This window comes from Gottfriedia acidiceleris, assembly GCF_002128425.1.
Classification (GTDB): domain Bacteria; phylum Bacillota; class Bacilli; order Bacillales; family Bacillaceae_G; genus Gottfriedia; species Gottfriedia acidiceleris.
Genome location: NZ_NESS01000010.1, coordinates 1 through 115,343 on the forward strand (window position 1 = coordinate 1; position 115,343 = coordinate 115,343).

The 115,343-nt window shown below is 31.4% G+C and carries 100 protein-coding genes and 1 pseudogene (1 of these 101 running past the window's edge); 14 read left to right on the plus strand and 87 right to left on the minus strand.

Going from position 1 to position 115,343, the window contains the following annotated elements; genetic code table 11:
- The 7 genes from B6K90_RS16925 to B6K90_RS16955 all read right to left on the minus strand — a co-directional run.
- Nucleotides 1–834, minus strand: an 834-nt coding sequence (locus B6K90_RS16925) for a PepSY-associated TM helix domain-containing protein (protein WP_139840750.1), incomplete at its 3' end; no start/stop codon positions are given.
- 284 nt (nucleotides 835–1,118) lie between these two features.
- On the minus strand, nucleotides 1,119–1,940 hold the full coding sequence (locus B6K90_RS16930) for a metal ABC transporter permease (RefSeq protein WP_088013943.1): 822 nt from the start codon (nucleotides 1,938–1,940) through the stop codon (nucleotides 1,119–1,121).
- Nucleotides 1,886–2,590, minus strand: a complete 705-nt coding sequence (locus B6K90_RS16935) for a metal ABC transporter ATP-binding protein (protein WP_088013944.1) — start codon at nucleotides 2,588–2,590, stop codon at nucleotides 1,886–1,888. Before B6K90_RS16935 ends, B6K90_RS16930 begins: the two co-directional genes overlap by 55 nt.
- A 68-nt stretch (nucleotides 2,591–2,658) precedes the next feature.
- Nucleotides 2,659–3,609 (minus strand): metal ABC transporter substrate-binding protein, encoded by a 951-nt coding sequence (locus B6K90_RS16940; RefSeq protein WP_088013945.1) that lies wholly within the window; start codon nucleotides 3,607–3,609, stop codon nucleotides 2,659–2,661.
- A 219-nt stretch (nucleotides 3,610–3,828) separates the two neighbouring features.
- On the minus strand, nucleotides 3,829–4,578 hold the full coding sequence (locus B6K90_RS16945) for a TIGR03943 family putative permease subunit (protein WP_088013946.1): 750 nt from the start codon (nucleotides 4,576–4,578) through the stop codon (nucleotides 3,829–3,831).
- Nucleotides 4,579–4,587: 9 nt separating this feature from the next.
- Nucleotides 4,588–5,583: a permease gene (locus B6K90_RS16950; RefSeq protein ID WP_088013947.1), complete on the minus strand. Its 996-nt coding sequence runs from the start codon at nucleotides 5,581–5,583 to the stop codon at nucleotides 4,588–4,590.
- Between the two features lie 132 nt (nucleotides 5,584–5,715).
- A complete protein-coding gene (locus B6K90_RS16955) occupies nucleotides 5,716–6,894 on the minus strand; it encodes a GTP-binding protein (protein WP_088013948.1) in 1,179 nt (392 codons plus the stop codon).
- A gap of 324 nt (nucleotides 6,895–7,218) precedes the next feature.
- On the opposite strand from B6K90_RS16955, the gene B6K90_RS16960 reads away from it, so the two are divergent.
- A complete protein-coding gene (locus B6K90_RS16960) occupies nucleotides 7,219–8,547 on the plus strand; it encodes a glycosyl hydrolase family 18 protein (protein ID WP_088013949.1) in 1,329 nt (442 codons plus the stop codon).
- A 77-nt stretch (nucleotides 8,548–8,624) separates the two neighbouring features.
- Here the strand turns inward: B6K90_RS16960 and B6K90_RS16965 are convergent, their stop codons facing one another.
- The 18 genes from B6K90_RS16965 to B6K90_RS17050 all read right to left on the minus strand — a co-directional run bounded on the left by B6K90_RS16965 (nucleotide 8,625) and on the right by B6K90_RS17050 (nucleotide 29,681).
- Nucleotides 8,625–9,338 carry an N-acetylmuramoyl-L-alanine amidase family protein gene (locus tag B6K90_RS16965; RefSeq protein ID WP_235821827.1) on the minus strand — a complete coding sequence of 238 codons (714 nt, stop codon included), beginning with the start codon at nucleotides 9,336–9,338 and terminating at the stop codon, nucleotides 8,625–8,627.
- An 81-nt stretch (nucleotides 9,339–9,419) separates the two neighbouring features.
- Entirely contained in the window at nucleotides 9,420–10,310 is an 891-nt protein-coding gene (locus B6K90_RS16970; RefSeq protein WP_235821828.1) for a polysaccharide deacetylase family protein, read from the minus strand.
- A 231-nt stretch (nucleotides 10,311–10,541) separates the two neighbouring features.
- On the minus strand, nucleotides 10,542–11,957 hold the full coding sequence (locus tag B6K90_RS16975) for an ABC transporter substrate-binding protein (protein WP_088013951.1): 1,416 nt from the start codon (nucleotides 11,955–11,957) through the stop codon (nucleotides 10,542–10,544).
- A 202-nt stretch (nucleotides 11,958–12,159) separates the two neighbouring features.
- A complete protein-coding gene (locus B6K90_RS16980) occupies nucleotides 12,160–13,980 on the minus strand; it encodes a sensor histidine kinase (protein ID WP_088013952.1) in 1,821 nt (606 codons plus the stop codon).
- Nucleotides 13,977–14,657, minus strand: a complete 681-nt coding sequence (locus B6K90_RS16985; RefSeq protein WP_088013953.1) for a response regulator transcription factor — start codon at nucleotides 14,655–14,657, stop codon at nucleotides 13,977–13,979. The genes B6K90_RS16980 and B6K90_RS16985 overlap by 4 nt, the downstream gene beginning before the upstream one ends.
- Before the next feature lie 82 nt (nucleotides 14,658–14,739).
- Nucleotides 14,740–15,642 (minus strand): carbohydrate ABC transporter permease, encoded by a 903-nt coding sequence (locus B6K90_RS16990; RefSeq protein ID WP_088013954.1) that lies wholly within the window; start codon nucleotides 15,640–15,642, stop codon nucleotides 14,740–14,742.
- An 18-nt stretch (nucleotides 15,643–15,660) separates the two neighbouring features.
- On the minus strand, nucleotides 15,661–16,533 hold the full coding sequence (locus B6K90_RS16995; RefSeq protein ID WP_088013955.1) for a carbohydrate ABC transporter permease: 873 nt from the start codon (nucleotides 16,531–16,533) through the stop codon (nucleotides 15,661–15,663).
- A 259-nt stretch (nucleotides 16,534–16,792) separates the two neighbouring features.
- Entirely contained in the window at nucleotides 16,793–17,815 is a 1,023-nt protein-coding gene (locus B6K90_RS17000; RefSeq protein ID WP_088013956.1) for a hypothetical protein, read from the minus strand.
- Between the two features lie 68 nt (nucleotides 17,816–17,883).
- Nucleotides 17,884–21,426: a S8 family serine peptidase gene (locus B6K90_RS24460; RefSeq protein ID WP_088013957.1), complete on the minus strand. Its 3,543-nt coding sequence runs from the start codon at nucleotides 21,424–21,426 to the stop codon at nucleotides 17,884–17,886.
- A 557-nt stretch (nucleotides 21,427–21,983) separates the two neighbouring features.
- Entirely contained in the window at nucleotides 21,984–22,391 is a 408-nt protein-coding gene (gene arsC, locus B6K90_RS17010; protein ID WP_088013958.1) for an arsenate reductase (thioredoxin), read from the minus strand.
- Between the two features lie 24 nt (nucleotides 22,392–22,415).
- Entirely contained in the window at nucleotides 22,416–23,474 is a 1,059-nt protein-coding gene (arsB, locus tag B6K90_RS17015) for an ACR3 family arsenite efflux transporter (RefSeq protein ID WP_088013959.1), read from the minus strand.
- Between the two features lie 12 nt (nucleotides 23,475–23,486).
- Complete coding sequence (locus B6K90_RS17020) at nucleotides 23,487–23,861, minus strand: ArsR/SmtB family transcription factor (RefSeq protein WP_088013960.1); 375 nt, start codon at nucleotides 23,859–23,861, stop codon at nucleotides 23,487–23,489.
- Nucleotides 23,862–24,099: 238 nt separating this feature from the next.
- Nucleotides 24,100–24,570, minus strand: a complete 471-nt coding sequence (locus B6K90_RS17025) for a hypothetical protein (RefSeq protein WP_088013961.1) — start codon at nucleotides 24,568–24,570, stop codon at nucleotides 24,100–24,102.
- Nucleotides 24,571–24,827: 257 nt separating this feature from the next.
- Entirely contained in the window at nucleotides 24,828–25,604 is a 777-nt protein-coding gene (locus B6K90_RS17030) for a GNAT family N-acetyltransferase (RefSeq protein ID WP_088013962.1), read from the minus strand.
- Between the two features lie 126 nt (nucleotides 25,605–25,730).
- On the minus strand, nucleotides 25,731–25,937 hold the full coding sequence (locus B6K90_RS17035; RefSeq protein WP_088013963.1) for a hypothetical protein: 207 nt from the start codon (nucleotides 25,935–25,937) through the stop codon (nucleotides 25,731–25,733).
- Nucleotide 25,938: 1 nt separating this feature from the next.
- Nucleotides 25,939–27,048 (minus strand): GerAB/ArcD/ProY family transporter, encoded by a 1,110-nt coding sequence (locus tag B6K90_RS17040; protein ID WP_088013964.1) that lies wholly within the window; start codon nucleotides 27,046–27,048, stop codon nucleotides 25,939–25,941.
- 19 nt (nucleotides 27,049–27,067) lie between these two features.
- Nucleotides 27,068–28,180, minus strand: a complete 1,113-nt coding sequence (locus tag B6K90_RS17045) for a Ger(x)C family spore germination protein (RefSeq protein WP_167555407.1) — start codon at nucleotides 28,178–28,180, stop codon at nucleotides 27,068–27,070.
- A complete protein-coding gene (locus tag B6K90_RS17050; RefSeq protein WP_088013966.1) occupies nucleotides 28,167–29,681 on the minus strand; it encodes a spore germination protein in 1,515 nt (504 codons plus the stop codon). The genes B6K90_RS17045 and B6K90_RS17050 overlap by 14 nt, the downstream gene beginning before the upstream one ends.
- A 417-nt stretch (nucleotides 29,682–30,098) precedes the next feature.
- Here B6K90_RS17050 and B6K90_RS23805 point away from each other — a divergent pair, with 417 nt between their 5' ends.
- Nucleotides 30,099–30,275, plus strand: a complete 177-nt coding sequence (locus B6K90_RS23805) for a hypothetical protein (protein ID WP_167555408.1) — start codon at nucleotides 30,099–30,101, stop codon at nucleotides 30,273–30,275.
- Nucleotides 30,276–30,381: 106 nt separating this feature from the next.
- Here the strand turns inward: B6K90_RS23805 and nagZ are convergent, their stop codons facing one another.
- From nagZ to B6K90_RS17065, 3 genes are all read right to left on the minus strand, one after another.
- Complete coding sequence (gene nagZ / locus B6K90_RS17055) at nucleotides 30,382–32,079, minus strand: beta-N-acetylhexosaminidase (RefSeq protein WP_167555409.1); 1,698 nt, start codon at nucleotides 32,077–32,079, stop codon at nucleotides 30,382–30,384.
- Between the two features lie 356 nt (nucleotides 32,080–32,435).
- The gene (locus B6K90_RS17060) at nucleotides 32,436–34,844 is read right to left on the minus strand and encodes a transglycosylase domain-containing protein (protein WP_088013968.1); all 2,409 of its coding nucleotides are present in this window, start codon (nucleotides 34,842–34,844) and stop codon (nucleotides 32,436–32,438) included.
- Nucleotides 34,845–34,943: 99 nt separating this feature from the next.
- Nucleotides 34,944–37,052 carry a peptidoglycan D,D-transpeptidase FtsI family protein gene (locus B6K90_RS17065; protein ID WP_235821830.1) on the minus strand — a complete coding sequence of 703 codons (2,109 nt, stop codon included), beginning with the start codon at nucleotides 37,050–37,052 and terminating at the stop codon, nucleotides 34,944–34,946.
- Between the two features lie 399 nt (nucleotides 37,053–37,451).
- On the opposite strand from B6K90_RS17065, the gene B6K90_RS17070 reads away from it, so the two are divergent.
- Nucleotides 37,452–38,147 carry an FHA domain-containing protein gene (locus tag B6K90_RS17070; RefSeq protein ID WP_088013970.1) on the plus strand — a complete coding sequence of 232 codons (696 nt, stop codon included), beginning with the start codon at nucleotides 37,452–37,454 and terminating at the stop codon, nucleotides 38,145–38,147.
- 610 nt (nucleotides 38,148–38,757) lie between these two features.
- Here B6K90_RS17070 and B6K90_RS23810 read toward each other — a convergent pair.
- The 13 genes and pseudogenes from B6K90_RS23810 to B6K90_RS17135 form a co-directional block, all read right to left on the minus strand.
- A complete protein-coding gene (locus tag B6K90_RS23810) occupies nucleotides 38,758–40,113 on the minus strand; it encodes a L,D-transpeptidase family protein (RefSeq protein ID WP_167555410.1) in 1,356 nt (451 codons plus the stop codon).
- 778 nt (nucleotides 40,114–40,891) lie between these two features.
- Nucleotides 40,892–42,268, minus strand: a complete 1,377-nt coding sequence (gene fumC, locus B6K90_RS17080; protein ID WP_088013971.1) for a class II fumarate hydratase — start codon at nucleotides 42,266–42,268, stop codon at nucleotides 40,892–40,894.
- A 310-nt stretch (nucleotides 42,269–42,578) separates the two neighbouring features.
- Entirely contained in the window at nucleotides 42,579–42,977 is a 399-nt protein-coding gene (locus B6K90_RS17085) for a DoxX family protein (RefSeq protein WP_088013972.1), read from the minus strand.
- A 422-nt stretch (nucleotides 42,978–43,399) separates the two neighbouring features.
- The gene (locus B6K90_RS17090; RefSeq protein WP_139840752.1) at nucleotides 43,400–43,630 is read right to left on the minus strand and encodes a hypothetical protein; all 231 of its coding nucleotides are present in this window, start codon (nucleotides 43,628–43,630) and stop codon (nucleotides 43,400–43,402) included.
- 116 nt (nucleotides 43,631–43,746) lie between these two features.
- Nucleotides 43,747–44,814 carry a pseudaminic acid synthase gene (pseI, locus tag B6K90_RS17095; protein ID WP_088013974.1) on the minus strand — a complete coding sequence of 356 codons (1,068 nt, stop codon included), beginning with the start codon at nucleotides 44,812–44,814 and terminating at the stop codon, nucleotides 43,747–43,749.
- The gene (gene pseH, locus B6K90_RS17100; protein WP_088013975.1) at nucleotides 44,807–45,364 is read right to left on the minus strand and encodes a UDP-4-amino-4,6-dideoxy-N-acetyl-beta-L-altrosamine N-acetyltransferase; all 558 of its coding nucleotides are present in this window, start codon (nucleotides 45,362–45,364) and stop codon (nucleotides 44,807–44,809) included. Before pseH ends, pseI begins: the two co-directional genes overlap by 8 nt.
- Nucleotides 45,351–46,463 (minus strand): UDP-2,4-diacetamido-2,4,6-trideoxy-beta-L-altropyranose hydrolase, encoded by a 1,113-nt coding sequence (gene pseG, locus B6K90_RS17105; RefSeq protein ID WP_088013976.1) that lies wholly within the window; start codon nucleotides 46,461–46,463, stop codon nucleotides 45,351–45,353. Before pseG ends, pseH begins: the two co-directional genes overlap by 14 nt.
- 4 nt (nucleotides 46,464–46,467) lie before the next feature.
- Nucleotides 46,468–47,199: a cytidylyltransferase domain-containing protein gene (locus B6K90_RS17110; RefSeq protein WP_088013977.1), complete on the minus strand. Its 732-nt coding sequence runs from the start codon at nucleotides 47,197–47,199 to the stop codon at nucleotides 46,468–46,470.
- Between the two features lie 28 nt (nucleotides 47,200–47,227).
- Nucleotides 47,228–48,445 (minus strand): UDP-4-amino-4,6-dideoxy-N-acetyl-beta-L-altrosamine transaminase, encoded by a 1,218-nt coding sequence (gene pseC, locus B6K90_RS17115; RefSeq protein WP_088013978.1) that lies wholly within the window; start codon nucleotides 48,443–48,445, stop codon nucleotides 47,228–47,230.
- On the minus strand, nucleotides 48,438–49,406 hold the full coding sequence (locus B6K90_RS17120) for an NAD-dependent epimerase/dehydratase family protein (protein ID WP_088013979.1): 969 nt from the start codon (nucleotides 49,404–49,406) through the stop codon (nucleotides 48,438–48,440). Before B6K90_RS17120 ends, pseC begins: the two co-directional genes overlap by 8 nt.
- Before the next feature lie 11 nt (nucleotides 49,407–49,417).
- Entirely contained in the window at nucleotides 49,418–50,422 is a 1,005-nt protein-coding gene (locus B6K90_RS17125; protein WP_088013980.1) for an SDR family NAD(P)-dependent oxidoreductase, read from the minus strand.
- 2 nt (nucleotides 50,423–50,424) lie between these two features.
- On the minus strand, nucleotides 50,425–51,843 hold the full coding sequence (locus B6K90_RS17130) for a CDP-glycerol glycerophosphotransferase family protein (protein WP_088013981.1): 1,419 nt from the start codon (nucleotides 51,841–51,843) through the stop codon (nucleotides 50,425–50,427).
- Nucleotides 51,840–52,630: pseudogene (locus B6K90_RS17135) on the minus strand (glycosyltransferase family 2 protein). Before B6K90_RS17135 ends, B6K90_RS17130 begins: the two are co-directional and overlap by 4 nt.
- A gap of 289 nt (nucleotides 52,631–52,919) precedes the next feature.
- Between B6K90_RS17135 and B6K90_RS17140 the strand changes: the two are divergent.
- The 3 genes from B6K90_RS17140 (at nucleotide 52,920) to B6K90_RS17150 (ending at nucleotide 55,178) form a co-directional block, all read left to right on the plus strand.
- A complete protein-coding gene (locus B6K90_RS17140; protein WP_088013982.1) occupies nucleotides 52,920–53,135 on the plus strand; it encodes a CGEA protein in 216 nt (71 codons plus the stop codon).
- A gap of 93 nt (nucleotides 53,136–53,228) precedes the next feature.
- Nucleotides 53,229–54,107 (plus strand): CgeB family protein, encoded by an 879-nt coding sequence (locus tag B6K90_RS17145; protein ID WP_167555411.1) that lies wholly within the window; start codon nucleotides 53,229–53,231, stop codon nucleotides 54,105–54,107.
- Nucleotides 54,108–54,464: 357 nt separating this feature from the next.
- Nucleotides 54,465–55,178, plus strand: a complete 714-nt coding sequence (locus B6K90_RS17150; protein ID WP_088013984.1) for a TMEM164 family acyltransferase — start codon at nucleotides 54,465–54,467, stop codon at nucleotides 55,176–55,178.
- Nucleotides 55,179–55,501: 323 nt separating this feature from the next.
- Here B6K90_RS17150 and fabF read toward each other — a convergent pair whose 3' ends face one another.
- A complete protein-coding gene (gene fabF / locus B6K90_RS17155) occupies nucleotides 55,502–56,734 on the minus strand; it encodes a beta-ketoacyl-ACP synthase II (protein ID WP_088013985.1) in 1,233 nt (410 codons plus the stop codon).
- A 108-nt stretch (nucleotides 56,735–56,842) separates the two neighbouring features.
- Here fabF and B6K90_RS17160 point away from each other — a divergent pair, with 108 nt between their 5' ends.
- The gene (locus B6K90_RS17160; RefSeq protein ID WP_088013986.1) at nucleotides 56,843–57,682 is read left to right on the plus strand and encodes a helix-turn-helix transcriptional regulator; all 840 of its coding nucleotides are present in this window, start codon (nucleotides 56,843–56,845) and stop codon (nucleotides 57,680–57,682) included.
- Nucleotides 57,683–57,901: 219 nt separating this feature from the next.
- Here the strand turns inward: B6K90_RS17160 and B6K90_RS17165 are convergent, their stop codons facing one another.
- The 3 genes from B6K90_RS17165 to B6K90_RS17175 all read right to left on the minus strand — a co-directional run bounded on the left by B6K90_RS17165 (nucleotide 57,902) and on the right by B6K90_RS17175 (nucleotide 63,780).
- A complete protein-coding gene (locus B6K90_RS17165) occupies nucleotides 57,902–61,852 on the minus strand; it encodes a S8 family serine peptidase (RefSeq protein WP_088013987.1) in 3,951 nt (1,316 codons plus the stop codon).
- A gap of 770 nt (nucleotides 61,853–62,622) precedes the next feature.
- Nucleotides 62,623–62,913, minus strand: a complete 291-nt coding sequence (locus tag B6K90_RS17170; protein WP_088013988.1) for an SAV0927 family protein — start codon at nucleotides 62,911–62,913, stop codon at nucleotides 62,623–62,625.
- 306 nt (nucleotides 62,914–63,219) lie between these two features.
- Nucleotides 63,220–63,780: a GNAT family N-acetyltransferase gene (locus B6K90_RS17175; RefSeq protein WP_167555412.1), complete on the minus strand. Its 561-nt coding sequence runs from the start codon at nucleotides 63,778–63,780 to the stop codon at nucleotides 63,220–63,222.
- Between the two features lie 170 nt (nucleotides 63,781–63,950).
- Between B6K90_RS17175 and B6K90_RS17180 the strand changes: the two genes are divergently transcribed.
- Nucleotides 63,951–64,748 carry a formate/nitrite transporter family protein gene (locus B6K90_RS17180; RefSeq protein ID WP_088013990.1) on the plus strand — a complete coding sequence of 266 codons (798 nt, stop codon included), beginning with the start codon at nucleotides 63,951–63,953 and terminating at the stop codon, nucleotides 64,746–64,748.
- Between the two features lie 75 nt (nucleotides 64,749–64,823).
- On the opposite strand, the gene B6K90_RS17185 is transcribed toward B6K90_RS17180, so the two are convergent.
- From B6K90_RS17185 to azlC, 7 genes are all read right to left on the minus strand, one after another.
- Entirely contained in the window at nucleotides 64,824–65,846 is a 1,023-nt protein-coding gene (locus B6K90_RS17185; protein ID WP_088013991.1) for an NADH:flavin oxidoreductase/NADH oxidase, read from the minus strand.
- 182 nt (nucleotides 65,847–66,028) lie between these two features.
- The gene (locus B6K90_RS17190) at nucleotides 66,029–67,663 is read right to left on the minus strand and encodes a hypothetical protein (protein WP_088013992.1); all 1,635 of its coding nucleotides are present in this window, start codon (nucleotides 67,661–67,663) and stop codon (nucleotides 66,029–66,031) included.
- 2 nt (nucleotides 67,664–67,665) lie between these two features.
- Nucleotides 67,666–68,454, minus strand: a complete 789-nt coding sequence (locus B6K90_RS17195) for an ABC transporter ATP-binding protein (protein ID WP_088014049.1) — start codon at nucleotides 68,452–68,454, stop codon at nucleotides 67,666–67,668.
- Between the two features lie 323 nt (nucleotides 68,455–68,777).
- On the minus strand, nucleotides 68,778–70,838 hold the full coding sequence (locus B6K90_RS17200) for a HelD family protein (protein ID WP_088014050.1): 2,061 nt from the start codon (nucleotides 70,836–70,838) through the stop codon (nucleotides 68,778–68,780).
- A 346-nt stretch (nucleotides 70,839–71,184) separates the two neighbouring features.
- A complete protein-coding gene (locus B6K90_RS17205; protein ID WP_088013993.1) occupies nucleotides 71,185–72,945 on the minus strand; it encodes an adenine deaminase C-terminal domain-containing protein in 1,761 nt (586 codons plus the stop codon).
- Between the two features lie 15 nt (nucleotides 72,946–72,960).
- On the minus strand, nucleotides 72,961–73,293 hold the full coding sequence (locus tag B6K90_RS17210) for a branched-chain amino acid transporter permease (RefSeq protein ID WP_088013994.1): 333 nt from the start codon (nucleotides 73,291–73,293) through the stop codon (nucleotides 72,961–72,963).
- Nucleotides 73,290–74,000 (minus strand): azaleucine resistance protein AzlC, encoded by a 711-nt coding sequence (gene azlC, locus B6K90_RS17215; protein ID WP_088013995.1) that lies wholly within the window; start codon nucleotides 73,998–74,000, stop codon nucleotides 73,290–73,292. Before azlC ends, B6K90_RS17210 begins: the two co-directional genes overlap by 4 nt.
- Before the next feature lie 226 nt (nucleotides 74,001–74,226).
- On the opposite strand from azlC, the gene B6K90_RS17220 reads away from it, so the two are divergent.
- Nucleotides 74,227–75,630, plus strand: a complete 1,404-nt coding sequence (locus B6K90_RS17220) for an aminotransferase-like domain-containing protein (protein WP_088013996.1) — start codon at nucleotides 74,227–74,229, stop codon at nucleotides 75,628–75,630.
- An 87-nt stretch (nucleotides 75,631–75,717) separates the two neighbouring features.
- Here the strand turns inward: B6K90_RS17220 and B6K90_RS17225 are convergent, their stop codons facing one another.
- From B6K90_RS17225 to B6K90_RS17250, 6 genes are all read right to left on the minus strand, one after another.
- On the minus strand, nucleotides 75,718–76,611 hold the full coding sequence (locus B6K90_RS17225) for a sensor histidine kinase (RefSeq protein WP_088013997.1): 894 nt from the start codon (nucleotides 76,609–76,611) through the stop codon (nucleotides 75,718–75,720).
- Between the two features lie 23 nt (nucleotides 76,612–76,634).
- Complete coding sequence (locus B6K90_RS17230; protein ID WP_088013998.1) at nucleotides 76,635–77,381, minus strand: ABC transporter permease; 747 nt, start codon at nucleotides 77,379–77,381, stop codon at nucleotides 76,635–76,637.
- A complete protein-coding gene (locus B6K90_RS17235; RefSeq protein ID WP_088013999.1) occupies nucleotides 77,374–78,297 on the minus strand; it encodes an ABC transporter ATP-binding protein in 924 nt (307 codons plus the stop codon). The genes B6K90_RS17230 and B6K90_RS17235 overlap by 8 nt, the downstream gene beginning before the upstream one ends.
- Before the next feature lie 145 nt (nucleotides 78,298–78,442).
- Complete coding sequence (locus tag B6K90_RS17240; RefSeq protein ID WP_088014000.1) at nucleotides 78,443–79,135, minus strand: response regulator transcription factor; 693 nt, start codon at nucleotides 79,133–79,135, stop codon at nucleotides 78,443–78,445.
- Nucleotides 79,136–79,448: 313 nt separating this feature from the next.
- On the minus strand, nucleotides 79,449–80,669 hold the full coding sequence (locus B6K90_RS17245; RefSeq protein ID WP_088014001.1) for a sugar efflux transporter: 1,221 nt from the start codon (nucleotides 80,667–80,669) through the stop codon (nucleotides 79,449–79,451).
- Nucleotides 80,670–80,811: 142 nt separating this feature from the next.
- The gene (locus B6K90_RS17250; protein WP_088014002.1) at nucleotides 80,812–81,681 is read right to left on the minus strand and encodes a Cof-type HAD-IIB family hydrolase; all 870 of its coding nucleotides are present in this window, start codon (nucleotides 81,679–81,681) and stop codon (nucleotides 80,812–80,814) included.
- Nucleotides 81,682–81,909: 228 nt separating this feature from the next.
- On the opposite strand from B6K90_RS17250, the gene B6K90_RS17255 reads away from it, so the two are divergent.
- The gene (locus B6K90_RS17255; RefSeq protein WP_088014003.1) at nucleotides 81,910–82,806 is read left to right on the plus strand and encodes an AraC family transcriptional regulator; all 897 of its coding nucleotides are present in this window, start codon (nucleotides 81,910–81,912) and stop codon (nucleotides 82,804–82,806) included.
- Between the two features lie 145 nt (nucleotides 82,807–82,951).
- Here B6K90_RS17255 and B6K90_RS17260 read toward each other — a convergent pair whose 3' ends face one another.
- The 13 genes from B6K90_RS17260 to B6K90_RS17320 all read right to left on the minus strand — a co-directional run bounded on the left by B6K90_RS17260 (nucleotide 82,952) and on the right by B6K90_RS17320 (nucleotide 98,248).
- Nucleotides 82,952–84,100, minus strand: a complete 1,149-nt coding sequence (locus B6K90_RS17260) for a toxic anion resistance protein (RefSeq protein ID WP_088014004.1) — start codon at nucleotides 84,098–84,100, stop codon at nucleotides 82,952–82,954.
- Nucleotides 84,101–84,119: 19 nt separating this feature from the next.
- Nucleotides 84,120–85,802, minus strand: a complete 1,683-nt coding sequence (locus B6K90_RS17265; protein WP_088014005.1) for a vWA domain-containing protein — start codon at nucleotides 85,800–85,802, stop codon at nucleotides 84,120–84,122.
- An 8-nt stretch (nucleotides 85,803–85,810) separates the two neighbouring features.
- Complete coding sequence (locus tag B6K90_RS17270; RefSeq protein WP_088014006.1) at nucleotides 85,811–86,545, minus strand: hypothetical protein; 735 nt, start codon at nucleotides 86,543–86,545, stop codon at nucleotides 85,811–85,813.
- Nucleotides 86,546–86,842: 297 nt separating this feature from the next.
- Nucleotides 86,843–89,320 (minus strand): transglycosylase domain-containing protein, encoded by a 2,478-nt coding sequence (locus tag B6K90_RS17275; RefSeq protein WP_088014007.1) that lies wholly within the window; start codon nucleotides 89,318–89,320, stop codon nucleotides 86,843–86,845.
- A gap of 187 nt (nucleotides 89,321–89,507) precedes the next feature.
- Nucleotides 89,508–90,425, minus strand: a complete 918-nt coding sequence (locus B6K90_RS17280) for an alpha/beta hydrolase (protein WP_088014008.1) — start codon at nucleotides 90,423–90,425, stop codon at nucleotides 89,508–89,510.
- Nucleotides 90,426–90,635: 210 nt separating this feature from the next.
- Nucleotides 90,636–90,770 (minus strand): hypothetical protein, encoded by a 135-nt coding sequence (locus B6K90_RS24380; protein WP_268875903.1) that lies wholly within the window; start codon nucleotides 90,768–90,770, stop codon nucleotides 90,636–90,638.
- A 615-nt stretch (nucleotides 90,771–91,385) separates the two neighbouring features.
- Complete coding sequence (locus B6K90_RS17285) at nucleotides 91,386–92,432, minus strand: ATP-binding protein (protein ID WP_167555413.1); 1,047 nt, start codon at nucleotides 92,430–92,432, stop codon at nucleotides 91,386–91,388.
- A 569-nt stretch (nucleotides 92,433–93,001) separates the two neighbouring features.
- Complete coding sequence (locus B6K90_RS17295; protein WP_088014011.1) at nucleotides 93,002–93,649, minus strand: NTP transferase domain-containing protein; 648 nt, start codon at nucleotides 93,647–93,649, stop codon at nucleotides 93,002–93,004.
- Nucleotides 93,639–94,682, minus strand: coding sequence for an XdhC family protein (locus B6K90_RS17300; protein WP_088014012.1), 1,044 nt, complete (start codon nucleotides 94,680–94,682; stop codon nucleotides 93,639–93,641). Before B6K90_RS17300 ends, B6K90_RS17295 begins: the two co-directional genes overlap by 11 nt.
- Nucleotides 94,683–94,896: 214 nt before the next feature.
- Entirely contained in the window at nucleotides 94,897–95,637 is a 741-nt protein-coding gene (locus B6K90_RS17305) for a GDSL-type esterase/lipase family protein (RefSeq protein WP_167555414.1), read from the minus strand.
- Nucleotides 95,638–95,938: 301 nt separating this feature from the next.
- Nucleotides 95,939–96,679 carry a hypothetical protein gene (locus tag B6K90_RS23950; protein WP_174567636.1) on the minus strand — a complete coding sequence of 247 codons (741 nt, stop codon included), beginning with the start codon at nucleotides 96,677–96,679 and terminating at the stop codon, nucleotides 95,939–95,941.
- A 327-nt stretch (nucleotides 96,680–97,006) separates the two neighbouring features.
- Nucleotides 97,007–97,528 (minus strand): DUF4362 domain-containing protein, encoded by a 522-nt coding sequence (locus tag B6K90_RS17315; RefSeq protein WP_088014014.1) that lies wholly within the window; start codon nucleotides 97,526–97,528, stop codon nucleotides 97,007–97,009.
- A 108-nt stretch (nucleotides 97,529–97,636) separates the two neighbouring features.
- Nucleotides 97,637–98,248: a protein kinase family protein gene (locus tag B6K90_RS17320; protein ID WP_088014015.1), complete on the minus strand. Its 612-nt coding sequence runs from the start codon at nucleotides 98,246–98,248 to the stop codon at nucleotides 97,637–97,639.
- Nucleotides 98,249–98,494: 246 nt separating this feature from the next.
- Between B6K90_RS17320 and B6K90_RS17325 the strand changes: the two genes are divergently transcribed.
- Nucleotides 98,495–98,650: a XapX domain-containing protein gene (locus B6K90_RS17325; protein ID WP_025671048.1), complete on the plus strand. Its 156-nt coding sequence runs from the start codon at nucleotides 98,495–98,497 to the stop codon at nucleotides 98,648–98,650.
- 100 nt (nucleotides 98,651–98,750) lie between these two features.
- On the plus strand, nucleotides 98,751–99,929 hold the full coding sequence (locus B6K90_RS17330) for a NupC/NupG family nucleoside CNT transporter (RefSeq protein WP_088014016.1): 1,179 nt from the start codon (nucleotides 98,751–98,753) through the stop codon (nucleotides 99,927–99,929).
- 412 nt (nucleotides 99,930–100,341) lie between these two features.
- Here the strand turns inward: B6K90_RS17330 and B6K90_RS17335 are convergent, their stop codons facing one another.
- The 8 genes from B6K90_RS17335 to B6K90_RS17370 all read right to left on the minus strand — a co-directional run bounded on the left by B6K90_RS17335 (nucleotide 100,342) and on the right by B6K90_RS17370 (nucleotide 106,827).
- Entirely contained in the window at nucleotides 100,342–100,824 is a 483-nt protein-coding gene (locus tag B6K90_RS17335) for a heme-degrading domain-containing protein (protein ID WP_088014017.1), read from the minus strand.
- An 11-nt stretch (nucleotides 100,825–100,835) separates the two neighbouring features.
- Nucleotides 100,836–101,876, minus strand: coding sequence for an oxidoreductase (locus B6K90_RS17340; RefSeq protein WP_088014018.1), 1,041 nt, complete (start codon nucleotides 101,874–101,876; stop codon nucleotides 100,836–100,838).
- A 1-nt stretch (nucleotide 101,877) separates the two neighbouring features.
- Nucleotides 101,878–102,651 carry a DeoR/GlpR family DNA-binding transcription regulator gene (locus B6K90_RS17345; protein WP_088014019.1) on the minus strand — a complete coding sequence of 258 codons (774 nt, stop codon included), beginning with the start codon at nucleotides 102,649–102,651 and terminating at the stop codon, nucleotides 101,878–101,880.
- Nucleotides 102,652–102,850: 199 nt separating this feature from the next.
- Nucleotides 102,851–103,261, minus strand: a complete 411-nt coding sequence (locus B6K90_RS17350) for a hypothetical protein (protein ID WP_088014020.1) — start codon at nucleotides 103,259–103,261, stop codon at nucleotides 102,851–102,853.
- A 181-nt stretch (nucleotides 103,262–103,442) separates the two neighbouring features.
- Nucleotides 103,443–103,652: a hypothetical protein gene (locus B6K90_RS17355; protein ID WP_088014021.1), complete on the minus strand. Its 210-nt coding sequence runs from the start codon at nucleotides 103,650–103,652 to the stop codon at nucleotides 103,443–103,445.
- Between the two features lie 338 nt (nucleotides 103,653–103,990).
- Nucleotides 103,991–104,725: a metallophosphoesterase family protein gene (locus tag B6K90_RS17360; RefSeq protein ID WP_088014022.1), complete on the minus strand. Its 735-nt coding sequence runs from the start codon at nucleotides 104,723–104,725 to the stop codon at nucleotides 103,991–103,993.
- Nucleotides 104,726–104,900: 175 nt separating this feature from the next.
- A complete protein-coding gene (locus tag B6K90_RS17365; protein WP_088014023.1) occupies nucleotides 104,901–106,019 on the minus strand; it encodes an RtcB family protein in 1,119 nt (372 codons plus the stop codon).
- A gap of 253 nt (nucleotides 106,020–106,272) precedes the next feature.
- The gene (locus B6K90_RS17370; protein WP_088014024.1) at nucleotides 106,273–106,827 is read right to left on the minus strand and encodes a histidine phosphatase family protein; all 555 of its coding nucleotides are present in this window, start codon (nucleotides 106,825–106,827) and stop codon (nucleotides 106,273–106,275) included.
- Nucleotides 106,828–107,059: 232 nt separating this feature from the next.
- Between B6K90_RS17370 and B6K90_RS17375 the strand changes: the two genes are divergently transcribed.
- On the plus strand, nucleotides 107,060–107,599 hold the full coding sequence (locus B6K90_RS17375; RefSeq protein ID WP_088014025.1) for a hypothetical protein: 540 nt from the start codon (nucleotides 107,060–107,062) through the stop codon (nucleotides 107,597–107,599).
- Between the two features lie 106 nt (nucleotides 107,600–107,705).
- Here B6K90_RS17375 and B6K90_RS17380 read toward each other — a convergent pair whose 3' ends face one another.
- Nucleotides 107,706–108,404 (minus strand): Dph6-related ATP pyrophosphatase, encoded by a 699-nt coding sequence (locus B6K90_RS17380; RefSeq protein WP_212667544.1) that lies wholly within the window; start codon nucleotides 108,402–108,404, stop codon nucleotides 107,706–107,708.
- Between the two features lie 287 nt (nucleotides 108,405–108,691).
- On the opposite strand from B6K90_RS17380, the gene B6K90_RS17385 reads away from it, so the two are divergent.
- A complete protein-coding gene (locus B6K90_RS17385) occupies nucleotides 108,692–108,928 on the plus strand; it encodes a hypothetical protein (protein ID WP_088014026.1) in 237 nt (78 codons plus the stop codon).
- 88 nt (nucleotides 108,929–109,016) lie between these two features.
- Here the strand turns inward: B6K90_RS17385 and B6K90_RS17390 are convergent, their stop codons facing one another.
- The 7 genes from B6K90_RS17390 to nirB all read right to left on the minus strand — a co-directional run.
- Entirely contained in the window at nucleotides 109,017–109,343 is a 327-nt protein-coding gene (locus tag B6K90_RS17390; protein ID WP_139840753.1) for a hypothetical protein, read from the minus strand.
- Nucleotides 109,344–109,489: 146 nt separating this feature from the next.
- The gene (locus B6K90_RS17395; RefSeq protein WP_088014028.1) at nucleotides 109,490–109,963 is read right to left on the minus strand and encodes an NUDIX hydrolase; all 474 of its coding nucleotides are present in this window, start codon (nucleotides 109,961–109,963) and stop codon (nucleotides 109,490–109,492) included.
- 185 nt (nucleotides 109,964–110,148) lie between these two features.
- Entirely contained in the window at nucleotides 110,149–110,964 is an 816-nt protein-coding gene (locus tag B6K90_RS17400) for a formate/nitrite transporter family protein (RefSeq protein ID WP_088014029.1), read from the minus strand.
- Between the two features lie 16 nt (nucleotides 110,965–110,980).
- Nucleotides 110,981–111,715 carry a sirohydrochlorin chelatase gene (locus tag B6K90_RS17405; RefSeq protein WP_235821832.1) on the minus strand — a complete coding sequence of 245 codons (735 nt, stop codon included), beginning with the start codon at nucleotides 111,713–111,715 and terminating at the stop codon, nucleotides 110,981–110,983.
- On the minus strand, nucleotides 111,702–113,126 hold the full coding sequence (cobA, locus tag B6K90_RS17410; protein WP_088014030.1) for a uroporphyrinogen-III C-methyltransferase: 1,425 nt from the start codon (nucleotides 113,124–113,126) through the stop codon (nucleotides 111,702–111,704). Before cobA ends, B6K90_RS17405 begins: the two co-directional genes overlap by 14 nt.
- Nucleotides 113,127–113,129: 3 nt before the next feature.
- Entirely contained in the window at nucleotides 113,130–113,447 is a 318-nt protein-coding gene (gene nirD / locus B6K90_RS17415) for a nitrite reductase small subunit NirD (protein ID WP_088014031.1), read from the minus strand.
- Between the two features lie 27 nt (nucleotides 113,448–113,474).
- Nucleotides 113,475–115,343: the 3' portion of a nitrite reductase large subunit NirB gene (gene nirB / locus B6K90_RS17420; protein WP_088014032.1), read on the minus strand. Its footprint extends 531 nt past the window's final position; the window shows 1,869 of its 2,400 coding nt (coding positions 532–2,400); the start codon falls outside the window, past its right edge; its stop codon occupies nucleotides 113,475–113,477.

Here is a 115,343-nt window from a genome sequence, read left to right on the forward strand (position 1 = left end):
AACTCCTTTATCTCCTTCTGGCATAGTAATTGTGTAGCCAGGATAAACATTCGTTTCTTTAGCAATTTTAATCACATTTTCAATCGGTAACATTCCTTTATTACTGTAAACTGATTCTGAAACTGGAATATTCTCAGCAGCCCATGGTGTCTTAGCAATCTCTTTATTCAATTTCTTCGATTGAATACTACCATCATATAAGTGTATTGGTGCATTCGAAAGCTTTGCTTTTGCAACAAAAGAATTTAATCGTTCTCCAAAAGAACTAGCCCATGGTAAACCTGATAATACTAGAATTAATAAGATACTTGTCATCCAAAAACCCGTACTTGCATGTAGGTCTCGCCAAAAAACACGTGAACCTTTTCTCATACGAATGCGAAGAATACTTAAGAATGATTGCTTATTACGTGGAAAGTATAAATATAACCCTGTTGCCAATAGTATAATTGCCCATGAAGCTGATAGTTCAACAAGGTTGTCACCGATCTTCCCAACCATTATTTCACCATGTAATTTAACAATAATCTCCATTAACCGTTTATCGTTTAGTAATTCACCTAATACTTTCCCTGTGTATGGGTTTACAAAAACTGTGTAGCTAACATCAGCTTTTGAAACTCCAATTTCTGTTGCGCGTTTCGGATCTTTAACATCTGTAAAAGAAGTAATCGCATCGTTTGGATACTTATCCTTTACAGCTTTTAACTGTAAGCTTGGCGTAATCTCTTTACTACCTTTTTCCACATAATATAGATTTTTATCTAGCATCGGTTCTACATATGGTCTAAATAAATAGATTGCTCCAGTAACTGCTAATAAAATTTCCTCCATAAAAATGCCATCTCCAAATTGCTTTATAAAGAGATGTCTTTTTTGAAGAAACTTGTTCAGTTTGAACTGAATTTAGTTGTGTATTTATCTCCATTTGGTTTTACCTCTCAATAATTTTTATCTACTTGTGAAAGTATAAAATCCAATTGTGATAAATTAATGAAGTTTTAATGATTTTTTTATGTTATTATTTTTTTTTTTGGTAAAAATTTATCATATTCTTTAAAAAAAAACAGAGTATCTTTTTTATAGATTCTCTGTTTCAGTTAAACCTTTTTGAACAACTATTTTACCCTTCTAATTTGAACAACCATATTTTGAATAATAAAACCGACCATTAGTATAATTACTAATACCAAAGTGATTGTCGCACCTGGTGGTGTTCCCAACGTGTATGAAGATGCTAAACCTACAAACATACCACAAATTGCAGTTAATACTGCTAATAAGAGAACCCATTTAAATCCTTTCGCAATTCGAATTGCAAATGCAGCAGGAAGTACAAGTAGTGCGGAAACAAGCAATACTCCAATTGTTGGAATTATTGCTGAAACGACAACACCTGTCAATATACTAAACGATAAGGATAATACATTTGTATTTACCCCACTTGTATAAGCAGTGTCTTCATCAAAAGTCATTAAGAATAAAGGTCTTTTTAACAGAAAGAAATAAAGTAATACTCCAATCGTCACACCAATCATCAAATAGACTTGTTTTTGAGTAACAGTGACAATTGATCCAAATAAGTATTGTTCTACATTAGTTGTCATTCCTCCAGCACTAATACTCATTAAAAATAGAGCAAGTGACAATCCTGCTGCCATTAGGATTGCAATCGATACTTCTGAATACGAAAGATAGGCTCTTCTCATATATTCAATTGCAATTGCTCCTATGACCACAACTAACATACTGGATAGTGTTAAATCAGCATGAATGAAAAATCCAATTGCTACACCAGCAAGTGATATATGAGAAAGTGTATCTGCCATTAAAGCTTGTCTTCGTAACACTAAAAATACACCTAATATTGGTGCAATTACAGCGATTAATCCACCAACGCAAAATGCCCGTTGCATGAATTCAAGGTTAAGCATCTCCATTCGCCATGTTCTCCTTTCTCTAGATGTATGATTTTATCAAGATATTGTTCAACTTCCCCTTTTTCATGAGTCACCATAACAACTGTTCGATTATGCTTTCTAACTTGATGATTCAAAAATTGATAAAAGCTTTCTCTACTTTCTTTATCCATTCCAGTAGTGGGTTCATCTAGAACTAATAAATTAGGTTCAGAAGCTAATACACGTGCAATACAAATTTTTTGTTTTTGTCCTCCAGATAATGAACCAATTTTATAATATCGATAATCCCACATACCTACCATTACTAGTGCATTCTTAATTACGTCGTGATCTGTTTTATTCATTTTTTCGAACCATTTTTTTTGATTAAATCTACCTGATTTCACCAATTCAATTACAGTACTTGGAAACCCTACATTAAACGAAGCGATTTGTTGTGGCACGTATCCAATTTTTATCGGCTGATTACTTGCATTTTTATTAATTTGAACTTCACCACTCCATGGTTTTAATAAACCGAGCATTAGCTTTAAAAGTGTCGATTTAGATGCACCATTTTGACCTGTAATTCCAATAAATTCTCCTTTATTTACTTCAAAACTTACATTATCTATTACGGAAGTATGATGATAACCAAATTTGACATTTTTTAAGTGGATTAAACTCATCTTTTCATTTCCTTTCTTAATTAAGTAAAAGCGTGACACTAAGTAGGAACACGCTTTTTACATAATTATTATTTATTTTCTAATACTTTTTTTAATATTTGTAAGTTGTTCTCCATAACGCTTATATAATCAATTCCCTGTTTTTGTTCTTCTTCGCTTAAACCTTCAAGTGTATTTAAGACAGCTGTTTTTGCCCCAATTTCATTTGCTAGAGTATTCGCTACTTTAGGTGAAGCAACTTCCTCGAAGAAGATTGTATTAATATCGTGACTTTTTGCAAATTGTTTAAGTTCCGCCAGTCTTGATGGACTTGGCTCATTCGATGGAGATAAGCCAGCAATTGGAACTTGAACTAAGCCATATTGCTTTGCTAAGTATCCAAAAGCTGCGTGCTGTGTAATAATCTCTTTATTTTTCATATTCATTAGTGTTGTTCGATATTGAGCATCTAGTGCTTGTAACTTCTTAATATAGTCATCGCTATTTATTTTATATTCCTCTTTATGTGCTGGATCAATGTTAATTAGAGCTTTTGTTATATTTTGAACTTCTTTCTGAGCTAAAACTGGGCTTAACCATACATGTGGATCCATTTGTTCTGAATTTTTGTTTGTACTATCTTCTTCTTCATTTTCTGTTCCTTTAATCAGAGGTATTCCGCTACTTGCTTCAATAAAAGAAGATTTTTTGTTGTCTAAACTTTTTTCAATGTTTGGAACCCATGTTTCCATATATGGACTATTGTAGATAAATAAATCAGCATTCTGAATAGATCCAACATCCCTTGGTGTTGGTTCCCATTCGTGAGGTTCAATTGATGATGGAATTAATAGTTTAATATCCGCATTTTCTTTTGCAACATTTTTTGTAAATTCATAAACAGGATAAAAAGTAGTAACTATTTTAATTTTTTTAGGTTCATTTTCTTTTGATTTATTAGAAGTAGAAATCGAATTAGATGAACATCCTGCTAATAAAAAGAGTGAAATACTAATTGTTAATAACGATTTTAATTTTATATTTTTTATATCACTAAACAGTAAAATGTATATTTGACTGTTTGTGCACCGCCCTTCTAGCTATTTTAAAATTTATTCTTTTTTGTTAAACGTAATAATTACGATTTATTAAGTAAAAATAGATACTCACCTAATACTAAGCAAGTATAGTACGCTTAATAATAAAACGAAACTATTACGTTTTCAATGTTTTTCTGATTAAAAATGAATTAAACTTTCCTAATCAAAATAAACATATGGATCTTTTAGTGGTTTTATTTCTGCTATTTTATCTAATTGAATAATCGGTTTATAAAATTTTCCGTTCTTCACTTTTTGAATTGTACCAGTTACGTTTACCCACTGATCATTTTTAAATGCTGAAACCGATTCTCCTTTTACCATCAATCCAAACACTTGAGCATCAGCTACGCAACAAGTAATAGCGAAACGCGATACATAAATCTGATTTTTTCTTGTTTGCTTATCACGATATACAAAACCATTAAAAGATATTTTTTTACCTACATATTGATCTACACTATCCTGTACATCTGAAATAATATGCCCATACATCGAATCATCAACTTTTATAAATTTCGAACCATCATTTTTTACCTTTATTTTTTTGGATTGTTGTTTTACTATATTTTCGCTATAAGAAATACTTCTCTTTGAAGCAATACTTGCTCCAAGAACATTTGTTGAAAATAAGCTACTTGTTATGACAGGAATACTGATTAAAATAACTAAACTTAAAGTCCTATTTTTTTGATTTGAGCAACAATTACATGATGTATGATGTTCTTTTAGCAATTCAAAGAAGTGAATTAATCCAATAATGATACATGCAACTAAAGTTATGATTGTGAATTTCACCATCTTTGGTGCAATGAAATAGTGAATATCTCCTGAAACTAAAAGCTTCAAAAGCATTAGAACAATCCCGAAGAAAAACACAGAGCGTAATCGATTTTGAAAAGAAGACATTTATTCACCTCACCAATATAAATTCCAAATAGACGTCACAATAAATACGACACTTGCAGTTAAGAAAATATAAAAAAACACAAACCTTTTCTTGAAATATGCAAACATCATAAATGTATTTTTCAAATCAATCATAGCTCCAAATATTAGGAACGCTAGAATAGATTTCACATGAAATGTGCTTGAAAAAGATGCAGCTATAAATGCATCAGACCCAGAACATAAAGATAAGAAATATCCTAATCCCATCATAACCACGCTTGATAGATTCGTATGATTTGCTAGATGTATTAACACACTTCGGTCAAGAAAAGTCTGAAAAACACTTGTGATTAATCCACCGATAATTAAAAATTTGCATGTTGAGAAAAATTCACTGCTAATGTGAGAAATGACTTCACTTAATCGACTTGTTTTTGAATGAATATGTTTATGGTTCTCGTTCTTTTCCAATGTTTCTAATAGCACATTTTTATTTCGATAAAATAATAAAGTGAAAAAACCGATGAGTAGAACGACTATAAATGCTAACCCTAGCCTTAAAAATGCCATTTGAGAATTCGATTGAAATGCATAGTAGGTTGACGTAAATACAATTGGATTTATAATTGGCACACTACTTAGAAAAACAATCCCAATATACGCAGGCATACCTTTTTTTAACAAAGATCTGACAATCGGTACAATACCACATTCACATATAGGCATGATCATTCCAATTAAAGCAACAGGAATAAATGCCAATAGTGCATTTTTAGGAAGAATCTTACTAATCGTCTCTGGTTTTACAAAAACATGAATAATTGAAGAAACAATGATTCCAATTAATACAAATGGAAGGGCTTCTAAAAATAAACTAATAAATATCGTGTTCATATTTAATAGTTCTTTAGGTACTTTATGAAATAAAGACGATAAATTCGTAAAATCAATAAATACATAACAAAATAAATAACAAAATAGAACCAACAAAATTATTACTTCTTGTCCAACTTTCCGTACCATACATCACCTCAAATAGTTTTTTATAGTGAAATATATTCTATACGAAACAGACATATGCTCGTCCAACCATTAAAAATCAATAAGTTTTATCTAACGTAAACTTATTTTTCTAGTTTAATAGTAGGTTCATATTTAAGCTTGGACAAAGGCTGGCATAGGATCATTAAATTCATTCCAATTTGATTCCATTTCTTCTTCTGTTAACAAACATTTATCAAGTGACCCCTCAATCTCTATTTGTTTCATGTCGATTCCAATTAGGACAAGTTCTGTCATTCGATCACCAAAATTATCATCCCATTTTTTGTCTAACAGTGGATCTTCTCTTCTCAATTCGTCTTGCTCCGATTTTGGTAATGTAGCAATCCATTCCCCAGCTCCTTGAATTGTAATGGTGGATCCAGCTTGTGATAGCATTCCTACAAAATCATTTCTAGTTGCTAACCAAAAGAATCCTTTGGCTCTTACAATGTCCACTGACCAATTTTCTAACCATGAGAATAATCGTGCTGGATGAAATGGTATTTTACGGCGATAGACAAATGAACTAATACCATACTCTTCCGATTCGGGAATATGTTCTTCATTTAATTCCTTAATCCAACCTGCTGCTTGGCTAGCTCTATCGAAGTCAAAAAGATTTGTATTTAGTACAGAATTTAAATCGATCTTCGAAAATATTGCAGGTATAATTTTTGCTTGTGTATTAATTTTCTTAAGAAATGCTGTTAATTCTTTTACATCGCGTTTTTCTAAAAGGTCAATTTTATTTAATATAATAACATCAGCAAATTCAACTTGTTCAAGAAGCAAATCTGCAATTTCACGTATATCTGTTTCATCAGTTCCTTGTTTACGATCTAATAATGTTTCCCCTGAAGAATAGTCCTCCCAAAAACGATTTGCATCTACAACTGTCACCATAGTATCTAAGCGAGTTTTTTTAGTTAAATCAACTCCAAGCTCCTCATCCACATAAGTGAATGTTTGTGCGACTGGAATTGGTTCACTTATACCAGAAGACTCAATTACTATGTAGTCAATTCCTCCATCATCTACTAATCTTTCAACTTCTTTCATCAGGTCATCCCTTAACGTACAACAAATACACCCATTTTGCATCTCCACTAACTTTTCTTCTGTACGTGAAAAACCTCCATTTTTTACAAGTTGAGCATCTACATTTATTTCACTCATGTCATTTACAATAACAGCAACTTTTAATCCTTGTCGATTTGTCAAAATATGATTTAATAAAGTTGTTTTACCTGATCCTAAAAATCCACTTAAAACTGTTATAGGCACTCTCATATTTATTCCTCCTAATTAAATTTAAGTTAAAACGTAATTATTACGAATTAAACTTTGTTAAACAATTATAAATCGGATTAATTACGTTTTGCAATATTTAATTATTAAATATTTAACAAAACTATCATTATTCAAATACGTTGAGGCATAATCGAGATTCCAATCGATCAGATTAGGATTACTAAATAATAATAAAATAAAGATTGATATTCTTTTTTCTAATATTCATTTGATTAATTAGATAAGTAAAATTTTCTAATTAAGTAAAGGATATTTAATGAGTAGTTAAAATTAAAATACTAGCTATTTAAGGAGGTATTGTGTTTGCCTAAGCGTTTAGTAATATTCCTTTTCACTTTATTATTTTTGTTATTATCTCCAGTTTTAAATGCTCATGCTTTGATTGTATATGAAGTAAAATCGGGGGATACCTTGAACAAAATATCTAAACAATACAAATTAAATACAAAAAGTTTTGCAAATATGAATGGATTAGATCGCAATGATAAACTTGTAATTGGACAATCTTTAATAATTCCTGGGTCTACTTATTATGTGAAACAAGGAGAAACATTATGGGATATTGCATTTCGTCATTCAATAAATATTAATTATTTGAAAACTAAAAATCATATGACTAGCGATGTCGTAATTCCAGGCCAAAAATTATTTATTCCTTCTTCTCCTAAAATTACAATTTGGACAGGTTCTTACTTAATTCCTAAAAATCAAAAAACTAATAAATGGATGATTGATTATTATAAAAAGTCACTGACAAGTATTTTTATATTTGAATTTCACCCAACTTCACAAGGGAAATTAATTAAAGTAAAAGAAAATCAGTCTACTCAGATAGCTTGGAAAAATCACATTCTTCCGTACGCTACATTAACGAATATTAGTAAAAAAGGTTTCGATCCAAAACTAGTGCATTCATTACTTAGTAATACAGCAATGCGAAAAAAGTTAGTAACTAACATCTATACTCTTTTAGACAAAAATGACTACAAAGGAATAATGATAGATTTTGAATCACTAAACCCTGAAGATCGGAATAACCTTAATTTATTTATAAAAGCATTATCTGAGAAACTTCATCGTTCTAAAATGGAAGTTTTAATGGCGATGCCACCAAAGGAAGCGGATCATATTCCTCAATTTTATGATGCTTATGATTATCACACTCTTGGTAAATATGTTGATAAGATGTTTTTAATGACATATAACTGGCATTGGCCGAACAGTCCCTCAGGTCCAATTGCTCCATTAAATGAAGTGAGAAAAACGTTAAATTATGTTGTAACCGTTGTACCCAAATCAAAATTATTATTAGGAATTCCTCAGTATGCCTACGATTGGCCCGTTACTGGTGAAAAACGAAAAGGTGTCGCATATTCCACTCAAAATGCAATTAAAATGTATAAAAAATATGAAAGTGAAGTCTATTTTGATCGGGAAACATTATCACCAGCATTTCGTTACACTGATAAAGATGGAATTATCCATGACGTTTGGTTTGAAGATGCTCGAAGTTTACTAGCAAAATTTCACCTTGTAAAAGAATATGCTTTAGGAGGATTGGGGTGTTGGCATCTAGGTATTACTGCGCCTCAGACTGAACAATTAGTAATAAATCAATTTAAAATTAAATAAAAAATTAACAGCCAATTTTTAAATGATTGGCTGTTTTTTCTCCTCTATTACCTTATATTCTTATCTATTGATTTTTACTATTTTAAATAATCAATCATCCCATCAACTATTGAACTTGTTATATTTTTTTGAAATTCTCTTGAAGCCATTCGTGCTTCATCAATTGAATTTGAAATGTATCCAAGTTCCAATAAGATTGCAGGTCGAGAATTTTCTCTTAATACATAGTAATCACCTGAACTTACTCCACGATCTCGTGCATCCAATCCATTTTTAAAAATAAAATCATGTATTAATGCTGCTAATGGCTCGTCCGATTTTTTATAATAATAACTTGTTATCCCTTCAACTTCATTTGTAAAAAAGGCATCAAAATGAATACTAACAAATAAATCTGCATTGTTTTCTTCAGCAATTTTCACACGATCCGCAAGTGGTACTTTCACGTCATCGTTACGGGTTAATATTACCTTAGCCCCAGTTCGTTTACTTAATTCATTTTGTATATTTTTGACCATTACTAATGTTACATCTTTTTCATTCGTTCCATTTTGACCACTTGCACCTATGTCTTCTCCACCATGTCCTGCATCAATTACAATTGTTTTACCAGTTAATATCTTTTCAGAAGATGAATTTCCTTTATTTCTATTTTCAGTTGATGCGTGAGCTGAGTATTCTTTATTTATTGTTATTCCATTATCTTTAAGTTTGATAAAAAACATTACCGTTATAATTGATATGATTAAAAATAAGAAGTTTCTTATCTTCCTATTTTTCTTTTGATTCATAGAAATCCCCCCTAGTTTCAAACTATCTTTTAGATATTTAAGTCTAATAGTTGCTAGAAAGATGAAATGAAGATTAAAATTTTAAAGACGTCGATCATTCCAAAAATTTAGTGAAAAATGTTCGTTCGGGTTATATACCTTAAATGCATACCCTTTTGCTCTTAAAAAACTAATAATTTCTGGTAGTGCATCCAATGTTGCTTGTTTTTCGTGTAGTAAAATAACCTCCTTATTTTTAGTTGCTTGCTTCTTCACTTCATTAACAACTGTCGAAGCGTTAGCATTGTTCTCCCAATCATGTGTATCTACATTCCAATCCCAAATTTTCAATCCTGCGTTAACCGAATCATTACGAAGTTTTAAACTCAAACCTGGTCTCGATCCATAAGGAGCACGAACTAGTCGAGTGTTTTCACCTGTCACATGATTAATAATTGATAATGTTTGTTCCATTTCTGAAACAAAAAAACCTTGTTTATAAAGTCGATGATATTTATGGGTCATACTATGAGCGCCAATGTAATTCCCTTCATGAGCCACTCTTTTTACTTCTTTTTGATGGTTATTTACGTTTTTTCCAATCATAAAGAAAGTCGCATTTATTTTTTCCCTGTTAAGTACATCAAGTATTTGGTTAGTCAGCGTACTCGGACCATCATCAAATGTCAGATAGACTACTTTTTTCTGATCTAGTTTAATTTGTTGCTCGTTATTTGATTGATTGATTTTATTTTGTTGCTCTTGAAAGTTGAGCTTTTGACTAGTTTCTTTTGGTTTATTTAGTTTCCCGACCTCTGATTTCTTAGCAGTTGATTGTTTGACACTGTTTGTAGAGGTCTTTATTTGTACCTGTTCGCTTTCAGCACTTTTTGCAACATTTTCAACAGCAAATCCTTTAAATTTACCTACTAAATGGTAAATGAAGAATAATAGTAATACTGCACATAAACTTAAAATTGCTTTTTTTAACATCCTTTTTCTCTTTCTTTTACGGGATTTCATCTTTCTTTCACCGCACTCTCCACTCCTTGAATATCTTTACAATAAAAATAAAGGTTCCAAATAAAGATGAGATTAAGTTGAGATTAAGTATTAATGAAGAATGATAAAAGTTGACAAAAAAGGATCAAAATTCTGCTTGTTACTATTTCTGGATAAAAAAAGAGACCATTTTATTGGTCTCCTAGAATTCTCTTTATCCTTCTACTCGTTTAAATAGGTCATTACTTTGTTCTGTATAATTTCTGCCACACTTTCCGCAGATTTTTGACCATCAAAAAAGCTTGGCGTTTCCTCTGAGAGAATTTTTTGAACCTTCTCATTCCATCTTACTTCTGTGTTCGCTTCAGCAATCATCTGTTTAAGTGGTTGAAGCGACTCTTCTGTTACCGTTATCGGTCCGCCTTTGCCACCATTACCTTTTGTATTTTCTGCCTTTCCATCTATTACATCGGCAAATACCTTCTCATTTGCTTCAATATTCACAGTGAACATATCCCTTACTGATTGACTTTGTATTTCATAAGAAAGTAAAAATTTCAAGTAATCCCATGCTTCCATTTTGACAGTGGAATTTACATTCATCGCATATCGATCATATCCACTGAAGGTAACACCTGATTCTTTTTCAGAAGAATGTGGAAATTCGTAAATGGACGTATTATTATTGTTATAAATAGCTGAACGCATTGCATAGTCGCTTGGAGAATAGATTGCTGAGCTTGTAAAATACGTTTTTGTTGGTTCGGTCGGTTGAGTCGATAAAACGCCATCATCATACATTTTTTTTACTTGCTTGAGTAAATCAATAAATAACGAAGAATCAAATTTGGCTTCTTTTTTCTCCAAATCAACAAGTCGGTCGTAGTTTTCATCTGAGAAAACCAAAGGATTTAGGATACCTAAAGGTGAAACGTTCATCACAGTCTCAAGTCTCCCTTTCGTTTTTAGCTGTTTGCTTATTTCTGTAAATCTAGTCCAAGTCCAATTTTGGCTGTCATCTATTTGGACGCCTGATTTCGAAATTGCCTCCTTATTTCCAAATAAAGCACCTAATGAAAAATGCGTTGGTAAAATGTAAAGTCCACCATTTATTTTAGAATGTTCAAGAATGTTCATGTAATATTGACTTTTGTCAAAAGACGTATCGATATCAATGTATTGATTAAGATCAACAAAGGCATTTTTATCAATGTATCGATCAATCGGCAAACTTTGGTCGTTCAAGATGAATAAATCCGCACCTTTTCCAGATAGCACTTCTGTTGTCGTCTGATTCACGTATTTCTCAAGTTCAAGAAGAGACATTCCGCCACCGCCCGAAGCAAAGCTTTTCAGTTTAATCGTGATATTTGGATGTTTTTTTTCATATTCCTTCGCAGCCAATTCAAAGTCCGGAAATTTACCCATGACTGAGATCGTAATTGTTTTTTTCTCATCCTTGCTTACCTTTGACGAAAGATCTTCTCGATTCATGACATTCACGGTGTCTTTATCACTATTCTTATCGTTATTTTGTTGGGTGTTATTACTTTCCTTACTTTGTGTTTTTCCAATACTACAACCAACTAAACTAAACATTACGATTAAACTCATCATTAAAGCTACTATTCTTTTCATTTTTTCATCTCCATTTCACTTATTAAGTTAAAGTAAGAATAAACTCTTCAAATAAAGATGAAATGAAGATGAAATCAAGTTTTTTAAAAGATTGATAAAAATTTTAACATAATAAAAGGTCGGTTAATTCTAGGAGCGTTGGCTTGAAATAAAAAGTCGCCCTTTAACTAGGGCGATCCAATTAAATATTCCAAACATATTTTTACTTATTTTTATTTAAGCAAAAGTAAAATAATACGCCATCCGATGTATTCATGACCCCGTATTGCGCACCATGTAATTCTAATATATTTTTCGAAATGGCAAGTCCTAACCCAGTACTTCCTTCTGAACGATGTCGGGACGTATCACCACGATAGAAACGTTCCCAAATCCTTTCTAATTGGTCCTTTGGAATATGTGAGCCCTTATTTTCCACGCATACTTTCACTTGTTCATCTTCAATTGTCGTTGAGATATAAATATGTTCATGAACAGGGGTATAACGGATTGCGTTTGTAATATAGTTCGTAATGACTTGTTCAATTCGATGTTGATTAGCGAATACTTCAATTGATGCTAAGTCTTTATGAACTGTTAGTTCCTTTTTCTCAATTTCTACAGATAATTGATTACAAACATAATCAATTACTATATCAATAAAAAAGGGTTCCATTTTCATTTTATACGTTCCAGACTCGTATTTTGCTAGTTCAAGCATATCAACGATTAATAGATCCATCTTGTCGACTTCTTTTTCCATCGCTTCAAAATAGTAATCCTTCTTATGACTCGCAACACCGTCTTTTAGTATCGATATACAGCTTTTCATAATACTGAGTGGTGTCTTCAATTCATGCGAAACACCTGAAATGAACTCTTTTCTTGTATTTTCTAATTGTTTTTCTTTCTCAATATCTTGTTTTAATTGTGTAATATGAGAATGTAAAGTATTCGAAAGCAAATTAATATTTTGTGATAAATCACCAATCTCGTCTTTCGAATGATATTCAATTCGTTCTGAAAAATCTAAATGTGCAATTTTGCTAGTTGTATCGTTTATTCTTAATAAAGGTCTTGCAATTTTGAGTGAATAGTAAATTGACGCCAAAATTGTAAGAAGTAAAACGAATGCTATGATATAAACAAAATAATCTTTTACCATTTGAACAGCTTCATCTACTGGTTGTAAGGAAGCCATCGAAAAAATATAATTTGTTTCACCATTTTTATCTTTAATCGGATCGATAAACAATTTATATTTAATTCCATTTTGTTCATAATCAAGCGTTTTGAAAGTTGTGTATTGGTTTTTTTCATCAAACAAAAGACTTGTTTGGAATTCATTAATACGATCCATTAATAAACTATTACTATATATGATGCTTGAGACATCATTACGATTAGGAACACGTACATCTTGTATGTTTCCCTTTGTTCGGTTGATTCGATAATTAGTGACATATTTTTGGGTTAATTCTACTTTCTCTTTTAAATTGAAATGTTGATTAGTAGGCTTTAATTCTTTTTCAATGTTTGTCCAAATATATTGATTTATCCAATATGAATTATTCTGTACTGAATATAGATAGAATGGGATCATTCTATTGTTTTTTTCAACAGTATATATATCCACACTATCACCTTTTGAAATCGAAAGCGTATCTTTTAAAAAATCTTCAGCTTTAAAAAAATGATATAAAGGAACTCTTAAAAAATGATATGAACTTTTATCTTCTACTATTTTAATTTCCGCATAATAATCATTTGCTGTTTTTATATTTCCATTGTGATCTAATGTAGTAATCCATGTATTTTGAGCACGATAAAAGTCTTGCTCTAATTGCTGGATTGTTTGAACATTACCTTCGCTTTTTAGGTATTGTTTCTCAAATGATTTGATACTTGATTTTAGATCATTTACTTTTCGATTTGCATAGTATTGTTTAAAAAAGATAGTTTGACCAATATAAATAGATCCAGTGATAAGCAAACACAAAGTTGTTGTTAATAAAAATAGTTTTAAGACTATACCGAATTTCATAGGGTTTCCTCAAATTTATATCCGGTTCGAATGATCGTTGAAATCAGTTTTGATTTACTGCCTAATTTTGCACGTAAATTACGTATATGTGTATTAATTGTTCGATCATCCCCATTGTAGTCATAACCCCAAACCTTTTGCACTAGTTGTTCCCTGGTAATCACAATCCCATGATTTTGCATTAAATAAGTTAATATTTCAAATTCAGTATGGGTTAAATTGATAAAGACTCCATCTACTTTGACTTTCCTAGAAGAAAAATCGACTGAGATACCATTTTTGGTTAATGTTTCGTTTGAAGGCTCATTTATTTTATATCGACTTTCAAGCAAACGTTTAACTCTGGCAAGCAAAATTGGTGGACTATAAGGCTTTGTAACGTAGTCATCGGCTCCTAACTCAAACCCAAGCAGTGTATCATCTTCATCAACCCGTGCTGTTAACATGATGATAGGAACATTGGAAGTCTTTCGAATTCTTCTACAAACTGCCCACCCATCAACCTTTGGTAACATGATATCAAGAATAATGAGATGAAAATCTTGTACTTGAAATAACTCTAATGCTTGTTCACCATCAATCGCTTCAATTACTTCATGACCTTCATTTACTAAATAATCTTTTACGATTTCACGTAAAATTGTTTCATCTTCTACTATTAATATTTTATATGGCATGATCTATCCACGCTCACTTTCTATGCTCTCCCATACTACTATTTTATCCAACAAGGAATTTTCTTAAATAGTCATGGATCCATTAATCTTTTGCTCCTGATAATTGAATTCCTTTGATTAAATATTTTTTTGCGAATCCAAAAATCAATAACATTGGTGCCATATAAAGAATTGATGCTGCGAAACCAACCCCTCTTGTATCTTGGATGATTTGAGATAAATAAAGTGATAATGGATATTTTGATGGATTATCTAGAAAAATAAGTGGTTGTTCGACCATGTTCCAATAATCGGCGAATAATAACACAACTAGCGCTGCAAGTCCTGGTCGAATAAGTGGTAAAATGATCTTAATAAAAATTGCAAAATGACCAGCCCCATCTATTTTTGCAGCTTCGATATATGAATAAGGTATCGTCATGACGAATTGTCTGAGCATAAACACACCAAACGCACCAAATATTCCAGGGAAAATGATGGCTCCAAAACTATTTAAGATCCCTAATTGATCCGCAATAAGATAATTCGGTACAAGTGTTACTTGAAAAGGCATCAACATAGTAATCATATACACTAAAAATAATGCGTCTCTTCCTTTGAACTTTAGTTTTCCAAAGACATATGCAGCAAGCGATGCAACGATCAGCTGACCTAATATGATTGGGAAGACCATTAGGACGGAATTCCCATAAAATTTCATATTTGATTGTTCTTTATCAATGAATGATTGTTTCTTGTCAAAGAAGACCTTATATTGTTCAAACGAAAATTGTTTAGGAATCAACTTCAAATGCACGAACGAATCTTTGTGTCCTGTATTATTATCTTGTTGAACTCCATTTTCTGAAGGATAATGACCGAGCATTTCATTTTCTGTCATAAAAGAATTTGAAAACGTAAAAACGACTGGAAAAATCATCATTATTGACATAATTAATAAAAAAAAGGTTAAAATCCATTTGCGAATTAAACTATTGAATTTCATCCTGTTCACCTCTCATTCTTAATTCATAAACTTACGATATCGACTTTCAATTGCGAAGAATACCAACACTAGAATTAAAATACATAAGACCATTAAAGACGCAGCAGCGGTTAGTTTTTGAACGTTTAATGAAGTAAACATATTGTTCATATAGTGCTGGATCGTATAAATACGATCATATGGATAATCACCTGCGATTAGATAGGTTTCACGGAATACTTTGAAGGAGTTAATAGTACTCATTAAAAAAACAAAAAACATCGTTGGCGTTAAGTAAACGAGAGTGACCTGTCTAAATTTAAATAAACGACCTGCACCTTCGAGATCGGCTATCTCATAATAATCTTTTGGAATATTTTGAAGTCCAGCTAAGAATAGGATTAAGTTGTAGCCAATGTTTTTCCATAAATATACGATGGATACAACTGCGATCGACCAATCTGAATTCATCCAATCGACTTGTGTAAAGCCTAAATTCACCAACCAGGAATTAAAAATACCGTTCCAATCAAATAAAATTTGCCATAGCATAACGATCGAAGCGACTGGTACAACAATTGGTAAGATAAATGAACTGATTATGACATTTTTAAATAATACTTTTTGATGCAAGCAAAGTGCCAGTAGTAAAGAAATCCCAATTACAAGTGGGACGTTGATTGCTGTAAACCAAAATGTATTTGACGCAGCCCTTAAAAATGAAGAACTTGCTAATAGCTCTTTATAATTGAAAAGACCAACGAAAGAACCCCCAACCGCTCCATCTTTAAATGAATAAATTGTTCCCATAACAAATGGGATTAAATAGAATAGGGAAAAACCAAATAAACTAGGTAATAAGAAAAATGCTGCAACTTTACCATCGTTATTTAATCTTTTACGAATGTTCATTGTACTCACTTCTTTCTTTAATTGAGTAATTATTATTTGTTTAATAATTCTCCTTGAGAAAGAAGTTTATCTTAATGAGATAAAGATGAGATAAAGATGAAATAAAGATTTGGCGAAAAAGTGAATTATTAAACAATAAAAACTGAGAAAGTAGACTTGCAAACTCTCTCAGTTTTTATTTATTTTTCATGTGTTTTAATATTGATTTGCCACTTGAATCATCAGTAAAAATAGACAGTCAGCATATATAAATTTGACTTTATTCCACAATTTTAACTACAGGTTTCAAATCAGAATAATAACTTACTAGTAATTTCCCGCTCGAAGAAAAACTAATCAGATTAGGTTGAGTTTTTATTTTAACTTCCAAGCTCCTTATGCCCTTATTCGAAAGTTGATACATACCGAATTCCTTATCATCGATGATTGCTAGAGAATTACCATGTACATCGAATGAATTTATATATAGTGAATGTGTATCAACATCTACAAATTCTTTTTCATTTATATCGTAATACCCAAAGTGTTGATTATTCCAAAATTTAAAATCGTCAAAGTGAATCGCAAAGATTTTATTATTTGTTAGCTTTGCATAACCTGGGTATTTGAAAGGTGATTCATATGATTTTATCTGACCAGTTTTTAGATCATATACATAGTAATACCCTTTATCGCTTATAGAGTCTGTCCATACTAGTTTTCCCTCTGCCATATGAACAAAGTTATTATATAATTGTAAATTATTTATTTTTGCTACATCTTTATATGTATTGTGCTTTAAATCATATATTCGTATAACGCTTTCTCTTTTTTCTTTTACATAAACAAATGCAACGTAATCTTTATATAAAAATGGTGCATCAGCTGTGTATAGACCAGGAACAGATGCGGAAATCTTAGTTATTTTCTTCGTTTTTTTATTCATCACATACGTTTTATTTCTTTCCCCATCAGCAACTGCATCTACCCAGATTAGCCAATCCTTATTTACCATACTACCTTGGATCATCGGATCAGAAAATTTCGATTTGAAAATTGAAGTTATTTTTTTTGTTTTCATATTCATTTGAATTAACTTATTTGTTCCGGTACTTTTATCATTTACAGTTGCATAAAGTTCGTCCTTATATAGCGAAGGATTCGAAAAATCTTGATACGGTATCTCAATACTTTTGACTTGATACTGTTGGTCATGGTCAATTCGTTTAATTACTTCTTCTTTTGAAAGCCCGCATCCACTTAAAAGTAATAACGAGCTAAGTAATGCAATTGACTTTCTCATAAGTTGCTCCTAAAAAAATTAATATTAAAAAGACAAGCCAAGCTCAATTGCTGGCTTGTACCAAAAAATTAACGTTTTACTGTAACTTTTTCTGATTTTGTTGTAACTTTAAATCCATCCTTTGTTGTAACATCCATAGAAATATAATACGTACCATCTGGGACATTTGATTCAGGTGTCCATTTCATACGTAAAGTATGCTCATTTAATACATCTTTTGTTTCAATTATGTTGCCAGTTTCATCTTTAATATAAATTTTCCAATCTACACGATTGTTTGCATAACCAGTTATTTGAGCAGGATTATTTTCGTTTACATCTGTTCCAGAAACGTAGAACCAACTAAGTACCATATTGTAATCAATATATGATCTGTCACCCCAAACAGTATAGCTTTGATTGTATGCATAATCATAAGCCATTATTACAATTCCCTTTGGTTCAGTTGGTACAATTAGTGATGTTTCTCCTTGGTTCGTTTCATAATACTCGCCATTTACATATACAATGGCACCATTGTATCCGCTGCCACCGGCACTATCTGCAGCATTAAATGATATTTCATATTTCCCATCTTTTGGTTGCACTTGAATATTTGAAACTTTTACAGTCTTTGAATCTATCTTTACAGGCAGTTTTACATATTGTGGTTTCGCATTCTTATAATCTAAGGTTGATTTGATGACATAATTGTAAGTACCATCTGAAACAAACTCACCCTTTTCGTTCGTCTCATTCCATGTATAATTAGGTGCAGAATATTGATCAAACATATAGTAGAAGTCGCCATTAGCCATATTATTTTTTGTGAATTTATATGGTGAACCATCCGCTGTGAATTCACTAAAGTTTCCTAACCATTTAACTTTTTTTCCTTTTTGGTCTTCAATATACATTTCGGTTTCTTTTAAATTTCGTAGTACTTGAAACGACGGATAGACACCTGGTGCAAACGTGTTTGGTGAAATCGTCATATGATCTAAATTAAAGTTATTTGTCATTCGGTCATATCCCAATGGAGTTTCAGATACGTCATCCCAAAGGACAGTATATCCTACAAATACACCATCACTCCAAGGAGCAGGATCTATATTTTTCGGCTCGGTCCATTCACCTAAAAAGCCCATATATGGTATTGTTAAAGGAACCGCTTTTTCTTGATCTTTTCCTACTGGAGTAAGGCGGACAAATCCTTCCACAAATGAATTTTTCCTTAATGTTCTAGGAAAACGAATCTCGACGTTTAAGTCTTTCTCTTCTCCTACTTTAATTTTTAAATTCGTCCCATTTGTACCAGTTAATTTTTTCCCATTTACATAGATAGAAGCTCCTTCAATACGCTTACTTGATAAAGTTAAATATTCTTTTGAATCTAGTTTTCCATCACCATTTAGGTCAAACTGTTTCATAACTATATTATCTGTTAAAAGGTCTACATTAACAGTGTACTCATATTCTTCTTTTGATTTCTTTGTTTCAAGGGATTCCACATTTAAATGGAAGATTGCTCTATCGTTCTTAATTTCTTTTAATGCAACTGACCCAGCTTGTTCAAGCGGTGTATTTTTTCGTGTTACAATAACAGGAGTATTAATTGCATTTTGTATTTGCATTAAACCCGATCCTTGTATACGTGGAGAATACGGAACTTCACTATTTGTTCTTGGATCCATCACAACTTTTGCTGTATTCATTAATGCAATTTTTGATTTTAAAACCGTATCTTCTGAATGAGCTAATTCTTTTTGATAAAGTGCTTGTAAAAGTAATGCTGCTCCTCCTGCAACATGTGGTGTTGCCATTGATGTTCCGCTATAAACATCATAATTGTTACCAGGTACTGTCGAATATATATTTCCGCCAGGTGCAGCCATTTCAGGTTTAAAATCTAAAGTATAAGGCGCACCATATGCTGAGAATGAAGACATTTGATTCTTGTTTTCGTTATCAACATATACTCCACTAGCGAGTTGCATACTTATTTTTTGACCTTTAGATAGTTTAGATATTAATTCATTACCTACTACTTTTGATGTTGTAACAGAATTTAAGAAATACGGAGAAAAATCCATATCAGGATAGTCAGGTACATCTGAGGCTGGTACTTGGATAAGTGCAACTGCTCCTCTTTTTGCGGCTTCTTGTTGGAAAGTAACATTACCTATATAACCTGTTGATGGAATTGGTTTTGTTACAACGATTTTACCATTTACATCTTTTCCGGCGTAATCAGCAGATCTACCTTCACCAACATAAACAAACTCATAATTTTTTCCTTTTTCTAAAACGTCACTAAGTTTCTTACTAGCTTGATTTTTATATGGAAAGATTACACCAGTAGTTGATTGCATAGAATCCATATGTATTTTTGTATTTTCATAAGAAGCCACAGATAAAGCAAAAGGACTCACACTAGGTGACCCTACTGTACCGATATCTGGGTTTTCTGCAAATGGTAATGATGTTCTTTCTAATAAATTATTTTTCGTACTATAAGCTGCATTTCCTCCTGCAACTACAACCAATGTGCCCTGTTCCGTTGCTTGTCGAATCGCTTTTTGGACTGGATCATCTTCTTCACCAACCCACCCTGAATCACTACCTAAGCTCATATTAATAACATCTGCACCCATCGTTACTGCGTGCTGGATTCCTGCAATAAGGTCATCCTCATATGCTCCGCCACCATAATCCGAAAATACTTTTTCGGCTAATAATTGAACGCCGGGTGCAATCCCTTTTACTCCATCTTTCGTTTCATCACCATTTGCACCGATAGTTCCTGAAACGTGTGTACCATGTGGACTTCCATATTCGCCAGGAATAACATCTGTGTCATCATCGGCCCAGTCATATCCTGTTGGAACTTTGTCACTATACCAAACTTCATTCACATTCGTTTCTGAAAATTTTCCTTGAATCTTTTCTTTTGTCCACTTTTCTTGTTGTTTTCCTTTGTCAGTCAGAGTCAAATCCTTATGTGTCCAATCAATACCTGAGTCGATTACTCCAACTACTAATCCTTCTCCTTGGTATCCATATGATTCCCAAACTTTTTGAGCTTGTACTAATTCTTTACTTGCAGCCATAGAAGGTTGGAACACTTTAGCAATATGTATATTTTTTACACCTTCAATTGATTTGATTTCATTCACATTCTTGTATTCTGTTTCAGTACTAAATCCGTTAAATCCTGTAAAGAAACGATGTTTTACATGAATAGTTTTTTTCGTTTTATTAAGATTATTAATGACTTTATCTTGTTTTATCTTAAACTCTTTCTCTTTCGTTTTTTCAGACATGGTTGAGGCATCTACTGGACTATCAACCTCTACTATTATTCTTACTTTTTCGTCTGGTTTAAACTTTTTAATTTGTTGTTTGTCTACATCATATAAGTTTTTATCTCCAGGATGAATCTTGTCACTTGTTCGAATTTGACTTTGTTCAGATAATAAACCTTTTTTTATGTAATCGCTTATGTTACGAGTTGTTTTTTCATTTGATGAATTATTACTAACTCCTTCAGCAAATGCTGTTGTTGAAAATAGTAAAACTGAAAGACCAACCGAAGAAATTACCTTGTAAGGAAATCCGTTTCTTTTTTTCAAACTTTCCACCCTTTCAAACTATTAAATGAATAGCGGGTAGCCTTTACAAGAAAATTAGAGGATTAATTAAATGGACTACTTATAGATTTAATTGAAGTATACAGCGAGAGAGACAGACCCATTTAACGACTTAAAACAAAATAAAACCTTTAAATTTGTAAACGTTCTTAAAAGACAATGATCTTTAAAAAATCACTCCTTTCGAATTTCCTATTCCTAATTCCATAAAAGAACTTTACCGATTTTTAAATCCGTTAAAAAATTTCAACTATATAAATCTAATAATCTATCGATTTGAATTAGGAACTTTAGTAATATTGTAGTTGTGCTTGAATTCACTGTAAATTGGGGGAATTATTTATTACTAAATTACAAAATTAGACCTTTTTTCCTTTGATATATAGCAAAATTTGTTGAATAAAACAGATTTATGCGAAGTATTCTGTAAGAATTTTATTAAGATAAGTAAATTAGGTTATTAGAGATTGGGGTTATCAGTCATTAAGACCTATAAAAAATAGCCGAGTAAATTCCTCGGCTATTTTTTTCGATTATTATTACTCACCAGATTCGGCGAATTTTTTAATACGTTCTCCTATCTGGTTTCGAACTTTTTGGAAAACAGCCCATTCTTGACCAGCTGGATCATCAAATCCCCAGTGTTCCCGTTTTACATGTGGTGGTGTTACTGGACATACATCGTTTGCATGACCACATAAAGTAACCACTAAATCTGCATTATTTAAGATTTCATTATTAATAACATCTGAAGTTTGGTTTCTAATATCGATTTCTACTTCATCCATTGCTTTAATTGCATTTGGGTTTACACCATGTGCTTCAATCCCAGCAGATAAAACATTCCATTCGGTACCTAAATACTTCTTTCCCCACGCTTCAGCCATTTGACTTCGGCAAGAGTTACCAGTACATAAGAAGTAGATTGTTTTTTTGTTGTTTGACATGATTTATTCCACCTTTATTGAAAGTTAGATTGACGTTTGTTTTGTAAAATATTTTCTTCTCATCCATAATGCTACATTAACTAATGCAATCATTACTGGCACTTCAACTAAAGGACCTATTACTGCTGCAAATGCTGCTCTTGAATTAATTCCGAAAACACCAACTGCTACTGCAATTGCTAATTCAAAATTATTACTACCAGCAGTAAAAGCTAAAGTTGTCGATACTCCATAACTTGCTCCAGATTTCTTTCCTAAGAAAAATGAAATGAAGAACATAATTAAGAAGTAAATTAATAATGGAATGGCAATACGAACTACATCTAGAGGAAGCTCTACAATAACTTCTCCTTTTAATGAGAACATCACAATAATTGTAAATAGTAATGCAATTAACGTAATCGGGCTTATTTTAGGGATAAATTCTTTTTCATACCATTCTCTACCTTTTGCTTTTACAAGTATTAACCTTGTAAGTAGTCCAGCTAAAAATGGAATCCCTAAATAGATGAAAACTGATTTCGCAACTTTTGGCATTGTTATATCGATTGACATACCCTCTAACCCAAAAATTCTTGGTAAAACTGTTACAAAGATATACGCGTAAACAGAGAAGAAGATCATTTGGAAAATCGAGTTAAAGGCTACTAATCCAGCCGCATATTCACGATCACCATCGGCTAAATCATTCCATACACTCACCATTGCGATACATCTTGCTAAACCAATCATGATTAAACCAACCATGTATTCCGGATAATCTCTTAAAAAGATAATTGCTAATAAAAACATTAAAACTGGACCGATTAACCAGTTTTGAATTAGTGATAAAAATAATACTTTTACATCATTAAAAACTCTACCAATTTCCTCATAACGAACCTTTGCTAGTGGTGGGTACATCATAAGAATTAACCCAATTGCTAAAGGTATTGAAGTAGTTCCAACTTGCAATTTATTTAGGCTATCCACTACACCTGGAGTGGATACGCCTAAAATGATCCCAATCCCCATTGCAAGAAATATCCATAAAGTTAAATATCGATCTAAGAAGCCTAAACGTTTCTTTAATGCTTTTGTCATCTAATTTCTCCCTTACTCACAACATTTTTGTCTAACAGGACTGTTTTTGATTAATTTTTCAACTAAATCAGTTTGTGCAGATGTTTGATCCAAAATATTATGTATCATTGGATAAAAATCTGATTCTTTGTTTAATGAATAATAAACCCATTGTCCTTTTTTTGTTTCATTTAGAATGCCACCAACTTTTAGTTTGCGTAAATGCTGACTTATCGCTGGTTGACTCATATCAAATGTTTCAGTAAATTCACACACACAGCATTCTTGTTGATCTAAAATAGCAACCATTGTTAAACGTGTTTTATCACTTAGTAATTTAAGTAAATCTGATACATCTTCAATCGAAATTGTTTTCGTTGCCAAACTACATCCTCCTCCCAATCTCATCAGTAAATAATTATATAAGCATATACTTATATTATCAATATAAAAAATGAATCACAACTATTTCGTATATAATTTACACAAAATTTACGTAAGGATTCCTTTAACTAATGAAACGAATAAAGACATTAATATTTTATATAAGGAATTAAACTTTAAACTTTGCAAATTTATCGAAAAACCACATTTAACATATGAAACGACGAATGTAAAAAACTCCTCAACAAGGCAAGGAGTTCTTTCACTGATTTCGTTCTAGAAAGTCTTTTACTCCTTCGAAATGATTCTTCATTTTTCCATCAATTTTTTCGAGGATATAATGACCGTCTTTTCCAAGCGAACTACTTGGTGTTTGATGTGGATCAATCGAAGCAATCAAGTGATCCGAACGGATATTCATTGATGATAAGTTGTGAATGTGTTGCGCAACTTCATAATGTATCCAATCAATTGCATGGTAGTAAGATTTCCCTATTATGATGGCTACTGGGTACAGGAATAGTTTACTCGTTGGAATCAGTAATCCTATTACACCTACTCCGAATCCGACAAGGACCACTTTCTTTCCTATTTCTTTGGCCAAATGAGCGAACATCAACTTTGAATCAGCAAACGATCGTCTATTTTCCGATGCCTCTTGAGTCGGTTTGTGATGACCCTCGATCAATAATTTTTGTTCATATGGATAATACGTTGCAAATCGTTTCATCATCCTGCATTCTCTCTCCCCATATACTATTCATTCATCACGTGTCTGTATATTAAACGATATGAGACAACTGGTAAAGTATTCTAACAAATACTTCTAACCAACGCATTCACCTCATTACATTTAATAAATTATTATCATTATATTAACATAATACTAGTTTTAATATGTTGTAAACCCTCATTTCTCTGGCAATCTTAATTACATATATTGTTATTAGCAATTTTGGGATTATATATTGAATAAATATATAAATTAATTTAGTGGACTTTGATGTTTAATAATCTAGTTCTAGAAACCATACCAGCACTTTCTAAAGTGTGTTTCGACTGAATATTATAATACCAGCACCCACAAATAGGTTTTAGATTATTGTCATAACACCAATTCTTTAAATGGTAAATTATCGTTCTTCCTATTCCTTGTTTTCTGAACTGTTCATTTGTAAACATGCCGATACTTGCAATTTTGTCGAGTAGCATACTTCGTTCTACAATTCCAATTCCGAGTAGAGTATTTCCTTCAACAAAAATGAATATTTCTCCATTTTCAATACGTTCCTCCAATTTATCAATGAAGTCCTGACACACTTCTTTTATTTTTATAGCATCGTTAAGGACAGCTGCTCGGAATTCCCCACTTATATATAATTTTTCTATTGGGATGTCTAATTTATTATCTTGGAAAAAATAAGCTTGTTTTTCAATCTTATAATCATGATCTAATACCAAGCTTAAAAAAAGTTCGTCGCATGTTGGAACTAGTATAGATTGTATAGAATGCTTCCTAAGGACATATTTAAATGTATTTTGAGATTCATTATAAAATCGTAAGTCTATATAAAATTGTGTAAGACACTGTTTATTATGAATGGCATAATAACCTACTACTACAGAGTTGTAACTTATACTATAAAATATCGAATTTAAAATGTGATCCTCTAAGAATGAATCTATAGGAGAACTCAAGTTACTTACATATTCTCGGATTAAATTTTCAATATCTCCTTGTTTACATTCTTTAACATCAAGCCCCATTTCTTTTCATCTCCTATTTATAAATAACATTCTTTACTCATTGATAATTATATCTATTAAAAAAACTACCAAAAATTTAATAAATTCTGTTTCCAACATAAAACCACTCTTTGTATTTACCTAAACCTATTCTAATAATACCATTTTATGGAAGAATAAATCTGCTATTCCAACTGAAAAGTAAATCCTAATCATCACAGTTGAAACGATTGGTATAAAAATTGGCATTAAAAATAGCTCAAAATTACTATTCATTTGGTTGTTGTAAGCATTAAATTTATAACTAGATAGCTTAGATACATTTGATAAATAACATTTCAGTTTATTTTTCAAACTAATTTCTTCCTAAACGATCGGCTATTTTAAAAGCTTGAAAGACCATTAAAATCATAAATAAAATTGGTATATAAACATATAGAATGCTAGTAGTGACGTATGTCATCAATGTCCCAATTTTCTCCACATCCAATTTACCTTTTACACTGATGACCATTAAATGCACAATAATGATTGAGAACCATAAAGACTTTCTAGATTTAAATTTAAACGATTCTTTTAAAATTCGAAACGCTCCCCACAACGCCATACAGCAAGGAGGAAGAATGACTAAGAGCCATAAAAATATGTATACATATTCAAATCTCTCAATAAAAGGATAGCGAATAATTTTTGACATCATAAGTGTTGGCCAAGTTATATGTTTTAGTTGCCCATGACTAAAATAAGCTAATGAAACGAATGTAATAAATAAGTATAAAATGGTTGTATACGCTTGTGAAATGTGTGCCCACTTTTGAGATTTTTGATTATTTTTAATAAACGGAAAGTAAATCAGCAAAAATTCAGGTCCAGAGTACATTAGGATACAATTCTTTGCTGACACATAATAGTCACTTATACTATGATTAAAAACTGGTAATAAATTCGTCCAATAAGCGTATTTCAATGGAAAATAAAATGTTAACAATAAGATAGAAGGGATTATTACTCCCCAAAAACAAATTCCGGTAATGACTCTAAATCCTCCAATGACCAAATAAGTGATAACAAAAAGCATAATAAGTGATAAAAGCCAAATTGGAAAATACGGAAAAACCCAAGTAATAAGAACAGCTATATAGGACCTAATTATGGTTGTAGTTTCTAAAAGCAAGTAAACATAAAGAAATATATTTAATGCATTACCGATCCATTTCCCAAATAATTGTTGATGTAAAGACATTATATCTCCATTATTTGATTTCTTTAACAAGTAATACATTAACCAAATAATGATATGTAAAGAGATACCAACTACTAAAACCGAAACCCATGCATCTTGTTCGGCTCCTTTTACTATTTTACTTTGAAAATTCAACATGCCAACACCTGTTTGAGTACTGTGAATCAGAAATAATAAAAAAAATGGAGATACTGTCAGACTTTCTTTTAATTGTTTACTCATAGACAATCTCCTTCACTTTTTACTCGCCAATCCCAGATTGAAATAATACTACTTTTACATTCACATCGAAGTCAAGAGCTGGATAAACCTTTTCATAAAACTCTTTTTCGTTCCATTTTTTTGAATGTGCTCTTGCTAAATCACCTATACCTATAGGATCGACTTGATGCTTTTGAAAAGTTAATAATAGTTTTTCAAAATCTTCTTTCATCTGTTTTTCCAATTGATTGTTTAAAAATAGATTATTTTTTCTTTTCATTAAATCTAGCCATTCTGGATAATCTTTAACCATCCCATTTAGAGTAAGATTAAATTTTACTTTTGTTTTACCATTATTGGTTTTAATTAATTTTTTTTCGTTCCCGTTTAAAATGGTTAATATTGCAGAATCAGTGTTCTGTCCCTTCTGTATATTAAATTCTGTTTGTCCTCTAATTACTCTCCCTCTTAATAATTTATACAGTAAGCTTTCTTTTTGATTTAAAATAAGTGCAAGTTTGTCCTTCTTAAATACAACGAGTCCATTTACCTCAATATTCTCTTTTTGATTTATCTTAATATACGGTATTGAAGCATCTCGACCTTCTCCATAGTAATCAAATAAAAAACTATGAAATGTTGGAAGTGGTACAAATTGATTCCTAAAATTTTGTTCAATCAATTTATAAATATAGTTGCTGTCTTTCGCTTTGTTTTTCATTAATAATTCTCCTGCTGGTTCTTCTGAAACAGCCAAAATTGCATTACTTCCAATCAATGGATCTCTACAAACCGCTTTAACAAAATACGACACCCCATTTTCAGCTAGTTCTTTTCCAAAGATTAGAAGATTTAACTTTCCAACTTCGATCGGTTTTGGAGACTGTTCATTTAAAGCTTGTTTAATTAATAGGGATTTCTTCCCACTACCTTGTAAGATAGTGCTCCCTTTGTTTCCTACTTCGGTATAATCAGAATAAAGTGCTGTTCCAACAAAATGATTATCAACCTTGTCAAAACCGTATACTGATAGAATTTGTATTTCATCAATAATTTTTTGCCGTGGAAAAGAGCAGCCTGATATAAAAAACAATAGTAGTAAAGAAGCACAAAAAGAGCAAATAATTTTTCTATTTATTTTATTCATTATCATTATTACGATCATCCTTAACTTGATTAGGATTATATCTTTTTAGTGAAAGAGGTCTTAAAAATCTACTACGAGTCGTTGTATACTGATATGATGACCGAATAAAACTATCGCTAAAATTTTTTATTCGAAAAGGATACAAAGGAACCATATATGGATTTCCTAAGGATTTAAGCTTTAATAAATGCCCTAACAGAAGTACAAATCCTATTATTATTCCAAAACCGCCCATAAATGCTGCCAATAAAATAAATGGAAACCGCAAAAGTCTTATTGCATTTGACATTTTAAATATAGGAGTTGTAAAAGATGCAAGTGCAGACAGTGATACAATAATAAGTAAAATATTACTTGTTAGTGCAGCTTGGACAGATGCCTGACCGATTACAATACCACCTACAATACCAAGTGTTTGGCCAATTTTTGTAGGTAATCTCGCTCCTGCTTCTCTCAACAATTCAATAGTTGTTTCCAAAAAAATAGCTTCCCATATCGGTGGAAATGGAACATGAGCCCTTGAACTAATTAGGGGTTGCAATAAATCATCAGGTAAAACCTCATAATGAAAAGATAGTATTGCTACATATATTGGAGTAGCAAACAATGAGAAAATAACACTCATAATACGAATGATTCGAAAAAACGATCCTAGTACCCAATTTAGATAATAATCTTCAGGAGAAATGAAAAAATCCAGTATTGTAGTTGGTCCTGTAATAATGTATGGTGATCCATTCGATAGGATCGCTACTTGCCCATTAACCATTGCATATACAACCCGATCCGTCCGTTCAGTAGATAAAAAAATAGGAAAAGGTGAATTTGAGTTATCTGAAATAATTTGATCTATTAGGGAATTATCAAAAACAACGTCGAAGTCGATGTCTTTCAATCGTTGACGTACAGTTTGAACATATTCAGGATTTGTAATGCCATCTAAATATGCAATAACAACTTCTGTTTTAGACATTGAACCTATTTTGATTTCCTCAAAAATTAACTCAGGTACAGCTAAATGTTTTCGAAGTAGATGTAGATTAGTACTTAGGTTTTCAACAAATCCAACCTTTGGACCAATAACACTAAATTCATTTTCTGTATCATTATTCTCGCGATAACCAAGTTTTGAATTTTCTACGTTTATCGTCAAAAAGCGCTTAAAATACTTGAATTCTAGAATAACATATCCTTTTATTAATCTTTTTTCGATATCAAGTGGGTTATTTGTAAATTGAACTTCCTCAAAAGGAATCAACTTCTTCACATCATTAATCGTACTAATTTTATTAATATTTTCTTGTAATGACGGAAGTAAAAGATTATTTATTTTATCTGCATCTACCATACTTTTATAATAACTAATCGTTATATCCTGTTCTTCAGATAAAGAAAATTGGTGGAAATCACTCGATTTAGCAGCCTGTTGAAATATAGATGATATTGACTTCGTTTCTTCTTCAGACTTTTGACTATTTAAAATTCGTTCAATAGATTTTAAACGCATTTACACCACCCAATAGATTGTATTATTTTGATTTACTTTGAGTTCTCTATATAAGTGAGATATTTCCAAATATATTTGAGAATAAAGAGAAAATATTTCCTTTTGTTACGTTTAAAGTAAGTGCCCTCGATCGGTCTATTGTCTACTAATAAATTTTTGTCACCAAAAAAAGTGACATTATATCGTTTACTTATTTCCAAGTATTAAATATAGTCTGCCTATAATCCCCATTTTATTTCCTACTTTATTTTTTCGTTCTTACCAATTTATATACAATAAAACTATTCAATTTTAATTTTATTTAACTCTCTAATAAATCCCTCCAATGTTCTAATTCTTATTGCATACTCATTTCTTTGCATAATTCTAAATAAATACTTGAACAACTTCTAATACTAATCTTAAGAGGTGATCATAATGGGTAAATGGAATAAACAAGCTGCAGCGAATAATAATTTGCCATCTAGTACAATCCGTACATCTGAGCTACTATTAGGCAAGAAAGCAGACCATGAATTTTCAGAAGACCTTTCAGATGGCGGAGAAAGAAATCAAAATATTGAGATGCTAAATAAAAATCCTAAGCTGAAATAATTGTAATTATGTCTCAATTAACAGAAAAAAGAGCTAATCGAATACTTACTGATTAGCTCTTTACAATTTACATGTTTAATTATTTTCTATATGACAAATTATCGCTTTAATTAATTTTTACATTTTCAGGATTATAAATTGAATAGTGGTCTAATATTAACTTTTTATTCTTTAAAGGAATTACAAATTTAAGCTTTTTGGCTCCAATTGAATAAGTTAATATTTTTTCATTATTTGAGGTAGTAACTTCTGAACTAGGTGAACCAAAGTAATTTTTTATATTATTGATAGTTAAAGATTTTAACTGTGGATCAAAAGAGCGTAATTCAAAGATTAAATGGCTTTTTTGGTATCCAATTACTACATTTCTCTTTGAGTATGTGTTATATGTTCCTTTAGCAGCGGCCACATATACACTACTGTTTTCTTTTCCCCATTTTTTCCTTACCCCGTCAATTTTCGTATTTAATACATTAAATTCTGCATTAATTATTTTTCCTTCATTAGCCTTTGTTGAAATATTTTTTAAAAGTGAGTATTGTATATTACTAGTTTCATTGTTAAATGAAACGGCTTTTTTAATTTGTTTATTTAGATTTGTAACACTTACAGGTTGAACTTTATTATTGTTAAGTTTATATTTTTGTTTTAATGATAGAATCTTATAGACACTTTTATTTATTGTGTCTTCTGATATTTTGTGATTTTTAACTGCTGTATATATGCTATTGTAAATGGTTTTAATATTATCATTACCATGTCCTATCAAAATAATATTACTTCCGGCATTAATAGATGTTACTGCTGCATTACTTAAGTTATAGTGTTTAGCTATAGCTCCCATTGACATATCATCAGTTATGACAACTCCATTATACCCATATTGTTTTCGTAAAAGATCAGTTATCACCGATTTTGACATAGAAGCTGGATACTTAGAATCTACTTTCTTTACTAAAATATGAGCTACCATCACCATATCTGCATGATTTTTAATTGCATTATTGAATGGAACTAATTCAAATTTCTTTAAACTTGTTAAGTCTTTATTCACTATAGGAAGTTCTAAATGAGAATCTACTGAAGTATCTCCATGCCCAGGGAAATGTTTAATAACAGGAATTGTTTTCCCTTTATGAATTCCATCCATCATTCCTTCACCAATTTTTGAAACGATACTTGAATTTGTACCAAAAGAACGATCTCCAATTACTGTATTTTTCGGATTACTTTGTATATCTAATACTGGTGAAAAATCAGTATTGAATCCAAAGGAAGAAAGCTCTTTTGAAATCATGGTACCTATATTATTTGCGTATTGCATATTATTTTTATTTCCAATTGTTCTAGCAGAAGGTGTATTTAAAACCGCTGAGGGCATTCGATTTACTCTACCGCCTTCTTGATCGACGGAGATAAACAAAGGTACCCTGTTATTTTTATTGTATGTTTTTATGTCATTTGTTAAATTTACTAATTGACTTGGACTTTTTATATTTGATCCAAAGAGTATTACGCCGCCTAATTTATAATTTTTTAAAAGAATATCTGCATTACTTGATGTAGTTCCATCAAAACCTGCGATAATCATTTGTCCAATTTTTTCTTTAAGAGTTAGTTTATTTAATTCAACTAGTATTGGGTCAGTCTTTGAAACAATTACATTTTTCTTTACCTCAGATACTGTATTATGACTTTCACTTACCGTTCTTTCATTTTTTTTAGCTTTAACTTCTATACAACCAGATAATAATATGAAACTACTAATCGCAATCATTGATAATTTTTTAATATTGTTTTTCATATTTTCACCTCTAAATTTCAATATGGTGTACATGTTAATATTGACTTTTATCAAATCATAGCAAATAAATGTTTCTAAATTATAAACATTTTGTATCAAATATATAATTTAATACAAAGCTTTGATTCAGCAATGGTGTGGGGTAATAAGAGTTGCACCACATCATCTTAATCATTTTTATAAAAAACATTAGTTTAATTGGATAGTTACTTATTGTCTTTTCAATGGGAGAGCAGCAATAGACACTTTTTATTAGGTTAATAAAGCCTTATTAAATGTTTATGCTTCATTAATTATGAGCAGTGCATTAATATCTCTTTTTTCTACATTTAAAATGACTCATATAATTTTGTCTGCTAGTTTGGATTCGTTGGATCCGGAATTACTGAATTTTTATTATTATTTACTTTATCACTAATATCAGTACGATCTACTATTCTATTACCATTCTCATTTAATGAAGGAATATTCTGTTTTTCAGTAGTTGTTAAGTCGACAGTAACTGTCACTGTGTTACTCTTTTTGGCTCCGCTTGTTGCGATAATCTTAATCTTTATGATATTTCCAGGAAAAATCCCACTAATTCTTGTGGATGTTCCTTGTATCTTTTGGGTTCGTGCAATACCACCATTCACACTATAGTTAACTTCAAAAACAGTTGAAGGTATTAATTCATTTGGATATTTCCAATTCAATGATATATTGCTAGTAACAGAATCAAAATGTGCGATCACACTTTTAGCTGGTTCCATTAGTTTGTCTTTAGGAATATCATCCTTCTTTTCACCTTTAATATATAATTCATTTCGAACTTCAGTGACAGAAGTAGGTTTATGGAAAGTAGAGTTTCGATCTCCAGTAGCTTCTAGCATATCTCTTGCGATGTACTTTGCGATATTTGTAGATGATTTGCTTAAATAATGATCTTTTTTATTTTTTTCATATCCAGTCCAAACTGACACAGTGACATCAGAAGTATAGCCTATAAACCAACTATCACGAGTAGCATTAGAAGGAAAACCATATTTCTGTTTTACATCTTCAGGGTAATTCGTTGTTCCTGTTTTACCAGCCATATCAAGTCCGGGTATTTTCGCTCTTTTACCTGAACCCATTGGTGAGTTAACTACATCACGAAGCATATCAGTGATCATATAAGCAGTATAATCACTCATTGCTTGTACTGGTTTTGGCGTTAATACCTTTTCAGTTTTATCTTGATAAATGATTTTTGTAACAGCATGCGGTTTAATATACACTCCACCATTTCCAAATGTGGCATAAGCACCAGCCATTTCTAAAGCTGATACACCTGTAAACCCACCAATTGCATAAGATTCATAAAAAGTGTCTTTTGAAAAGTTAAATCCTAGTCCATTTGCAAATTCACGCGACTTATCTAATCCAACTTCTTGGAAGGTCTTTAATGCAGGGATGTTTCTTGAATCCTCTAATGCCTGACGAATTGACACATTACCTTTATACTTTCTATCCCAATTCCTAATTGGTGTACCATTTGAATAGGTATAAGGCTCGTCAAGTATTTGATGGAATGTAGACCATTTTAGATACTCAATCGCTGGAGCATAGTCTAGAATAGACTTAAATGTAGAACCTGGTTGTCTCTTAATATCAGTAGCGAAATTAATTCCACCTGTCGTAGTATTTCTACCAGCTCCAACTGCTCGAATTTCACCTGTTTTTGTATCTGTTAAAACAAATCCAGTTTGAAATTCATCACTTGGGTAAAACTCTTTACCGCGATTGATTATTTCATCCGCTTTTTGTTGAGCTTTTGGATCGATTGTTGTTTCAATAGTTAAACCATCAGTATAAACGTTTGCATCGCTATTTTTTTCAACTTCATCAATTACTATATCTAAAAATGATTGATATTTAGTACGGTTAGGTTGAGAAAACTTTACAATTTTTTTCATTGGTGTTGCTTTTGCCTTCATATATTCCTCTTCTGAAATATATTTATACTTTTTCATTTGGTTAAGAACGATATTTCTTCTTTTTTCAGAAGCAGCTTGATGTTTCGCTGGGTTAAAATTATTGGGACTTTGAACCATACCAGCTAATATTGCAGCTTCAGGTAAAGTAATTTTGGTCAAGTCTGTACTAAAATAAGTTTCACTAGCTTTCGCAATACCATAAACCCCACGGCCGTTTAAACCATTTGAAAAATAAATTTTATTTAAATACATTTCTAAAATCTGTTGTTTAGAATATTTTTGCTCTAACTGAAATGCTAAATACCACTCCTGCACCTTACGTTTAATCGTTTTTTGTGGTGTTAAAAATGAATTTTTAACTACTTGTTGAGTGATCGTACTACCACCCTGTGTACCAAATCCACCTGATAAATTTGCTAATACTGCTCCGAAAACACGGCGAATATCGACACCTTTATGTTTATAGAAACGAACATCTTCTGTTGCAATAAAAGCATCTTCTACTACCTTAGGGATTTCATTATAAGAAACCTTTGTTCGTTGTTCTCTTCCTAATTCAGCAATGATATGACCATCTTTATCTAATATTATTGATGATAATGGGACTTTAAGTTTTGATTCATCTAGTTCAGGAGCATCATTTATTAAATAATAAAACACACTAACTCCACCTAGAATAAAAAGAACGATTATTGTCACGATTGTTAAGATGATTTTTTCCCATAATCTTTTATCTTTTTTGGTAGATTCTTTTGAAGACTTTTCTAGTCGCTTTCGTTCTCCTCGTGAAAGGTATTCTTTTGCCATCTTATTTCCCCTGACTTTCAATAAAATAGAGCTGCCAAAGCAACTCTCGATCTAACTAATACATTTATCATCGAAATCCATTTTGTAATATCATTTAAATTATTTAGTAAATTCACTTTGAGCCGTTCTATCTTTTTTCAATTTAAAATATTCGTCTAAGATACCTCGACCTATATATTTAGCAACCGGTGCCTGATCACTTTCCATCCATGGAACGACTACTGAAAAAGCAATTTCAGGATTATCAAAAGGTGCATAACCTACTAATGTTAAATTAATAGTTTCTGGAAGTACTTTGTATTTTTTATAATCTGGACCACCATAAAAAGATTGGGCAGTTCCAGTTTTTCCAGCTGGTTTATAATCAGTACCTCTAAAATATTTATAAGCCGTACCACCTTGTTCATTGTATACCTTATAAAAACCTTGCTTTACTCGATCAATATAATCGTCCTTCATCTCAATTCTATTTAATATAATGGTATTAATTTCTTGTCTAATTACACCTTGGTCTTCTCCAATGGTTGGTTGTTTAATAGCTTTTGCAATATGTGGTTTTACGCGATAGCCACCATTTGCAATTGTTGAAATATATTGAGCTAATTGAAGAGGCGTGTAAGTATCATACTGTCCAATTGATAAATCTAGTAAATATCCAGGTTTTTTTTCAATTCCTTTAAAACCAATCGATTCGATTGGTAAATCAATTCCCGTTTTTACACCAAGTCCAAATTGACTAAAACTATTTCGAAAGATGTCAAAAGCTCCAACATCTAGGTCAAGTGGAGCATTAGGAACATAATGACCCTTTCCAATATTAATAGCAGTTTGGAACATATAAATATTTGAAGATTTTTTTAACGCATCTAAATCATTCACCAATCCAAGAGAACGGTTCCCAGCTGATGATTTTTCTTTAGTACCTTTGATTTTCATTGGTGTATCTAGTATTCTAGTAGATGCATTAATTGCGTTTGTTTGATATCCTGTCAATACAGTTGCGCCTTTTACTGCTGAGCCCATTTCATAAGAAGTATTGATGTTTCCAGTCGCAAAATCTTGAATTTCAGTTTTTCCTGTTTTTTTATTTCTAACTATTTGTTTACCTGACATCGCTAATAATTCACCAGTTTTGGGATTCATCATTGTAACAAAAGCACGATCAACGTATTTACCATTTAAAGTTCTTTTAGCTGTTAACAGTTCTTTTTGAACAATTTCATCTACTTTTTGTTGTAATTCAATATCAAGTGATAGTACTAAATCACTACCTGATTCACCTTCTTTGATTACTTTTCTATTTTCAACATCACCATTATTATTTAATGAAATTTGAGCTTTTCCTTTTGTTCCTTTTAATACGTCCTCATATTGCTTTTCAATGTAACTTTTTCCAACTCGATCATTGCGACTATACCCACGTGCTAAGTAATAATCTACGTTTTCTGCAGGTAGACCTTCTTTCTCAGTTGTAATATTTCCAAGAATCGTTCTAAACGTATCTTTATAAACGTACTCTCGTTCCCAATCTGTTGTAACATCTACACCTGGTAACTGGTCTAGATTCTCACTAATTTGTGCAAATTCTATTTCTGTTACACCCTTACTTTTGATTGACTGAGCAGTTAACGCATAACCAGCACTCATTTGCTTATAAATTGCAAGAATTTGTAAATCTTTATTACTTAGTGTATTTATATCTGATTCTGTTATCGATTTAAGTTGAAGTGCATAGTATTCTTTGTTGTACTGTGCATCGTCATCTTTATATTTTACTTTTAATTTTTCATTTTCAACTTCAGAAACAAGGTTTTTAGCCTCTACTTCATGTGTAAGCAGCCAGTAATCCTTTCGATCACGTTCCATTATTTTATCAACAGGCATTTTAAGATAGTTTGTTAATGTAGTTGCTAACTCAAGCATCTCAGCTCGATTTGTTCCTTTCTTTCTTGTATAAGTTATTTTACGTAGAGCACGATTATCAACTATAACCTTTCCATTTCGATCAAATATCTTTCCTCTAGGAACAGGTATTTCTTCCGTCAAATTTTCTGTTCTTTCTACTTCTGCTTGATAATCCTCACCTTTAACGATTTGTAAAACGCCCAGCCTTAAAATTAACAAGGAGAATAGTACAAATACGATAAAAAAGATAACATTTAGTCTGGTAGGTAATATAAGTTTCTTTTGCCTGGGTTTATTTTTCAATATTTTCTCCTCCGAATGATAGCGAAGTTTGATGGATATACATATACAAAAAGTGTGCCCTTTGAGACAGCTCTAACTTTTCCTTTAACGATTGTTTATCCATTGTTCCATATAAAGATGAACTTCATATAAATTCACTCTCGCAATAGTATAATTTCATCATTTTTGACACAATAACAAATTGATAACAAATCTCTAACATAAAAATTTAAAGTTTATTTTGTTATGAATTAGAGGTTCCTTTTTTTCTAAAATTTACTTAAGAAGTTTAACTTTTAACTTATTTACCTTTGCTCCTGTTTACTTCAAGACGACAAATAATAAATTATCTTTACAAATTAGATGCATATGATATACTCTTTTTGGTTTAACTAGATTAGTTTTCAAAGGAGTAACTACATGAGTATTCAAAATGTGTATCTTTCTATAAAACAAGGGGAAACAGCCACAAAACAGAATAGAATTCCTATTACCTTTAATGAAACGTTGATAGGACGTATGTGGGGAAATGATTGCCCAGATATTCCTTTTACAAGTCAATATATTTCAAGAAAACATGCTTTAATTAGTTTCGATACAGAAGAAAATTACACCATTGTTGATCTCAGTAGTAAACATGGAACACAAGTAAATCATATTTTTATAGAAAAAAATAAACCATTTTTCCTTCGTGATGGCGATAGTATAACTCTTGCAAGTGGTGCAGCTGTACTTATTTTTCATAATCTATCAGAGAACTTTGGAGACACACTTGATATGCCATTAGTTTTAGATAAACAAGTTAACGATTTCAATGGTATAACTGTAAATGTAGTAAAAAGAGAAATTTTAATTGATGGCGTACGAATACATCTAACTAGTAAAGATACAGAATTATTTTTGTTGTTATATCAAAAAGCCAATAGTGCTGTTAGCTATAACGAAATTAAAGTAAATGTTTGGCCGGAACGAATGACGAATGATATTGAGCAGCCAGATGTAGGACGTGAAGAAATTAATACCCTTATATATAGATTACGTAAGAAATTAGGTAAATACGGTCAAAAGATTGTTTCTGTCCCTCGATATGGCTATATGTTTGAATTAGAAGATTAAAGATATAAAACTAATGAAAAAGAGTGTAGAATTTTTTAATGATTCTACACTCTTTTTCACAAATAATTGTATATGTATGTATTTAGATTTATATAGTTTATATTAGATTTGCTCTTACTTTTTTCTCTATAATAGTTAATTCAATATAAATTCCAATAAAAGAAAACAATGAACCCACTACAAGAATTATTGCCCATACATATACTGGTAAAATTAACAGAATGTACCCTAATATAGTTCCAACAACTAATAAATAAAACATTAAAACTCACCCTTTTTCACATTAATCAAATAAAATCAAAATTGTTTTATAAAATTATTTACTATTGTAAAGGTATTACTTCGCGCTTTTTTACTCAATATCACATTGGTAACAAAACACTGACATTGAAAAATTACTTTTATGGAATTTTCTCATTAGGGAAAGATTTTTAGTATATATTGCACTAATTAATTAGGCTAGATCAAAATAGAAACAGATGATTGAATTTCTCCAACTGAATATAAAGGAGTAGAAGCAGAAGCCAAATAGGATCACTTTAAGGTGATTAAACAAAATAAAGGGGTGTCTTTTAGTCTAAAAATCGACTATGAGACCCCCCTTTTTTATTTATGCGATTGAAATACCATAAGAACGAGCAATTTTGCCATTCGAATTTGAAGAACTAGCAATAATGACAGTTGTTCCTATATTAACTTGTTCAAAAAGCCACCTGATTTCACTATTATGCATTCGAACACAGCCTGAACTTACTGATTGTCCAATGGAACTTTCTTTATTGTTTCCGTGGATACCATATGCAGCACCAACACTTAATCCGAGCCAGCGGTTACCAAGTGGATTCCTAGGATCGCCTCCAGGAATATTTCCCTTGTACCATGGGCGGTTCTTAACTTTGTTTGAGATTACAAATTTCCCAGTAGGTGTAGGTGTTGATGACTTACCTGTTGCAACAGTAAAGGTTTTTACAAAATTACCTTTACTATACAAAGTTAGTTTATTCGTTTTTGTATTTATAATAATCAATTGACCAGTTGATAACGATGAACTATTTTTAACAGTACTTACCACTGGTTGAGAATAATGTGAAACGCGTATTGTAAGTGGTTTACTTTGATTATTACTTTGATCCTGAGCAATTACTTTAAGAATTGAATTCGCTTTTTGTTTACCAATTTTAATATTGAACTTTCCTGCTGAACTAACTGTACTATCACCGATTAGATTTTCATTCATATATACTTTTACAGTTGCAAAAGGTTCAGATTTTCCTGTTATATTCTGTGATTGATCTGTTATAGTAGAATGAGAAGTAATGGATGGTACAGTCGAATCTTTTACAATTAATAAAATGGGTTTACTTCTTACTCCTTCACTAACCCCAACGATGCTTAATTTGGTAAATTCTTTGAATGGTTTTATAGCATCATTAAATTCACCTTTTTCATTCGTTTTCACGGTATGAATTAATGTAGAATCTTTATATACTTCTACCTGACTATTTGATAGAAATAATCCTTTAATAGACGTTGATTGATTTGAAACTTGATCAATTGTTGGTACCGGTAAATCTAAAATCGTGAAATTGATTTTTTTATCAGAGATTACTAGATTTTGGTGATCAAATCTAATTGAATCAAGCTTATATTCTCCTTTTGTAAATGAATTTGTAATCTTCATTTTTCCTGAAAAAGAGTTCTCTGATGTTTTAATTAAAGTAATATTTTTTTGATCCGTCCCATTTGAAAATGTTAACGAAACTTTTTTACCGCTTTTTTTCGATTTTAAACTGATCTCAATTGTCTGACCATAAGTAGACTTTGTCGTGTTTAAGTTCATATGATCTATAAAATGAGAGAACTCATTATTGTTAAAATTAAACTTAAAAGTAGTTGCATCCGCTTTCGGTATTAGGAAAAGGATTAATAACATTCCCAGTAGTATCCATATTATCTTATTAGACATTGGCTCTCTCCTTATTTATATTAAATTACTTAACTTAAAGCCTAGGAGATTCTAAAGTTCATTTTTGTTAAGTATTAGTAACGTTATATTTCAGCAATTTCTATTTTCCATGTATCACACTCCTGAAAACTTATATTTGTATCATAGTTTTTAAATGTATCAATTTTTGTCATAGGATGTTTCAAAGTTGTAAACATTTCGTTTATTGGATTAAACAAGATAAATGGATAATAAAAATAAAAAAGCCAAGAAAAAATTCTTGGCTTTTTTATTGATATATTTCTTTGGTTTGAAATGGAATCATAAAAAAAGAAAACAGTATTATTACTGTTTTCTTTTTTTACAAGTTACTTACTATAAATGGTATAGTAATTACTGTTATTAACATTAAAATCCAATTGTATTTTTTAAGTTTATCTTCAAAATTTTGCATCTCATCTGGTGAAATTGTTTTAATGGGCTTCAATAAATCCGCCTTCTTTCTATTTAATAAATATTTAAGGATGATGTGATTATAATCTATTGATGTGAACTTAATGTGAATTTGTGATAATTTTTTAAAATTTAATATACTTTCTTGTAAAATAACCTACATTGATCAAAACTCCAAAATCGAATAGTAAACTGACTTTATCCGCTTTTTAACTAAAATCGAAAGATCGATTTTTAAAAAAACTGATGCCTCCAATGTGGCAATCAGTTTTTTTGAATTATTCTCCTTCAATTGCAGGTTCAAATGTTTTTACACCTTCACTTTTAATATAACTTATTAAACTAACTAAATCATATTTTTAGGTATAACAATCTGATCGAATTCTTCTTCTGATAAATAACCTGTTTTTAATGCAGCTTCTTTAAGCGTCAAGTTTTCGTTAAATGCTAACTTTGCTATTGTTGCTGCTTTTTCATAACCTATGTGTGGGTTTAATGCGGTTACGAGCATAAGTGAGCGATTTAGATTTTGTTCAATCACTTCTATATTTGCCTCTATGCCTTTTGCACAATGATCGTCAAATGAATTGATTGCGTCTGAAAGTAATCTAACTGACTGTAGAAAATTATAAATGATGACTGGTTTGAATACATTCAATTCGAAGTTTCCTTGACTAGCAGCGAAGCCTATTGTCATATCATTTCCCATAATTTGCGTTACAACCATTGTCAGCGCTTCAGATTGGGTTGGGTTTACTTTCCCTGGCATGATCGAACTTCCTGGTTCGTTTGATGGAATCGTTATTTCACCTATACCACTTCTAGGACCACTTGCCATCCAACGTATATCATTCGCAATTTTCATTAAATCTGCCGCCAATGCTTTTAAAGCACCATGAGTATAGACGATCTCATCATGGCTTGTTAGTGCTTGGAATTTGTTTTCTGCAGAAATAAAATGTAGTCCAGTAAAAGAACTAATTTCCTCAGCCATTTTATTTCCAAAACTCGGATGTGAATTAATTCCTGTTCCTACTGCAGTTCCCCCAATAGCAAGTTCTGCAATAAATTTCATACTATCTACAATCATTTTTTCACTTTTTTCAAGCATACGATGCCAACCACTTATTTCTTGACCTAGTGTAATCGGTGTTGCATCTTGCAAATGTGTTCGGCCAATTTTAATAATCTGTTTAAATTTATTCATCTTTTCGTTTAATGTATTTTTCAAACTTTTTAATGGTGGAAGTAATTGCTCATTAACAGCTAGAGCACTTGAAATATGCATTGCAGTTGGGAATGTATCATTCGAACTTTGAGACATATTAACATCATCATTTGGATGAATTTTTTTATTCTTTCCTTTTTCTTCTAAAATCTGATTCCCGCGGTGAGCGATTACTTCATTAACATTCATATTTGTTTGTGTACCACTTCCTGTTTGCCAAACAACCAGTGGAAAGTGATCGTCATGCTTACCTTTTAATATTTCGTTTACGGCTTCAACGATTGCATCTGCTTTTTCGCTATCCAATTTATTTAGTTTTTTATTTGTAATCGCTGCGCTCTTTTTAATAAGTGCTAAAGCATAAATTAATTGAATAGGCATTTTTTCAGTACCGATTTTAAAATTTTCAAAACTTCGCTGCGTTTGTGCTCCCCATAGTTTATCTACAGGTACTTTAATCTCACCAATTGAATCTTTTTCAATTCGATAATCCAATTTTTTGCCTCCTAGTTTTTAATTACTAAATCATATGTAAATAGAGGTATTCCAATTAATGATTTTGACATTGGTTAGCGTATAGTTGTGAAAGAATCACATGATGATTATCCTTAAAAGATTGAATTATGTAATAGTAAGTTTTAACTGTAAAATAAAAGTAAGCTAATCGAACAAATTTCGATTAGCTTATTTTTATATCTTTTATATTATTTCTTTTTTATATGATCTAAATTCATTTTTTAACAGCACATTTATCTAATTAGAATTATTTTATAAAATCAATTTCTAAAATGATATTTGAAATCAATTAGAATAAAATTGCATCTAACGCATATTTACCAGGACCAATTAAAGCTATACCAATTGCAACTGAAAGCAAAGTTAAGTTGTATTCATATCCATTTGTTGTTGCCCATAAACCATTTGGGGCATGAACTTTAATAATTGCCATCACCATTGTTCCAGCAATCATAATTCCTGCAAGTGGCGTTAATAGTCCTAATGTAAATAAAATTCCCCCAATAAGTTCAGCTAACCCTGCGAAAAGTGCAATCATTACACCTGGTTTCATGCCAATTGAATCAAACCATCCACCTGTTCCTTTCAATCCATGACCACCGAACCAGCCAAATAATTTTTGAGCACCATGACCCACAAAAAGTAAACCGATTACTAAACGAATAATTAATAAACCAATATTTATCATCTTAAAATCCTCCTAAATGTTTTTTATCTTTAATTTGAGATATATATTTTAAAAAAAATATTGCGCTGACTGATTTTTCATAGTATTTCTGAGACATATATTGCGTATAATATATTTCAATCCTTCTTTATTCATAACGATTTCCGTTGATTTAATAGTAATAATGATGTTTCAGCATTCATTCACCATAATTTTCACCTCCAAATTATTTTAAATTAAAATATCTTGAATATGAGATAATAATAAAATGAATAATCTTGGATGTCAATACTAAATAATGTATTTTAGAGATTATCTTTTTGTACCGAAATTAAGTTTCAATTCTTTTTCCTAAATAATATTTTTTTAATAATGGAGATTTTAATTTAATTCATCAATATAAAAACCTTGCTTTATTCAAACAAGGTTTTTATACAGCAATATTATGCTCCTGGAACTACTACTTGTGAGATTCTTCTACAATCGGCAATTACTAATCCTCCACTTACACTAGAAAAATAAGCTAGATTTGTGGAAGAATCTAATGTAATAAAATAGTTTACACTTTCTGATACTCCATCTACAATTATTTCACTAATAGAATAATGTGGTGGTAGCGTAGATAAAAACTCACAAATACTTCTAGTTCTACCAATTTCGTCAGTTGATCCCAAATTAATCCATCTCCCTCCTTTATCAATTAATATATTATATTGAAATACTATTTTTTTGGTTAGATTAGTATCTCTCAAGGAAATAAAATAGTTTTTAATTTTTTTTAATAGATTAATCACTGATCCACTCCGTCCATAAGCATGTCCCAATGTAGAGCAGTTCCTTTTTCTAAATTTCGATTAATTTTTTTTCCTAAGATTAAATCAATATATTTCGGAGCAAGACCATTACCTGGTCGAATTATTTTTATATTATCTTTTGTTAATATTTGACCGGCTTTTATATTTTCAGAAATATAAATTGATCTTCTAAATTGAATTGACTTTTTTTCTTCTTCTGTAGGACCAATAAATATTGTTCCTATTGATTTCCAAGCAGCTTCGGTTTCAGTAACTAGTTTTGCAAATTCATCTGGTTCCATCGAAAAAGCTGAATCGACTCCACCGTCTGAACGATTTAACGTAAAATGTTTCTCGATTACAGTACTTCCAAATGCTACGCTAGCTACTGCTACACCGATTCCTAGTGTATGATCTGACAATCCAATTTGGCATTGAAATAAGTCTTTTAAAAATGGTATCGTTCGAATGTTTGAATGTTCTGGAGATGCAGGATAACTACTAGTACATTTTAGTAAAATAAAATGTTTACAACCAGCTTCTCTAATCGTCTCTACCATTTCACTAATTTCTGAAACTGTAGCCATACCAGTGGATATGATCATAGGCTTTCCTTTAGAAGCGACCTTTTTTAAAAGAGGAAGATCATTATTTTCAAAAGATGCTATTTTATAACAGGGAACTTCAAGTTCTTCTAAAAATTCAAGAGAGCTTTCATCAAAAGGTGTACTAAAAGGAATCATATCTAATTCTTTGCATCGATTAAATATCGGTTCATGCCACTCCCAAGGAGTATAAGCTTCTTCATATAATTCGTATAAAGATTTTCCATTCCAAAGTTCATTAGCTGGATTTACCAAAAATTCATTTTTACGAATATTTAATGTCATCGTATTTGGCAAATACGTTTGAATTTTAAAAGCATGTGCACCTGCTTTCGCAGCAGCATCAACAATCTTTAATGCTCGATCAAGTGATTGATTATGATTTCCTGACATTTCTGCAATAATTAAAGGTGGATGATTTTCGCCAATTTTTTTATTACCTATTACTATTTCATTCACTATTACATGTGACCCCCTTCTTTAAAACTTCACATTTGTTATTCCAACTTTCCTTAAACAGTCCAAATAATACTAAATCGGCATACTGATTATTTTTTAAAATTTGTTTTTCAAGTCTACCTTCTTCAACAAAACCTAATTTCTTATGATAATTTAAACTTATAAAATTAATATCAAGTACATGGGCATTTAGTTTTCTCATTTTCAACACATTAAAAAGGTAGTCCAGTGTTAAAATGCCCATTACTGTCCCCGAACCACGTGGTGCTGTTTTTTCACCAATATAAAAGCCCCATTCACACGTTCCATGTTTTTTATTTATATTTGTGAATTGAATAAATCCTATAGGCTTATTTTTATATAAAAAAAGCTTTGCAATTTTTGTTTGGTCATTTTTAAATAATGCAAACCAACGATAATGCTGATCGATTGTAATGATTTCATCAGAATTCATAACAGACCTAACTCGATGACTATTTCTCCAAGTTAATACGATATTTAAATTTTCATGTTCTAAATCTATTAGTTTAAAATCTTCAATCTGTATCATTTATCCATTCAACAACTCTTTCTAGAAAACTATTTAACATATTTTCATCCATTAAATCTAAAGCCGTTTGAGACATCTTAGCTACTTTTAATGGGTTTTTTATTAACATATTCAGTTCTTGTTCAATTTTTGCAGCGGTTACTTTAGAACTTTCACCTAAATGACAGATAGCGCCTTTTTCGTTTACTAAATTGATTATCTCGATTTGATTATCTGCTGTTGCAATTGTTAATGTAGGCAGCCCTAAGTAACACCTTTCCCATGTGGTTGTTCCACCTGCTCCAATGGATAAATCAGCAAGTCCCATTAATTCTGATATATTATTTATTTGACAATGAAAATAAAAATTCGGCACTTCACTGCAAAAAGACCTAATCGTTTCATTATTTTTATTACTATCTCCTACAACAATATCAATGTGAATGTCTGAATACACTCGATTTTTCAATACTTGTATTGTTTTAAGTGTTTCACTAGTAGGATCACTTCCTCCAAAAAAAACAAGGATTCTTCTTATGTTTCCGCTTCTTTTTCGTAAATTTATTTTTTCATTCATAAATTCTTCACGAAGGATCACATACGGTAAACCTAAAAATTTTACACAGCTTTTTGGAATTAAATCATCATACCGATCTTTACGGTTTGAAATGTTTTGATCAAGAATAATATGACAGAAATGACTTCGGTTTGCTAAGTCATCAATAACGATGATCTCTTTTCCTGTCATTCGATAAAATAGATTTTCCCATTTAGAATCAATCGAATAATGGTCAATAATTAAACAGGATGATGAAGGATCCGACATCATAATCTTTACTGTTTGAAGTACATCAGTCTTCCAATCTACTTTTAACCAAGCTTCATACGAGTTTTTGAGTTTTTTGTGCTGCTGTTTAGTAGTTAGGTAAGGCAGTACACATAATTTATATCCTCTATCTACAATTAAATGATTTATATTCCCGGGTAAATCTCGACAAATAAAAATAATATTGATCCCAAATTTAGTAAATAGATTAGCTAGAGTTAAGCAGCGCATAACGTGACCAGTTCCAATTTCATAAGAAGCATCAACTCGAAAAAAAATACTTTTACTTTTCATTAAATCACTCTATTTTCTTTTGTTTAATATGTTGATTTATCATTAATAATTGAGGCTTCTTATCAAATAAATCGTATAAATCCTGTATTGTAAAAAATGGATTTTTTGGATAAAGTTCTTCCATAATCTTACTAATTAAAATAAAATCCTCTCGTGTATCAACTGTAAGTCGCAGATGACTTTTATCCGTTTCTTGAAGTACTTGTCTAATTTTAAAATTTCCTGAATTGTATACATATGGAGTTACATGTTCCCTGAAGGATTGAGAAAGGTTTAATCGATTGATTGACTCGATTAAAGAAAAAGACATTACTTCAATGTCCATTCCTATTGGGAAACTTCGTTGAATTGTATTTGAGGCATAATCAATTTGATTCATATTGATCATATATTCATTGATAACAAGATCAATTATATTGGGGTCAATTAAGGGACAATCGGAAGTAATTCGAACAACAATATCCGCTTTGTAAATGGATGCCGCTTCGTAATATCTAGACAAAACATCTTCTTCCGAGCCTCTATAGTATGACAAAGACATTAATTCACAAAAATCTACTATTTCTTGATCAATATCATTTGTAGTAGTTGCTATCACGATTTCATTAATAAGTTTTGACCTTTTTACTCGTTCTACTTGGTAGGCTAATAAAGGTTTATTCAAAACTTTTAGAAGAACTTTTCCAGGTAATCTTGTAGAACCCATTCGTGCTTGAATGATTGCTACTACTTTCATTTTCACTCTCCTTTTTAATTAATGCAATTTAGTCTTTTAAAGACTGATTTTTCCTTGAAAAATAATTTATGACTTTTTTAACTGCATTTACGACGTCTATAGAGTCTTGATCACTCATTCCTGCATGTAATGGCAGTGTAATGAATTCTTCATAACATTTTTCGGCAATCGTACAAGTTCCAAGCTTATAGCCTAAATTTTGGTAATAAGGATGATAGTATACAGGAACATAATGAACGTTTACTCCTATATTCTCTTTTTGTAATGCCTCATATATTTCTTTACGACTTCCAGTTAATTCATAACTTCGAAGTTTTATGATAAAGAGATGCCAACTTGAGTCATCTTGAAATTCTTGGTATGGCAAAGAAATTTCGTTCAATGTAGCTAATTCTTTGTTATAAAATTTGGCAATTTGTTTACGTCTAGCAATATACGAATCTAACTTTTTTAATTGTGAAATTCCAAGAGAAGCTTGAATATCTGTCAATCTATAATTAAAACCTAATAATTGCATCTCATAATACCACGGACCATGGTTTTCAATTAACATTTCTTTCGCTCTAACAATTCCGTGAGATCTAAATTGCAATAATTTTTCATAATAGTGTTGGTTATTTGTCGTTATAATACCACCTTCTCCTGTTGTGATATGTTTTACTGGATGGAAACTAAACATTGTCATATCACCTACAGACCCTATTTTCTTATTTTTATATTTTGCTCCTAGGGCATGAGCGGCATCTTCTATTAAAATTAAATTGTTTTCTTTAGCAATTTTACAAATACTTTCAAGATCAGCTGGCTGACCTGTAAAATGTACAGGTATAATCGCTTTCGTATTTTTTGTAATTTTATCCTTTATTAGCGACGCATTTATATTATAAGTTTTTGGATCTATATCAACAAATACAGGTATTCCACCTTGATATAAAACACAATTTGAAGTTGCAGCAAATGTCATTGGAGTTGTGATAACCTCATCTCCCTTACTAATTCCTGCAGCGAAACATGCACCATGTAACGCAGCAGTACCACTTGAAAAGGCAACTGCATATTTAGCTCCTGTATAATCTGCTATTTCTCTTTCAAACTGTTCAATAGTAGGCCCCGTCGTAAGAAAATCACTACGTAATATGCTTATGACTGAATGAATGTCGTCTTCATTTATTACTTGTCTTCCATAAGGCAAGTAATGATCACGTATAGGTTGTCCACCATGAATTGCTAACTTTTCCTTATCCATTAGGTGAATCACTCTCATTGTATAAATTTTTTTTAATCCAATTTTCAGTTTTTAATATCCCTTCTTCAATAGACACTTTAGGACTCCAAAGCATCATCTTTTCTGCCTTTTGAAAATTACATAATAGTTTTGGAATTTCGCTTTGAGGATGAATATGAGGGATATGATTAATAGGAACTTGATTTTGGGCAATCTTTTTTGCTAAGTCATTTATTGATAGATCTTTTCCGCTTCCTGCATTAATGATCTCGCCATTTAATAGGTCGTTATATCCAGCTTCTACTACAAAATCTGCACAATCTTCAACATAGAGTAAATCTCTTGTTTGAGTTCCGTCACCATAAATATTAATCGGTAATCCTTTTAATTTGTTATGAATAAAGATGGAAACTACGCCCCCTTCTCCACCTGTTCTTTGAAATGGTCCATAAGTGTTAAAAGGTCTTAAAACAACTGCTGGTAAACCATATGAAAAATAATAAGACAAAACCATATTTTCAGCTGCAATTTTGGATCCGGCATAAGGTGAAGCTGGCTTTGTTGGCGATTTCTCACTGATTCCATCGTCACTGTATGCTTTCTCATAAACCATACATGTGCTCATGAAGACCATTTTTACTTGATATTTCCTGCATTCTTCCAACAAATAAAAAGTAGCAAGCGTATCATTTATAAAAGTTGTTTCAGGATCATCAATACTATCTTGTACATTAATACTGGCTGCTAAATGATAGCAAATATCAAATTTTATTGTTTTAAAAAGTTCTTGTATTGAAAATCGATCTTGCAAATCTATAATTCTTAATCCTTTGAGATTTTCATCACCAATCAATTCATTTACATTTTCAATGGATGAATTAGATAAATTATCTACGATCCACACTTTTTGACCATCTTTTAATAACCGTCGAACTACCCACCTACCAATAAATCCACTTCCTCCGGTAACTAAAACATTCATTAAATTCCTCCTTAAATAAGATTTTCCTGTAAAATGATTTGTCTTACTTGTTCTTTATTTAGTTGGATTTGACCTTCAGAACTATAAGTTCCAGGTTTCGTTTTGTTTGCTCCTTTATAGATCTTTATTGTAGAAAAAAATGAAGGGATAATATATAAATCTGGTAATTCAAACGAGACAAGCGATTCTTCATAAGTCATTAATTCTTCGTACTTTTTTTCTCCGGGTTTTAAGCCGATCTCATTAATTTTTATATTCTTACGATCAATTCCAAATTTGTTAGATGTTTCTTCAATGACGATTTCTGCTAAATCTTTTAAATTTATGACTGGCATTTTTAATATAAACGTTTCCCCACCTTGAGCAATTTTAAGTGATTCGATTGTTAGTTTAGTTGCTTGTTCTAATGTCATCATAAATCTTGTCATGGATAAATCGGTTACAGTTACGAAATTTTTCTCTTTTACTTGCTTTATAAATAAAGGAATGACTGAACCTCTGGATCCAATTACATTTCCAAAACGGACACTTGAAAAAATCGTATTTTTCGAACCCTTTGAATATTCCGCTGAAGATATAAGCTTTTCTGCAGTAAGTTTAGTTGCTCCATAATTATTTGTCGGTGAAATAGCTTTATCTGTACTTGTAAAAACAACCTTTTTAACATTTTGATTTTTCGCCGCAGAAATCACATTATATGTTCCAATTACATTTGTAAGTACTGCTTCAAATGGATTGTATTCACAAAATTCAACATGCTTCATTGCAGCCGTGTGAAAAACATAATCAATATCTTCCATTGCACTTAATACACGATCATAATTTCGTATATCACCAATTAAAAACCTAAGTCTAGAGTCATTATTAAATTCTATTTTCAAATTAAATTGCTTATATTCATCTCTACTCAAAATTCGGATAACATCTGGTTCTTCACGTAAAAGATGTTTTACGATGTTTTTACCGATTGTGCCTGTCCCACCAATCACTAAAATTTTTTTATTCTTAAAAAACATATCTACTTTTCACCCCGTGCTATTTTAGATACTAGATTAAATAGTTCTTTTCCTGAATTCGTTACATGATAGGAATCCATTAGAAAATTATTTATCGCTTTATTATATTTATGTTTTTCCTCTGCAGATTGAAAGTAAGCTAATAAAGTATTTACTAATTCTGTTGGGTCACATTGAGCGTATTTACCTAATCGATCAAAGTAATCATAGTGACGATTACTCATAATAAAATAATAAACAAAAGTTGGCTTATTAAATAAGTAACTTTCTAACGCTACAGTTGACAACGATGCTAGTACTAAATCTGTATTTGAAATTAACTCATGTGTATTGACAGTTCGATCTGTTATTACATGGACTGAATTATAATCTCTTTTTAAATCCAAATACAACTTCACTCGGTTCTTTGCTAGTTCCCACGGATGTGGCTTTATTAACAATTGGAAACGTTTATTACTCACTAGTAATTCAACCATTTTTTTAAAATTACATTCATTCATATTTGGGCCAGTAGCGATTAAAATCGTAATTTTTTTTTCATCTAAATTATACTTTTTTAAGAATTCATTATGAGCAGCCTTTGGATATACAAAAATGTCATCATATCTAGGATGACCGATCGTTGCAATTCTTCCGGCCTCAAGACCACGTTTCGTATACCATCTTTTTTCATATTCACCATAAACAGCGACGTGACTAGTAAATACAGGAATGAAAGCTTCTTCACCCATAAGAATACCGTGTTGAAGACATATGCTTGGAATACCTTTCATTTGCCCAACTATTCCAAGTGCACGACTATTCATATCCTCTGATGTACCTACTAAAACTGTAGATATTGGAATCCGTTCGTATAGATTAAAAACAGTTTCGATCGCATCAACAATTAATGGAATTCTTTTGATAAATGTATTGATAAAAAATGAATTACCAAATGCAGGATGCTCCTTTAAATTACGAAATATTTCACAAGCACGGTCAATTAAATTTTTAGAATTCTGGTTTGTATCAGATTTAAAATTTCCGATGAATAAATTGGGTATCTCTGAGTAATTCTCACTTTTTGAACGAGATAATATGACTGTATTTTCTTTAGAGAATACTTGATTCAATTTTTTTCCAGTTATCCTAATATAATCTAAGTTAATAAGCACTTTACCTTTTTCAAGAGTTCTATTTGAATTTTTGAGAGGAATTAACAAATCATTAAAAAATGGTTGTATTTGAGTTGATTCAGTGAGGTTCGCATGTTTTAACTGCAAATGGAAATTTTTTTTCTCCATCGACATTTTAAGATCTTCGTCAATTTGTTGATAAAAATTTGTCATAATAGCGATTGGTACATCTCTATATTTTAGCTCTTTAAAAACATTTATAAATTCGCTATATAACAACCAATAATTTGAGAGATAAATACTCAAGCTATCCCTCCATTTTCTTTTGATTTTTTCTTAAATCTTATATCTTCTCTCAATTCTTTACATGTTCTTTGTGGAGGTAGCATTTTTATGAACTCACTTTTTTGTTGTTGTGCCAATTGAAAATGAATTGATTTTTCTGTAATAAAATTATCATCTAATATTTCTCTAATTGGATAGAAATCCCAAAAATGATTTAATCTCCAGAAAAATCGTGCGTCCCCAATTCGATAAAACGTTGGATCTACATCCCAATAGGAACCAAATTTTTCATAAATAATAGGTAATATCGACTTCCGATGCATAATAGAACAATGGTCAATTTGACAAGACGCTATCGAGACGATTCCACTTGTCCCTCTTAATTTTGTATGAATGACTTCCTTATCTTCATTTAAAAATTAACTAAGGATGCTGAATAAGTAATCATCACATTAGGATTTTCATCTAAATAACTTACCATTTTTTCTAATCTATTTTTTCGATAACAATTATCATCAGTTGCGTACGAGATATATTCCCCTTGTGCTTTATTTAATGCTTGATTTATTAACTCAGCATATCTAATTTTCTCAACTCTTTCTTCTAAAGTTTTTACATCACTTTGATAGAATCTTATTCGATCATCTTTCAAAAACGGTCTAATTTTCTTTAATGTATCTTCATTGGAATTATCATCCATCAAGATTAATTCAAAATCAGAAAATGTCTGGTTTAAAATAGATTGTAAAGACTTTGCGATATATTCTGGCTTGTTATAACTAGTCATTATGATTGAAACCTTCGTCAAAAAATCCCCACCTTTTTTAAAAATACTCTATACTGTATGCGTTGTTTACTATAAAGGTAATAGGAAATAAATACTATATTAGTAATATTTAATAGAAAGAGGTAAAAAAAGAGTGATTCGTCTCACTTTTTAGGAAAAACAACTCACTCTTTTTATCTATTTAATAGAAAACTGTTTATATACTAGTTAAATCTATCAATTTAAGTCTACCATTAAATAGACAGTCACATTTTATATTCTATTCATATAATAGTTTTGAATTGAAAAATGATAAAGGGGTGGGTAAAAATTGAGTAGTTTCCGACACTTAATTGAAAATTTAATACCTGGACAAGTTATTGTAATCACTACCGATTCAGGTGACACGATTGGACCAGCACAATTCGTTACCTTTAATAATGAGACAGGAATTATTATCTTAAAAGAATTCAGTTCTTTGTCGCCAAGTGATGAAGTAGTTGTAACCTTAATCGCATCTAAAATTGAATCGATTAGATTTCATTAGCGTATGAAAATCTTTTATATTCATTCTGGTTATGTAGGGATCTATTCTCATTTTGATAGATGGATTAAAGAAGTAAGCTCTGAACAAATTGAAATGATTGATATTCCAAGTAATATAAATGAAAAGTTGTTAAAAAATACGCTACAAACGATTAATCCTAAACTTGTACTAATCATGATTGGAAATAAAAATCCAAAACATATACTAAAAATTATAAAAGAAACCAATATACCAATCATAGTATGGTTTACAGAGGATCCTTTTTATACTGATGTTAGTTTGGACGTACTGCCTTATGCAGATTATATCCTTTCAATAGATCGATCATCGTGCGAATTCTATACCAAACTTGGCTATAAAAATATTCATTACTTTCCTTTAGCGAGTAATGAACGTATTTTTAAACCTCTCGATATAGAAAAAGAAATAGATTTGTTATTAATAGGCTATCCCTATCCAAACAGAATTAAATTAATCCAATCAATCATAAATTCTACAAATTATTCAATCTTGCTCATAGGAAAAAACTGGAATAAACAGTTGAAAATTCCAAATGAAAAAAAGAAAAAAATACAAATTATAAATAATTGGATACCACCTAGTGAAGTAAACCTTTGGTACAACAAAGCAAAAATCATTTTAAATCCTCATAGGCAATCTACTTTTATTTTCAATAAAAATAGTAAAAACATAATTAATCGTAGTATAAACAATCGATTTTTTGATATTGTTTTAAGTGGTGGGTTTCAATTAATCAATGAGGAGATTGATTTTTTTGTTGATGAAGAAAATGAAAGATTAACAAGGTATTCAGATGACCATCATTGTATTCATTTAATTAATAAATATATAAACGAGTTTTCATATAAGGAGGAAAAAGTTCAAGAATTACGAACAAAAATTACAGGAAAAAATACATTTTCTAATAGATTAAATACATTATTGAATATACTAGAATATAGCTCAGAATAATGAATGGTAAGATAAGAATAATAGATTTTATATTTTTAGGGTGTTTCTATGCTTATTAATAATAATGAGCATAAAAACACCATTTAAATTTAACCTTATCATGATTATTTTCCTTTGACATTACTTAAAACAATGCAGAATACGAAATATGCTTTTTCACTAAATAACCTGTCATTACACTAAATAAAATTTCTTTTTCCTGTACAAGTTTACAGTTAACATTCCAGGTTCTTTCTATTAATTTTTTGGATAAACCAGTAATAGGTGTTGATTACTTGATGTCTTTAGTTTGATCACTTAATGATACGTTTTTTGCTCAAATCAAATTACAATAAAAAGTAATGGGGGTAAATCGCGTTGAAAACAAGTGTATTTTACTACATGAAGGAAAGTATAAGTTCAATGACCTTTCAAATGTGGAGTCCATTCCATTTTTTATTTATGTCCAGTCCTTTTATATTTGTAACTTTGTTTCATTTTCTATTTAGGCGCTTTAACAATCAGACGTTACGATTGATTGGTATGGGTTTCTCGCTTATTGGGCTTGCTCTTTTAGTTGGTCGTAATATAGAAATTTATCACAAAGTGAATCAAATCTCACCTGAAGAAATCCCTTTACAAATTTGTCATTTTGCTAATTTTATTTTATTTTTTGCTTTTTTATATGAAAGTGAATTACTATTTTCAATTGCGTTTTGTTTCAACCTTCCTGCTGCTTTAGTAAGCATTATATTTGCTAACGGTCTTTCAAATTATCAATCTCTACTTACATGGCAAGGAATGGCGTATCTTTGGGGGCATATGCTAATCGTAGGAATTGTATTGTGGGCGAACTTTAATCATATGATTGTTATTAATTTAAAAATTTTGCGAAAAACAATGTCGCTCATTATTGCATTGTACATTTTATCAATTTTTGTAAATAATTTGGTTATGAAATGGATGGAGCCTTATATATCCAATTACTTTTACACAATGGCACCAGAAAAAGGAACACCATTAGAATATTTTTACAAACTGGGTAAAGAAACAACAACTTTAGGACTTCATTATAACCCAATGTATTTATAGATCCTACTTTTAGTTGGGCTCTTTGTTGTATTCTTCTTTTATTTAATTTATCTATTTTTGAATTTAATTAAAAACAGTCATGTGAAGGAACTTGATAAGCAAAATACTATGAGCTATGAATTGATTTACAAGACTTTTATCAAAAACAGTACTGTTTAACGAAAACCATTATAAAAACGAGGTTTCCCCAATTAATTCTCTTGGGGCTCCCTCGTTTTTGTTATGATTAAAACACCCTATTTACTTCAAATTGGACTCTAACACAATTTTCAGAGTTGAACATGTTGTCCTTAATATAAAAAACTAAAAACTACTAAATTTTCTTATACAAACTTTTTCAATACTATGGCAGAATTATGACCACCAAAACCGAATGAATTAGAAATGCCAATGTTTAATTCTTTTTTTCTTGCTCCTTCTGAAACATAGTCTAAATCACATTCAGGATCTGGCTGTGTTAAATTGATTGTTGGAGGAATAATTCCTTCTTGAAGACTTTTCACTAAAGCGATCGCCTCTACTCCTCCTGCTGCACCAAGCATATGTCCAAGCATTGATTTATTTGCTGTAACCGGAATTTTATAAGCATGTTCGCCAAATAGTTGTTTTATAGCTAGCGTTTCAGATCGATCGCCTAATGGAGTACTTGTTGCATGTGCACTAATGACATCCACGTCTTGTATTTGTATTTCTGCTCTATTTAAAGCATTTCTCATAGCTAAAAACGCTCCTCGTCCTTCTGGGTGAGTTGCAACCATATGATATGCATCAGAACTTGCTCCATAACCAATCACCTCACATAAGATTGGTGCATTTCTTTTTACTGCGTGTTCCAATGATTCTAGCACTAGCACTCCCGCACCTTCACTCATTACAAATCCATCTCTGTTTGCATCAAAAGGTCGACTTGAAGAACTAGATTCCGTATTAACTGATAATGCTTTAGCGTTTCCGAAACTTGCTAAAGATAATTTAGATAGAGCAGCTTCTGTGCCTCCTGCAAAAATAATATCGGCTTCTCCATTACGGATTGTATTGAATGCTTCTCCTATCGATGAATTACCAATAGAGCATGCAGTTACTGGTGATAAAGATGGACCAAGTGCACCTAATCTTATACTTATTTGAGCTGCAGCTGCATTTGATATAATCATCGGCACTAAACTTGGACTGACTCTTCCAGGTCCTCTCTCGTTTAATAAATTTACATTTTCGATAAAGGTGTTAATCCCACCAATACCTGATCCTACATAAACGCCTAAACGTTCAAGGTCAATATTGTCTAATTGCAATTGTGAATTTTCCAAAGCTTGTTCTGCAGCTGCTAACGCAAATTGGCAAAAACGATCTAATTTTCTTGCTTCCTTTCTTCCCCATCTTTCTTCTGCATCAAAGTCACGGACAATACCTGCTACTTTCGTTTTTATATCTGATACATCAATTGTATCAATATCAGTGATACCTGATATTCCGTTTATTAAGTTATTCCAAACTGTATCCACATCATTTCCTAGAGGAGAGATAACTCCCATTCCTGTAATAACAATTCTTCTCATCATAAGTTCTCCTATCGTTTTTTTCTTTATTTTAACGCTTATTTATCCTATTACAAGTTGTAGTTTATCCTAGTATAATTTATACTACGTTCAGAAAGGAGTAATAAAATGAATCCAGAAACACGACTTCAAGCACTCTCAGAATTTCTAAAAACGCAGCGGTCTAAACTAAATCCGCAAATGGTAGGTTTACCAGTTGGTACTCGTAGAAGAACCCCTGGTCTTCGTAGAGAAGAGGTTGCCGGGTTAGCAGGAGTAAGTACAACGTGGTATACGTGGCTAGAACAAGGAAGAGATATAACAGTATCAAATTCCGTATTAGACGCGATTTCAGATGCATTACAATTAAATAAGGATGAGCGAAATTATTTATATGCCCTTGCATTACCTGAAGTTGAAAAACGATCATTTTCAAATGAAGAAGAAACGGTTATTAGCCCAGCTTTGACTAAAATATTAAATGAACTTCGGAACTGTCCGATCATTATTTCAGATCGAAGGTGCCATATTGTTGGATGGAATCAAGCAGCAGCTCACGTATTTTTAGATTTCGAACAAATTCCACCAGAGAAACGAAATCTTATTCAATTGCTTTTCTCCAGAAAAGAGTTTAAAAGTTTAGCCGTTAATTGGGTGCATTTTGTAAAAGGTTTTTTAGCAATTTTTCGCACTTATTACGGTCAATATGTTGGAGATCAATGGTACACTTCTTTCATTCATGAAATGGAACAAAATTTCCCGGAATTTCATGAACTCTGGAATGAGAGCGAAGTCAGTTCAGCCCCAGATGTATTAATTGAGTTTCGACACGCAAAAGCAGGAAAAATGCTTTTTAACTTAACATCCTTACAAGTTCAAGGAAACATTGATTTAAGATGTAGTGTTTATACTCCTGTTGAAAATACAAATACAGAATCTAAGTTAAGAAAACTGATGGGTAATGAGTAGAGATAGTTCCAAATAAAAAAGCTTGGTGGACCCAAGCTTTTTTGCTTTACAACGAAGAACAACAATTCATCTTTCAGTTTTACCATTAAAATCTACAAATCCCTTTTGGTCTATAGCTTTTTCCTATATAAAAGGCAATTTTTATAAACTAGACTAATTCTAAAAAAAATCCCGATATACTCAAAAGAGCAATCAGGATTTTGAAAATGCTTAAGTTTATTATTTAACTAAAGAAAACTGTGTTAATTTAAATGAATCAACATTTATTAACTTGTTTGTTGCAGCACTAGATTTTGTACCAGTGGCAACAATTTTAATAGTATGTGCTTTATTTGGTAAATTTTGAGTATCAAAAACATTTACTTTATATTTGCGGCTTGAAGAGTAAAGGTCAATTTGCTTTATTTTTTTGCCATCAATATAAACGTCAGCTCTACCCATATTCTTATCTTTTAAAGCATATACAGTTATACCCGTACCACTAAAATTGTATTGAAGTGATCCAGTAGATCCTTTTGTTTGATGAATCGTGCCGCCAGAAGCGCTCGTATAATTTAACTTATTCCAAGTTCCAGAGTATTTAACATTCGAATCACTGTTCTCTACAGATTTCGTTGTTTGAACTGAAAGAGATAAACTATATTGACCTGAGCCTTTTACAGCAGTAGGAACGATATAGTACATTCCAGATTTCGTTGGTTTAAATACAATTTTTTCAGTAGAAGTGGTATTAGCAGACTTTTTCAATTCTTTCTGACCATAAATAGTCGAAGTACCAATATCGAATAATTTAAGATCAAAGTTTGCACTTGAAGGGCCAGTTAATGAAATATCATATGTTTTGCCCGCTACTAAGTTTTTAGCCCAGACGTCATTTAAGTCTTTTGCGTCAGTATTAAGACTTCCTTTTGCAGTACCTGAAATATAAATTCTTGCTTTAGTATCATCATCGTTTACGTAATTAATAGATGTTGAATAAGGTGTCTCAGTTTTATCCAATGTATTAATTACTACTACATAGTTGTACGTTTTTCCTGGCGACATTGCAGTCGTATCTGTATAAGACGTTGTAGTAATAGGTGTTTTATTTAATTGTACATAATCAGATTGTGACGACTCTTTGCGATAAATACTGTATGATTCAGCCCATTTCGGAGCAGTCCATGAAATAACTGGATATTTCTTTGCCGTGTCAAAAGATGTTTTCAATGAAATAGGATTATCTTTTACAATAAATTTATCCAAATTGATTCCAGTAGCAGATTTTCTTGCCGCTGGATCATTTTTCCCAGTCCATACAATTCTTATCGAGTGATTGCCATAAGATGTAAAATCTTGTTTAAAGAGACTTTGCTTTGATTTCAACGTACTATTATAAAGCGATAGTGATGAAATCTTTTTGCCGTCTATATATACATCGGCAATTCCTTGAGAAGGATCTTTAAACCCTTGCCATTCAATACTAGATCCAACAAATGAGAAGTTAACTTCACCTCTAGAATTAAGGACTCCTGCCATTCCTTCAGAATATTGTGGATTAAATGCTGGCATCCAATCTCCATCTAAAGTAACCGAGTTTGAATCATCTTCATAAGATCCACCGAAATTACCAGAATAAAGTTTGTAGTTCCCTGAACCATTGTAGTCGTACACATTTACAAAATAGATTCCAGTTCTAGGAGCGATAAAATTTATCTTTTCTTTTGATGAATTTACATTCTCTGAGTATGCAATCATTCCATTTTTATTATTTACACTAGTTGCTGATTCATTATACACATATAAATCAAAATCGCTTCCTGCTTGACCATTTAATGAGAATGTGATACCTTGGCCTTCTTTTAATGATATTGCATAAACATCATTTTTATCTTTTGTTGAATCTAGACTTCCATTTAATACACTTTTATCTAACGGAATACCTGGTGCATCATTGTCATCAAAATTATCTAGAGTTGAAGATTTAACAATTTTCCCAGTGCCTACAAGACCATTTAGTGAATCTAATTTCGTTCCTTTTGCACCTGTATAAAGCTTAAGCATCTCAGGTGACATGTTCGGATGTAAACCTAGTAAAATAGCAGCAGCACCTGTAGTATGTGGAGTTGCCATAGATGTTCCACTATAATAATCATATGCTTGTGTATAATCAGAAACATATTCTGAATTTATAACTGATTTTGAATCATTAGATTGAATAAAATCAGCGAAATAGTATGGAAAATCAAACCTATTTACATTTAAATTAGTATTTTCATAGATTCCACCAGATAAACCTTTTACATTCAAGCTTGGTCCCATATCAGAGAATACATTTAAATGTAAAGTATCCTTAACAAATGATGATTTCTCTTGTCCAGATAAGGCATTTACACCTGATAATAATAATTTACCACCATTTGAAAGGTATTTATTTAACATGTCAGTATCAGTTTTAGTTAAAGTTGTACCTTCCTCAGAGAAAAATCCAAGGCCATTACCAGTATACCAAACTACAGCATCGTAGGAAGATAAATCGTTACTGCTCTTGTAATCTGATAGAGAGGATTCAGAACTTATTGTTACTTTATCCACATTAGGCAACAATTGATTATATATTGGTGAATAGTCTTTAAATATCTTTGAAAGTTCTGGATCGTCACCGAATATTTGAGCAAGATCATGTTCATCATCTTGAACAAGTAAAATTTTCTTATTCGTATCCTTCAAATCTAAATAATTTAATGCTTTATCAAAAGCATCCTGTCTTTGTTTTTCAGATATTTTTTCATATCCAATGCCATCAAAGATCGCTTTGTAATTGTCTCCATTAATTTGGGCTGATGCTCCAGCTTGATTAATCTTCAATAATTTTGTAATCTCATCGATTGGGTATTTAGGAACTGAACTTATAATGTCAACTCCAGGAGCAGCTACATCAACTGAATCAGCGCCATAATTTGAGAAAGGTGCTAAGTTTCCTTTATTATCTACAGCCGCAACTGATAATATATTAGCACTTTCAAAGCTAGCAGGATAAGCCCCTTCTTCATCATTATCCATTCCATCATTTCCCGCAGCAGCTACAAATAAGCTATTAGAATTTTCTATTGCTTCTTCAAGCAATGGATCGTATTCTCCGCCACCCCAGCTATTATTTGTGATTTTAACGCCCATACTTTTAGCGTATTCAATCGCTTCGATCGCATCTGCAGATGTTCCTCCAAAAGGACCAATGAACTTTAACGGTAAAATTTTAACGTTAGGAGCAACACCGACTACACCTTTATTATCTTTTAGATTTGTTCCTTCTATAGCTGCAGCAATTGTTCCAGATACATGAGTACCATGTTCATCTCCATCAAGTGCATCGTAAACAGTGTTATCATGGTTATAAAAATCCCAACCATTTACATCATCAACATAACCGTTGTGGTCGTCGTCAATTTTATTATTAGGAATTTCCTTTGGATTCTTCCAAATTTTTCCCGCTAAATCTGGATGGTTAATATCCACGCCTGTATCAATTACACCAACTACTACTTGCGCTTCCGGTTTCGCTAGCTTTGAACTAAAATTAGTCCAGCTTTCAGGTGCGTCTACATCAATATCCTTTTTCCCTATACTATCATTGATCGTTTGTCCGTAATTATTAAGTCCCCATAATTGATCATAATAGTCATTAGCATTATTGAAATCAGAAGCATAATATTTGTAGTTCGGTTGAACAGATTCAACATTTGGATCCTTTTTTAGTTTCGTTATGTACTCACTAGTACTTTCACCTGTTGGAATTTTTACTAACTCAGCGTTTAAATTCTTTAATTTCTTTGAAGACTTTAAAGAGTATTTTTTCTGAAGTGAAGTGATTTCCCCTGTAGTTACTTTCTTTTTATATTTAACAATTAATTCACCAGTTTGATAATCACGTTTCTTGACTGCCTGTTTATTTTTTAATTTATCTCTTAATTTTTTCTCTAATTCAGTTTCTGCCTTCTTTGGTAGTACCTTACTGCTTGCTTTCGGTGCTTCCTTCATTTGGCTTTTTCTAAGGTTTTTACCAGAGTTTACTTGATTAGTAACTGTACGATTAGCTCCTGTTACTGAAGCTGCTTGAACTGTCCCAGAATAAATACTTGAAAATAACAAGATTGTGGATACAGGTAGAGCTAAATAATTTTTTTTCTTCATTGTTGCGCCCCTTTAATTAATAGTTTAATAGAAATACTAGACACACATATGTAACAATTAATCAATAATCCATTCGATAAAATGATTGATATATTTTATTAAGAATGAAAACAAATAGATTAAATTTTAAATTAGTTACATCAGTTCCAAATCCAAAAGTCAAAACCCTCCTTTCTCTTGGAATTATTTTCTAGTAAACATTTAATAATACCTTTTATATTAATCCAAAATAGAACTTTTGGATTTAATAATATCTGTTTTTGGTAATTTACAAGGTCTAATTACCTATAACGTGATTAACGAAACAAGCGATTACACTCTCTAAAAAATAAAGAAGAGATTTAATTGTAACAAACGCTTATTAAGCGTAATTTATTTAAAACAATATTAACATAAAATTAATTATTTTTTGAAATAAATGTAAAATTTTAACAAAATTTCCAAATTCTAATTTTTACTCGTAATCTTTTTGCTTTAATTGTTTCGACAAAAAAATAAGGTAAAAATAAGAATCCCCCTTTTTTTTACCCCGTATAATATTATTTCTATTAATTAGTAAACTCAATTTAGGTGTCTGGTACAGTTTGTGAAAGTGTTTCTCCGTAATAGAGTCATAGTGGCGTTGGTTTAATATCGATATTCTTCCATTGCTGCTTCATATTTAAAAATTGAACAAGATTAATAGGAAAAATAGTTTTTTATTTTTAAAATGAACAAAAACTGTTTATACAAATAAAAAGAGTCTCCTGAAATATGGAGACTCTCACTTTTTAATATTGATCACTAAAAATTCGTTGGTCTAAGATGGAATGAAAAAACGATTCAATTTCTGAGATGTCTTCAGCTGCAATTCCAAGCTTTTGATCCCAGTGTTCAGGATGGTCAATATCTTCTCTGCAAAGTAATACCATTCTTCCACTTTGAATAGAGACAACCATTGCTTTCCCTAGAAATTTTTCCGAAAAGATAACAGCAAAGTCGTAGCGATGGCTACCTGCAGCGATACAGTAATAATGAATGTTTTGGTTCTCTTTCTCCTCCGATATAATGTAGAAATTCATCCCTACCACTCCTTTTTTCACCATAGTTTTTACTTGGAGCATCTTACCATTAAATCGATTTGCGCCATCGATTATTTAATGGAAAGGAGAATATAAATCCCCTTTCTTATTAATTAGATAAAATTTGCCATTTTTCCTTTATTTTTATTGTTAAAATTTTATGACAAAGTAAAATAATGTCGTAATTACATCTAAATGATGTTCACACTAGTTAAAAATGAACTTTTTATATAAGATGTTCCAATTAAAAAAGATAAACAGTAATCTGTCTATCTTACATTTATCAAAATACTTATTTAACCAAAATTAACTTTGTGCAATCTTCTCCGCAAATTCCTCCTCTAAAATTGCTAAGCATACATGATCATACCACTGATCTCTAATTTTTAAATTTTTTCGATAATATCCTTCCTTCACAAATCCAACTTTTTCAAGGACACGTAAAGACCCTATATTTTCTGGATTAACTTCAGAAGTCACTCGGTGGAATTTCAAATCTTCAAATGCAATTTTCAGAGCGAGTTTCAAAGCTTTTGTCATATATCCTTGACCGTTAAATTTTTCACCAATTTGGTAACCAACCATACAACTTTGTTTAGGTCCTCGTGTAACAAAAATGAACTGTACTTCTCCTATTAAAGTAAATTCATTGTCTTCTTTAACAAAGATCCCAAAATCATATCTACTATCTTCTGCACTTTTTTCCATAAACTCTTTTATACTATTCAATTGTCCTTGAATGGTGTAAAAGTCCTCTTTCCTTGATGTAGGAGACCACTTTTCAAAATGTTCTTTATTTTCTACATGTAATTGTAACTTTGCCTCTGCATCTTCAAGCGTATATGGGCGTACTATAATATCTTTCAAAAAAACCCCTCCAATAAACTTTTCTATATCTACTATTAGTTATCAATCTACTCATTTTAAAAGGAAGATTTAATTATGCGGAAAATTTTTAATAATTAAATTTTACCATAAAAATTTACAAAAATACTATTTCTTAAACAATAATGGACAAATTAAAAAGGGGTGATATGATGGAAGTTAAACCACTGTTAGAAGTAGAAAAGTTAGCTTTAAAGAAATTAAAAATATTTGAGCAAAGCCATCTCCGCTACGTATTAAGAAGTATGCTTGCAAGTATGTTTATTGGATTCGGTGTAATGGTAGCTTTCAAGACAGGGAACGGCTTTTTCTTAGTTAATTCTCCTGTTGCTTATCCAATTGCAGCATTGACATTTGGAGCAGCTATTGTGTTGATTTGGTATGGTGGTGGGGATCTCTTCACTGGAAATACTTTTTATTATACATATGCTGCATTAAGAGGGCGAATGAAGTGGCCAAAGGTTTTTGAGCTACTAATCTACAGTTATATAGGCAATGTTTTAGGTGCTTGCTTGTTTGCTTTTATTATCTATACTACTGGGCTTTTTGATGCACCTGACTCGAGTGCTTTTCTTTTATCAGTAGTTGAGCATAAAATACATAATCCTATTTTTCATTTGCTTGCAAGGGGAATCTTGTGTAATTGGCTTGTATGCCTTGCATTTTTTATTCCTATGTCTTTTGGAGAAACTGAAAATGGAACGAAGATCACCGCAATGATCCTATTTGTATTTTGTTTCTTTATGTCTGGATACGAGCACAGTATTGCCAATATGTGTTCTTTCGCAATTGCACTTGTCATCAAGCATCCTGACACGATTTCATATACAGGAATGATCCATAATCTTATTCCTGTTACAATTGGAAATCTTATTGGCGGTGAATTTATGATGGCTACTATGTATTATTTTGCTAACAAACCATTTTTTAATGAAATTGACTCAAAGTAGGTTTTTAGAAGTTTTTTCTGAACCATATTAAATACAAAAAAGTACGCCGTAATCAGCGTACTTTTTTAATTTTATTTAATATGCTCTTTCATAAGGTTTAGGAGTCAAAGGTTTCCCATCAAGAAGGATTGAAGCTTCATTCGCCCAATAAGGATTACTTAACATCCCCCGACCAACAGCGATTAAATCAGCTTCTTGATTGCCAAGTACAGATTCTGCAAGCTTTGCATCATCTAAATTTCCTACAGCAATTACAGGCACTTCTGCTTCTTGCTTAATACGTTCGGCCAATTTGACTTGATAACCAGGATGAGATCCAGGTCTGCCCGCAGAACCAATTGGACCTTCACCACCAGAAGAGATGTGGAATATATCGACTCCCGCGTCACGGAATGCTTTAGCCATTTCGACAGAATAATCCAGACCATAGCCTCCATCTACGTATTCTACCGCAGAAATACGCATAATAAGTGGCATGTCAGCTGGCATTACACTTTTGGCTGCTTTAATGACTTCTTTTCCAAATAAAAATTTATCTTGTCCATATTCATCTGATCTTTGATTCGTATAAGCAGAAGCAAATTGGTGGATAAGATAGCCATGTGCACCATGGAGCTCAATCGTATCTACTCCTGCAAGAACCGCGCGCTCTACACCTTTTTTGAACTTTTCAACCATTTCTTTAACTTCTACAGTTGTTAATTCATGTGGAGTTTTTGATTTCTCATTAAAAGCGTTTGGTGAAGAGGACACTGGCTGTGGAGCATCTTCAGCTTTACGTCCTGCATGAGCAATTTGAATCGCAACTTTTGCACCATATTTATGACATTCATCTATAATGCGCTTAAATGCTGGTATATGGTCATCACTCCAAATTCCTAGGCAATAATCTGAAATTCGGCCTCGATCTTCAATATTTGTCATTTCAATAATGATTAAACCTGTACCACCGATTGCACGGCTAGTATAGTGAACGAAATGCCAGTCTGTTGGAATCCCATCTTTTAGATGGACAGAATATTGACACATAGGTGGCATTACTACACGATTTTTTAATTCTAACCCTTTGTGTTTAAATGGTTTGAATAAATTAGACATAGTCAACGTCCTTTCACAAACTTTTTATTTAAGCTACCTTCCCATATTATCCCAATAATTTAAAAAATTCTATTTTATTGCTTAGATCACTCATATATCTTACCCGAGAAATAAAAAAGAAAAAGTAGAAAGCATAGTGCCTCCTACTTTTTTAAACTTATTTATTAATTTCAAATTTCATCTTAAAAATTCCAAATAGTATGATAGGCCCGTTTCCATGAAAAGAAAGTTACAATAATAAGTAATACTAAGTAAATCATTACACCAAATGGAATAAACGTTATTCCCCAGTGAATTAATGTCAAAATGCCCCCTAATATTAAGGCAATCATTACGTTGATTCCAGAATTTTGCCTAGCATCCTCAAACGACTCTGAAAATGGTAGTGATCCTTTCAGATAATTTGAACAAATTACTGTATATAAAATTGAGCTTACAAAGACTACTAATATATCAGGAATTATTTTAATACCGAAGATCCCGATAAAAATTATACTTAAAATAAAATAAACAGGAAAATATAGATTTGCTAAAAACACTTTTATAGTTGCACTATATAATGGTGCAAAATTTGATACTGGCGCTGTTTTATAAATCCAAGCTCCTTTATATTTTCCGGAATATTTTAGCATTGCGATCGCATTTGGAATAATTAAGCAAGACATATAAATCGTTAAATAACTCTTGCTTAAAACTAAATGATGATAGGAATAAATTTGTAATTGATTGAATAGGAAAACGAATGGGAGGACGATTGATAGCCCTAATGACGGATAAACCTTTAGTCGGAATTCCCTCTCGTTTCGCATCATATTATCTGCGAATTTAAAAAATACCTTTTCTTCATTATTCCTGCAAATTACGCTAGACAGCCATTTCTTCCACTTACTGTCTTTTTTTCTGTTTATGCCGCTATTATTTGATAATTTTTGAAGATTTTTCTCAAAGGATGGGATCAATAAACTATAGAATATGATCGCAATAATAGGGATTATTATTGCTAAAATAGAAAATCCGATAAGATAAGTACTTGTATGACGATTTAAAATTAACTCAAAAGGCGCCCCAAACCAAATAGGGGGAATAAGATAATGATACCAAGTTGGCGAAAATGCCATATCAAAATTTACAAAGCTAAACGCTCTACCAACAAGTTGATAACCTACAGCAATCGAAATTGAAAGTCCGATTTGAACGTAATTGATAATATCTTTTAACTTTTCACCATCAAAAAATCTTAAAATAAAATAATAGATAATCGATGTTAAGACAACTATAAATAAATTGACTAGAAGAAGCTCTACAATCGCTAAAATTAAGAATAGAAAACCATGTATAAATGTACCGACTATTACTGGCAAAGCTGCAATAGATGTAGTTATTAATAAAAGATAGATTGAAATGTGTACCATTTTTGCAGCAGTAATCGTTCTTTTTTCGATTGGTCTCGTATGAAGAATCCCCTTATCTTTCACATCAAGTAAGACATTTGAAAAATCTGAGATCATTGATGTCATGATGAGAAACATGATAATGCCAAAAAAAGTGCTCATTCCAAATAAATAATTTTTTCCTAAAATGACGAATGGAATGAGCATCAGACTAAGTAAAGCATAAATTCCTAATGATTTTATGATTCCATTCTCTTCATCTTTTGTTTTTCTCTTTTTGTTTTGATTAAAAATGGTCGGTGTCCTCCGACTATCCATCGTTAATTTAACTGCTAAAATTTTACGCATGATTGGATACTCAACACCAAATAGTTCAAATAGCGGTCGAAAAAGGTCTAAGATTTTTAACATAGGGAAATCCTTCACAATTATCCCCCTTTTACAATGGATACGAATTCCTCAGCTAAAGCTTGGTGTTCATTAAACCCGGTAAGCTGATTGAAAATTTGTTCCAATGATCCTTCTTCATTTTGCTCCTTTAATTCTATAAAACTACCATCTGCAACGATTTTACCATCATTGATCAAAATAATTCGATTACTTATTTTCTCTACTACGTCCATTATATGTGATGAATAAAAAATCGTTTTTCCATTTGCAGCGAGAATGTCTAGTATTTCTTTAAATACCATTACACTATTTGCATCAAGCCCACTAAGTGGCTCATCTAAAAACAATAGGTCAGGATTATGTATTAAACTTGAAATGATAAGGACTTTTTGCCTCATCCCCTTTGAAAAAGATGCGATTCGAGCTAAATAAACTTCCTCCAAACCAAAGACCTTCATTAACTTCATTGCCTTCTCATCGGCTTCATCAAAATCCATCCCATATAACTCACCAACGAATGTTAAATACTCTCTAGCTGTAAGATTATCGTATAGTTCCGCAATTTCAGGAACATAACCAATTTTCTTCTTGTATTCAATATTCTGATCTGAAATTTCCTCCCCGAAAATCTCAACATACCCAGAGTAATTTCCTTCTAGTCCTAATAAAATTTTTATAGTCGTGCTTTTACCTGCTCCATTCGGTCCTATATAACCAATAATTTGTCCACGATGGACCGTTAAATCAATACCTTTTAAAACTGATTTTGCACCATAGTCCTTTTTTAGATCCTTTAAACATAATACAACTTCTTCTTTTGCTTCGATGTTGGTCACCTACTTTTTTATTTAATACTTCAATCTTAATAGACTACTAATCACGTTGAAAAGAGGAGAATTTACCATATTTTAGGAGATTTTTTGACAAGTATAGAAGAATTATGTGCCCGTTTTAAGGATTACATTATTAAAAATGTCTCTAGAGTTTAAGCAAGGTAAAGAATAGTTCATTCCAGTCTATATAAAAAAGCATCGACCTGTAAAATCGATGCTTTTTGAAAATTTGTATGACAAAATATTTGAAAATGCTTTTTTATTTAGTGCTTAACTGAAAGAATTAGTAAGTGAATGCAACATGAAAGCAATTGTATTTAAATAGTCTGAAGTGATGATTGTTCAATGAGTGGAGACTTGTTTCCGGAATAAAGTACGATTAAATTGTGAAGTGCTCGAGTACATCCAACATATAGTAACTTAGCGTCTTGTTTAGTTTCTTCATAATGCATGTCATCTACATCGATAAGTAGTACTGCATCAAACTCCAGTCCTTTAGAAAGATACACAGGTACTACCGAAATTCCCCCTTCATATTTTCTCTGTTTTGAATGAATGAAAGATACTTCTTCTCCAGCTGCGGATAATTCATTATATAAAATTGCACATTCGTCCTCAGTACGGCCAATAATTGCAATTGTATCCATTTTATCCTTTTTTAATTGTTCAATTGAATTCATGATTACTTGAATTCGATTTGTATGATCTACTTCGAGTATCTTAACTTTTTCTCCACTTCGGAATACAGGATTTGCAAGACTAACTGGTATACTTGCTTTTTTAATAATCTCATTCGCAAAATGAATGATTTCCATTGTAGATCGATAGCTTCTATTTAACTCGTAATAGGTTACTTCCTTTTCATTAAATACTTCTAAAAATTCATCCCAAGTATTAATCCCTTGATACTCGTGAATGGCTTGCGATAAATCTCCGAGAATGGTGAATGAATTTCCGATTGTCATCTGCTTCAATAATGCAATTTGAAAAGGTGAAAAATCCTGTGCTTCGTCTACAATTACATGATGGAACTTTTGCTTTGACTCAATTCCATAAAGACGATTGTGAATATATACTAGCGGAGCCAAATCCTCCTGATCCATCTCTTTCTTTTTACAATTTAAAGATGTAGATTTCATAATATCTGCCGGTATTTCAACTACAATTGAAGCATCCTTTGTTGTAGTGAATAGAGATTTATAAAAAGAAAGTGCTGTATGCTTCGGCCATTGTTTCATATAAGAATTTAAATATTGAATTGCTTTTTTCTTTTTATCTTTTCTTATGTTAGTTTCTTCTATAACATTTAGCTCATTATCAATCCATTTCTTAATCCTTGCAACAATACGTTCTCTCCGTTTAGCAAGTGGATAATGTTTATATTCAACACTAAACCAATGTTTAAGTGTTTCTTTATCAATCATTCTTTTTTTCCATGGTTTGAAATCTTTTTCAGGAACAGCTGATGCTTCATAAATATCCATGCATCGATTAATATAAGTCATAAAATGTGTTGATCCTTTCCATTTACCTGGACTATTATGATTGATTTCAAGGCGGTTGGTACCAGTTGCGAACCATTTGTTTAGGTTTTCTGATGAATCCTTTTGTTTTACTTCATGGTCGAGAGTATTTAATGCCCAATCAGAAAATGTTGTTTGTTGAATGCCGCCTACACCTAACTCTGGTAGAACATTTGAAATATAATCTAGAAACATATTATTAGGTGCAAAAATAATCATTTTATCGGCCTTTAATGTTTCACGGTATTGGTAAATCAGAAATGCAAGTCGATGAAGAGCAACAGTTGTTTTTCCGCTCCCTGCTACTCCTTGTATGACTAAAGGTGTATTTTTGGATGAACGAATAATATCATTTTGTTCAGATTGAATAGTAGAAACAATATCCTTCAAGCGATTATCTTTGTTTTCACTTAATCGATAAAGAAGAAAATCATCAGTAGCTGATACATCTTGATCGCCTCTTACATATGTATCTACAACACGTTGGAGATTTTTTTTGCGGATTACTATATTTCGTTTTAAATAGATTATACCTTCGATAATACCTTCAGGAGATTCGTAATAAGCAGGATCGTCTCCTCCTGTAAACGAATAAAACATGCTTGCAATTGGAGCACGCCAATCAATTATCAATGGATTTTCTGTAGCTTGTTCTGATATTCCTACTTTTCCTATGTAAACTGGTACCGAGTCCTTATGCTTCTCTTGAAAATCCATTCGACCAAAATAAGGTTCGTTTTTAGCTAAGCGAAGATTTCTTCGATTAGTTTCTCGAATTCCTTCAAGTACTTGTTCGGTTACATCACTTCCAGTGTAAACGGGAATCCCTTCAAGTTTCGTTAGCTGCCGTTCCATTTCAGTTAAAATTGTGTTTAAATATTGAAGTTCTTCTTTATATTGTTGTGTCGTCACTTTACAAACCTCCTTAAATATAACTAAATAGCCGAATTTTCAGACGGAAAAACATTGTATCAAGAATTGATTACTAAAGTAAAGTGTTAATTTAAAAAGAAAATATAATATTTTGGAAACTTAACCAGAAAAATGATAAATTTATTGATTTTTAGTATATTAATTTAAATAATTCAATATTATCTTAACGGAAATTAATTGAAAAGTTCTACATAAAAAAGGCACGAGTCCGCTGCAAATCGGATTCATACCTTAAGCTTGTAAAGATAGATTGAATGAGAATTCTATCTTATATTATTTTGTGTGTCGTTTCCCTTATTACTGGTGAAACTAATACATTATTGTTTTTCACGTCATATAATCCACTTGGAGTTAATCGAATAAATGGTAAATGAGTTGCAGAAAAGAATAATAATGTAAAAGCTGGATCGTCGTATTTATATCCTTTTTCTTTTAACAATTCGATCATTTTTTTCTCAACTTTGATTAGACTGTCCATATCTAATTCGGACATGCTACCTTTTAAAGATAAAGATATTTCGTGAACAACTTTGTTCTCCTCTACTAGAACTATGCCACCGCCTATTTCCTTCATTCGTTCAAATGCTTTTAACATATCTGATTTTCTTTTTCCTAAGATTAAAATGTCTCCAGTACCAGAATAAGAACTTGCAAATCCACCAATATGCCTAGCAAATCCTTTCACTAGCGTGTTTAATCTCCAAGAACCATCTCTTCCAACCATTACAAGAAAGCATTCATCATGTTCGTATGATAACTCATCCAATTCGAATTCAATCATACTTTCATATGGTTTTGTAATGACATTATTAATCAAGTTTATACCATTTGAGTTTGTAAGACTCAGATCCTCTTTTTGTAAAGTCCACTTTAAATCTAGTTTAGAGAATTGATATTTATCCCAATCGATGGACAAATATTGATTGATAAAGTTCCCGTCTTTCTTGATCCATTTTCCATTTGCTAAAACACTTATAGGTGTTGGGTTTTCTTTACTTTCTAGTAGATTAATATTTGCAATTCTGCCTGTGGCGATTGAACCATGTAAATGTTCCATTTTATAATAGCAAGCTACATTATAACTAGCCATATTGTATGCTTCAATTAATGGTATTTCGTGACGGATCGCTATTTTTATTAATTCATCTGTCATTCCTTTTTCATAGAAATAAGGATGTGAACCGTCAGTTGTAAAGAAAAGTCGATCAAATTTTTGGATGCCGAGCTCTTTCATTTCCTTTAAAAGTACTTCTAAATCAGGTCGTATTGAAGAATGTCTTAATGAAACCATATAGCCCTGCATTAAACGCGAAAGTACTTCTTTTCCTGTCATTGCTTCATGATCGCAATCTGCACCTAACAACATTAATTTGGCTAAAGTGCTTTCAGAAGCTCCTGGAAAATGTCCTTCCACTTTCTTATTTAACCTCTTTGTCTCCTGTATCCAGGTGAGCATTTGATCATTACCATTTAAAAGCTTTGGCCACGCAGTTAGTTCTCCACCTTGTAAAACTAATTCATTCTCGAGCCAAGACAAAACATCTTTCGAATTAAATAGCTCATCATTATTCGGAAATTCAGATTGCGCATCGAAACGACACCACCAATACATGCTTGACGGTAAGTTTTTAAAATCATTTAATAATTCAAAAGCAGTATGACTAGGTAATTCTAAGAAAAATTTTAGATTATCGTTTATTAATGTTGTTGTACCGAATTGCCCTGCATGTTTTGCTAATGTTAGAGGATTATAGAGTTGATATGGATGAGCGTGAGGTTCAATATAACCTGGCACTAAAAATTTCCCTTCACAATCTACCACTTCAATTTGATTTAAGTTTTCAGGAAGATTTTCTCCAACATAAACAATCCGATCATGATAAACCCAAATATTTGCCTGTAACCATTGGTTCAAATATGAATTTAAATACGTTGCATTTTTTAAGATGATATGAGGATTAATTACTTCATCTAGAACATTTACTTGGTTTCTAATTTGCTCATTACTCCATCTATAATTTTGCATCATTTCACCCCTATATTATTAAAAAATTAATTGCACAAGAATCATATAAACAATCGTACCACCTGCGATCGAAAGAAGCATCATTCTCTTCCATAAGTGGAGAATTGCAACAACAAATACTGAAATAAACTCTGGAATACCGTGTGTACTAGAAAGTACATTGACATTTTTAAAACAATAGACGACCAATAGTCCAATTACTGCAGACGGTAGGACTTTACCTAAATACTGTACATACTTTGGTGTAGCCTTCCCTGGTGGAAAAATAATAAATGGAAGAAATCTTGTAAGCATTGTACCTAAAACAACCATTGATACTGTGATAATTTGCTGTGTTACATTCATCGTCATACTGATACCTCTACTTTCTTAGATGGTTTTCTAAGTACACTAAGTGTAATAAGTATTGAAAGCATGGCTGGAATAATGAAGTTTTCTCCACCAAAAATGATAAGACAAATAGTTGAAAGACCAACCCCTGTTATTGCACTAATATGTTTTGTCTCTTTTTTCCACTGCTCAATGAAAATAACAACAAATAGGGCAGTCATGACGAATTCAAGACCTTTTGTATTGAATTTTACAAGTGATCCAAAAATCCCTCCAATTGATGCACCAATTACCCAATACAAATAATTAAGGAATGTAACAAAAAACATAAACCAACTCTTATCCACGTTGTCGGGTATATCAGCCGTATAATTTATCGAAAAAGTCTCATCACATAGTCCGAAAATTAGATAGGTCTTTTTCTTACCAGTGCCTTTATATTTATCTAACATTGAGATTCCATAAAACAAATGTCGCGCGTTCACCATTAACGTTAGAAACAGTGCGTTTATTGGATTAAAACCCATCAGTAATAAGTTTCCTGCAATAAATTCCATAGATCCAGCAAAAATTGTTAGCGCCATCAGGATTGGATAAATTGCACTGAATCCTAGCGAATTCATAAAAATCCCATATGCTATACCTAAAAATAAAAATCCTGCAAAAATAGGTATCGTGTGTGGAAAAGCAAAGCGAAATGCCATCCATAGTTTGTTTCCCTTTTTCATAGCTTCACATCCTGTATCGTTAAATTTATTATAATTTAACATACAGAATCCATACAAAAAATGAAATAATTGTATGGATTACAATTTTCTAAAAATTAAATTAAGTACTGTTTAAAGTATAATTACTAACTTTCTACTTAGGTAGCAATAGATTTGTATTTATTGAATTCCATACAAAAATGATATAATTGTATGGAATTCAACAGTAGAGGTGAATAATGGAACAATGCCAGTAAATTCATTTGAAAATTATCCCATGTCTTGGAAACCTGATAAAAAAGCTTTAAAGCGTCCTTACTATAATTCTATTGCACTTCAACTAGAACAAGATATTATTAATGGCTTTCTTGCTCCCGGTACAAAGTTACCACCGCAGCGAGAATTAGCTGATTTTCTTGACTTGAATTTTACGACAATCACTCGAGCCTACAAAATATGTGAAGTAAAAGGTTTAATCTATGCCATTACAGGTAGTGGAACTTTTGTTGCACCGAATGCAACCCATTCAATAACGATTTCAACAGATAAAACAGCAAATAGTATCGATCTTGGCTTTGTGGCTTCTTTTGAACAAACGAATAATATTGTGACCGAAGCAATTCAGAAAGTAGTCAGTAAAAGCTATTTAGATCAATTATTAAATTACAATGATCCCACCGGTATTCCACATCAGAAAGCAGCTGCACTGAACTGGATGGAAGCTTTCGGTATTAAAGCGATTCAAGATCATTTAGCAATTGCGTCTGGTACACAAAACGCTTTGGTCCTTGCTTTGGCTAGTTTATTTGAGCCAGGTAATCGAATTGCAACAGATTTTTACACCTTTTCAAATTTTATTGAGTTGGCAAAAACACTTCACATTCAATTAATCCCAATTCCTGGAGATCTGTTTGGGATGTTGCCTGATGAACTTGAAAAGCAATGTAGTCAAATTAATATACATGGTATATTCCTAATGCCTTCTTGTAGTAACCCAACCACAATAATGATATCTGACTTTCGAAAACTTGAATTAGCTTCCGTAATAAAGAAGCATCGTTTAATTTTAATCGAAGATGATATACATGCATTTATTACTGCGGGAGTAATATCTGATTACAAACAACCGATGTATAACCTACTTCCAGAACAAAGCGTATATATTTGTGGTACATCAAAGTCCATCTGTTCTGGATTGAGAGTTGCTTACATGGTTTTTGGGGAGGCATTACGTGAAAAAATTTTGAAGGCTATTTTTAATCTTAACGTAAAAACATCATCACTTGATGTAGAAGTAATTACTGAGTTGATCTTATCAGGAAAAGCGCATGAAATCGTTCAAAAAAAGAAACAGTTAGCTGAAACTGTAAACGATATTTATTCATCCTATTTCCCTGTAAATAAGATTGGGCATCCGCTTAGTTTTTACCGTTGGCTTCCTATTCATAGTCATAGTAATGGGGTAAACTTAGAAGCAGATTTGAAAAAACTAGGTGTACGAGTGTTTCATTCAGATCGTTTTCTAAGTGGGCAGTCTTCTTCTGAAAAGTATTTACGTATTGCACTTTCTTCTACACAATCTTTAGATGATCTACATACTGGATTGAAGGTTTTGTCTCAATATCTGGACAAACAGAAGAAAACATTATAGTCCCCCAGTTCGTTTCATAAGACAAAAATTAGGAGCCAAATGTTAAATAGCTCCTAATTTTTGTCTTATATTAAATTGAATATTACTTTAAAACCATTCACATTTCATACATAATTGATTATCTTTAAACTCTGCCGTAATATTACCATTCATTTTTTCCATTAAACTTTTAGCAATCGGTAAACCAAGGCCTGTACCTTTTCCAGTTCGAGTTTGATCTGCTTTATAAAATCGATCAAACATTCGTTGTAAATCCGGTTCACTAAACTCGTTAACTGAATTACTAATACATAATTGGATTGATGAATCTGATTTTTCAAGTCTTATATTTATATTACCAGTTGAATGTTTAATCGCATTAATGATTAAATTTTCGATGACTCTTTTTACTGCAGATGGATCAGCGATAATAATCATTTCAGTACTCGGAATTTCAATTGTTGGTTCTAAGTTCCGATTATTGAATTCTTCGTAAAATCCTAATAAAACTTCTAGTATCAATTGATTTAATTTTATTTTTTCAATCTTCATTGGATAATCAATTTGATCTATGACTGATAGTTCAAAAAAGTCTTCAAGCAACACCTTCAACCTTTGTGCACTATTTTTTACGATAGTTATATATTCTTTTCTCATATCGATCGTTATTTCATCCGATTCTAAAAATTGAATATATCCTAAAATCGAGGTCATAGGAGTTCGTATATCATGCGAAATGTATGAAATCGCCTGTTTTAATTCATTTTCACTTAAACGTTTTTCTGCTTTAGACTTTCTTGTTAAATCAATTTGCCTATTTATTTCTGCTGAAAGAATTTCAATGTCTTTATCAAAATACTGAAGGTCAAGTTTCTTTTCAATCTTATTTTTATTAACGGCTTGTAATTGCCTAGTAGTTCTTTTAATCTCTTTTTTTAATAGATAATAACGGGTGAGAAAATATGAAAAAAGAATGATAACGATTATTGTTACATATTTCATAAAACTCTCACCCGCTTTCGATCTTACTTAATTTCTTTTTTTCTAAATAGTAAACTTCCTAAAATGCCAAGTACAATAAAGGTCAAAATTGGAACAAAAATGAGTGTTAACACTTCACTATGATCTAACTGGTTAACTTTATATATGTTTGGATATTGCATAAATACTGAATTCTTAATGATTGTTTTAAGTAAGGTTAATTTAGTAGCTATGAAGCCTAATAAAGAATTAATTAAAGCAAAAAACATTAATAAAAATCCAATCGTTTTTCCATTGTCAGTAAAAATAGTGGCAATAATCGTCATAACTGAAGCAAACGCGGCTCCATAAATTGTTAGTAGTCCATATGTTTTAAAGATAAACATCCAATCAGTTGTATCATTAAAATCAAAACGGAATGCAGCAGTCGTCGTCATAAAAATTGGTAGTATTAATAAGATAATGACTGAACCAATCGAAAACATCGTCAACTTTGAAAAGTAAATTCGTAATCTACTATTTCCTGATGATACAATAGATTTCATTGTTCCATTCGAGTATTCACTTGTGATAAAGAAACCTGCAAAAATACACGGTAATAATTTTATAATATCGTTGTTTATACTTAAAATGTTATAAATATAATACTCATCTAAAGAAAGTTTTGATGCTGAATCTATATTAGTCGTAAAAGGATACAATAAAGAGAATAGAATTAAAATACATAGTAATGTTCGAAATGAACGATCCTTTTTTAATTTATACAGTTCAGTTTTAAATAGATTACCCACGATTTACACCCCCGATGCGAGTTGTAAAATACGCTTCCAAATCTTCTCCCATTGGCATAAAATGCTCGATAATTAACCCTTCACTAGTTAGTGCCTTCGATACCTCTCTTGGTCTGTCAAAATATTCAAATAACCTGATCGAACCGTCCGGAAATACTTCAAAATTCTGAGTATTAAAGGATTTTTCAATAACAGTCGCGGCTTTGTTTGAGTTATCAACTTTAATATGCAAAAAGTGTTTACATTTTTCATCAAGTTCTTTAATTGAAAGTTCTTCTAATAGCTCTCCATTATGAATAATGCCGTAATGAGTTGCTAATAAATGTAGTTCACTTAAAATATGACTGGAAATTAAAATCGTAATTCCATACTCTTGATTAAGCTTTTTAAGTAATTCGCGTATTTCCACAACGCCCATAGGATCAAGTCCATTTATTGGTTCGTCTAATATTAAAAATTCAGGATCCCCCAATAACGCGATTGCAAGTCCAAGTCTTTGCTTCATCCCTAGGGAAAAATTTTTCGCCTTCTTTTTACCTGTATCTTCTAAACCAACTTGTCTAAGTGTTTGTTTGATACATTCTTTCCCAGGAATTCCTTTTAAAAGTCTATGTGCTTCTAAATTTTCAGCTGCTGTCAAATGTGGATATAACGCAGGACCCTCAATAATTGTCCCAACTCTTTTTCTTGCTTCAATTAATCCTCGCTCATTGCTTTCTCCAAATAGTTCAAATGAACCGTTTGTTGGATACCCTAAACCAGTAATTAAGCGTATTAATGTAGACTTCCCAGCACCATTTTGCCCGATAAAACCGTAAATGGATCCCTTTTTAATCGTTAAATTAACATTATTAAGGGCCATTTTATTATGATATTTCTTTGATAATTGATTCGTTTTAAGTACAAATTCATTCATAAGTTACCCCTCCTTATATAAACTCTTAAGCTCGTCCAACGGATAGTTAATTAAAGATCCTATTGAACAAAATTTATTTTTGAGAACACTTTTAACTATAAGAAGGAAAACATAAGAATGTCTTAAGCCAATTCTTAAGAAAACCTTAAGTTTTTAGTCTGTAGCCCATTCCCCAAATTGTTTCGATATACTCTTCATTTGGATTGGCTTTATTAAGCTTGCTTCTAATATTACTCATATGTACATTTATTGTATTATCATCTCCATAGAATTCCTCATTCCAAACACTCTCAAATAAATTTGCTTTTGTGAAAACCTTTTTAGGAGAAGTTACGAATAAACACAGTATCTCGTATTCAATTGCCGTTAATTTTAACTCATTTCCCCCAACAGACACCTTTTTTGAATCTGTATCTATAACAAGATCTTTGTATTGAATTTGATTGAGTATTGGGACATTAGCCAATCGACGATATCTTCTTAAGCAAGTTTCAATTCTTGCCGAAACCTCTTCTATATCAAATGGTTTTGTAATATAATCATCCGCTCCACCCCTTAAAATATCTATTTTTGTTTTCATTTCAAGCTTTGCTGAGATGATTATGACCGGGATATTACTTTCCTCTGTTATTTTTTTTAATAATTCTTCTCCAGACAATCCTGGAAGCATCAAATCTAATAAAACCAGATCCCATTTCTGACTTTCTAAATAAATAAGTGCTTCAGTCCCAGAATAGGCAGATTTTGGATTATAGCTGTTTTTGTAGATAATATCACAAAGTAATCGATTAATATCTTCATCATCTTCAACAATTAATATATTTGTAGTTTCATTCATATTTTTTTCCTCACATGAGACTCATTTTTATTAATACTATTTAATTTGATCTATATGTAATATATCATCTTAATTCTTAATGCCAAAATGTAAAAAAACGAGCTACAGTAATAGCTCGTTTTTGCACTTTGTTAATATATAATCTTGTAATTAGATTTTTCGTAAAAGGAGCTTGCGTGAGATTGATTTCATTATAGAATGCTCGCTATCCAAAGGGCGAGGTCTTGATCAGTTCGTCAAGTTCATTTCTGTCAAGTTTTAAACAGAAATTTTACTCCTCAATATTTTGTGAAATTCACCGACAATAAATCAACTACACAGACTGACTATGACCTGTCGATATTTCCATTTCGACATTGTTTTTTGATTTCCATAATATAAAGAGTGAACAAATTACAAATAATATACAAAGTAAATATACATTTCGAAAACCTGCTAATTGTGCAAACAGACCTCCGCCTAAGTTTCCTACTAAACTTCCGATTGTCGAGCAATTCGCATAAATTGATGCAGAAAAGCCGGGTGAATTTGGTAATAGGTCGTTAAAATAGCTTATACCATTCCCCATAACGATCGCGATGTATGTTGCCTGTAGCAACTGTGCAATGATTAACTCCCATGTATGGGTAGACATGCTTAAGACTAAGTAGTAGAGTAAACCAATAAAGCAACCGTAGATCATCAATGCATGATTTGAGATTTTTTTAGAAAGTACTCCCAACACAAGCATGATTGGAATTTCTAAACCTGCACATAAGCTTACGACTAATCCAACATCTGTATTAGTACCATGTAGTTCATTGACGATAAAAAGTGGTGTGTTAATCCAATTAATCGAACTAACTGCAAATAATAAGATAAAAGCAATAAACGGTAGTCTAAGCTGTTTTCGTTTAGCGGCTGTGACGTTTGTCTTGTTTTTCTTTTTTATATTGTTCTGGACTGGCTTTCTCTTTTCTAAAAAGAAGAATACTAGTAAAGTAATCATTACATAAATACTAGATGTTCCCCAAAAAAGGCCATGATACCCTTTTGCTCTTAAAATTAAAGTGCCTACTAATGGTCCGATTAAAAATCCTAAAGAAACAAGCGAACGTAAAGTTGATAATGCTAAAGTCTTATCTTTAGATAAACTTGCATTTGCCGATTCCTGTGCTGATGCAAAAATTTGAGGCATGGCCGCTGCACCTAATCCATTAAATAAAGCAACGAAAACTAATAATAAATAGTAATTATGAAATATTAAATAGGATGCATAACCGATCGCCGATGAAATCATCGCAATCATAATGATCCATTTTCTGTCAATCCCTCGATCAGAACGTTCAGCAATAAATGTATTAACTAAAACACCACTTAACGAAATCACTGCCATGAAGATACCAAATGCTCCAGAGCTCATCCCTATATATTTTGTAGAATACAATGATAAATAAGGAGTTGTAATTGAAAGTCCGATTCCAACAAATAACAAACAGATAACAAATAAACTATACCCCTTAATGGCAAATAGATCTTTTATCCGACTAACCATTTTTTAGCCCCCCTTTAACATTCAATATTTTAATCAATTGGTTAAATAAACAAATAAAAACATCCTTGGTTAAATTAACATACTGCACACATTTAACCAAGGAAAACGTTGCTGATTTAGTTGTATTTAGATTTCTTTACTATTATAGTACATTTGACTCTTTGAAAATATATTTTTCGAATGCATATGCAACACCATTTTCATCATTGCTTAAAGTAACTAGATCACTTGAAAGCTTTACTTCTTCTTCAGCATTCCCCATAGCTATTGATAAACCAGCTATATTGAACATCGGTAGATCATTTTTTTCATCTCCAATAGCTACTGTATTTTCTAATGGAATATTAAAATATGTAGCCATGGCTTTTAGCCCATACCCTTTATTTCCATTAATATGTGTGACCTCAAGATTAAAAGGAGATGAACTAGTGACAAAAGTCTCATCTATGAATCTTAATTTTTTTTCAAGTCGTTCCATTTGTTTTGGCTCAAGGGATAGAATAAGAAACTTTTGAATTGTAAAATCATCATTAGCAATTATTTCTTGAACGTTGTTAAAAAACGAATGTCCATATACATTTGGAGGTGTAGTAAACATTTTGAAGTGTCTGTTTTCGAAGTATTCGTTAGGTACACGCCCTGATGAAACAATTTGTTCAAATCGTTTATTCCAATTACTAGGTGCAAATATTCCCTTATTTGTAGAAATATTATACGGTAAGACTTCTTTCTCAACTTCTAAGGCAATTTTTTGTACTTGAGGTCTGCCTAAAGAATTTAGTTCATTTAATTTACCATTCACATATAATGCCGTCCCGTTATGACCTCCAACTGGACAATTTAATCCATACTTTGAAAGTTCATCATTTACTGAACTAGGTGAACGTCCGGATAAAATCACAACGATATGTCCTGCTGCCTGAGCTTTTTTAATCGCGCTTAATGTTTCTTCACTTATTATTTTATTTGTATTCAGTGTAGTACCATCCAGGTCTAAAGCAATCAGTTTCATAAGAATCTCTCCCTTGATCGGTTTTTAAACTTAAATCGTATGAGGTGAGAATGTTTTAAATTGATAATATTATAGTTTTGAAGATATGTTTGATATACTTAATTATGCATTAAAATAATAGAGTTCGTTAACTCATTCCTCTCAAATGATTGCCTAATCCTCTCACTTCTCATATCCTAAAAAAATTTTTTATGTATCTATAAATTTATAGTAAATAAGGAGGACTATATGACTGAAATGAACTTTTCTTATTTAAGCGAACTAACCGAAATTATTGATCGCAATACTAGTTACGAAGGTGTTAACGAGACCTCGATTAACTCGTTATTTTTCATCCGAGAGTCAAATATTACTGATCCGAAATATAGGGTGTATAAGCCATCTATCTGTATTGTTGTTTCTGGTATAAAGAAATTATTATTAGCAAATGAAAGTTTTAAGTATGGCCCTGGAAATTATTTAGTTGCATCTGTTGATTTACCCGTCACAGGCCAAGTTATAGAAGCTACACCAAACGCTCCATATCTAGCTTTAAAAATTGAATTTAATCCAAGTCAAATCTTAGAAATTTTAACTGATACTGAAATTCCGACTAATTCAAAGGAAAATGCGAAACGAGCGATTTTTGTCAATGAGTTAGAGGAATCGATTTTAGATGCAGTAATTAGATTGGCTCGTTTAATAGATTCTCCAGATGATATTCCAATTCTTGCACCTATTTTTACGAAAGAAATTCTCTATAGAGTTTTGCGTGGACCGAATGGAAACATATTGCAACAAATTGCCATCGAAGGTAGTACGACTAATCGAATAAGGGAAGTTATTGAACAAATTAAAACGAATTTTTACAAGCCTTTACGAATTGAAGAGCTTGCAGAAATAGCAAATATGAGTGTTTCTTCCCTACATAGACACTTTAAAGATGTAACTGCAATGAGTCCTCTACAATTTCAGAAACATTTAAGATTGCAAGAAGCGCGACTTTTATTATTGTCTGAGTCTTCAGATGCAGCAGAAGTAGCATTCCGAGTAGGATACGAGAGTCCATCCCAGTTCAGTAGAGAATACTCTCGTTTATTTGGTTTTCCACCGAAAGAAGATATTAAACGAATGAGGGCGAAATAATATAAAAGTTATAAAGTGACTGAATATCCTCAAAAGTTTTCAATTTTTCTGATGGTAAAAAGGTTAAAGTATATCAAATTTATTAATAAGATTGAAAAAGCAAAAAACTAAGATCAAACAATCTTAGTTTTTTGCAATCAAGCACCTATAATCCAATCCGATTCCCTTTTTCAAGTCTTTCAATCTGCTTTGTACCGACTTCGGCTAATTCTTGAAATTGTAGGATTGTTTGACGCATTTTTGGCAAAGCTTCTTGTTTAAATGTACTAATCGATTCAAACGCTGATATGACGTTTGTGAATGAATTTTTCAATGTTTCAACAGAAACCGCTGACTCCATCGCTTGTTTTTGGATTGCAACTCCTTGCTCCTTTAATAATCTAGAAGTACCTTCAATAATCGTATTTGTTGTTTGATTTAAAGCAGTGATTTTTTGTAAAACGATTTTTTGATTATATAGAGCACTTGCTACTGTTACTGCAGTATTAAGTGCAGAAATCGTAACCGTTTTTGCACGTTCAACACCTCGAATTAATTCACGATTATTCCGAATGACAACCTCATACGACATATCTCCTTGGTGATTTACAACTAACATTTGCTGTAGGTCCATGACTCGTTGTCGTAACGGATAAAGAACTTCCTCTGAGATGAATTTAATTTTTTCTTGATCTTCCCCTTCGATTTTTGCTTTTTCAATTTGATTTTCAATTGACTCATCCATTAATGTTCCAAGTTGGATTTCCTTTTCTAGTGTTTTTGATAGCGTTCGAAGAGATAGTTGTTCAAGCTCTAATGTCGTGTTATCATTTTCGAGAATTTTTTTACCCTTATCAAGTGACTTTACGATATCTGCGATTGCGACATCTGCTTTTTCAAATCTTTGAAAATATGAACGAATAGGATTAAATAACTTACCTAATAAACCTGATTTTGCAAAATTAATGACACTTGGATCTAAATCCTTTAATTGTACTTGTAACTCTGATAATCCTTTTGCAACTTGCCCTCCTTCGTCTCCACTTTTAGCAAGTTGACCAAGTGAAACCTTTAGAAGAGAATTTTTATTCGAAGAAGATTTCATCGTCTGTAATCCAAATGATTCGATTGATTGAAGAATTTCCTTTCGTTTTTCGTATGTTTCTTTTGAAACAGTGTCTATTTCCATAATCATCGCTACATTTGCATCCGCGGTTGCTTTTAATTTCATTAATTCCTCTGGTACAGGCTTTACTTGCTCTTCTATTACTGCTTTGATTTCCTCTTCATTTACAACTTGCATAGAAAATGACATTCTTAAATCCTCCTACTAATTAAAGTTGAACATTAAAGAGATTACGAATTTTATAGATTACGTCATCTGAATCAGCATTAATATTTGCAGCTTCGTTAATATTCGAAATACTTTCAAGCGCTTTAATATTAGCGTTATAACCAATCGTATAAATTGGAATTTTATATGCTTTTATGATTCCTTTTACATTCTTCAATGAATTCCCATGATTGGTCTCACCATCGGTTAGGACAAAAATGAGCGGTCTAACATTTGGATTTTTTTTCATTTCATCTTTTAGCATATTAATTGCTACAAGGATTCCATCGTTTGTTGCTGTATCTCCGCTAGCATCGAGGCTAGATACTGCACCAACAAATTTTGACTGTTGATTTGCATCATATTTTGCAATTGGAAGATTAATCGTAACATCGGCAGAGTAAGAGATTAGACCAATACTATTATCTCTTCCTAAATATTTTTGACCTTTAAGTAGTGATTCTTTTAGCTCATTTAATGGTTTACCATCCATACTACCTGAAACATCTGCTACAAAAATCGCAGCAATTGGATTTGAAGTATTCTTCTTTCCTTTCCAAAGTTTCTGTGCAGCACTTAAAGTATCCCCATCGATTGTTTTAAGCTCTGATTTGTAATTGTTCAACCCGTTAAACCCATCTTGTTTTGCAAGTGATTGAAGATTATTTTGACCTGTAAATTCAGCAAATTTTTTCAAAATATCCATTTTCTCTTTTGGTAAATTCCCTAATGCATAAAGTGGACTGTCGTGACGCACTCCAAATGGTATAAATTCGTAACTATTTTTTAAATCAGGTGAATTTACAAATGTTTGATATTCTAAAACAAATGCATCTAGAACGCCTGATTCTGCAGCATCACTCATTTGTAGAGTCGTAGAAGCAGTGAACGGTACATTTGCTTGAAAGCTTTCAAACCCTCTCACAGCAGTATCGCTTAATACATCTTTTGAATCAAAGGAATTTAAAGTCGTAACTAAAAAATTTAATCCTGTTGAACTAGTAAATGGATCGGTATATCCCATTGATAGTTCGTTTTTTGTCATTGCTTCGATGACTGTTTTCGGATCGACTTTACTATACTTTTTCATTAACTCATTATATTTTGACTTCGAAATGACAATACCAGGAACATTTCCAACTAATCGCGAGGAGACGGTTTCTGTTTTAACACCACTTGCCGTAATCATTTGACCCCAAAGTTCATTTGACGGTGTAAAAGCATCAGGAACATATTTACCTGATTTAATAAAGTCTGTTGCAGTACCAGATGCAATGTTTCTTATACTTACAGATACTTGCTTACCATTTAGATTAAATTTTGCATCATTAAACTTATTTGCGACTTCGTTTAACCAACCATTTTTCCCATCACTAGATTTTTCAGTCGATGAAAAAATTTCAACGAAACTATCAGTCGTATTATCTACGGTTACAGGAAATTTAGATATATCAGGAAGTTCACTTGCCACATCAGCTGTACTTAAGTCAATTTGACCTTTAATTGGTTTTGCTTTCGAAATATTTATTTTTGAGATCATTTTAGCTAATTGCTGATTTTTATTTTTATCAGTAATTTTCACAACTTTATCTTCTGAAGTCATATTAATACCAATATAGACAAGAAGAAAAACTACAACAATCACTGCAATAGATACAAAAAGAAACTTCCTCATTTTTATCATCCTTCCATTCATTGCCTATAAAATTTTGTTTGTTGAATTAACGAATCGATTTCTTTCATACATTCCATTTTTTCAATATCATCGATTCCTATTTCATCTAGTCTTGAAATTTCTAAAATTAGTTTATCAATATTAACAAGAATCTCTTCATTCATTTCAATTGCCCTTTTTACGAATTTGATATATTCATTAAAAAGATTTGTTTTCTCTTGAATTAATGACTTTGAGTATCGTAATCCGTCTTTCCCCTTTATTTTTTTATATTCAAGTTCATCAAAAGTACTAATCTTGTTTAGGATGTTTCTTATTCTTAAATAAAATAATGTCTCAACCTCGTCCACAACAGATGCAAACTTGTTGTATGTAATTTCGGTTGGAGAAAATCGATCCGTTAATAAGTTATAAAAAACGCCTTTTTTCTTTTTCATCCGTTCGATTTGCTCAATTGAAGTAATAATATCTTCTTTTAGTACTTTATTATTTTTATATCGACTTAAAGCAAGAACGAAATCTTCATTTGTTTTTAGCTGCTTAATTGACTTATCTTTAACAGGCTTGAAATAAAGTTGAAACAAACTAAATAGAAGTACTAACAAATTCGCTATTATGAACGATACCCCAAATGCAGTTTGAAATGCACTCGCATTAATTAATTGGATTCCGATTAAACCTGGAGAGAATACAATCACATTCAAAATCGAAATAAATGCGATTAGCCCCACTAATTTTAATCCTTTTATCATACTTCACTCCTCCGCTATACTCTATTTATGCTCTATTACTCATTTATATTTATCATTCTGATTTTTTAGTTTAATAAAATTACTTAAATAATGAACAAACTTAAAATTTTCTTTACAACAATTAACTAAAAAAAGACCGCTAAGCAGTCTTTTTGATGGTTTAATAAAATTTAATCCCTTTTCTCTTCAGTGCAGATTGTTGCAAATATACGCCAATCTATCATATCTTCCATTCCTTAAACATAATTCACTAAAAAAAACGCATTGATATTTTCTCAATGCGTTATAAATTAATATTTAATGAGGATTATTTGGATTCGGTTCGATAGGATTTACAATATTATCTCCATTCTCGCCTCCTGTACCTGGTGTTTCTTCACCTGGCTTCGTACCTTCTCCTGTCCCGTTCCCATTACCTTGCCCATTACCATTTTCCTGTCCATTTCCAGTGCCTTGTCCACCTTCATTTGTCGGTGGTGTAGTTGGTTGTTCAGTTGAAGATAAATCAACAGTAACTGTAACAGGACCACTCTTACCTTCAGCGCTCGAAGCAATGATTGTTATTTTCACAATATTCCCAGGGACGATTCCATTAATACTTGTTGCTGTACCTTGAATTTTTTGCGTTTGTCCCGCTGCACCATTTACTGTATAACTTACTTCAAAAGTAGTTTTTTGAATTAGATTTGCAGGATACGACCAACTTAATGAAATATTACTTGTTACAGGATCATAATTTGCCTTAACATTTTTTACAGACTCAATCACTATATCTTTAGGAATATCATCAACTTTTTCTCCTCGAATATATAATTCATTACGTATTTCTTCAACTGATGAAGGTTTTCTAAAGATTGCGTTTCTATCTCCATTAGAAGCTAACATATCTCTTGCAATGAATTTTGCAATATTCGTTGAGCCTTTACCAAGAAAATTATTCTTTTTATTTTTTTCATACCCAGTCCAAACAGCCATTGTAACATCAGAAGAATAGCCTATAAACCAACTATCACGAGTTGCATTATCTGGAAATCCGTATTTTTGTTTTACTTCATCAGAGTAGTTTGTCGTACCTGTTTTACCTGCCATATCAAGACCAGGTACATTTGCTCTTTTACCTGTACCAAGTGGTGTTTTAACTACATCGCGAAGCATATCTGTGATCATATAAGCTGTATAATCACTCATTACTTGTTTAGGCTCAGTTGCAAATACTTTTTCAGTTTTATCAGGATAAATAATTTTTTTAACGGAGTGAGGCTTATTATAGATTCCACCATTTCCAAAAGCAGCATAAGCTCCTGCCATCTCCATTGCTGATACACCTGTGAATCCACCTATAGAATAGGACTCATAATATGTATTTTTCGAAAAGTTAAACCCTAATCCATTCCCAAATTCTCTAGAACGATCACTTCCTACAGCCTGGAAAGTCTTTAATGCAGGGATATTTCGTGAATCGACTAGTGCTAATCGAATTGAAATATCACCTTTATATTTTCGATCCCAGTTTCTAATAGGTGTACCATTAGAATATGTGTAAGACTCGTCAAGAATTTGATGATAAGTTGACCATTTTAAATACTGAATGGCTGGCGCGTAATCAAGAATAGGTTTAATTGAAGATCCAGGCTGTCTTTTAATATCAGTAGCAAAATTTAAACCACCAGTACTAGTATTTCTACCAGCGCCAACTGCTCGTATTTCACCTGTTTTCGTATCTAATAATACAAATCCAGTTTGAAATTCATCACTAGGATAGAAGCTTTTGCCTCTACTTAATATTTCATCTGCTTTATCTTGAGCTTTAGGATCTAAAGTAGTTTCAATCGTCAGTCCATCTGTATAAACATTTGCATCACTGTTTTTTTCCACTTCATTCACGACAACATCGATAAATGAATTATATTTTGTACCACCAGATTCATGAACTTTTACTAATGATTTCATTGGTATTGCTTTTGCATTTGTATATTGTTGATCAGTAATATAACCATATTTTTTCATTTGACTTAAGACTGTATCTCTACGATTTTGTGACTCAACAGGGTGCTTTGCAGGATTATAGCTATTTGGAGCTTTTACCATACCTGCTAAAGTTGCTGCTTCTGGTAATGTAATTTTAGATAAATCTTTACTAAAATAAGTTTCACAAGCTTTGGCTACACCATAAACTCCTCGCCCTTTTAGACCATTTGAAAAGTAAACTTTATTTAAATACATTTCTAAAATTTGATGTTTAGAGTATCTTTGTTCTAATTTAAAAGCTAAATACCATTCCTGAACTTTACGCTTAATTGTTTTTTGAGAAGATAAAAATGAGTTTTTTACTACTTGCTGGGTGATCGTACTTCCACCTTGCGATCCAAAACCTCCAGTAATATTCGCTAAAACTGCTCCGAATACCCGTCGAATGTCTACGCCTTTATGTTTATAAAACCGCACATCTTCTGTCGCAATAAATGCGTCTTCTACTACCTTAGGAATTTCATTGTAGGACACTTTTGTTCGTTGTTCTCTACCTAATTCGGCAACAACTTTTCCATCTTTATCAACTATAGTAGAAGATATCGGTACTTTAAGTTTTGATTCATCTAGTGCGGGTGCTCCGCTAACTAAATATGAAAATATTCCTACACCGATTAGTATGAAAACAATTACGATTGATAATAATGTTACAGTAATTTTTTTCCATAAGCCATCAGACTTATCGGAAATTTTTGAAGGCTTTTCTAGTCGTTTACGTTCTTCTCGCGAACGATATTCATTTGCCATCTTAGTTCGCCTGCCTTTTCAGTAAAATAGAGCTTTTTGGACAAAAATTTATACCTTTTTATAAACTAATTTATAAATAGTAGTATTTTCTACACGCTCTACTTTCATGTACTGAAGAACATCTTTCTCAACTAAAAAAACAGATAAACTTTACTTCTGGTTCATCTGTTTCACAATAATTATTTATTCAATTTTCTTTAGTAGAAAACGTTTTATCAATAAAATCAATTACTTTTTTAGTGTATGTTTCCGGTTCTTCTATAAAAGTTGTGATATGTCCATGATCTGTCAGCCATAATGCTTTATCGTTTTCATTAGGGATTTGGTTATAGATCATTTCACTACTACTGAATGGTACTTTTATATCATTCTTTCCATGTATTAATAAATAATTTGTAGAATTTGCTTTTTGAACTGATATGACCGGCGACACTTCTTTTGGGTCAATGTTTAATAAATGTTTCATAGACCTTAAAATAATTGACGTAAAAGGTTTTTTAGGTAATTTAGACCAAACACTTAAATTATCTTCTAAATATGTTTGCAAATCATGAAATGGACTGTCTGCTATAACTCCTTTAATTTGCGGATGAAGACTACCTACTAGTAAACAAGTTGCTCCGCCCATACTCCATCCGAGCAAAACAATATCTTGCTGTTTTCGTTCACTGATGACATAATCTACTGCAGACGATAAATCATGTTGTTCATAATACCCAATTCCAGTTGTTCGTCCTCCTGATTTTCCACTATTACGGAAGTCAAACATCAATACATTATACCCACGATCATGGATTGATTTCACAATTTGAAGACCATTAATCTTTTTTTGACTTCGTTCATCTGTATACCCGTGTGCTGTTATGACAGTTTTAGAAGTTGAATTTTTTGCTGGTATCCACCAACCTCTTAGTACAACTCGATCAAGACTACTTTTAAATTCAACTTCTTCAAATTCCAAATTGTAATCAGCAGGAGTTTGTTCTGTTTTTCGTCTAAATGGATGCGTTAAAATTAAACCGACTAGTATCGGTATTAGGAAGAATAATACCGGAGATAAAGCTAACATCCAAATTAAAAGCTTATTTATTTTTTTCCGTTCCATCTTGCACACTCCTTTTGTCTATAAGCCAAATAGAAGTTCTCTATTTAAATTATGAAATATGTTTGACTTTGATAGTATAAATGAACTTTTATTTATGTATTAATTGTATCTTTTTAAGTTCCTGTTTATCAATAGATAAGGGGTTCCTAAATTTCAGTTTTACCGAATTTTAGGAACCCCATATAAAGAACTTATAATGACTACAAAAATTTACTTATGTGCTAATTTTGTGATGTCTTCCATTATACAATCTTGTGGTCCTTGTTTACTTGTTAATATAACTAATGTTGTGATTGCGACTAAATAAAATAAAAACATTGCACAGAATCCAATCACTAAAAACATAAGATTACCACCTTTTTGTTTGTTATGACTTTCACAAGTTAAATATAACATATAAAGTTTAAAGTGAATTCTTGATCTTATGTACATTTCGTGACAAATTTCACAAAGTTGCGTTTGAGAGACTGTATTAGATGAAATAAATAGAGCTTTTCTATTCTCCATAATCTATTCATAAATTTGTTATTAAAAAATGGAAAATCTTTCAAATAATTTCAAGCGAAAAAAGTCGGAAAATGGTATAATAGAGATACTACATAACTTGGGATTCGGCTAACCTACCCTTCAATGAAAGGTGGTGATGCCTATGACGGAGCATGAAACGATCAGTTTAATGCTAGAAAGTGTAATGGCAACGATTGCGCTAATTAGCTTAATCGTTGCCATCATCAATATTACTTCTAATAAGAAGTAACCGTCCTTCCCCAAGGACATATTTGTCAGCCGTATCACTACGGATGTAGTACTTTAAGTTTGGTGTTACCAGCACCAAACTCTTTTTTATTATACCCATATTATATCATAATTTATAATTAATTCTAACAACTTATTAATCGAAAAAATGGCAATTAAATTTATATTTAGACAAAGCTTTAAAAAATTTATAACGAAAAGCACTCATCTATTAAATCTAATATTAAAATTCGTACCATTTTCACTTGTTGTAAAATCAATAGTAGCATTATTTCGCTTAGCAATCGCATAGCAAATTGCTAAACCTAATCCAGTTCCATTTTCTTTTGATGTGACAAATGGGGTGGATATTCGCTCGATTATTTCCGATGGAATGCCAGTACCTTCATCACTAATTGACATAACAATTTTATCGTCTTCCATATAAGTATGTATTTTTACAGTTTTTCCAACATCCATCGCGTCTAAAGAATTACTAACTATATTCAAAAGTAGCTGTCGAATTTCATTTTGATCAATGATTACATTAGGAATATCATTTAGCTCTCTTATAATCAGTTTGTCCTCTTTTAATGATCTAGTTTCAAGTAATGGATAAAAAGTATTTATTATTTGATTTAAATTATGTTCTTCAAGTTTGTTAGGCTTTTTCTTTGCAATATCGAGAAATTCAGTAATAATTAAGTTAACTCGATTAATTTCATCGATCATAACTTCAAATATTTGGCTATAGCTTTCAAAATCTTTATTTTGTAAACCTAACTGTAAAAACCCCTTTACAGTAGTGAGTGGATTTCTAATTTCATGCGCTACACCAGCAGCCATTTCTCCTATTATTTTTAGTTTTTCATAATATCTCTGCTCTTCTTCCTGTATTTTTTTCTCAGATATATCACTAAAAATTGCTAGTATCCCATTCTGATCAGGTATCACCTTAATTTCGTAAGATATAAATGAGTATTCTGCTATTGTTTCAAACGATTGAATTTTTTGTTCATTATAAGCCTTATTGTAATAGTAATATACATCAGTATTTACATAATTAGGTAATGCCTTCCATAAACAAACACCTAATAACTCTTCTTTAGGCCTTTCAATCATTGCTTCAGCTACCTTATTAATAAATACAAATTCCATTTTCGAATTTAAATAGTAACATCCTTCTGCCATATTATTAAAAACTTCATGTAGGTCAACATGATTTATTAATTTATCATCTTCATTCAAATTACTTTTTGAAACCAAAGTCATCATTCTCCTTCCTATTTTGATGACTAAAAATTTAAAATTAATCTAGTATAAAATTAGAATATCACATTTCTGAATTTTCGGAAATAAACCCACGTCCTATTTTTGAGTTAAATACAAATATTTAGCCAAATTTATAATTTAATTAAAAAACTTAAAGACTGAAAGAAATTTACTTCTTATTTTTAAAACTAATTCCGTGTAAAAAACCATCTTTTTGGCGTTCTTTTATTATGATCATTAGTAAACAAAATAAATAGAACAGAGTATATGAATTATTATTTATCAACAGATTGCTTATTATTTTCAAAATACAAAAACCAGCAAATGCACCATATAGAAAATTAAGAATATCTCTAAACACAAAAAACCCCCTCATATTCACCCTATGAACCATAGGAGAAATATAGAAGGACAAAGTTTTAAATAGTTTATATTAGAATAAATAGAGCTTTTAGAACCAAAATCATACCTGGAGTATAATTTTCTGAAATAAGTCATCCATAGACATGAATTCACTAATATAATGCACTTACTCCACACCTACCTATTTCACAAAGTTTAACTCTTTTTTAATATCCATTATGTTCATTTCTCTTCGCTACTTCATACGTCTCTTTTGTATCGATATCGAAAAAGTCCCACTTGTTTCCAAATTCAACTAATAACCCTTCTAAATTAGGATGATTTCGAATAATTGCTCTTGCTCCTTCATCTCCATTCAACATGAATAAGTCTGGTACAGTATTAGACGAAAATATGATTGGCGGTCTAGGTACACCATGAAAGCTTGCTGCTAAAAAAGGAATTGTTGAATTCTTACTAACACGATTTAAATAATTTTGATGTAATTCATTAATAGTTTGGATCGATAAAAAAGGTTGGTCTGCAAGGAGGATCATTATCCCTATAGGCTTTGTTTTTAGAGCTGCTTTTAAACCACATTTTAAAGAGTATGATTGGCCCATGTTAGCACTTTTACATGGTACATGTGTCCAAAAGTCATTATAAGGTTTTTGTAAAAGATCATTACTAATCCAATTTAGTGAATCATTTTCTTTTGTTACAACATAAACATGGTCAATATTAGAATTGATAAATTTACGTAAACCAAAACTTCCAATTGTTGAATTGCCTAATGGAAGTGAAATTTTATTTTGCCCCATTCTTTTACTACTACCTGCAGCAAGTAAAATTGCAATGATTCTACTATTCTTCATGCTTAGAATTCTTCTTTATTCTTTGTCTTTGAATTAATTCACCAACAATACTGATAGCAATCTCTTCCGGACCCTCAGCACCAATTTGTAGCCCAGCTGGACTATTTATTTCTGAATCTATTTTTTTACCATCCAAAAGACGTTGTATTCGCTTTTTACCACCAAGAACTCCTAAATACTTAAGATTAATATTTAAAATATGATTTAATATTTCTTTATCTTTTTGAAATTGATGAGTAATGATTATGGCTGAATCAGAAGTAGTCAATTGAAGTCTTGGTATTATCTCGCTAGGAAAGCCAACGATTAGTTGATCTGCGTCTGGAAAGAATTCTTTAGAACATAAATCAGATCGCCAATCGGTTAACGTTACGAAGAATCCTGCTAAAGATGCAAGTTTTACTAACGGAATCGCATCCTTTCCAGCTCCAAACACGAATAAACGAGGCTTAGGATAAAAAGTATGTAAATACATATTAGTTCCAACCGGTTCAATCGTTCTAAGTCCGCTTTTCTGATTAGTGCATTGTAATTCATTTAAAACATCTTTAAGATAATCTAATTTTCGCTCATTACAATTCCCAAAAAATGTCTTTTCATCTACTAAGAACAAAGTATCCACATCATTGTTATCATTCGATAAAATTTTCATCATCGATACACTTGTACCATTTAAAAGAAATGTTTTTAATCTAGTTAGTAAATTAAACATACTTTCATCAATTGGCTCTAAAAGCACAGTAATTATCCCGTTACACCCTGCTCCATTTCCCCATGTTAAATCATCCTCTGCACTCATATCATATGTAACAGTTTGAGGTGTCTTTCTTACTCTTGTTTCTTGAACTCGATAAGACAAATCTGCTTCAAGGCAACCGGCACTTAATAAACCAACTTCTTTCCCATTCCCCTTAAATAACATGGAAGTTCCTTCTTTGCGGTATGCAGAGCCTTCTACGTGAATAATTGTAGCTAGTACATCCCCTTCTTTAGATGATGATATCTCATTTAGTATCTCATGGATACTTTCCATTAGATCACTCCTAAATGTAAACTTTTAAAACGACATTTTTAATATATAGTTCTATGATAAATATGTTATGTCTGGATTCTAAAATTAATTAACTTAAGAAATAACGAATACTAAAAAAAAAGATTAACCACAATTTATGGTTAACCAATAATTTTAAAGCAGTTACAATTCATCATTTAAAGTGAAAAATAAAAACTTTGTTCAATATCTATTATTATTTTATACCTAGCGCGTTCTTTCCAATATTTGCCAATACAATTTGTCCTTCAACAGTTGGATGAATATCTCCATGTCGAACATAAGTTGCTTGTTTTTCACCAAATGCAGAAAAAGCATCAGCTATTTTAATTTTCTTGTATTTACCTACAATGCTTTCAATTTTCGGATTAATGACGAGCGATAATAATTGATTTGATAATGTATGCATAGGTTGATTACTTACTTGAAATGGATTATAGAAATTGTAAACAACGACAGGAGCATCGCTAAGTCCTCGAATTTCCTGAATTATTTCATTTAAGTTTTCTACTAATTTCGGCATCATTGAAGCAATCTTTCTAGGAAGTTGTTCTAAATTATTACTTTTTTTCAAAGTATGTAACAAATCATTATTTCCTATTTCCAAAGTTATATAATCTGCATGTTTGACTGATTGTCTGAAATTGGTATCATGTTTAATTGCTTGCAAAAGATTATCTGTAGTCCAACCAGGAACGCCTAAATCACGAACTTCAAGGTTTGCGTTTTCACCAATAAGAAATGGGAACGCATAATTAGATGGTATATCATTATTAGTACCTAAATTAAAACCAAATGTGATAGAATCTCCAAGTCCTACTAGATCAATCGTTTCATAAGCATTACCATTATTATCTTTTGCAAGTACTTTAGTTGAAAATAGAGAACCTGCTAAAGCAAAAGTTAGTAAAGTTATACCTAATTTTCTTCTTCTCAACAAATACGCCCCCATAAATAAGTGTATTAAGATACTAAACTTCTTTTTACGATACATAAAAAGAAGTAATACAAGACTTAAATTACCAATTTTCAGGAATATACTCATATTACCTTTTTATAGGTAGTGTGTTTATTAAATTATTTGTCTAAAAGAACAAAAACATGTATCCATAACCTTAGTTTAGATAATAGTAGAATGATTTTTAGAAATAAAAAAAGCTAACCGTTTTAGTTAGCAATTTAATGAAATTACTTAATCTCATATTAAATAATTTGAAACTTCTTTTCTCGCTCTATATTTATGAAATCTCAGCAACTTTTGAAGGGTTATTTAGTTTATATTTAACCTCTTTGTTTAATTTTTTATCAACTACTTTACCATCAAATTGATAAGATTTACCAACCTCTAACTCAGCTGCTTTTAATGTTTTACTCAATGAACACCAAGCATTTCCAATTAATAAATCTTGATCTCCTTTAACAGCTACATTTTCCCAAATAACAATTTCTTCTTCGCTATCATTAAAATGATTATATTTTGTACTAAATTCTTTAACAATGCCATTAAAATGTGATTTTTCAGTAGGTAAAGTAATTGAAACTTCCTCTTTCTTTTCTACTTTTTTCTTAGTAGTAGCTTTAGAAATACTTTCTTTCGACTTAGTTGTTGTGTCTGTTTTCTTTTCTTCAACGTTCTTCGTTTCACTTTCACCTACTGTGTATACTTTCTTAAAGCTTGGAGATTGCATTTCTTTTAAATAAGCAGGATGAATACATGATAAATTGCCATCTTCAAATTCAATAATAATTGTATGATACTCATCCGTAACCCCATAAGTTTCATAGCCTACAAGCTTTACATTTACTTGAAAATCTTGACCTTTGAATAAAAAATCATGTTTTGGATTTTTATTAAATAAACCCCAAAATCGTCCTTTATCTAAATAATCCTCATCAGACACAAATTTTGTAAATTCTCCTTTTGGAGGTATGTATTTAATTAAATCACTTTTCTCATTTTGCACTAAATTTTCTGTCATTTTTTTACTCCTTTTGGTGAATCTTTTTTATTTCCATTTTTTAGTAGTAGTTTTTTTAGTTTTATGTAGAAATTATAGAGTAGTTTTAAACATTTTGTCCATCTTATCGTTAAAAGAATTAAAATTTGGAATAAATTACGGTACGTGAAATTTTCCATGTTAACGATTGTTCATTTGTAATTTTTAAAAATATTGATTTAAAATTCTATATCGCTTTGAAAATTACGGTGAGTGAAATTTCGATTGAATATTCTGTCCTCATTTCTTTTTGAACAAAATGAAACTTAAATAAAAAAACGCCGATTTTTTAACCGACGTTTTTAAAAACTAAAATTCGACCTTATCAAAATGATAACAATTTGTTAAATATGACTTTTTGGAATTTACGACTAGCTTTTGGCAATAATCTTCTAAAACTTTTGGTCCTGTAACAAATTTACTCATCGCAAATGTACCTTTTCGATATTGGTCTGTTCTATCTCTTGAGCTATCAAATCGATAATAAATTAATTTTCCATTAAACTGATATTCGGTAATCACTGGATCACCTTTTGATGTAAACTCAACAAATCGAATAAAGTCTGGCTTTTTATTTTTTACATTATTAACAAATTTTTTAATCCGCTCATTATGTGTAGTAGTTCTTCCTATTATTAATATATCTCCATTTTTTTGTGCATCTTCTTTACTATACGATGATGGGATTTTGTTAGTTTCTTTTTCACCGTAATTCTCAATTTCTTTTTTTAGCATTTCTTTCGTAAAAACACTAGCCTCTGCTACCATAAAATGATCGAAGGAAAAACCAAGAAATGTTAAAAGCAAAAACGATATAATTGATTTATACATTTTACCCTCCAATATTACAATTAATAATATTGGTTAGTTTTTCCATTCCAATATAACTTATACAAGTGACTAAAAATCCACCTTTACGTAAAAAGGTGGATTTTTTGTTTATGAAGAGTATGAGCTATATGAACTTGAATGTCTACGATGGTGGCGTCTGGATGATGAAGAGTGCCTGCGGTAATTTCTTGAAGATGAATGTTCATGTCGTCTTTTATGTTTTCGATGACGTCGATGGGAACTTCCAAACAATGATTTAAAAAATCCTAACTGGAGAGTTTCTTCTTCAAGGGAAAATCGACCGACGTCAACAATTCGAACTTCGCCATCATTCGATAACATTATATTATGATTATGTAAGTCGAATGCATTTAAACCTGCATTTTGAGCGTCAAAAATTGCTTGATTAATCTCAGTTTCATATTGTTTACGTAAATTTTTACTATGTCCATCTAATTGATAAAATGTTTCACCAAATACTCGATCGCTCACCATAAAATCATTCGTAAATGCGTGGACTTTTGGATAGTATATACTTCGTTCGAGAAGGTGAAGTTTCATTCCGTCATCTCGACTTTTTCCATCTTCCCTAAATACTTTTATAACATAATTGTCTCTAGTGTAAACATCATCTTTTCCACTCGCTAAGTACTCAAAATGATCTGCAAGTTCACCAAATAAAGTAAAATCATGAATTTCTTGCAAAAGCGATTGTTTCATCCAAAAGCCCCTTTCAGTTTGAAAATAATCTTAAATGTTAAGTTCTCAAGATTAGAATTTTCTTTACAAATATATTCTCTAAAAACAATCTTTTTACCTACTGATCCTTTTGATTTACAAAAAAAGTTATCTGTATAGTAGTAATTTGTATTAGCTATGATTTTTGGGGATACTACCCTATTAACAGAGATGTTTGTATATGTAATTTATGTTTCAATCGTATAGACAAAAAAGGAGTTAGTAAATATGCATGAAATAATTATGAGTTTAATCGCAGGTTTAATCGTTGGAGTTGTATTTACACTCATTAAATTACCAATCCCAGCACCTCCAGTATTTTCAGCAATTTGTGGAATTATAGGTGTATGGGGTGGCATGAAATTAGTTCAACTATTTATATAAATAAACCTGACTGTATTTAATGATATTTTTATATCGATTGGAAACAATAAGATTGCAAATTAGAAATTATTCTACGATTTTGTAGTTTGGAGGAAAATAAATGTCATATATTATCGCAATCATTGGCATTATCTTGATACTTGCTATTTGTTGGTTAATGTCTAATGATAAAAAGCACATTAATTATAAAGCTGTAGCAATTATGTTAGTGGTTCAATTAATTTTAGCTTGGTTTATGCTAAAAACCTCAATTGGAAGAACAGTTCTACAAAAGATCGTCGCTTTCTTTAATAAAGTTTTATCTTTCGGTAACGAAGGTATTTCATTTGTATTTGGTGATTTATCTACAAAAGGTTATTTCTGGATTAACGTTTTAATGATGATTATTTTTGTTTCTTCATTATTATCAATTTTGACTTATACAAGAATACTACCGTTAGCAATTAAATATATCGGTGGTGCAGTTGCAAAAGTTACAGGATTACCAAAGATTGAGTCATTCGTTGCCGTAAATAGTATGGTATTCGGTGATACAACAGCAATACTTTCGGTTAAAACTGAATTACATAAACTTACACCTAACCGATTATTTGTTGTCGTTACTTCTTCGTTAGTAGCAGTATCATGTTCTATCTTAGGCGCATATATGCAAATGATTCCTGCTGAATATGTACTAGTTGCACTACCGATCAATGTGTTCTCTGGTTTAATTCTTTCTTCAATGGCATGTCCTGTTACATCAGAACAGGATGAAGATATTAATGTTAAAGAAATGATTAAAGAAAAGTCATTATTTGAAGCCATCGGAAACGGTGCACTAGATGGTGGTAAAGTTGCCTTAATTGTAGGTGCAATGTTAATAACCTACATTGGTTTACTTGCAATGATTAATTTCGTTTTCAATTCGATTATCGGAATGACATTTACCGAAATTTTAGGTTATGTTTTTGCACCAGTTGCTTTCATCATGGGTATCCCAACAGATGAATTAGTACGTTCGGGATCAGTTATGGGTACAAAAGTTGCTGCAAATGAGTTTGTGGCAATGCTTGATTTCCAAAAAATCATTCCTAATTTATCAACAAAAACTGTAGCTATCGTGTCATCATTCTTAGTTTCATTTGCTAACTTTTCTTCAATTGGTATTATATATGGAGCAGTTGCTGCGATTGATAAAAAGCAATCAGAGCTTTTTGCTAAAATTGGTTTAAAAGTATTATTAGTTGCTACACTAGGTTCAGTTTTAACAGGTACGATTGTAGGATTATTTGTTAGATAATAAAATCATTTATAATAACGGAAAACAAAAAACAGCCGAATCTTTTTATTAATTTTTCGGCTGTTTTGTTTTATTATTAATCTTTTTCGTCAATATTACGAATTTGTTCTTGCAACTTTTACTTCAATAATCCATAGAGCACAAAATGTTATATATAAAAATCTAATTGATTTGATAAAATTTCTTGGTTGAGCCTATGCTGTACTTTGCCCTTCTTTTTCTTTATATCCAAATATCTTTTAAAAACTAAATACGGTATGTGAAATTTTTACGGATTTCAAGAAAACATTTTAATATTTGTATTGTTTGTTTTTATTTTGAAATAAATTGTTCAAAGAATAACATATTAAACAAAACAAAATCTCGTTAATATACTTGCATTCATTTTTGATTTATTTACCTATATATAAAATTAAACCGTCTTTTTTAGGAATTTGGTTAATACCTCTACAATCAAATGATGATCTTCCTCTTGAGCTAAGCCTGAAACAGTAATTACGCCAATTACGCCCGATCCTTCGATTTTAATAGGAAATGCCCCACCATGTGCAGTAAACTCAGATGGACTGGCTGAATAAAATTCATTATATGATCTTTTTTTCATTTCGTTGTAAAGTCTCATATAATAAGAGCTGCAATGATGACGGAGAACAATATTAGATTTCCGCTTGATCCATAAATCTTGGTCTGGAGAGGTGTTATCCATTGCATAATGGAAAATGCTTTGACCGTTTTTTAAAATATTTATAGCAACCGGTTTATCAAACCCTTTAGCTGCTTCAATAATTAACAAACCAATTTCTAAAGCATCATTATTTGAAAAACTTTTAAATATTAAGTTTTCTTCTTGTTTTCTTACCTCTTCAAGTCTTTGTTGAATAGTTATCTCTTCCATACATCCTCCAATTATAGATAGATCACTTTCTTTTCTTTACTACTTTTAAGTGCTGCTTCAATGATTTTTATAACAGATAAGCCATCTTTACCTGTAACGGGAGCATCTGAACCTGTTAAAATACTTTCAGCAATTTTCTTATAATACGTTGTATACGAGCCTGGTATCGTTTCAATCGTTTCTTCGATTTCTTTTTCACCTTCAACAGTATAAAGCTTTCCATATAATTGTGGTTCATCTGTTCCCCATGGTTGTTCAGTAGGTTTTTTACCTTCTTTTAATGCAGCTTCTTGTCCATCAATTCCATACTTTATAAAGCTCCCTTTGTTTCCATGAACTTGAAAGCGTGGTCCGTTACTTGGGATGATCGAACCAGAATGTAAGATTACTCGTAGTTTGTCATATCCTAATATAATATGGAAATAATCATCAGTTACAGAATTTTCTCTTTGTGCAATTACATCTGCTGAAATGAACCTAGGCTGTCCAAAAAGGCTTAAAGCCTGATCAATTAAATGTGAACCTAAATCATATAACATGCCAGAACCAGGACCTTCTTTTTCTCTCCATCGATTTCTTACTTCTGGTCTATAACGGTCAAAATGAACTTGATATGTATTGATTTCTCCTAATACACCGTCATTTATTAGCTTTTTAACTGTTAAAAAGTCATTATCCCATCTTCTGTTATGATAAACGCTTAACAGTAAATTCTTTTCTTCTGCAATTTTAATTAGCTCTTCTGCTTCCCTTGTTTCCACTACCATTGGTTTTTCTAAAATGACATGTTTTCCAGCTTCTAAACTTTGTTTTGCCATTTCATAATGCATACCACTTGGTGTAGTAATGACAACTAAATCAATCAATTCATCTTTTAGTACCTCATCTAAACTACTTACTACCTCTACATTTCCTAAATCTCTTTTTACCTCTTCCTTTTTGGAACTAACAACTTTTGTCATTTCAAATTCATCTAATGCACTAATAAATGGAGCGTGGAATGTAGATCCTGAAAAACCATATCCAACTAAACCAACCTTAATTTTTTTCATCCTAAATCCTCTCTCTTTCCTCTTCTTCTAAACTAATTAAATGAATATTGTATTCGATTATTTTTCTTTTAAATTCTTCATCTGGATCTTTGTCGGTAATAATGACGTCAATCCACTTAATATCACATATCTTATGCAGAAAAACTTTTTCAAACTTTGTATGATCTGCCAATAATATGACTTGTTTTGCACAACTAATCATTTTTTTCTTTAAAAACGCTTCCTCTTCGTCAGGTGAAGTTATTCCGTCTGCGCTAATTCCACAAGCGCCAAGAAATAGCTGATCAACTTTGTAATCATTAAGTGTTTCAATTGTCCTAGGGCCTACTAAATTTCTATTTTTCCGATTAAATTTTCCTGGTAGCATAAAGGTTTGAATTTCTTCATACTCACCTAATAAATCAACTATATCAATAGAGTTCGTAATCACATTAACTTGTCTACCTGACATAAATTTAGCCATGAGAGCGCAAGTTGAAGATGTATCCATTAATAAGTCACTAGTTTCGCGAATAAGTGATGAAGCTCTTTGCGCAATTTTTTCCTTGCCTACAGTTGCATTTCGTTCTTTATAATCAATTAAATTTCGATTAGCGGTTGGAAGTGTTGCTCCACCTTTTATTCGCATAATCTCCCCGCGTTCTTCCAGTTTCACGAGATCTCTTCTTGCTGTATCTTTAGAAACGCTAAGCATTTCACATATTTCTTCTAACGTAATCTCACTATTAGAAGCCAAATACTTTATTATCAAAGCTAATCTTTGTTCTTGATACATCGTTTAGAGCCCCTTTATCTATTTCCTAAAAATTAAATTATAACGTTATTATATATAATTAATTTAAGTATTTCCACAAAAAAACTTAAAAAACTTAAGATATTTAAGTTTTTTAAGTTTATATCTAAGATTATATGTAATATAAAATAAAAAAAGACGGTAAGTAATAATTTTAACTTTACCGTCTTTAAAAACTGTTTTATAAAAATTTGATTTGGTGGAATAAATGATTTTTTCCATTCCATTCGATTATAAATTCTTCAATCCCTAAAACTGCAGTTTCTGGTTTTGACACTTGATGATCAATCCATTTCTTAAGTTTAGGTATTACATCATTATGAAATTGAGATTTCGCCTTCTCTGGATAAATAGTTTGGGAGATTGGATAGAAATAAATTCTAATATCCTTATCTCTATTACAAGTAACCGATGCTACAACCGTGCCGCTGATTTGTGGCGGTCTTGCACAACGATTATCAAATTCAAACTTTCTTGTCAGGCCAAATATAACACTTGCCTCTTCTTTACTAGGAAGATTCAACTTTATTTGTTTTCTATTTGCAGCATAAGTTTCAATTTTGTTGAGATTTCTAAAAAAAACGATCCTCAAATTCGCACCTCCTAATAATAGCCACTACATCATAATTTCTACTTCATTTAATTTATGCCCCTACTAATAATCATATTGACCTACTTTAAAATAATCACAATAAAAAAAATCGACAAAATGTCGATTCTATTAAAAGCTATTAAACGATTTTTAGTTAAGATTGAATTTAGTCATTAAAAAATTATTTAATATAGTATACTAGTCCTCCGATACAAATAAAAAAAATGCCAATAACTCCAGACAATACGGAGAATTTATCCTTGTTTAAGTGCCCTAACTTAAAAAAATCTTCTTTTACAACTCTTTGTTGCTCTGGAGCTTGAAATGCACCTATGAGTATACCAGAAGTGAATATAAATATTGCACCAATCATAAAACAAATTTTCACCAATTTTATTCCACTCTCCTTTAGGAGTTATATTCTAGGAGAAGTATCAAAAACGTTTATAACTTATAAAGTTAATTAATAAACTCCTAAGAAAATTTCCAACTAACAACGACATACAAAGATAAAGCACAAAAATGAGAAGTACTAATAAGAACTTTTTGAACTTATTGAACATAGTAATCCCCCATTATGTATAAGAATTGTTGTCAAAATAAGTAAATTTATATAATTGTATACTTATAATGGGGAGAAAGAACTTAAGTGAATAATATTTTCTATTAAATTGTAATGGTTACTTTTCAGGAGTTAGGTTATTAAGTATTGATTAAAAATACTTGATTTCACCCAAATTTAAGATGTTGATTTCCGTGAAAAGCTTTTAAAATTAAATCCTTTTCTGGAACACTTAAAGTTTCGTATGCTTTTAAAAATTCTCGGTTCTCATAAGGTACTTCTTTAAATTGAACATCAATTTGACGATCTATATTTAAGATGCAATATCGTGCATAAGGTTTATCATAACATCCAAGTGAACCCGGATTAATATACAGACGTTTATCGGATTGAAAAAAATGTAAAGGATGATGATGTCCAAAACAAACGGCAGCAAAATCAGATCCGTTATACATTTCGTCAAGTTTACCTATAGTAGGATTCTTATCAATTTGAAAATAAGATTGATCCGAATTTAAGTGATAATGCGTAAATAAGATTTTTTTAGACTCATATTCAATGATTAATTTTCGTGGCATTTCCATCAGCTTAGGTATAAAGTTTTTATTCATACGAGAAACTAGCCATTCATGGTGTTTCCTTACTCCTTCATTACTAATTTGCGTAGATTTTCCATGAATGATATTTAGAAAATCTTCTTCATGATTCCCTATTACAAATGATATATTATCAAGTAAAAACAACATATTTAGTACCTCGTTCGTTTCATGCCCAATCGCAACCATATCCCCTAAACAGTATATATGCTCAATATTTTTTTCATTTTTAACATCTTTTAAAACCGCCCTTAGAGCAGAGGCATTTCCATGAATATCGGTAATAATTGCAATTTTTGTACCCATCTGTATATACTCCTAATTTTAATGTTTAACATCTATTACTAAAAACTAAGCCTTCGTATACTAGATCACGAAATTTTTAAGAGAATTATAAAATAAATCGTCCTTCGTAAGTTACTATGACAAAAGTTTTAAAGAAAATAAAAAGAGTTTAAAATAACCTCTCTTAACAGAGAGGTTATTTGTCAGCTTTAAGATTGTAAACCGGTTTCATGAAGAAATCGATCTCAATCTGCTCAGTAATATTTTCTAATATTAATTTAGGTTTTTTATATACCATTGGTGATTCATCTACTGTATGTTTGTTGACCGATGTTGTATATACACCCTTCATTGCTTTTTGATAAACATCTAAGTCGACTTTATGTACTGCATCTGTTCGGCTCATTATTCGGCCTGCTCCATGAGGTGCTGAATAATTGTAGTCAGTAGAACTTTTACCTTTTCCTACAACACATCCATATGCCATATTAAATGGGATGATTATTTCTTCTCCCTCACCAGCAGATATTGCACCTTTTCTTAGGATATTGTTTTGAAGGTCGATATAATTGTGTACCGATTCTATTTTTTTAATTGATTCAAAATCGAGTTTAAAATATTTTTCAATAATAATTTTAGCAATCGTCTCTCTATTTAAAGAGGCGAAATGTTGAGCAATTGATAGATCTTTTAAATATGCATCTTTGTCTTCCTGTTTGGATAAATATTCGAATCCTTTATAACTTTCTCCGAATAATTGTTTCATATTTTCTTTAGCGACATTCATATGATGTTTTGCTATTTCAAATCCAAAATTTCTTGAACCAGTGTGGATTACAAGCCAAAAATGGTTATTCTCATCTTTATCAATTTCTACAAAATGATTTCCAGAACCTAGCGTTGCAATGCTGTTCATCACATACATGTAGTTAAGATTAAGTCTCTCAATCGCTTCAGTAATCTCTTCTGGTTCAATCACAGGCTCGTCATGGATATTTGAACCAATCGGGATATTTTTTCGAATGAACTTATCAAGTTTTTCACTCTTTACTGATTTCATGCGTCCTAGATGGTATGCACTCACTCCACAACCAATATCTACACCGACGATAGAAGGAATAATAAAATCATTCAACGTCATCGTAAAACCTACCATTACACCTCCACTAGATATATGGCAGTCAGGCATGACAATGATGTTTGAATTTGCAAAGCATTCAGTATCTAAGATCGTTTTTAATTGTGTAATGACATTTGTATCAACATAATCAAGTAGTATTTTTCCTTTATTGTGTTTTCCATTGAATTCTAACATGCGTGATCCTCACTTATGTTTTTCTAAATCTGCTTTTACTTAAAGTCACGTCCAATAACCATGTTAGTGGAAATAACTTACAAATATTATATCATCTCTCATTCTACGATTCTTTAATTTCCTGAAAAATATAGAAACGTCAAAAATATTAAGTTTGAAATTCCTTTCTAATATTGAAACTTCTATTCTTTTTATCTACCTAATGTGTTTTTCATTCTTTATCTCAAATCATAGAATGAGAAATGCCCTTACATTAATTCCATATTCTTTTCACTTCAACTAATGATTCACCTTCGAAGGTTAATTTATAAATATCAGGCAAAGCAAGTTCATTCCAAAAATTGAAATCATATTTTTGATCAAAGAAATTCATAATTAGTACCATCATATTTCCATGCGTACCAATAACGATGTTTTTACCAGTATAATATTTTAATAGTTTGTTTATAGATTCGATTCCTCTTTTTTGAGCTGTGTAATTTGACTCTCCACCATTCCACGATCGATTAAAGTCCTTCCAAACTTCACTAATTACATATTCAAAATCCGCAACAGGCTCTTTAGATAGGAGTCGCTCTTTAAAATTTTCTTCTATAATTATTTCTAAATGTAATGATTTGGCTATTTCTTCAACTGTTTGAATTGCACGTTTATATGGACTTGAAATAACATAGTCGATTTTTTCTTTTAATAGTAGTTCGGCAACAATATTTGCATCAGATAATCCTTTTTCAGATAATGGTCGGCCCAATTCATCAGGAGTATAGGTTGAATGTGCATGTCTTACTAAATACAAGTTCGTTATCATTTGGCACCACTCCCTAACATATCATTTTTTTCTATAATATAAATTTCGACATTTTTTTAACTTTTCCTTGTTCTTTCTCCTATCATTAAGACAATTTATAACCAAAGGCATTACCAATTTTTTTGTAAAACGATAAAAGCATACATTTGAATAAATTAACTTAAACTAAACAATAAAAAATAACACAAGGTGTGATTAGATGAAAAAAGTATGAGTATGTATTACTACTATTTTGAGCGTATTCATTTTTTTAGGCTCTTCGCAATTAACGCTGGCAGAAAAGTTAAATGAAGTTTCTGCAACACTTACAGTTCAAGTAGGTCCCACTGTTGACTCCTCTGGAGAAGCTAGTCAACCTATTAAAGGCGCTAGGGTTATTGTAATCAATTCATTAGGTAAAGTTTTAGGTACTGAATTAACCGATTCAAAAGGAATTGCAAAGTTAAATGTAACAGTGAAGAAGGATCCTCGTTTTCCGAAGAAGCAAATGGGGGAGGTAACTATCATAACTGTAGCAAATGGATATAATGAACAGATCGACTTTAGTGTACCAATCAATGAATTCAATGATCACACGGCTAAAGATTCGGTATCTCTTTGGATTGTGAATCCAAAAATAAGAAATGAACCACGATTTACTAATGGTTCTTATCATCGCTTTACCGTACATGAAATGTTAGATCATTACGCAAAGCAAGTCGGATTAACGAAACAAACTATTACGATGGATACAGGAGCAAAGCCATCTTGGGGACCAAATTTGAAAAAATGATTTCTTAAAAATTTCTTTATGTCTCTAAAAATAAGATAGACTGTTTATTATTAACAGTCTACTTTTAAAAATTTTTTCATCAACAATCTTCCTACTTAATTAAACTTCATTCAAGAATTAAATCTGTATAGCAAAATCTAGTTTCTCCTGTATAAACATCAGCAGTTAGCTTCTTTTCTCCAATGCCAAACTGAATAGGATTAGTAAAAATAGGTCCATCAAATACAAATGAATGGTATTCTCCATTCTCACCGCAAAGGTCAACATCTTTTGGAAGTTCGTTGATTAAATGATAATCTATTTCTTTACCAGAAAATTCTTCTGTTAATCTAGTTAAATCAACACAAGTAATAATCGTTTTATAGCCTAAGGAAATAAAGCGTTCAATCACATTTGATGTACTTTCACCCCATAAAGGAAAAATTGGATTAATGCCTAATGGTTTAAGCATTTCTTCTCGATACTTTCGTACGTCTTCAAGAAATAGATCTCCAAATGCAATATATTCAATCCCTTGTTCCTTTAGCTCTAAATTAACCTTTGTCATAATTTCTTGATATTTTTGATTAGAACAATTTTCTGGAATCCATATTTTCGTTAATGGTAGACCGATTGAATTCGCTTGTGCCTCCAATAATTCGACCCTAACTCCATGAATGCTCGTACGATTAAATCCTTCAGTTACTGATGCGATTAGCACTTCTACTTCAAATTCATCAGAATGCAAAAGGTCATGCAATGCCAAAGTTGAATCTTTACCACTAAAAGATACTGCTATTTTTTTCTTATTAATTTCGATTACCACCTTTTTATATACTTATCTATAAGCTAAAAATTTTTAAGACGCCAATTTAACGTAAGTTCCATCATCTTCCATAAAAAAATTATAGCATTTTTCATTTAATTTAGATCCAATTATATATCTTACCTGCCTTTTATCATTTCTCCAAAAAAATATAATAAATTTTAAAAAATAGCTAATAAATAAAGAAGAATGATTCACTGAAAAATAAAATTGACATACAACCATAAGGTGTTATAATTATAAATAACACCTTATGGTTGTATAATTTATTTTAGGAGGCAACAAAAATGGACAAGCAAGGTCAAGAAATGTTTTTAAACTTTATTTTAGAAAGAGTTCAAGAAGGTAAAGAAGATGAAGCAAGGGAAATTCTTTTAGAAAACTTCAGAAAACAAGATGAAGGTACTTTTTCATTAGAAGAAGTTCAACAATTTGTCCCAAAAATGATTACATTATTAAAACCTGAGAAACTTGAAGAAGTTAAAACAGTTGTAATGCAATTCGCTGGAAATTTCGGTAAATAAAGTAAAAAAACTCTGTCTATCAGAGTTTTTTTACAATTTTTTTACTTACTATTCCAAGATCACTTGGCGTTTGCCTATTTAATTCCTTCTACTTCTCTAAATGTCTTTCAAATATAAAAAATGAATATAATCTATACATTATTGCGATCAAAGCTAAAATTGATAAATAGATCATCGAATTGTCATCGATAAAAAATGACGAGATACAAATTGCAAATGCTAAAAATGTTAGAAAATTACCGGAGAAACCATTAATTGGTTGATTGTTTAAAAAAAGTGTTTTGGCACCTTTTAAATCTTTTGCATAACAATCCTCGTGATAAGGAACGACTTGAAAAAACATAGTAGCAGTAACGAGATCTCCTCTAATCCTAATTTCCTTCAGACACCGATCGCAATGCACAGTTTTAGCCAAATAATTCACCCCAAACTTCTTAATTCTACATCATAATTAATTCTATTTTTTAAATCGATCTAGTAATCTAGTAACAATTCATCAATTAAAAGATAGTTACCATCGAGGCCCTTAGTTTATTTATTCTTTCAGCTATATAAAGTAGGTTAAACATATCCAAGTTCCGGGTAAAATTTTGTTAAAAATTCATCTAAAATGTCCTTATGACTTTTAACAATATTGTTTGGTAGTTCATTTGGATAAAAGAACTCAAATTTAATAGATTCCGAATCATTAACACTTAATTTCCCTTTATAATCTTCTGTATAATAAGCAACTGTAACTACGAAAAATTCATCTCCATTTTCAGCTTTAACGAAGTTTTTTGGTCCTGAATAGACATTTATTAAATTCAAATGATCTACAATTAGTCCTGTTTCTTCAAAAACTTCTCTCTTAGCAACATCTTCAGTAGATTCTCCTAATTCCATTAATCCACCTGGTATTCCCCAATACCCATTTGGATATTTTCTAAGTTGCAATAATAATCTTCCTGCTTGGTCAATGATGATCGTAACTGAGCCTACAAATATTAATGGCCTATGTCCAACAATACTCCTTAAGTCTTCAATATATCCCATTTTTACCCCTCCTTATTTTTACTATATTTTACCAGAATCCATTATCTAAGATACTTAAATTAATTTAAAATATCATATAGTCCCCCATACAATATTTATATAAAAAAAAGAAACAACCTATTTAGATTTTAGATCCAAGATTGTTTCTTTTAGTAATTTTATGCTGTTTCTAGAAGTAGTTTTAATTATGATGCTAGTTTATTATCATTTATTTTTGCATTTGGATATTTTTTATTTTTTGCTTCCGAACTAGAAACCCAATAAGCTACTCCAACAAATAAACTACCGCCAATAATATTTCCAATTGTAACCGGTACAAGATTCGAAATCATTCCGCCTATTGTTACTGTGTCTGGATGGTTAACAAGTAATGAGATTGATAATAATGTCATGTTTGCAACACTATGCTCAAATCCTGAAGTAATAAAAGCAAACAAACACCAAAATACCATGATCAATTTTCCTGTTTCTGATTTCATTTTAAATGAACACCAAAGTGCTAAACATACAAGTATATTACAAAGAATTCCACGTATTAATAATTCCATAAATGGTGCATTCATTTTTGCTGAGGCAGCATTATTTATAAAATCTGCCACACCACCACTCGCTAAGCCTGAATAAGCAAATAATAAAGCCACAATTACCGAGCCAAGTAAATTTCCTAAATAGCTATAACCCCATACTTTCAAAGTATCAATCCAATTAACCTTTTTTTCTAACATACCAATAGACATAATCATATTATTTCCAGAAAATAAATCTGCACCGGCCATGATGACTAAACTTAAAGCAATCCCAAATGAAACACCCATTATAATTTTAGTACCTGCAAAACCAGTTGGAGCGAGTAATCCACCAATTGTAAAGATTAAAATAATACCTAGTCCTACAAAAAATCCTGCCATCATTGTAGGGACCATATACCTTGATTTACTTACTTTTACTTGGTTTGTCCTTGATATAGCCTCATTTCCAATTGAATTAATAACTTCTTTCATATTGATCACCCTATATTTAGATTTTAGCCTTTTCTTGAATCCGTTCTATAAGCGCTTGACTCATCAATACATCAAATTGTAAATTTCCACATAGATAAAATTTTTCATTTTCAATTGAAATTCGTCTTTTAATTTTTTCATGAAGTAGTCCTGTAAATAATAAATATGGCATAACATAAGTATTTTCAAATTCTATACTCATCTGATTAATCATATCTTCTAACCTAGGTTTACCTGCTGTTAAAAATGCTGTGCGAACAGGAACTTTCATTCGCGCTTCAACTTTACTTCTAATTTGTTTTAGCATTTCAATCGGCTCAGGATCACTGCTTCCACGACCTACTAATAAAATTGCAGAGTTGCTAGTTCCGTAGGCAGCCTGTACACGCTTTTGAACGAGCTGAATCATTTTTTCATGAACACCAAATGGCTCAGTTATCGTAATATTTACATTTGCAAATCGTTTTAAAGTAATATTCAATTCGTCTGGAATATCGCGTTTATAATGTGCCGCGGCAAATAATAACACTGGCACAACTAATATCTTCCGTGCCCCTTGTAATATAATATTTTCCAAAGATTGTTGAATCGTTGGAGCAACTAGTTCTAAAAATGCAAATTCTTGTTTTTGAATCGGAATCTCTTTGATGACTGATTGAATAAATTGTATAAATTGTTCATTTCCTTCTTGCCTGCGACTTCCGTGTCCAATATATACTACAGCATCAAACATAATTTCACTTCCAATCACCAAGCATGATTTCCTTTTGTAATGCTTCGTCAATTTTAGTAAACCCGCATTTAAATGCATATTCCTTAACTGATTCACCAATATAGGCAAATGGTAAATTCATTAAATGACTTTCCTTCGTCTTCCCTAATTCTTTTCTAAACCAATCAACGGATGAACGATTTGGAAAAATTATTGAATCCCATATTGTTTCTTCTAGCATTCTTTGATTTATTACTTCAAATCGAGAATCTGCAATATTTTCATGAGTAGCTAAAAATGTTGATTTTGTTTGTATTTGTGTAGCATTGGATACCGATCCTATAAAAATTGCAGCATTCTCATTACCACTAATTTTTTCTGCTAAAATCCCATATTTCTCAAGTTCCTTTTTGGTTTTCGGCGATAGATACTTAATCTTATTAGGAAGCCTACGAACATCGAATTTTGATTGATACATTTTAGAAAAAAATAATTTCACACTTTCTGGTGAACAAAAAACGATTCTTTCATGGCTTAGTGCATCAACTAACTGATCATGTTGAATTAGAAGTTGAACTGATTTAAGAGTGGGAAAAGCATAAACCTCAGCACCGTTTTCTAATAAATAAGTTTCTAATCCATTCTTTTCTAAAGATGCTGTTCCTTTAGCTAATAAAATTTTTCTACCAAAGTATTTTTTCTTTTCAAACCAAGAAATCTTAGAACGTAATTTAACAACATCTCCAATAATTGTCATTGCAGGATTTGTAATTTCTTCTTTTTCAATAATTGAAACGATTGTTTCAATGGTTCCCTCAACAACCTTTTGTTTTCCAATTGTTCCCCACTGGATTAATGCCGCTGGAGTATCCTTAGATTTACCATTCTTTATTAGGTGTGTACATATTTTAGGAAGATTGCTTACGCCCATATAATAAGCAAGTGTATCCCCTAACTGATCAGAACAATTCAATTCAATAAGATCTTCATTCTCCATACATTTATGCCCTGTTCTTAAGGTAAAACTTGTACTATATTCTCTATGCGTAACTGGGATGCCAGCATATGCTGCTGCAGCAATGCTAGATGTAATACCCGGAATAATTTCAAAAGATATATTTTGCTTTGAAGCTTCCTCTGCTTCTTCACCTACTCGACCGAAAACTGATGGGTCTCCGCCTTTTAATCTAACGACGTATTTCCCTTCTTTAGCTAGATCAACTAAAGTTTGATTAATCATTTCTTGACGCATTGTATGTCTGTCTGGAAGCTTCCCACAGTAAATAAATTCACAATTTTCCCTCGCTTCACGAAGTAACCTTGGATTTGCAAGTCGATCATATAAAATTACTTCAGCTTCCCGAATACATTTCAATCCTTTTTCTGTTATTAAACCTAAATCCCCAGGTCCTGCACCTACAAATGAAATAAATCCAGATTGTTTTGTCATAAATTACACCGTAATATAAACATAACCGTCGATTACTTCGGTTTTATATGTTTTTAAAATGCCATCATCTGGTTTTTGAACTTCACCAGTAATTAATGAAATTTTCCAGTCACGCAGAGGACAAAATACATATTCACCTGAAACAATCCCTTCAGCAAGTGGTCCATTTGTTCCTGGACATATACTTTCGACTGCACGAACGTCTTCATTTGATAAACGGAATAAAGCGATTGATTCTCCTTTTATAACTACTTCCTTTCCAATTTGGATTGGTAAAGAATCTACATGAATAATCTTTATTTTCTCTGGTGTTGTGATCATATCTATTGCTCCTCTCAAGTTGGCAATTTATTTTCTAATAATATCATATAGTTCTAATTGATTATTAAGCGCTTTACCCCAAGCTTCCTCATATGTTGATTTTGCATGATCAAATCTCACTACTAAAGCATTTTCTTGTTCCTTGTTTAACAATACTTCTTTAATCATTTCCACTCCAGTTCGCTTTACCCATGGAGCAGTTCTTTCTCCGTATACTCCCGTTTCTCGATAATATTGAACGTAAGCCTTTGCCATATGAATTACTTCTTCTTCTGTAGTTACAGTAGTTAAAAAATCACATTCTCGAACTTCTGTACCACCATTACCTCCAAAATAAAGCTGGTAGCCATTTTCTACACAGATTACGCCAAAGTCTTTAGTAAGTACTTCAGCACAATTTCTAGGACATCCTGTAACACCCATTTTCATTTTATGTGGTGTATCAACCATTTCGATTGCTTTTTCTAATTGGATTCCTAAGCCTAGTGAATCTTGTGTTCCGAATCGACAAAATCTATTGCCGACGCACGACTTAACATTTCTAAGGGACTTAGAATAAGCATATCCTGAACGCATCCCTAATTCTTGCCAAATTTTTGGTACATCTTCCTTTTTTACACCATATAAACCAACACGGCTCGCACCGGTAACTTTTACTAAAGGTATGTTGAATTTATTTGCCACCTCACCAAGTTTAATTAATTCATCACCAGTCGTTACGCCCCCATACATACGCGGTACGATTGAGAATGTCCCATCTTTTTGAATATTTCCTTCCATTCTTTCATTAACGAAGCGTGATGATTTATCATCTTCATAATCATTTGGATACAACATTCTTAAATAATAGTTTAGAGCTGGACGACATTTTGAACATCCTTCTTCATTTTCAAATCCTAATACAATTCGAATCTCTCTAGGAGTTTGAAGTCCTTTATTTTTGATTTCATTCATAACTTCATCACGAGAAAGTGTTGTACATCCACACATACCTGGATTTGCGGCATTTGGATCAAATGTATCTCCTAGTGTAGCTGCTAAAATACTTTTAACCATTCCTTTACATTTTCCACATGAAGCACCAGCCTTTGTGCAACTTTTCACATTTTCAAAAGTAGTAAGCTCTTGTTCTAAAATTGATTGAACAATGGTGCCTTTTGTGACTCCATTACATCCGCAAACTGTATCATTTGCACTCATAGAAAGAACAAAATCTTCACTAGAGTACTCTCCTGATTTATGCAGTATAGAAGCACTTGTATATTCTTTTATATTCGTTTCATTTTTCAACATATTAAATAATCGATTTCCATCCGATGCATCACCATATAAAACTACTCCAACTACTTTTTCATCTTTCACGATTACTTTTTTGTATAGCCTAGCAAATTGGTCATTTATAATGATCGCTTGCATATCTTCTTCTTCATGGATTAATCCACCTGAGAATAAATCACATCCAGATACTTTTAACTGAGTTGATAAAATGCTTCCTTTATATCCATTCGTTGAATTACCAGTCATATGATCAGCAAGCACAATTCCTTGTTCGTACAACGGTGCTACTAAACCATAAGTAGTTCCGTTATGTTCGGCACATTCACCTATTGCATAAATTGATCGTTCAGAAGTTTGCATAAAATCGTTAACAACAATTGCACGGTTTGCAACTAGTCCAGCTTCTTTTGCTAAAGAAATATTAGGTCTTATTCCGACAGCCATTACGACTAAATCACAATCTAAAGAAGTACCATCTGAAAAACTAATTCCTTCTACACGGTTTGTTCCATTTATTGAAATCGTTTGTTTCTCCATTAAAAAATTCATACCCTGTTTTTCTAAATCTTTTTTTAGCATTTTTGCAGCTGTTGCATCTAATTGTTGTTCCATTAATGT

Coding starts and splice junctions, on each gene's coding strand:
- B6K90_RS16950 (WP_088013947.1), bottom strand. CDS start 5,583: ATGGTACGGAAAGTTGGACAAGAAGTAATAATTTTGTTGGTTCTATTT.
- B6K90_RS16990 (WP_088013954.1), bottom strand. CDS start 15,642: ATGAAATTCAATAGTTTAATTCGCAAATGGATTTTAACCTTTTTTTTA.
- B6K90_RS17020 (WP_088013960.1), bottom strand. CDS start 23,861: ATGAGATTGGGAGGAGGATGTAGTTTGGCAACGAAAACAATTTCGATT.
- B6K90_RS16970 (WP_235821828.1), bottom strand. CDS start 10,310: ATGTTAAAAAAAGCAATTTTAAGTTTATGTGCAGTATTACTATTATTC.
- B6K90_RS17345 (WP_088014019.1), bottom strand. CDS start 102,651: ATGTATCAAGAACAAAGATTAGCTTTGATAATAAAGTATTTGGCTTCT.
- fabF (WP_088013985.1), bottom strand. CDS start 56,734: ATGAGAAGAATTGTTATTACAGGAATGGGAGTTATCTCTCCTCTAGGA.
- B6K90_RS23950 (WP_174567636.1), bottom strand. CDS start 96,679: ATGACAGAAAATTTAGTGCAAAATGAGAAAAGTGATTTAATTAAATAC.
- B6K90_RS17030 (WP_088013962.1), bottom strand. CDS start 25,604: ATGGGGCTTGATGTTAAAGAATGTAAACAAGGAGATATTGAAAATTTA.
- B6K90_RS16975 (WP_088013951.1), bottom strand. CDS start 11,957: ATGAAAAGAATAGTAGCTTTAATGATGAGTTTAATCGTAATGTTTAGT.
- B6K90_RS17335 (WP_088014017.1), bottom strand. CDS start 100,824: ATGGAAGAGATAACTATTCAACAAAGACTTGAAGAGGTAAGAAAACAA.
- B6K90_RS17110 (WP_088013977.1), bottom strand. CDS start 47,199: ATGAAAGTAGTAGCAATCATTCAAGCACGAATGGGTTCTACAAGATTA.
- B6K90_RS17210 (WP_088013994.1), bottom strand. CDS start 73,293: ATGACGATGAATGTAACACAGCAAATTATCACAGTATCAATGGTTGTT.
- B6K90_RS17300 (WP_088014012.1), bottom strand. CDS start 94,682: ATGGAAAGTATCCATGAGATACTAAATGAGATATCATCATCTAAAGAA.
- B6K90_RS16935 (WP_088013944.1), bottom strand. CDS start 2,590: ATGAGTTTAATCCACTTAAAAAATGTCAAATTTGGTTATCATCATACT.
- B6K90_RS17000 (WP_088013956.1), bottom strand. CDS start 17,815: ATGAGAAAGTCAATTGCATTACTTAGCTCGTTATTACTTTTAAGTGGA.
- B6K90_RS16980 (WP_088013952.1), bottom strand. CDS start 13,980: ATGAAATTCGGTATAGTCTTAAAACTATTTTTATTAACAACAACTTTG.
- B6K90_RS17225 (WP_088013997.1), bottom strand. CDS start 76,611: ATGAAATATGTAACAATAATCGTTATCATTCTTTTTTCATATTTTCTC.
- B6K90_RS17340 (WP_088014018.1), bottom strand. CDS start 101,876: ATGAAAAAAATTAAGGTTGGTTTAGTTGGATATGGTTTTTCAGGATCT.
- B6K90_RS16985 (WP_088013953.1), bottom strand. CDS start 14,657: ATGCCATATAAAATATTAATAGTAGAAGATGAAACAATTTTACGTGAA.
- B6K90_RS16930 (WP_088013943.1), bottom strand. CDS start 1,940: ATGGAGATGCTTAACCTTGAATTCATGCAACGGGCATTTTGCGTTGGT.
- B6K90_RS17070 (WP_088013970.1), top strand. CDS start 37,452: ATGAGTATTCAAAATGTGTATCTTTCTATAAAACAAGGGGAAACAGCC.
- B6K90_RS17255 (WP_088014003.1), top strand. CDS start 81,910: ATGACTGAAATGAACTTTTCTTATTTAAGCGAACTAACCGAAATTATT.
- cobA (WP_088014030.1), bottom strand. CDS start 113,126: ATGACAAAACAATCTGGATTTATTTCATTTGTAGGTGCAGGACCTGGG.
- B6K90_RS17360 (WP_088014022.1), bottom strand. CDS start 104,725: ATGGGTACAAAAATTGCAATTATTACCGATATTCATGGAAATGCCTCT.
- B6K90_RS17180 (WP_088013990.1), top strand. CDS start 63,951: ATGGAAGTTAAACCACTGTTAGAAGTAGAAAAGTTAGCTTTAAAGAAA.
- B6K90_RS23805 (WP_167555408.1), top strand. CDS start 30,099: ATGGGTAAATGGAATAAACAAGCTGCAGCGAATAATAATTTGCCATCT.
- B6K90_RS17120 (WP_088013979.1), bottom strand. CDS start 49,406: ATGAATGTTTTAGTTACCGGAGGAAGTGGATTTATTGGTAGGTGGGTA.
- B6K90_RS17370 (WP_088014024.1), bottom strand. CDS start 106,827: ATGATAACGAACTTGTATTTAGTAAGACATGCACATTCAACCTATACT.
- B6K90_RS17275 (WP_088014007.1), bottom strand. CDS start 89,320: ATGGCAAATGAATATCGTTCGCGAGAAGAACGTAAACGACTAGAAAAG.
- B6K90_RS17320 (WP_088014015.1), bottom strand. CDS start 98,248: ATGAAACAATCGCTTTTGCAAGAAATTCATGATTTTACTTTATTTGGT.
- B6K90_RS17170 (WP_088013988.1), bottom strand. CDS start 62,913: ATGAATTTCTACATTATATCGGAGGAGAAAGAGAACCAAAACATTCAT.
- B6K90_RS17240 (WP_088014000.1), bottom strand. CDS start 79,135: ATGAATGAAACTACAAATATATTAATTGTTGAAGATGATGAAGATATT.
- B6K90_RS17245 (WP_088014001.1), bottom strand. CDS start 80,669: ATGGTTAGTCGGATAAAAGATCTATTTGCCATTAAGGGGTATAGTTTA.
- B6K90_RS17220 (WP_088013996.1), top strand. CDS start 74,227: ATGCCAGTAAATTCATTTGAAAATTATCCCATGTCTTGGAAACCTGAT.
- B6K90_RS17085 (WP_088013972.1), bottom strand. CDS start 42,977: ATGATAAATATTGGTTTATTAATTATTCGTTTAGTAATCGGTTTACTT.
- B6K90_RS17060 (WP_088013968.1), bottom strand. CDS start 34,844: ATGGCAAAAGAATACCTTTCACGAGGAGAACGAAAGCGACTAGAAAAG.
- B6K90_RS17235 (WP_088013999.1), bottom strand. CDS start 78,297: ATGAATGAATTTGTACTTAAAACGAATCAATTATCAAAGAAATATCAT.
- B6K90_RS17315 (WP_088014014.1), bottom strand. CDS start 97,528: ATGTATAAATCAATTATATCGTTTTTGCTTTTAACATTTCTTGGTTTT.
- B6K90_RS17330 (WP_088014016.1), top strand. CDS start 98,751: ATGTCATATATTATCGCAATCATTGGCATTATCTTGATACTTGCTATT.
- arsB (WP_088013959.1), bottom strand. CDS start 23,474: ATGACAAAAGCATTAAAGAAACGTTTAGGCTTCTTAGATCGATATTTA.
- B6K90_RS17160 (WP_088013986.1), top strand. CDS start 56,843: ATGAATCCAGAAACACGACTTCAAGCACTCTCAGAATTTCTAAAAACG.
- B6K90_RS17395 (WP_088014028.1), bottom strand. CDS start 109,963: ATGGGATATATTGAAGACTTAAGGAGTATTGTTGGACATAGGCCATTA.
- B6K90_RS16955 (WP_088013948.1), bottom strand. CDS start 6,894: ATGAGAGTGCCTATAACAGTTTTAAGTGGATTTTTAGGATCAGGTAAA.
- B6K90_RS17270 (WP_088014006.1), bottom strand. CDS start 86,545: ATGATAAAAGGATTAAAATTAGTGGGGCTAATCGCATTTATTTCGATT.
- B6K90_RS17045 (WP_167555407.1), bottom strand. CDS start 28,180: ATGATAATGAATAAAATAAATAGAAAAATTATTTGCTCTTTTTGTGCT.
- B6K90_RS17145 (WP_167555411.1), top strand. CDS start 53,229: ATGATTGATATTCCAAGTAATATAAATGAAAAGTTGTTAAAAAATACG.
- B6K90_RS17185 (WP_088013991.1), bottom strand. CDS start 65,846: ATGTCTAATTTATTCAAACCATTTAAACACAAAGGGTTAGAATTAAAA.
- B6K90_RS17400 (WP_088014029.1), bottom strand. CDS start 110,964: ATGAAAGAAGTTATTAATTCAATTGGAAATGAGGCTATATCAAGGACA.
- B6K90_RS17365 (WP_088014023.1), bottom strand. CDS start 106,019: ATGTTAGAATTCAATGGAAAACACAATAAAGGAAAAATACTACTTGAT.
- B6K90_RS17385 (WP_088014026.1), top strand. CDS start 108,692: ATGGACAAGCAAGGTCAAGAAATGTTTTTAAACTTTATTTTAGAAAGA.
- pseG (WP_088013976.1), bottom strand. CDS start 46,463: ATGAAAAGTAAAAGTATTTTTTTTCGAGTTGATGCTTCTTATGAAATT.
- B6K90_RS16945 (WP_088013946.1), bottom strand. CDS start 4,578: ATGTCTTCTTTTCAAAATCGATTACGCTCTGTGTTTTTCTTCGGGATT.
- B6K90_RS17265 (WP_088014005.1), bottom strand. CDS start 85,802: ATGATAAAAATGAGGAAGTTTCTTTTTGTATCTATTGCAGTGATTGTT.
- B6K90_RS17040 (WP_088013964.1), bottom strand. CDS start 27,048: ATGAGTAAACAATTAAAAGAAAGTCTGACAGTATCTCCATTTTTTTTA.
- nagZ (WP_167555409.1), bottom strand. CDS start 32,079: ATGAAAAACAATATTAAAAAATTATCAATGATTGCGATTAGTAGTTTC.
- B6K90_RS17260 (WP_088014004.1), bottom strand. CDS start 84,100: ATGTCATTTTCTATGCAAGTTGTAAATGAAGAGGAAATCAAAGCAGTA.
- B6K90_RS24380 (WP_268875903.1), bottom strand. CDS start 90,770: ATGTTTTTAGTGATTGGATTCTGTGCAATGTTTTTATTTTATTTAGTC.
- pseH (WP_088013975.1), bottom strand. CDS start 45,364: ATGATACAGATTGAAGATTTTAAACTAATAGATTTAGAACATGAAAAT.
- B6K90_RS17325 (WP_025671048.1), top strand. CDS start 98,495: ATGCATGAAATAATTATGAGTTTAATCGCAGGTTTAATCGTTGGAGTT.
- B6K90_RS17295 (WP_088014011.1), bottom strand. CDS start 93,649: ATGAAGAATAGTAGAATCATTGCAATTTTACTTGCTGCAGGTAGTAGT.
- B6K90_RS17205 (WP_088013993.1), bottom strand. CDS start 72,945: ATGATGCAAAATTATAGATGGAGTAATGAGCAAATTAGAAACCAAGTA.
- B6K90_RS16965 (WP_235821827.1), bottom strand. CDS start 9,338: ATGAATCAAAAGAAAAATAGGAAGATAAGAAACTTCTTATTTTTAATC.
- B6K90_RS16995 (WP_088013955.1), bottom strand. CDS start 16,533: ATGAACATTCGTAAAAGATTAAATAACGATGGTAAAGTTGCAGCATTT.
- B6K90_RS17250 (WP_088014002.1), bottom strand. CDS start 81,681: ATGAAACTGATTGCTTTAGACCTGGATGGTACTACACTGAATACAAAT.
- B6K90_RS17285 (WP_167555413.1), bottom strand. CDS start 92,432: ATGACTTTGGTTTCAAAAAGTAATTTGAATGAAGATGATAAATTAATA.
- B6K90_RS23810 (WP_167555410.1), bottom strand. CDS start 40,113: ATGTCTAATAAGATAATATGGATACTACTGGGAATGTTATTAATCCTT.
- B6K90_RS17125 (WP_088013980.1), bottom strand. CDS start 50,422: ATGTTTTTTAAGAATAAAAAAATTTTAGTGATTGGTGGGACAGGCACA.
- B6K90_RS17200 (WP_088014050.1), bottom strand. CDS start 70,838: ATGGAACGGCAGCTAACGAAACTTGAAGGGATTCCCGTTTACACTGGA.
- azlC (WP_088013995.1), bottom strand. CDS start 74,000: ATGAAAAAGGGAAACAAACTATGGATGGCATTTCGCTTTGCTTTTCCA.
- nirD (WP_088014031.1), bottom strand. CDS start 113,447: ATGATCACAACACCAGAGAAAATAAAGATTATTCATGTAGATTCTTTA.
- B6K90_RS17165 (WP_088013987.1), bottom strand. CDS start 61,852: ATGAAGAAAAAAAATTATTTAGCTCTACCTGTATCCACAATCTTGTTA.
- pseC (WP_088013978.1), bottom strand. CDS start 48,445: ATGGATAAGGAAAAGTTAGCAATTCATGGTGGACAACCTATACGTGAT.
- B6K90_RS17050 (WP_088013966.1), bottom strand. CDS start 29,681: ATGCGTTTAAAATCTATTGAACGAATTTTAAATAGTCAAAAGTCTGAA.
- B6K90_RS17280 (WP_088014008.1), bottom strand. CDS start 90,425: ATGGAACGGAAAAAAATAAATAAGCTTTTAATTTGGATGTTAGCTTTA.
- B6K90_RS17025 (WP_088013961.1), bottom strand. CDS start 24,570: ATGATGAAACGATTTGCAACGTATTATCCATATGAACAAAAATTATTG.
- arsC (WP_088013958.1), bottom strand. CDS start 22,391: ATGTCAAACAACAAAAAAACAATCTACTTCTTATGTACTGGTAACTCT.